The 111,235-nt window shown below is 58.6% G+C and carries 106 protein-coding genes and 4 tRNA genes (1 of these 110 cut by a window edge); 66 read left to right on the forward strand and 44 right to left on the reverse strand.

The window, feature by feature from the left end; genetic code table 11:
• Positions 1–24: 24 nt before the first annotated feature.
• From B9Z41_RS00005 to B9Z41_RS00040, 8 genes are all read left to right on the forward strand, one after another.
• On the forward strand, positions 25–16,161 hold the full coding sequence (locus B9Z41_RS00005) for an Ig-like domain-containing protein (protein WP_233202433.1): 16,137 nt from the start codon (positions 25–27) through the stop codon (positions 16,159–16,161).
• 87 nt (positions 16,162–16,248) lie between these two features.
• On the forward strand, positions 16,249–16,641 hold the full coding sequence (locus tag B9Z41_RS00010; RefSeq protein ID WP_158236096.1) for a hypothetical protein: 393 nt from the start codon (positions 16,249–16,251) through the stop codon (positions 16,639–16,641).
• A 16-nt stretch (positions 16,642–16,657) separates the two neighbouring features.
• Complete coding sequence (locus B9Z41_RS00015; protein WP_100143753.1) at positions 16,658–16,873, forward strand: hypothetical protein; 216 nt, start codon at positions 16,658–16,660, stop codon at positions 16,871–16,873.
• 113 nt (positions 16,874–16,986) lie between these two features.
• A complete protein-coding gene (locus B9Z41_RS00020) occupies positions 16,987–18,195 on the forward strand; it encodes a 3-hydroxybenzoate 6-monooxygenase (RefSeq protein ID WP_100143756.1) in 1,209 nt (402 codons plus the stop codon).
• A gap of 26 nt (positions 18,196–18,221) precedes the next feature.
• On the forward strand, positions 18,222–19,259 hold the full coding sequence (locus tag B9Z41_RS00025; RefSeq protein WP_100143758.1) for a cupin domain-containing protein: 1,038 nt from the start codon (positions 18,222–18,224) through the stop codon (positions 19,257–19,259).
• A gap of 70 nt (positions 19,260–19,329) precedes the next feature.
• A complete protein-coding gene (locus tag B9Z41_RS00030; RefSeq protein ID WP_100143760.1) occupies positions 19,330–20,034 on the forward strand; it encodes a fumarylacetoacetate hydrolase family protein in 705 nt (234 codons plus the stop codon).
• Between the two features lie 7 nt (positions 20,035–20,041).
• Positions 20,042–20,680, forward strand: a complete 639-nt coding sequence (maiA, locus tag B9Z41_RS00035; RefSeq protein ID WP_100143762.1) for a maleylacetoacetate isomerase — start codon at positions 20,042–20,044, stop codon at positions 20,678–20,680.
• A gap of 76 nt (positions 20,681–20,756) precedes the next feature.
• Entirely contained in the window at positions 20,757–21,752 is a 996-nt protein-coding gene (locus B9Z41_RS00040; protein WP_233202435.1) for a tripartite tricarboxylate transporter substrate binding protein, read from the forward strand.
• A gap of 74 nt (positions 21,753–21,826) precedes the next feature.
• Here B9Z41_RS00040 and B9Z41_RS00045 read toward each other — a convergent pair whose 3' ends face one another.
• From B9Z41_RS00045 to B9Z41_RS00070, 6 genes are read right to left on the reverse strand one after another with little or no spacing between them, the layout of a single operon-like run.
• Complete coding sequence (locus tag B9Z41_RS00045; protein WP_100143764.1) at positions 21,827–22,534, reverse strand: queuosine precursor transporter; 708 nt, start codon at positions 22,532–22,534, stop codon at positions 21,827–21,829.
• Between the two features lie 47 nt (positions 22,535–22,581).
• Entirely contained in the window at positions 22,582–23,571 is a 990-nt protein-coding gene (locus tag B9Z41_RS00050) for a PhnD/SsuA/transferrin family substrate-binding protein (protein WP_100145017.1), read from the reverse strand.
• Between the two features lie 55 nt (positions 23,572–23,626).
• A complete protein-coding gene (locus B9Z41_RS00055; RefSeq protein WP_143474119.1) occupies positions 23,627–24,610 on the reverse strand; it encodes a tripartite tricarboxylate transporter substrate binding protein in 984 nt (327 codons plus the stop codon).
• A gap of 5 nt (positions 24,611–24,615) precedes the next feature.
• On the reverse strand, positions 24,616–26,208 hold the full coding sequence (locus tag B9Z41_RS00060; RefSeq protein ID WP_100143769.1) for a bifunctional 3-(3-hydroxy-phenyl)propionate/3-hydroxycinnamic acid hydroxylase: 1,593 nt from the start codon (positions 26,206–26,208) through the stop codon (positions 24,616–24,618).
• The gene (locus B9Z41_RS00065; protein ID WP_100143771.1) at positions 26,205–26,987 is read right to left on the reverse strand and encodes an IclR family transcriptional regulator; all 783 of its coding nucleotides are present in this window, start codon (positions 26,985–26,987) and stop codon (positions 26,205–26,207) included. The genes B9Z41_RS00060 and B9Z41_RS00065 overlap by 4 nt, the downstream gene beginning before the upstream one ends.
• A gap of 9 nt (positions 26,988–26,996) precedes the next feature.
• Complete coding sequence (locus B9Z41_RS00070) at positions 26,997–27,830, reverse strand: VOC family protein (RefSeq protein ID WP_100143773.1); 834 nt, start codon at positions 27,828–27,830, stop codon at positions 26,997–26,999.
• Positions 27,831–28,063: 233 nt separating this feature from the next.
• Here B9Z41_RS00070 and B9Z41_RS00075 point away from each other — a divergent pair, with 233 nt between their 5' ends.
• From B9Z41_RS00075 to B9Z41_RS00090, 4 genes are read left to right on the forward strand one after another with little or no spacing between them, the layout of a single operon-like run.
• Entirely contained in the window at positions 28,064–28,525 is a 462-nt protein-coding gene (locus tag B9Z41_RS00075; protein ID WP_100143775.1) for a (2Fe-2S)-binding protein, read from the forward strand.
• The gene (locus B9Z41_RS00080) at positions 28,522–30,684 is read left to right on the forward strand and encodes a molybdopterin cofactor-binding domain-containing protein (protein WP_100143777.1); all 2,163 of its coding nucleotides are present in this window, start codon (positions 28,522–28,524) and stop codon (positions 30,682–30,684) included. Before B9Z41_RS00075 ends, B9Z41_RS00080 begins: the two co-directional genes overlap by 4 nt.
• A complete protein-coding gene (locus B9Z41_RS00085) occupies positions 30,684–31,160 on the forward strand; it encodes a thiosulfate oxidation carrier protein SoxY (protein WP_158236097.1) in 477 nt (158 codons plus the stop codon). The genes B9Z41_RS00080 and B9Z41_RS00085 overlap by 1 nt, the downstream gene beginning before the upstream one ends.
• 4 nt (positions 31,161–31,164) lie before the next feature.
• Positions 31,165–31,512, forward strand: coding sequence for a thiosulfate oxidation carrier complex protein SoxZ (locus tag B9Z41_RS00090; RefSeq protein ID WP_100143781.1), 348 nt, complete (start codon positions 31,165–31,167; stop codon positions 31,510–31,512).
• A gap of 6 nt (positions 31,513–31,518) precedes the next feature.
• On the opposite strand, the gene B9Z41_RS00095 is transcribed toward B9Z41_RS00090, so the two are convergent.
• On the reverse strand, positions 31,519–31,752 hold the full coding sequence (locus tag B9Z41_RS00095) for a hypothetical protein (protein WP_100143783.1): 234 nt from the start codon (positions 31,750–31,752) through the stop codon (positions 31,519–31,521).
• 129 nt (positions 31,753–31,881) lie between these two features.
• On the opposite strand from B9Z41_RS00095, the gene B9Z41_RS00100 reads away from it, so the two are divergent.
• Genes B9Z41_RS00100 through B9Z41_RS00120 form a run of 5 tightly spaced genes read left to right on the forward strand, consistent with a single transcriptional unit; the run spans position 31,882 to position 36,188 of the window.
• Positions 31,882–32,865 carry a tripartite tricarboxylate transporter substrate-binding protein gene (locus B9Z41_RS00100; protein ID WP_100143785.1) on the forward strand — a complete coding sequence of 328 codons (984 nt, stop codon included), beginning with the start codon at positions 31,882–31,884 and terminating at the stop codon, positions 32,863–32,865.
• Positions 32,866–32,879: 14 nt separating this feature from the next.
• Positions 32,880–33,614 carry an AzlC family ABC transporter permease gene (locus B9Z41_RS00105; protein ID WP_100143787.1) on the forward strand — a complete coding sequence of 245 codons (735 nt, stop codon included), beginning with the start codon at positions 32,880–32,882 and terminating at the stop codon, positions 33,612–33,614.
• Positions 33,611–33,952: an AzlD domain-containing protein gene (locus B9Z41_RS00110; protein ID WP_100143789.1), complete on the forward strand. Its 342-nt coding sequence runs from the start codon at positions 33,611–33,613 to the stop codon at positions 33,950–33,952. The genes B9Z41_RS00105 and B9Z41_RS00110 overlap by 4 nt, the downstream gene beginning before the upstream one ends.
• A 16-nt stretch (positions 33,953–33,968) precedes the next feature.
• Complete coding sequence (locus B9Z41_RS00115; protein ID WP_100143791.1) at positions 33,969–35,183, forward strand: MFS transporter; 1,215 nt, start codon at positions 33,969–33,971, stop codon at positions 35,181–35,183.
• Positions 35,184–35,207: 24 nt separating this feature from the next.
• Positions 35,208–36,188, forward strand: a complete 981-nt coding sequence (locus tag B9Z41_RS00120) for a tripartite tricarboxylate transporter substrate binding protein (protein ID WP_100143793.1) — start codon at positions 35,208–35,210, stop codon at positions 36,186–36,188.
• On the opposite strand, the gene B9Z41_RS00125 is transcribed toward B9Z41_RS00120, so the two are convergent.
• Positions 36,169–36,540, reverse strand: a complete 372-nt coding sequence (locus B9Z41_RS00125; protein ID WP_100143795.1) for a 6-carboxytetrahydropterin synthase — start codon at positions 36,538–36,540, stop codon at positions 36,169–36,171. The genes B9Z41_RS00120 and B9Z41_RS00125 overlap by 20 nt on opposite strands.
• A complete protein-coding gene (queE, locus tag B9Z41_RS00130) occupies positions 36,537–37,169 on the reverse strand; it encodes a 7-carboxy-7-deazaguanine synthase (protein ID WP_100143797.1) in 633 nt (210 codons plus the stop codon). The genes B9Z41_RS00125 and queE overlap by 4 nt, the downstream gene beginning before the upstream one ends.
• 35 nt (positions 37,170–37,204) lie before the next feature.
• Between queE and B9Z41_RS00135 the strand changes: the two genes are divergently transcribed.
• Positions 37,205–38,020, forward strand: coding sequence for an ABC transporter substrate-binding protein (locus B9Z41_RS00135; RefSeq protein WP_100143799.1), 816 nt, complete (start codon positions 37,205–37,207; stop codon positions 38,018–38,020).
• A 17-nt stretch (positions 38,021–38,037) separates the two neighbouring features.
• Entirely contained in the window at positions 38,038–38,778 is a 741-nt protein-coding gene (locus B9Z41_RS00140; RefSeq protein WP_233202437.1) for a MipA/OmpV family protein, read from the forward strand.
• A gap of 30 nt (positions 38,779–38,808) precedes the next feature.
• Here B9Z41_RS00140 and B9Z41_RS00145 read toward each other — a convergent pair whose 3' ends face one another.
• A complete protein-coding gene (locus B9Z41_RS00145; RefSeq protein WP_100143803.1) occupies positions 38,809–39,687 on the reverse strand; it encodes a carboxylesterase in 879 nt (292 codons plus the stop codon).
• 25 nt (positions 39,688–39,712) lie between these two features.
• On the opposite strand from B9Z41_RS00145, the gene B9Z41_RS00150 reads away from it, so the two are divergent.
• Entirely contained in the window at positions 39,713–40,471 is a 759-nt protein-coding gene (locus B9Z41_RS00150) for a DUF4118 domain-containing protein (protein WP_158236098.1), read from the forward strand.
• A 23-nt stretch (positions 40,472–40,494) separates the two neighbouring features.
• Here B9Z41_RS00150 and B9Z41_RS00155 read toward each other — a convergent pair whose 3' ends face one another.
• Both B9Z41_RS00155 and ftsY read right to left on the reverse strand, forming a co-directional pair.
• A complete protein-coding gene (locus B9Z41_RS00155) occupies positions 40,495–41,157 on the reverse strand; it encodes a DUF1345 domain-containing protein (RefSeq protein ID WP_100143808.1) in 663 nt (220 codons plus the stop codon).
• 23 nt (positions 41,158–41,180) lie between these two features.
• Positions 41,181–42,215, reverse strand: a complete 1,035-nt coding sequence (gene ftsY / locus B9Z41_RS00160; protein WP_100143810.1) for a signal recognition particle-docking protein FtsY — start codon at positions 42,213–42,215, stop codon at positions 41,181–41,183.
• A gap of 30 nt (positions 42,216–42,245) precedes the next feature.
• Here ftsY and rsmD point away from each other — a divergent pair, with 30 nt between their 5' ends.
• From rsmD to B9Z41_RS00180, 4 genes are all read left to right on the forward strand, one after another.
• The gene (rsmD, locus tag B9Z41_RS00165) at positions 42,246–42,836 is read left to right on the forward strand and encodes a 16S rRNA (guanine(966)-N(2))-methyltransferase RsmD (protein WP_100143812.1); all 591 of its coding nucleotides are present in this window, start codon (positions 42,246–42,248) and stop codon (positions 42,834–42,836) included.
• Between the two features lie 31 nt (positions 42,837–42,867).
• Positions 42,868–43,371 carry a pantetheine-phosphate adenylyltransferase gene (gene coaD / locus B9Z41_RS00170; protein WP_100143815.1) on the forward strand — a complete coding sequence of 168 codons (504 nt, stop codon included), beginning with the start codon at positions 42,868–42,870 and terminating at the stop codon, positions 43,369–43,371.
• 16 nt (positions 43,372–43,387) lie between these two features.
• Complete coding sequence (locus B9Z41_RS00175; protein WP_100145019.1) at positions 43,388–44,062, forward strand: histidine phosphatase family protein; 675 nt, start codon at positions 43,388–43,390, stop codon at positions 44,060–44,062.
• A 98-nt stretch (positions 44,063–44,160) separates the two neighbouring features.
• On the forward strand, positions 44,161–44,463 hold the full coding sequence (locus tag B9Z41_RS00180) for a YfhL family 4Fe-4S dicluster ferredoxin (protein ID WP_100143817.1): 303 nt from the start codon (positions 44,161–44,163) through the stop codon (positions 44,461–44,463).
• A 6-nt stretch (positions 44,464–44,469) separates the two neighbouring features.
• Here the strand turns inward: B9Z41_RS00180 and B9Z41_RS00185 are convergent, their stop codons facing one another.
• From B9Z41_RS00185 to B9Z41_RS00220, 8 genes are all read right to left on the reverse strand, one after another.
• Positions 44,470–44,985, reverse strand: coding sequence for a hypothetical protein (locus tag B9Z41_RS00185; protein ID WP_143474120.1), 516 nt, complete (start codon positions 44,983–44,985; stop codon positions 44,470–44,472).
• Positions 44,942–45,613, reverse strand: coding sequence for an aminoacyl-tRNA hydrolase (gene pth, locus B9Z41_RS00190; protein WP_100143821.1), 672 nt, complete (start codon positions 45,611–45,613; stop codon positions 44,942–44,944). The genes B9Z41_RS00185 and pth overlap by 44 nt, the downstream gene beginning before the upstream one ends.
• A 77-nt stretch (positions 45,614–45,690) precedes the next feature.
• On the reverse strand, positions 45,691–46,302 hold the full coding sequence (locus B9Z41_RS00195; RefSeq protein ID WP_100143823.1) for a 50S ribosomal protein L25/general stress protein Ctc: 612 nt from the start codon (positions 46,300–46,302) through the stop codon (positions 45,691–45,693).
• Positions 46,303–46,405: 103 nt separating this feature from the next.
• Entirely contained in the window at positions 46,406–47,380 is a 975-nt protein-coding gene (locus B9Z41_RS00200) for a ribose-phosphate pyrophosphokinase (protein ID WP_100145021.1), read from the reverse strand.
• Positions 47,381–47,439: 59 nt separating this feature from the next.
• Positions 47,440–47,516, reverse strand: a tRNA-Gln gene (locus tag B9Z41_RS00205).
• 32 nt (positions 47,517–47,548) lie between these two features.
• The gene (gene ispE, locus B9Z41_RS00210) at positions 47,549–48,394 is read right to left on the reverse strand and encodes a 4-(cytidine 5'-diphospho)-2-C-methyl-D-erythritol kinase (protein ID WP_100143825.1); all 846 of its coding nucleotides are present in this window, start codon (positions 48,392–48,394) and stop codon (positions 47,549–47,551) included.
• Positions 48,395–48,407: 13 nt separating this feature from the next.
• Positions 48,408–48,836, reverse strand: coding sequence for a lipoprotein insertase outer membrane protein LolB (locus B9Z41_RS00215; protein ID WP_100143827.1), 429 nt, complete (start codon positions 48,834–48,836; stop codon positions 48,408–48,410).
• Positions 48,837–48,924: 88 nt separating this feature from the next.
• Positions 48,925–50,568 (reverse strand): tetratricopeptide repeat protein, encoded by a 1,644-nt coding sequence (locus tag B9Z41_RS00220; RefSeq protein WP_100143829.1) that lies wholly within the window; start codon positions 50,566–50,568, stop codon positions 48,925–48,927.
• A 41-nt stretch (positions 50,569–50,609) separates the two neighbouring features.
• Between B9Z41_RS00220 and mutM the strand changes: the two genes are divergently transcribed.
• Together mutM and mutY are read left to right on the forward strand one after the other, a co-directional pair.
• Complete coding sequence (gene mutM, locus B9Z41_RS00225) at positions 50,610–51,425, forward strand: bifunctional DNA-formamidopyrimidine glycosylase/DNA-(apurinic or apyrimidinic site) lyase (RefSeq protein ID WP_100143831.1); 816 nt, start codon at positions 50,610–50,612, stop codon at positions 51,423–51,425.
• A gap of 4 nt (positions 51,426–51,429) precedes the next feature.
• Complete coding sequence (mutY, locus tag B9Z41_RS00230; protein WP_100143833.1) at positions 51,430–52,470, forward strand: A/G-specific adenine glycosylase; 1,041 nt, start codon at positions 51,430–51,432, stop codon at positions 52,468–52,470.
• Here mutY and rapZ read toward each other — a convergent pair.
• Genes rapZ through B9Z41_RS00245 form a run of 3 tightly spaced genes read right to left on the reverse strand, consistent with a single transcriptional unit; the run spans position 52,457 to position 55,910 of the window.
• Positions 52,457–53,338: an RNase adapter RapZ gene (gene rapZ, locus B9Z41_RS00235; RefSeq protein WP_100143835.1), complete on the reverse strand. Its 882-nt coding sequence runs from the start codon at positions 53,336–53,338 to the stop codon at positions 52,457–52,459. The genes mutY and rapZ overlap by 14 nt on opposite strands.
• The gene (gene recN, locus B9Z41_RS00240; protein ID WP_100143837.1) at positions 53,335–55,017 is read right to left on the reverse strand and encodes a DNA repair protein RecN; all 1,683 of its coding nucleotides are present in this window, start codon (positions 55,015–55,017) and stop codon (positions 53,335–53,337) included. The genes rapZ and recN overlap by 4 nt, the downstream gene beginning before the upstream one ends.
• The gene (locus B9Z41_RS00245) at positions 55,014–55,910 is read right to left on the reverse strand and encodes an NAD kinase (RefSeq protein WP_100143840.1); all 897 of its coding nucleotides are present in this window, start codon (positions 55,908–55,910) and stop codon (positions 55,014–55,016) included. Before B9Z41_RS00245 ends, recN begins: the two co-directional genes overlap by 4 nt.
• Before the next feature lie 39 nt (positions 55,911–55,949).
• On the opposite strand from B9Z41_RS00245, the gene hrcA reads away from it, so the two are divergent.
• On the forward strand, positions 55,950–56,951 hold the full coding sequence (gene hrcA, locus B9Z41_RS00250) for a heat-inducible transcriptional repressor HrcA (protein WP_100145023.1): 1,002 nt from the start codon (positions 55,950–55,952) through the stop codon (positions 56,949–56,951).
• Between the two features lie 180 nt (positions 56,952–57,131).
• The gene (locus B9Z41_RS00255; RefSeq protein WP_233202484.1) at positions 57,132–57,914 is read left to right on the forward strand and encodes a metal-dependent hydrolase; all 783 of its coding nucleotides are present in this window, start codon (positions 57,132–57,134) and stop codon (positions 57,912–57,914) included.
• Here B9Z41_RS00255 and B9Z41_RS00260 read toward each other — a convergent pair.
• Positions 57,911–58,846: a DMT family transporter gene (locus B9Z41_RS00260; RefSeq protein ID WP_100143844.1), complete on the reverse strand. Its 936-nt coding sequence runs from the start codon at positions 58,844–58,846 to the stop codon at positions 57,911–57,913. The two genes, B9Z41_RS00255 and B9Z41_RS00260, sit on opposite strands and share 4 nt — an antisense overlap.
• Before the next feature lie 46 nt (positions 58,847–58,892).
• Between B9Z41_RS00260 and B9Z41_RS00265 the strand changes: the two genes are divergently transcribed.
• The 8 genes from B9Z41_RS00265 (at position 58,893) to greB (ending at position 64,640) form a co-directional block, all read left to right on the forward strand.
• Positions 58,893–58,969: transfer RNA gene (locus B9Z41_RS00265), tRNA-Ile, on the forward strand.
• Between the two features lie 31 nt (positions 58,970–59,000).
• A tRNA-Arg gene (locus B9Z41_RS00270) sits at positions 59,001–59,077 on the forward strand.
• Between the two features lie 160 nt (positions 59,078–59,237).
• Positions 59,238–60,215 carry a tripartite tricarboxylate transporter substrate binding protein gene (locus B9Z41_RS00275; RefSeq protein ID WP_100143846.1) on the forward strand — a complete coding sequence of 326 codons (978 nt, stop codon included), beginning with the start codon at positions 59,238–59,240 and terminating at the stop codon, positions 60,213–60,215.
• A gap of 11 nt (positions 60,216–60,226) precedes the next feature.
• Complete coding sequence (locus B9Z41_RS00280) at positions 60,227–60,697, forward strand: (2Fe-2S)-binding protein (protein WP_100143848.1); 471 nt, start codon at positions 60,227–60,229, stop codon at positions 60,695–60,697.
• Positions 60,694–62,895 (forward strand): xanthine dehydrogenase family protein molybdopterin-binding subunit, encoded by a 2,202-nt coding sequence (locus B9Z41_RS00285; RefSeq protein ID WP_100143851.1) that lies wholly within the window; start codon positions 60,694–60,696, stop codon positions 62,893–62,895. The genes B9Z41_RS00280 and B9Z41_RS00285 overlap by 4 nt, the downstream gene beginning before the upstream one ends.
• A gap of 25 nt (positions 62,896–62,920) precedes the next feature.
• A complete protein-coding gene (locus B9Z41_RS00290) occupies positions 62,921–63,619 on the forward strand; it encodes a substrate-binding domain-containing protein (protein WP_233202438.1) in 699 nt (232 codons plus the stop codon).
• 10 nt (positions 63,620–63,629) lie between these two features.
• Positions 63,630–64,064: a glycine zipper family protein gene (locus tag B9Z41_RS00295; protein ID WP_143474121.1), complete on the forward strand. Its 435-nt coding sequence runs from the start codon at positions 63,630–63,632 to the stop codon at positions 64,062–64,064.
• A 12-nt stretch (positions 64,065–64,076) separates the two neighbouring features.
• A complete protein-coding gene (gene greB, locus B9Z41_RS00300) occupies positions 64,077–64,640 on the forward strand; it encodes a transcription elongation factor GreB (RefSeq protein ID WP_100143857.1) in 564 nt (187 codons plus the stop codon).
• 5 nt (positions 64,641–64,645) lie between these two features.
• On the opposite strand, the gene B9Z41_RS00305 is transcribed toward greB, so the two are convergent.
• The 4 genes from B9Z41_RS00305 to B9Z41_RS00320 form a co-directional block, all read right to left on the reverse strand.
• A complete protein-coding gene (locus tag B9Z41_RS00305) occupies positions 64,646–66,913 on the reverse strand; it encodes a bifunctional (p)ppGpp synthetase/guanosine-3',5'-bis(diphosphate) 3'-pyrophosphohydrolase (RefSeq protein ID WP_100143859.1) in 2,268 nt (755 codons plus the stop codon).
• 70 nt (positions 66,914–66,983) lie between these two features.
• Positions 66,984–67,187: a DNA-directed RNA polymerase subunit omega gene (gene rpoZ / locus B9Z41_RS00310; protein WP_100145025.1), complete on the reverse strand. Its 204-nt coding sequence runs from the start codon at positions 67,185–67,187 to the stop codon at positions 66,984–66,986.
• Positions 67,188–67,207: 20 nt separating this feature from the next.
• Positions 67,208–67,831 (reverse strand): guanylate kinase, encoded by a 624-nt coding sequence (gmk, locus tag B9Z41_RS00315; protein ID WP_100143861.1) that lies wholly within the window; start codon positions 67,829–67,831, stop codon positions 67,208–67,210.
• Entirely contained in the window at positions 67,831–68,751 is a 921-nt protein-coding gene (locus tag B9Z41_RS00320) for a YicC/YloC family endoribonuclease (RefSeq protein ID WP_100143863.1), read from the reverse strand. Before B9Z41_RS00320 ends, gmk begins: the two co-directional genes overlap by 1 nt.
• Positions 68,752–68,858: 107 nt before the next feature.
• Here B9Z41_RS00320 and rph point away from each other — a divergent pair, with 107 nt between their 5' ends.
• From rph to B9Z41_RS00350, 6 genes are all read left to right on the forward strand, one after another.
• Positions 68,859–69,593: a ribonuclease PH gene (gene rph / locus B9Z41_RS00325; protein WP_100145027.1), complete on the forward strand. Its 735-nt coding sequence runs from the start codon at positions 68,859–68,861 to the stop codon at positions 69,591–69,593.
• 16 nt (positions 69,594–69,609) lie between these two features.
• Positions 69,610–70,221, forward strand: a complete 612-nt coding sequence (gene rdgB / locus B9Z41_RS00330) for an RdgB/HAM1 family non-canonical purine NTP pyrophosphatase (RefSeq protein ID WP_100145029.1) — start codon at positions 69,610–69,612, stop codon at positions 70,219–70,221.
• Positions 70,218–71,441: a radical SAM family heme chaperone HemW gene (gene hemW, locus B9Z41_RS00335; protein ID WP_100143865.1), complete on the forward strand. Its 1,224-nt coding sequence runs from the start codon at positions 70,218–70,220 to the stop codon at positions 71,439–71,441. The genes rdgB and hemW overlap by 4 nt, the downstream gene beginning before the upstream one ends.
• A 57-nt stretch (positions 71,442–71,498) precedes the next feature.
• Positions 71,499–71,588: transfer RNA gene (locus B9Z41_RS00340), tRNA-Ser, on the forward strand.
• Between the two features lie 63 nt (positions 71,589–71,651).
• Entirely contained in the window at positions 71,652–72,548 is an 897-nt protein-coding gene (locus B9Z41_RS00345; protein ID WP_100143867.1) for a recombination-associated protein RdgC, read from the forward strand.
• Between the two features lie 27 nt (positions 72,549–72,575).
• Entirely contained in the window at positions 72,576–73,229 is a 654-nt protein-coding gene (locus B9Z41_RS00350; protein WP_100143869.1) for a trimeric intracellular cation channel family protein, read from the forward strand.
• 41 nt (positions 73,230–73,270) lie between these two features.
• Here the strand turns inward: B9Z41_RS00350 and B9Z41_RS00355 are convergent, their stop codons facing one another.
• The 4 genes from B9Z41_RS00355 to B9Z41_RS00370 are packed head-to-tail and all read right to left on the reverse strand — an operon-like array spanning position 73,271 to position 77,348.
• Positions 73,271–74,224, reverse strand: a complete 954-nt coding sequence (locus tag B9Z41_RS00355; protein WP_100143871.1) for a tripartite tricarboxylate transporter substrate binding protein — start codon at positions 74,222–74,224, stop codon at positions 73,271–73,273.
• A 15-nt stretch (positions 74,225–74,239) separates the two neighbouring features.
• Entirely contained in the window at positions 74,240–75,316 is a 1,077-nt protein-coding gene (locus B9Z41_RS00360; RefSeq protein ID WP_100143873.1) for an amidohydrolase family protein, read from the reverse strand.
• Between the two features lie 3 nt (positions 75,317–75,319).
• Positions 75,320–76,105, reverse strand: coding sequence for a fumarylacetoacetate hydrolase family protein (locus B9Z41_RS00365; RefSeq protein ID WP_100143875.1), 786 nt, complete (start codon positions 76,103–76,105; stop codon positions 75,320–75,322).
• 25 nt (positions 76,106–76,130) lie between these two features.
• Positions 76,131–77,348, reverse strand: a complete 1,218-nt coding sequence (locus B9Z41_RS00370; RefSeq protein WP_100143877.1) for a flavin-dependent oxidoreductase — start codon at positions 77,346–77,348, stop codon at positions 76,131–76,133.
• A 99-nt stretch (positions 77,349–77,447) separates the two neighbouring features.
• On the opposite strand from B9Z41_RS00370, the gene B9Z41_RS00375 reads away from it, so the two are divergent.
• On the forward strand, positions 77,448–77,927 hold the full coding sequence (locus B9Z41_RS00375) for a MarR family winged helix-turn-helix transcriptional regulator (RefSeq protein WP_100143879.1): 480 nt from the start codon (positions 77,448–77,450) through the stop codon (positions 77,925–77,927).
• On the opposite strand, the gene B9Z41_RS00380 is transcribed toward B9Z41_RS00375, so the two are convergent.
• A complete protein-coding gene (locus tag B9Z41_RS00380; RefSeq protein ID WP_100143881.1) occupies positions 77,916–78,782 on the reverse strand; it encodes an alpha/beta fold hydrolase in 867 nt (288 codons plus the stop codon). The genes B9Z41_RS00375 and B9Z41_RS00380 overlap by 12 nt on opposite strands.
• An 82-nt stretch (positions 78,783–78,864) precedes the next feature.
• On the opposite strand from B9Z41_RS00380, the gene B9Z41_RS00385 reads away from it, so the two are divergent.
• Positions 78,865–79,605: a pseudouridine synthase gene (locus B9Z41_RS00385; RefSeq protein ID WP_100145031.1), complete on the forward strand. Its 741-nt coding sequence runs from the start codon at positions 78,865–78,867 to the stop codon at positions 79,603–79,605.
• A 31-nt stretch (positions 79,606–79,636) separates the two neighbouring features.
• On the opposite strand, the gene B9Z41_RS00390 is transcribed toward B9Z41_RS00385, so the two are convergent.
• On the reverse strand, positions 79,637–80,431 hold the full coding sequence (locus B9Z41_RS00390) for an alpha/beta fold hydrolase (RefSeq protein ID WP_233202439.1): 795 nt from the start codon (positions 80,429–80,431) through the stop codon (positions 79,637–79,639).
• An 83-nt stretch (positions 80,432–80,514) separates the two neighbouring features.
• Here B9Z41_RS00390 and B9Z41_RS00395 point away from each other — a divergent pair, with 83 nt between their 5' ends.
• From B9Z41_RS00395 to ntrC, 9 genes are all read left to right on the forward strand, one after another.
• Entirely contained in the window at positions 80,515–81,495 is a 981-nt protein-coding gene (locus tag B9Z41_RS00395) for a YncE family protein (protein WP_369823258.1), read from the forward strand.
• A gap of 2 nt (positions 81,496–81,497) precedes the next feature.
• Positions 81,498–82,268: a polysaccharide deacetylase family protein gene (locus tag B9Z41_RS00400; protein ID WP_100143883.1), complete on the forward strand. Its 771-nt coding sequence runs from the start codon at positions 81,498–81,500 to the stop codon at positions 82,266–82,268.
• Complete coding sequence (locus B9Z41_RS00405) at positions 82,256–83,260, forward strand: sterol desaturase family protein (RefSeq protein WP_100143885.1); 1,005 nt, start codon at positions 82,256–82,258, stop codon at positions 83,258–83,260. Before B9Z41_RS00400 ends, B9Z41_RS00405 begins: the two co-directional genes overlap by 13 nt.
• A 20-nt stretch (positions 83,261–83,280) precedes the next feature.
• Positions 83,281–84,159 carry an EI24 domain-containing protein gene (locus B9Z41_RS00410; protein WP_100143887.1) on the forward strand — a complete coding sequence of 293 codons (879 nt, stop codon included), beginning with the start codon at positions 83,281–83,283 and terminating at the stop codon, positions 84,157–84,159.
• On the forward strand, positions 84,128–84,967 hold the full coding sequence (locus B9Z41_RS00415) for a molybdopterin-binding protein (RefSeq protein WP_100143889.1): 840 nt from the start codon (positions 84,128–84,130) through the stop codon (positions 84,965–84,967). Before B9Z41_RS00410 ends, B9Z41_RS00415 begins: the two co-directional genes overlap by 32 nt.
• Positions 84,968–85,202: 235 nt before the next feature.
• On the forward strand, positions 85,203–86,618 hold the full coding sequence (gene glnA / locus B9Z41_RS00420; protein ID WP_100143891.1) for a type I glutamate--ammonia ligase: 1,416 nt from the start codon (positions 85,203–85,205) through the stop codon (positions 86,616–86,618).
• A gap of 82 nt (positions 86,619–86,700) precedes the next feature.
• On the forward strand, positions 86,701–87,213 hold the full coding sequence (locus B9Z41_RS00425) for a hypothetical protein (RefSeq protein WP_100143893.1): 513 nt from the start codon (positions 86,701–86,703) through the stop codon (positions 87,211–87,213).
• A gap of 14 nt (positions 87,214–87,227) precedes the next feature.
• The gene (gene glnL, locus B9Z41_RS00430; RefSeq protein ID WP_100145037.1) at positions 87,228–88,301 is read left to right on the forward strand and encodes a nitrogen regulation protein NR(II); all 1,074 of its coding nucleotides are present in this window, start codon (positions 87,228–87,230) and stop codon (positions 88,299–88,301) included.
• A 55-nt stretch (positions 88,302–88,356) separates the two neighbouring features.
• Positions 88,357–89,895 carry a nitrogen regulation protein NR(I) gene (ntrC, locus tag B9Z41_RS00435; RefSeq protein ID WP_100143895.1) on the forward strand — a complete coding sequence of 513 codons (1,539 nt, stop codon included), beginning with the start codon at positions 88,357–88,359 and terminating at the stop codon, positions 89,893–89,895.
• Between the two features lie 35 nt (positions 89,896–89,930).
• Here ntrC and xth read toward each other — a convergent pair whose 3' ends face one another.
• From xth to B9Z41_RS00455, 4 genes are read right to left on the reverse strand one after another with little or no spacing between them, the layout of a single operon-like run.
• The gene (gene xth, locus B9Z41_RS00440; RefSeq protein WP_100145039.1) at positions 89,931–90,695 is read right to left on the reverse strand and encodes an exodeoxyribonuclease III; all 765 of its coding nucleotides are present in this window, start codon (positions 90,693–90,695) and stop codon (positions 89,931–89,933) included.
• Positions 90,696–90,708: 13 nt separating this feature from the next.
• Positions 90,709–91,284 (reverse strand): DUF4337 domain-containing protein, encoded by a 576-nt coding sequence (locus B9Z41_RS00445; protein WP_100143897.1) that lies wholly within the window; start codon positions 91,282–91,284, stop codon positions 90,709–90,711.
• Positions 91,285–91,292: 8 nt separating this feature from the next.
• Positions 91,293–91,781, reverse strand: a complete 489-nt coding sequence (locus B9Z41_RS00450) for a dihydrofolate reductase (RefSeq protein ID WP_100143899.1) — start codon at positions 91,779–91,781, stop codon at positions 91,293–91,295.
• 17 nt (positions 91,782–91,798) lie between these two features.
• Positions 91,799–92,626: a thymidylate synthase gene (locus B9Z41_RS00455; RefSeq protein WP_233202441.1), complete on the reverse strand. Its 828-nt coding sequence runs from the start codon at positions 92,624–92,626 to the stop codon at positions 91,799–91,801.
• Positions 92,627–92,812: 186 nt separating this feature from the next.
• Here B9Z41_RS00455 and B9Z41_RS00460 point away from each other — a divergent pair, with 186 nt between their 5' ends.
• A complete protein-coding gene (locus tag B9Z41_RS00460) occupies positions 92,813–93,751 on the forward strand; it encodes a helix-turn-helix domain-containing protein (protein WP_100143903.1) in 939 nt (312 codons plus the stop codon).
• 19 nt (positions 93,752–93,770) lie between these two features.
• On the opposite strand, the gene B9Z41_RS00465 is transcribed toward B9Z41_RS00460, so the two are convergent.
• Positions 93,771–95,201: an FAD-binding oxidoreductase gene (locus B9Z41_RS00465; RefSeq protein WP_100143905.1), complete on the reverse strand. Its 1,431-nt coding sequence runs from the start codon at positions 95,199–95,201 to the stop codon at positions 93,771–93,773.
• 15 nt (positions 95,202–95,216) lie between these two features.
• Positions 95,217–95,618, reverse strand: a complete 402-nt coding sequence (locus B9Z41_RS00470) for a DUF2069 domain-containing protein (RefSeq protein ID WP_233202442.1) — start codon at positions 95,616–95,618, stop codon at positions 95,217–95,219.
• Between B9Z41_RS00470 and B9Z41_RS00475 the strand changes: the two genes are divergently transcribed.
• A complete protein-coding gene (locus B9Z41_RS00475) occupies positions 95,617–96,909 on the forward strand; it encodes a YihY family inner membrane protein (protein WP_233202443.1) in 1,293 nt (430 codons plus the stop codon). The two genes, B9Z41_RS00470 and B9Z41_RS00475, sit on opposite strands and share 2 nt — an antisense overlap.
• Here the strand turns inward: B9Z41_RS00475 and B9Z41_RS00480 are convergent.
• On the reverse strand, positions 96,893–97,732 hold the full coding sequence (locus tag B9Z41_RS00480; protein WP_100143909.1) for an alpha/beta fold hydrolase: 840 nt from the start codon (positions 97,730–97,732) through the stop codon (positions 96,893–96,895). The genes B9Z41_RS00475 and B9Z41_RS00480 overlap by 17 nt on opposite strands.
• Entirely contained in the window at positions 97,729–99,042 is a 1,314-nt protein-coding gene (locus B9Z41_RS00485) for an O-acetylhomoserine aminocarboxypropyltransferase (RefSeq protein WP_100143911.1), read from the reverse strand. The genes B9Z41_RS00480 and B9Z41_RS00485 overlap by 4 nt, the downstream gene beginning before the upstream one ends.
• Positions 99,043–99,132: 90 nt before the next feature.
• Between B9Z41_RS00485 and B9Z41_RS00490 the strand changes: the two genes are divergently transcribed.
• The 3 genes from B9Z41_RS00490 to B9Z41_RS00500 are packed head-to-tail and all read left to right on the forward strand — an operon-like array spanning position 99,133 to position 101,933.
• Positions 99,133–99,603, forward strand: coding sequence for a CBS domain-containing protein (locus B9Z41_RS00490; protein ID WP_100143913.1), 471 nt, complete (start codon positions 99,133–99,135; stop codon positions 99,601–99,603).
• 36 nt (positions 99,604–99,639) lie between these two features.
• Positions 99,640–100,737 carry a chorismate synthase gene (aroC, locus tag B9Z41_RS00495; protein ID WP_100143915.1) on the forward strand — a complete coding sequence of 366 codons (1,098 nt, stop codon included), beginning with the start codon at positions 99,640–99,642 and terminating at the stop codon, positions 100,735–100,737.
• Entirely contained in the window at positions 100,734–101,933 is a 1,200-nt protein-coding gene (locus B9Z41_RS00500) for an MFS transporter (protein WP_369823260.1), read from the forward strand. Before aroC ends, B9Z41_RS00500 begins: the two co-directional genes overlap by 4 nt.
• Here B9Z41_RS00500 and B9Z41_RS00505 read toward each other — a convergent pair.
• Positions 101,925–102,716 (reverse strand): IclR family transcriptional regulator C-terminal domain-containing protein, encoded by a 792-nt coding sequence (locus B9Z41_RS00505; protein ID WP_100143919.1) that lies wholly within the window; start codon positions 102,714–102,716, stop codon positions 101,925–101,927. The genes B9Z41_RS00500 and B9Z41_RS00505 overlap by 9 nt on opposite strands.
• 217 nt (positions 102,717–102,933) lie before the next feature.
• Between B9Z41_RS00505 and B9Z41_RS00510 the strand changes: the two genes are divergently transcribed.
• The 8 genes from B9Z41_RS00510 to B9Z41_RS00545 all read left to right on the forward strand — a co-directional run bounded on the left by B9Z41_RS00510 (position 102,934) and on the right by B9Z41_RS00545 (position 110,124).
• Positions 102,934–104,076, forward strand: coding sequence for an ABC transporter substrate-binding protein (locus B9Z41_RS00510; RefSeq protein WP_100143921.1), 1,143 nt, complete (start codon positions 102,934–102,936; stop codon positions 104,074–104,076).
• 89 nt (positions 104,077–104,165) lie between these two features.
• Entirely contained in the window at positions 104,166–105,041 is an 876-nt protein-coding gene (locus tag B9Z41_RS00515) for a branched-chain amino acid ABC transporter permease (protein WP_100143923.1), read from the forward strand.
• Positions 105,038–106,012 carry a branched-chain amino acid ABC transporter permease gene (locus B9Z41_RS00520; protein ID WP_100143925.1) on the forward strand — a complete coding sequence of 325 codons (975 nt, stop codon included), beginning with the start codon at positions 105,038–105,040 and terminating at the stop codon, positions 106,010–106,012. Before B9Z41_RS00515 ends, B9Z41_RS00520 begins: the two co-directional genes overlap by 4 nt.
• Positions 106,009–106,755 carry an ABC transporter ATP-binding protein gene (locus B9Z41_RS00525; protein ID WP_100143927.1) on the forward strand — a complete coding sequence of 249 codons (747 nt, stop codon included), beginning with the start codon at positions 106,009–106,011 and terminating at the stop codon, positions 106,753–106,755. The genes B9Z41_RS00520 and B9Z41_RS00525 overlap by 4 nt, the downstream gene beginning before the upstream one ends.
• 3 nt (positions 106,756–106,758) lie before the next feature.
• Positions 106,759–107,505: an ABC transporter ATP-binding protein gene (locus tag B9Z41_RS00530; RefSeq protein WP_100143928.1), complete on the forward strand. Its 747-nt coding sequence runs from the start codon at positions 106,759–106,761 to the stop codon at positions 107,503–107,505.
• A 15-nt stretch (positions 107,506–107,520) separates the two neighbouring features.
• A complete protein-coding gene (locus B9Z41_RS00535) occupies positions 107,521–108,408 on the forward strand; it encodes a VOC family protein (protein ID WP_100143930.1) in 888 nt (295 codons plus the stop codon).
• 1 nt (position 108,409) lies between these two features.
• On the forward strand, positions 108,410–109,318 hold the full coding sequence (locus B9Z41_RS00540; RefSeq protein ID WP_100143932.1) for a sugar phosphate isomerase/epimerase: 909 nt from the start codon (positions 108,410–108,412) through the stop codon (positions 109,316–109,318).
• Positions 109,315–110,124: a hypothetical protein gene (locus tag B9Z41_RS00545; RefSeq protein WP_100143934.1), complete on the forward strand. Its 810-nt coding sequence runs from the start codon at positions 109,315–109,317 to the stop codon at positions 110,122–110,124. Before B9Z41_RS00540 ends, B9Z41_RS00545 begins: the two co-directional genes overlap by 4 nt.
• Here B9Z41_RS00545 and B9Z41_RS00550 read toward each other — a convergent pair.
• Positions 110,114–111,235, reverse strand: partial view of an acyltransferase gene (locus tag B9Z41_RS00550; protein ID WP_100143936.1) — the 3' portion only. Its footprint extends 3 nt past the window's final position; the window shows 1,122 of its 1,125 coding nt (coding positions 4–1,125); its start codon lies beyond the right edge, outside the window; it ends in the stop codon at positions 110,114–110,116. The genes B9Z41_RS00545 and B9Z41_RS00550 overlap by 11 nt on opposite strands.

A 111,235-nucleotide genomic window follows, 5' to 3' on the forward strand; every position in this document is an offset into this window, starting at 1 on the left:
ACGGTGCAGGCCGATGGCAGTTGGATGGTCACGGTGTTGGCGGCTGACTTGGCCTTGCTGACAGACCAAAGCACGCTGACGGCGAGCCTGGCCGATGTCTACGGCAACACCGCTTCGGCCACGCGCTTGTTGGGCGTTGACAAAGTGGCACCCAATGCGCCCACCGTTGCCTATGTGAACGACACCGTGGGCACCATCACCGGCCATGTGGCCAGTGGCGGTGTCAGCGACGACACCCGCCCCACCGTGCGCGTGAGCTTGAGTGGCACCAACGCGGTGGCCAACGACAGCTTGCAGTTGTACGACAACCTCACGCCCATGGGCACTGCGGTGCAACTCACGGGCGCTCAGGTGACGGCAGGTTATGTGGACATCACCACGCCCCTGTTGAGCAACGGCAACACCTACGCGTTCAACGCCAAGATCACCGATGTGGCGGGCAACGTGGGCACGGCATCTGCGCTGTACACGGTCACCCTTGACACGGTGTCACCCACGCTGGCCATTACCAGCAGCGCCAGCACGCTCAAGGCGGGCGAGACAGCCACCATCAGCTTCACCTTCAGCGAAGCGCCCACGGGCTTTGCGGCAGGCGACGTGACCACCACCAACGGCACGCTCAGCGGCCTCACGGTCACAGCAGACCCCAAGGTCTACACGGCCACCTTCACGCCCACGGCCAGCTTGGCCAGCGGCAGCGCCAGCATCACCGTGGCCAGCAGTGCCTACACCGATGCGGCAGGCAACAACGGCGGTGCAGGCACCACGCCCAGCATCAGCATCGACACCCTGGCCCCCACGCTGGCCATCACCAGCAGCGCCAGCACGCTCAAGGCGGGCGAGACAGCCACCATCAGCTTCACCTTCAGCGAAGCGCCCACGGGCTTTGCGGCAGGCGACGTGACCACCACCAACGGCACGCTCAGCGGCCTCACGGTCACAGCAGACCCCAAGGTCTACACGGCCACCTTCACGCCCACGGCCAGCTTGGCCAGCGGCAGCGCCAGCATCACCGTGGCCAGCAGTGCCTACACCGATGCGGCAGGCAACAACGGCGGTGCAGGCACCACGCCCAGCATCAGCATCGACACCCTGGCCCCCACGCTGGCCATCACCAGCAGCGCCAGCACGCTCAAGGCGGGCGAGACAGCCACCATCAGCTTCACCTTCAGCGAAGCGCCCACGGGCTTTGCAGCGGGCGATGTGGTCACCAGCAACGGCACGCTCAGCGGCCTCACGGTCACGGCAGACCCCAAGGTCTACACAGCCACCTTCACGCCCACGGCCAGCTTGGCCAGTGGCAGCGCCAGCATCACCGTGGCCAGCAGTGCCTACACCGATGCGGCAGGCAACAACGGCGGTGCGGGCACCACGCCGAGCATCAGCATTGACACCTTGGCCCCCACGCTGGCCATCAGCAGCAGCGCCAGCACGCTCAAGGCGGGTGAGACAGCCACCATCAGCTTCACCTTCAGCGAAGCACCCACGGGCTTTGCGGCGGGCGACGTGACCACCACCAACGGCACGCTCAGCGGCCTCACGGTCACAGCAGACCCCAAGGTCTACACCGCCACCTTCACGCCCACGGCCAGCTTGGCCAGCGGCAGCGCCAGCATCACCGTGGCCAGCAGTGCCTACACCGATGCCGCGGGCAACAACGGCGGCGCGGGCAGCACGCCCAGCATCAGCATCGACACCGTGTCACCCACGGTCAGCAGTGTGGCCATCACCAGCGCCACGGGCATACAAAACAGCACCCTCAATGCGGGTGACGTGGTGAGCGTGACCGTGACGATGAGCGAAGCCACGGTGGTCGACACCACGGGTGGCACACCGCGCATTGCCTTGAACATCGGTGGCACCACCGTGTATGCCAGTTATGCCTCGGGCAGCGGCGGCACGGCCCTGGTCTTCAACTACACCGTGTTGGCAGGCCAGACCGATGCCAATGGCATCAGCATTGCGGCCAACAGCCTAGCGCTCAACAGCGGCACGCTCAAAGATGCGGCTGGCAACAGTGCCGCGATCACGCACAGCTTGGTGGCCGACAACGCCAGTTATCTGGTGGACACCACCGCACCCACGGTCAGCAGTGTGGCCATCACCGGGGCCACGGGCATTCAAAACAGCACCCTCAATGCGGGGGATGTGGTGAGCGTGACCGTGACCATGAGCGAGGTCACCACCGTCACCGGTACGCCACAACTCGCCTTGAACATTGGTGGTAACACGGTACAGGCCAGCTACGCCTCGGGCAGTGGCAGCACGGCCTTGGTGTTCAGCTACACCATCTTGGCCGGACAGACCGATGCCAACGGCATCAGCATCGACGCCAACAGCCTGGCGCTCAACAGCGGCACCCTCAAAGACGCGGCAGGCAATGTGGCCACGTTGACGCACAGCGCCGTCACCGACAACCCGAGCATCTTGGTGGACACCACCGCACCCACGGTCAGCGGTGTGGCGATCACCAGCGCCACCGGCATTCAAAACAGCACCCTCAATGCGGGCGACGTGGTGAGTGTGACCGTGACCATGAGCGAGGCCACGGTGGTGGACCTCACGGGTGGCACACCGCGCATTGGCTTGAACATCGGTGGCACCACGGTGTATGCCAGCTACGCCTCGGGCAGTGGTAGCACGGCCTTGGTCTTCAACTACACGGTGCTGGCAGGTCAGACCGATGCCAACGGCATCAGCATCGCGGCCAACAGCTTGGCGCTCAACAGCGGCACCCTCAAAGACGCAGCGGGCAACAACGCCACCATCACGCACAGCTTGGTGGCTGATAACGCCAGCTACTTGGTGGACACCACGGCACCCACGGTCAGCAGCGTGGCCATCACCGATGCCACGGGCATTCAAAACAACACCCTCAACGCGGGGGACGTGGTGAATGTGACGGTGACCTTGAATGAGGCCATCACCGTCACCGGTACACCTCAGTTGGCGTTGAATATCGGTGGCACCACCGTGCAAGCCAGCTATGCCTCGGGCAGCGGAACCAGCGCTTTGGTGTTCAGCTACACCGTGTTGGCCGGTCAGACCGATGCCAACGGCATCAGCTTGGCGGCCAATGCCTTGAGCTTGAATGGTGGCACCCTCAAAGATGCGGCTGGCAACGCCGCCACCCTGAGCAGCAGTTTGGTGTCAGACAACATCAATTACATGGTGGACACCACGGCACCGACCGCTACCTTGGTGAGCACAGGCAGCATTGCCAGTACCAGCAGCGCCACGGTGAAGAGTTCAGAGGCAGGTACGGCCTATTTGGTCAACAACAGCAACACGGTGTTGAGCGAGGCAGACATCCTGGCATTGGATGGTTCGCAATGGGTTTCGGGCGCTGTCAGCAGTGCCAACACCAACACCACTGTGGCTTTGTCTGGCTTGGCCGCCGGAACCATCAAGCTCTACACCGCAGACGCTGCGGGCAACTTGAGCGCCGCTGCCAGCACCAGCATCACCGTCACTGGCACGATTGACTTTGTAGAACTGGGCTCGACCAAGAGCGGCGACACGGGGGTGAGCAACACCGACTTCATCACCTCGATACAAACCCCCAACAGCATTCGGGTGCACTTCTTGGCGTCCATCATCACGGCTGCCAATGCGTCGAGTTACGAAATCAGTGTGGACGGCGGCTTGACCTACACCGTGGCCAGCTATGTGCACTCCAAAGAAGTGTTGATCACATCGCCCACCTTGTTGATGGGCACCAGCAGCGTGGTGGTGCGCCACAACGAAGGCGGTGGCAACTACTCGCAGATTTACAGCAATCCCTACACCGTCGATCAGACCGGCCCCACCATCACCACCGTCACCGACAACGTGGCGGCGGCGGTGACCAACGGTGTGATCGATTTCACGGTGACCTTTGACGATGCCATTTACGGCACTGTGAGCACCACCAGTTTCACCGCCACCAACGGCACGGTCAGCAGCGTGACCAGCCTGGGCAACAACCAATACACCGTGCGCGTCACGCCCACCGCCAACGTGGCCAGTGGCAACGTGGCTTTGAGCTTGGTGGGCACAGGCTTGAGCGACACCGCCGGCAACACGGCCACCAACGCCAGCCTGAGTGGTTTGGACAGCCAAGCGATTGACACCAAAGTGCCCACGGTGAGTGGTGTGGCCATCAGCGGTGCCACGGGCATTCAAAACAGCACCTTGAACGCAGGCGATGTGGTGAGCGTGACCGCCACCATGAGCGAAGCCACCGTGGTGGACACCACAAGCGGCACGCCACGCTTAGCCCTCAACATCGGCGGCACCACGGTGTATGCCAACTACGCCTCGGGCAGTGGCAGCACGGCGCTGGTGTTCACCTACACCGTGTTGGCCGGTCAGACCGATGCCAACGGCATCAGCATTGCGGCCAACAGCTTGGCACTCAACAGCGGTACCCTCAAAGATGCCGCTGGCAACAACGCCACGCTCACGCACACGGCGGTGGCAGACAACGCCAGTTATCTGGTGGACACCACCGCACCCACGACATTGACAGCGCTCACCCTGACCCCCAGTGGGGGCACGGTGGTGACCAACACGCTCAACGCCAGCAACACCGCCATGGCTTTCTCGGCCACGGTGACGGCTGGGCAGGCGACCGGTGGCAAGGCCGAGTTTTATGTGGGAGCCAACTTGATTGGCACCGACAGCGCCATTGCAGCAGCAGACACCACGCTGGTTTACACCACCAGCGATGGCACCCCCACCGCTGCCGAGGTGCAAGCGGCCATCACGGCGGGCGGGCAAATGAGCGTGATCTTGTACGACGCCGCAGGCAACACCCTCACGGCCACCGGCCCCACGTTGACGCGCGATGTGGCGGCGCCCACCGTCAGCAGCGTGGCCATCAGTGGCGCCACAGGCATTCAAAACAACACCCTCAACACGGGCGATGTGGTGAGTGTGACCGTGACCATGAGTGAAGTCACCACCGTCACCGGTACGCCGCAGCTGGCCTTGAACATTGGGGGCACCACGGTGCAGGCCAGCTACGCCTCGGGCAGTGGCAGCACAGCCTTGGTCTTCAACTACACCGTGTTGGCAGGGCAGACCGATGCCAATGGCATCAGCATCGACACCAACAGTCTGGCGCTCAACAGCGGCACGCTCAAAGACGCCGCGGGCAACAGCGCCACGCTCACACACGCCTCAGTCACGGACAACGCCGGCTATTTGGTGGACACCACCGCACCTGTCGCGCCCAACATCACCAGCGTCACCGATGATGTGGGGTCGATCATGGGCGTGGTCAGCAACGGCGGGCGCAGTGACGACACGCTGTTGGTGGTGCGCGTCAGCCTGAGTGGTACCAATGCAGTGGTGAACGACACCTTGCAGCTGTACGACAACACCAGCGCCGTGGCCAGTGCCGTGACTTTGAGTGCCAGCCACATCAGCAACGGCTATGTGGACGTCACCACCAACACGCTGACCAACGGCAGCAGCTACGCCTTCAACGCCAAGATCACGGACTTGGCAGGCAACATCAGTTCGGCATCGAGCACTTACACGGTGACGGTGGACACCACCGCGCCGACCATGACCATCAGCACCCCCTTGTCGGGAAGCGACAACCTGCTGAGCCAAAGCGAACTGGATGCGCTGGCCGGTGTGTCTCCGTTTGTGATTCAAGGCACAGGTGTTGGCTTGGAGGTGGGGTCGAGCTACACCCTGGTGCTCAACCGCACCACCTACACAGGCACCGTCACGACGGCGAACACCTGGAGTATTGATGTGCCCTATGACGCCATCCAGGCGTTGATGGACGGCAATGCTTACGACGTGCAGGTGCGCGGTGTAGACGTGGCGGGCAATATGTCTGCGGCAACCACTCAGACCTTGACGGTAGACCTTGCCAACAACGGCGCACCCACCGTGCAACAGGTGTTGACCAACAGCTTGACACCTACCTTGACGGGCGCAGCTTTTCGGTTGGTGTCTGGGGCTCACACTGCGCTGAGCAATGGCGATGCGTTCACGGTCACCATTCAAAATGCTTCTTACACCTACACCGTGGGCGGTGGCTCCAATCCTGCGGCGCTGAGCTACAACTCGGTGAACCAGTCGTGGAGTTTGGCCTTGCCATCGGGCGTGATCACGGCCGATGGTCAATACGATGTGGCGGTGCGCCTGGTGCTGTCCAACGGCACCACTTTGTATGACGGCAGTTCCGGTGAATTGACGGTGGATCGTGTAGCCCCCAACTTGACGATTTCCACGCTGGCCGGTGACAACACACTCAATGCGCTGGAGGTGCAAAGCGATTTGACCGTGAGCGGCACAGCCGATATGACCGAGGTGAACAACACGGTCAGCCTCACCGGGTTCAACGGAAAAACCTACACCGCCACCGTCAATGCCTCAGGGCATTGGAGCGCCAACATTGCTGCGGCTGATCTGGCAGCAACCACAGCGGGCACTGTGCGTGCCCAGCTCACCGACGTCTATGGCAACGTGGCCAGCACCACGCAAGCCTTGGCGGTAGACAAAGTGAGCCCCACGGTGACCAGCGTCACCGACAACGTGCCCGGCACAGTGACCTACAACTCGGGTCGTGTCACCTACACCTACACCTTCTCGGAGGCCGTGACCGGTGGCTTGACCGCCGCTGACTTCACGGTGACCAACGGCACGGTCTACAGCATCACCAGCTTGAATGTGCCTGCCACCCAATGGCAAGTGGTGGTTGACCCGCAAATGGGGGTGAACAACAGCACCATCACCTTGGTCTTGTCCAGCAATGCGGTGCAAGATTTGGCCGGTAACCCCAGTGTGGCGTATACCGACAGCAGCCAAGCCATCAACACCCAAAACCCTGGCTCGCCTTACATCGAAAGCGTGACCGACAACGTGGGCACGATCACGGGTCGCTTGGCCAATGGCGCCGTCACAGACGATACGGTGCTGCAAGTTCGCGTCGGGTTGGTCAGCTCTGGGGCTGTGGCTGGCAACGTGGTGCGTTTGTTCAACAGTGCTTCTGATTTGAGCGTTGCGGTCACATTGCAGGCTTCGGACATTTCGAACGGCTATGTCGATGTGGCAACTCCCACGCTGACCACTGGCAACACCTACGTGCTGAACGCGCGCATCACAGACGCGGGTGGCGGCACGGTCTACAGCACCTCGGGCAACCATTCGGTCACCATTGATGCGACAGCGCCCACCTTCACCAGTGCGGCCACGCCTTCTGTGACAGACACGGGGGCGGGTGTGACAACTGCCACCACGGTGTACACCGCGGCCAGCACCGATGCTTATGCCGTGACCTACAGCTTGGCTACACCCAACACGGGTGACGCACGCTGGTTCACGATCAACAGCAGCACCGGGGTGTTGACGTTCAATGCCACCGAAAAATATGGCGAAACCAACGATTCGGGTGGCGACCATGTGTACGACTTCAGCGTCATCGCCAGCGACACAGCGGGCAACACCAGCACCCAGGCGGTCACGCTGACGATGCGCGCCAACGCCGTGTATTTGCACGACCTGACCTTGGGCTTGGGTGGCTTTGTCATCAATGGACAAACGCACCGCGACCAAAGTGGCTGGTCGGTCAGCAGTGTGGGCGACGTCAACGGCGATGGCTTGGGCGATGTGATGGTGGGTGCGTGGCACCCGTGGGGCATTGTGGACGGCTACAGCGGCAGAAGCTATGTGGTGTTTGGCAAGACCGACAGCACAGCGATTGATTTGTCGGCGGTGGCTGCGGGCACGGGTGGCTTTGTCATCAATGGCCAATGTTCTGCCGACTTCAGCGGCGTGTCGGTCAGCGGCATTGGCGACATCAACGGCGACGGCTTTGCCGACGTGGTGGTGGGCGCCCATTGGGCCGATCTGACTGGCGCAGCCAACGCGGGACGCAGTTATGTGGTGTATGGCAAGTCCACCACCACCGCTGTGGACTTGTCGGCCATTGTCGCGGGCAGTGGTGGTTTTGTGATCAACGGCGAGTGCTTCAACGACCACAGCGGTTTTTCTGTGCACGCCGCAGGCGATGTCAACGGCGACGGCTTGGCCGACCTGATCATTGGCGCGCCGCAGTCAGACTTGCTGGCGGGCAATCGCGCCGGGCGCAGCTATGTGGTGTTTGGCACCACGGCTTCCACAGCAATTAATTTGTCCAGCATCAGCGCGGGTACGGGCGGCTTTGTCATCAACGCGCAAAGTGCCGAAGACCAAAGCGGCATCACGGTGACTGGCATTGGCGACTTCAACGGTGACGGCGCAGCAGACCTGCTGGTGGCCACGCCACAGCCCGACCCCACCAGCGGGACCGATGTGGGACGTTTTTATGTGGTGTATGGCAAGACCAGCACCAGCGCCGTGAGCTTGTCGGACGTGGCCTCGGGCAGTGGCGGCTTGTTGATTCAAGGCTCAGGTGCAGGCTATTTGAGTGGTTACTCCAGGGGCCCGGCCAGCGCCGCAGGCGACGTCAACGGCGACGGGTATGCCGATGTGATTTTGGGTGCTTACCAATCGGACACTGCCGCTGGCATCAACGCCGGGCGGACTTACGTGGTATTTGGCAACTCAGGCAACAGCACCATTCAAATGTCCAACGTCGCCGCGGGCAGCGGCGGTTTTGTGATCAACGGTCAATGTGCGGGCGACCAAAGCGGCATGTGGGTGAGCGTGGCCGGGGACATCAACGGGGACGGTTTGGCGGACATGATCATTGGTGCGCCATTGGCGTCTTCCCTCGGGGGCGCTGGTGCTGGGCGCAGCTATGTGGTGTTTGGCAAAACGGGCACCACCACCGTGGAGTTGTCGGCGATTGCGGCAGGCTCGGGCGGTTTTGTGATTTACGGTGAAAGCACTTCCGACAACAGTGGCTCGGTCAGCGGTGCTGGCGATGTCAACGGCGATGGCTTGGCCGACTTGATCGTGGGTGCTTGGGGCAGCGATGTGGCTTCGGGCAACAACGCAGGGCGCAGCTATGTGATTTTTGGCAGCACCACTGGTGCTTTCGCGCAGACGGCGGTGGACCAGATGGGCGACGCCAGTGCCAACACCCTCACCTCAACAGGTACCCAAACCTTGGTGGGCGGTGCGGGCAACGACACCCTCATTGGCGGCGGGGGTGCCGATGTGCTGTACGGTGGCTCGGGCAACGACGTGTTCGTCATCGGCAGCGGCAACATCAGCAAGTTGACCAGTACCTACAGCGCCGCCGATGGACAACTGGCGCGCATTGATGGCGGCACAGGGCTGGACACGATTCGCCTGACGGGCGGTGCTAACCTGGACTTGACAAGCATCAGCAATCTGTCGGTCAGTGACCCTGAGGTGGGCAGCCGCATCAGCAGCATCGAAAAAATAGACCTCTCCACGGACAGCAGCGCCAACACACTGACCTTGGGTGTGCGCGATGTGCAAGACATGGCAGGCATGAACCTGGTCAACAGCTCTGTCGGCAGCGGTTGGGCCAGTGGCACCTACACCTTGGCCAGCACGGTGCGCATGCATCAGTTGGTGGTGAATGGCACCGCCAGCGATACCTTGAATTTTGCCAACGCATTCAACAACCTGGGCACGGTGACCAACGCTGGCAACACCTACAACGTGTGGCAAGACAACACCAACAGTGTGCAGGTGATTGCTTTCCGTGCGATTGCTCAGCCGAGTGTGGACTTGTCTGCAATCGCAGCGGGTACGGGTGGCTTTGTGATCAATGGCCAATGTGCGAGCGACCAAAGCGGGTATTCGGTCAGCAGCGCCGGTGACGTGAACGGCGATGGTTTGGCCGACTTGATTGTGGGGGCGCGCCAGTCAGATCCCGCGGCGGGCGCCGATGCAGGGCGCAGTTATGTGGTGTTTGGCAAGACCGACAACACGGCGATCAATTTATCCGCTGTGGCCGCAGGCACCGGTGGTTTTGTCATCAATGGCCAATGCGCCAGTGACCAAAGTGGCTATTCGGTCAGCAATGCCGGCGATGTGAACGGTGATGGTCTGGCTGACTTGATTGTTGGGGCATGCTTGTCGGACCCTGCGACGGGCACAGATGCGGGACGCAGCTATGTCGTGTTTGGTAAGACAGACAGCGCGGCGATCAACCTGTCCGCCATAGCTGCGGGCATAGGTGGTTTTGTGATGAATGGCCAAGCCGCCAGTGATCAAAGTGGCCTGTCACTCAGTGCCGCGGGTGATGTGAACGGGGATGGTTTGGCCGATTTGATTGTGGGGGCGCGATTATCAGACCCTGCGGCGGGTCTAGACGCGGGACGCAGCTATGTGGTGTTTGGCAAGACCACCACCACAGCCATCGATTTATCGGCAGTGGCAGCAGGCACGGGTGGCTTTGTGATCAACGGCCAATGTGCTGGTGAGAACATTGGCAATGCAGTTAGCGCCGCAGGTGACGTGAACGGTGACGGCTTGGCTGATGTGATTGTGGGCGCAAGCCAGTCTGACCCCGCTGCTGGAGTAGATGCTGGGCGCAGCTATGTGGTGTATGGCAAGACCAACACCACGGGGATTGATTTGTCTGCCGTGGCTGCGGGCACGGGTGGCTTTGTGATCAATGGCCAATGTGCTGCTGATATCAGTGGCTGTGCAGTCAGTGCCGCAGGTGACGTGAACGGTGACGGCTTGGCCGATTTGATTGTGGGTGCACGCAATGCAGACCCTGCGGCTGGCGCGGACGCAGGGCGCAGCTATGTGGTGTTTGGCAAGACCGACAGCACGGTGATCAACTTATCCACTGTTGCAGCAGGCACCGGCGGTTTTGTGATCAACGGACAGTGCGCTGGTGAGTACAGCGGTTATTCGGTTAGCAATGCAGGCGATGTGAACGGAGATGGTTTAGCCGATTTGATCATTGGGGCTACTGCTTGGTCGCCTTTTAGTGGGCGTGGCTACGTGGTGTTTGGCAAGACTGGGACCACAGCGGTTGATTTATTGGCGGTGGCAACGGGTGTCGGTGGATTTGTGATCAACGGACAGTGCGCGATGGACCAAGTAGGCGTGTCGGTGAGCGCCGCTGGTGACGTGAATGGTGATGGTTTGGCCGATTTGATCGTAGGCGCAAGTGGGGGTGACCCAGCAGGGGGTACAGACGCAGGTCGCAGCTATGTGATTTTTGGCAGCACCAGCGGTGCGTTTGCACAGAGCGCGGTGGACCAGATGGGCACTTCAGCCGCTGACACGTTCACTTCAACAGGCAGTCAAACCTTGATGGGTGGGGCAGGCAACGACACGTTGACGGCCAGTGCGAGCACAGGTGCTGACATTTTGTACGGTGGCTCAGGTGACGATACTTTTGTGGTGACTTCGGCCATGGTGACCGCTTTGCAAAGCGGCTTTGGCTCGGGCGGCAACACCTCGCAGTTGGCCCGCATCGACGGTGGTGGTGGCAACGACACGCTGCGTGTGACGGGTGGGGCCAACCTGGACTTGACGCTCATCAGCAACGCGGCGGCATCCAGCCCAGATGGCGGCAGCCGCATCAGCAGCATTGAAAAAATAGACCTGTCCACGGACACCAGTGCCAACACACTCACCCTGGGTGTGCGCGATGTGCAAGACATGGCGGGCATGAACCTGATCAACAGCGCCACCAGCGGCTGGGCCAGTGGCACCTACACCTTGCCTAGCACGGTGCGTATGCACCAGTTGGTGGTGGACGGTAGCGCGCTTGATACCTTGAACTTTGCCAACGCCTTCAACAGTGTGGGCACGGTGACCTACGGCGGCAACACCTACACGGTGTGGCAAGACAACACCAACAGCGTGCAGGTGATGGCCAACCGTGCGATCGCGCAGCCCAGCCTGAATTTATCGGCCATTGCGGCGAGCACGGGTGGCTTTGTCATCAACGGCCAATGCGCGAGCGATCAAAGCGGCTTTTCGGTCAGCAGTGCCGGTGATGTGAACGGCGACGGCTTGACAGACTTGATCGTGGGCGCGCCTTATTCAGACCCGGCAGGCGGTGCCAATGCAGGGCGCAGCTATGTGGTGTTTGGCAAGACCGACAACACGGCGATCAATTTGTCTGCGGTGGCCGCAGGCACGGGTGGTTTTGTCATCAATGGCGAGTCGGGCTCGTATGTGGTGGCTGGAAGTACGATTGTTTGCAACGATCTGAGTGGCTATTCCGTGTCAGGCGTTGGAGACTTCAACGGCGATGGCTTGTCTGATTTGATCGTTGGTGCTTATGCCTCCTCTGCTTCGGGGGCCTTGCAAAGAGGCCGTAGCTATGTGGTGTACGGCAAAACAAGTGGACTGGCGGTGCAGTTGACCGATGTGTCCAACGGGACCGGTGGTTTTACTGTGGTGGGTCAGAACGGTTATGACTTCTCCGGCATATCGGTGAGTGCCGCTGGTGACGTCAACGGCGATGGTTTGACCGATGTGATTCTGGGCGCCTGGGGCAACGACGCCGCAGGGTCTGATCGTGGCTCCAGTTACGTGATGTTTGGCACCACTGCTGCGTTGACAACCGTCAACGTGGCAGCAATAGCCTCAGGCACGGGGGGCTTTGTCATCAAAGGTCAATGCAACAACGAATGCAGCGGCTACTCTGTGAGCAATGCAGGGGATGTGAACGGGGACGGCTTGTCTGACTTGATCGTTGGCGCACCCTACTACTACCCGGGCGGCAGCTTCATTGAGCACACCTATGTGGTGTTTGGCCAAACGGGAACGACGGCTGTGGAGTTGTCCGCAGTGGCTGCTACGTCGGGTGCCACGGGCGGCTTTGTGATCAACGGGCAAGGTTTCAGTGATCGAACAGGTTACTCGGTCAGTGCGGCCGGTGACGTCAACGGCGACGGTTTGGCCGATGTGATTGTGGGCGGTTACCTCTCCGATCCAGCATCGGGCGCCAACGCAGGACGCAGCTATGTGGTGTTTGGCAAAACAGGCAGCGCGGCAGTTGATTTGTCTCTGATCGCTGCCACAGCCGGTGCCACGGGTGGCTTTGTGATCAACGGGCAATGCGCTGCTGATCAAAATGGCATCTCGGTGAGCACGGCCGGTGATATGAACGGCGACGGTTTGGCTGATTTGATCGTGGGCGCGAACTACTCTGATCCAGTGTCTGGTAACAACGCAGGGCGCAGCTATGTGGTGTGGGGCAAAACGTCGTTCACCGCAGTGGACCTGTCCGCAGTGGCCTTGGGTGTTGGTGGCTTTGCGATCAACGGGCAGTCGGCCAATGACCAAAGTGGTATCTCGGTCAGCGCAGCAGGGGATGTGAACGGCGATGGCCTGGCTGATTTGATTGTGGGCGCTAACGGTGCAACTTCTTCTGCGGGTCGCAGCTATGTGATTTTTGGCAGCACCAGCGGTGCGTTTGCACAGAGCGCGGTGGACCAGATGGGCACTTCAGCCGCTGACACGTTCACTTCAACAGGCAGTCAAACCTTGATGGGTGGGGCAGGCAACGACACGTTGACGGCCAGTGCGAGCACAGGTGCTGACATTTTGTACGGTGGCTCAGGTGACGATACTTTTGTGGTGACTTCGGCCATGGTGACCGCTTTGCAAAGCGGCTTTGGCTCGGGTGGCAACACCTCGCAGTTGGCCCGCATCGACGGTGGTGGTGGCAACGACACGCTGCGTGTGACGGGTGGGGCCAACCTGGACTTGACGCTCATCAGCAACGCGGCGGCATCCAGCCCAGATGGCGGCAGCCGCATCAGCAGCATTGAAAAAATAGACCTGTCCACGGACACCAGTGCCAACACACTCACCCTGGGTGTGCGCGATGTGCAAGACATGGCGGGCATGAACCTGATCAACAGCGCCACCAGCGGCTGGGCCAGTGGCACCTACACCTTGGGTAGTACGGTGCGCATGCACCAGTTGGTGGTGGACGGTAGCGCGCTTGATACCTTGAACTTTGCCAACGCCTTCAACAGTGTGGGCACGGTGACCTACGGCGGCAACACCTACACGGTGTGGCAAGACAACACCAACAGCGTGCAGGTGATGGCCAACAGCACGATTTCACAGCCGACTGTGAACTTGTCTGCGATTGCAGCAGGCACGGGGGGCTTTGTGATCAACGGCCAGGGTGTGAGTGATCGCAGTGGGTATTCGGTCAGCAACGCCGGCGACGTCAACGGCGACGGCTTGGCCGACTTGATGGTGGGCGCACTTTATTCCTCTGGCATTGCGGGGGCCAATTCGGGCCGCAGCTATGTGGTGTTTGGCAGCTCATTGGGCACGGCCATCAACCTGTCGAATGTGGTTGCGGGCACCGGTGGCTTTGTGATCAACGGTGCCAGCGCTGGTGATAACGCAGGCTTTTCGGTGAGCGGGGCTGGCGACGTCAACGGTGACGGTTTGGCCGATGTGATCGTTGGTGCCAACAGTGCGGTTCTTTCCGGTGCCGGGTCTAACACCGGTGCGAGTTATGTGGTGTTTGGTCAGACGGCAGGTACAGCCATCAATTTGTCCGATGTAGCCGCAGGCACAGGCGGCTTTTTGATCAAAGGGACGAACTTCACATCCAGCGGCAACTCGGTCAGTGGTGCCGGTGATGTGAACAACGACGGACTGGCCGACTTGATTGTGGGCGCACGTTTTGGTGACCCGACTGCTTTGACCGGCAACAACAATGCTGGCACCAGTTATGTGGTGTTTGGCAAAACCGACACGGCGGTTGTGAATTTGTCGGCCATCGACACGACAGGCGTGGCCGTGGGCGGCTTTGTCATCAACGGCCAGGGATCGTCTGACCAAAGCGGCTACTCGGTCAGCAGCGCAGGCGATGTGAACGGCGACGGATTTGCCGACGTGATTGTTGGTGCTGCATATGCAGACCCGGCTGGCGGCATCGATGCGGGCCGCAGCTACGTGGTGTTTGGCAAGGCCAGCACCACGGCCATCAATTTGTCAGACGTTGTGTCGGACACAGGTGGCTTTGTGATCAACGGGCAAAGTGCCAGCGATCAGGCAGGCTTTTCTGTCAGTGGTGCCGGCGACGTCAACGGCGATGGCTTGTCTGACGTGATTGTGGCTGCGAATCTGTCTGACCCCTTGGCGGGCACCGATGCAGGCCGCAGCTACGTGGTGTTTGGCAAGACCATCTCGGGGGCCATTGACTTGTCGGCTGTGGCTGCGGGCACCGGTGGTTTTGTGATCAATGGGCAATGTGCTGCGGATCAGCAAGGCAACACGGTCAGCAGTGCGGGTGACATCAACGGGGACGGCTTGGCCGATCTGATTGTGGGGGCACCTTTATCGGACCCCAGCGCAGGCAGCAACGCCGGGCGCAGCTATGTGGTGTTTGGCAAGAGCAGCACGACGGGCATTGACTTGTCGGCTGTGGCCATGGGCATTGGCGGATTTGCCATCACAGGCGAGACGACGAGCGACCAAAGTGGTTACGCCGTCAGCGCTGCAGGGGACGTCAACGGCGACGGTTTGGCCGACTTGTTGGTGGGAGCCCGGCTTTCTGATTGGGGCGGCGGCGTTGATGCAGGACGCAGCTATGTGATCTTTGGCAGCACCAGTGGTGCGTTTGCGCAAAGCGCTGTGGACCAAATGGGTACCTCAGGCGCTGACACGCTCACCTCGACGGGCGGGCAAACCTTGATCGGTGGCGCAGGCAATGACACCTTGATCTCCAGCGGTGCCGACGTGCTGTACGGCGGTCTAGGCAACGATGTGTTTGTGTGGTCATCCGGTATGGCTACGGCGATGAACAACGGTTTGGGCGCTGGAGGCAACACCACCCAACTGTCGCGTATCGACGGTGGTGCCGGGATCGATACCTTGCGTTTGTCGTCGGGTCTGGGTTTCAACTTCACCACCCTCAACAACCTCAACTTCTCTCAGGCCGACGATCCTTCCCGCTTCGCCTCCATGGAAGTCATTGACTTGAAAACCGACACGGCGGTCAATGCGCTTTACATCCGGGCTCACCATGTGATGGAGACCAGCGAGATGAATGTGTTCAACAGCAGCAACACCACCTACGTCAGTGGCACGGCCTTGGCAGCTTCGATTGCCAAGGTTCAAACCATGATTTGGGGGGATGCGGGTGACACGCTGAACATTGGCATCACAGGGTGGACCAAACTGGACACGGTGGTCAGTTACCAAGGGCATACCTTGAATGTCTACAACAGCACGTCGTATGCTGCACAGTTGTTGATTGAACAAACCATCGTCAATGCGTCACACGTGGTTTGATCGGGCATGGAATGATTTCAGAAATTTGTTATTAATACCTAATAATTCATTTATACTGAAATTAACAAAAAATCGATCGAACTGATGATGGACTATTTCAAAATTTACCCGCAGGCCATCTACCTCTATCCGGATGCGCCCCGTCAATTGACGGGGCTGTTGCACTACCAGCTAGAGCAATATGGTTGCTTTTACAAAAGCCGCACTTGCAGTGTGAGCTTGGTCAAAGACGAATCCTTGGGTGGCAAGTGGTCCATCGTGGCCGAAGAGTTCGAGGCGGGCAACAGCACCTTCACAGGTTTCATGGAGGCCTTGAATTACTACATGATTGGTGTGCTGGGTGTCGACCCATTTGAAGAGATCGAACGTGGCCAAAAGGCCAGTGTCAATGTGCACTTCAACGATGTGTTGTTTGACGTGGAGTCGCGTCAGATTGTCAAAATTCCCAAAGCCAAATCAAAATCTAGACTGAGTGCGTGAAGCGACGCTCAGGGCCATGACTGAAATTAGCAAACAAGACCTCGCGGTGATGAATGCAGAAATGGCTGCACGCATCTTCATGCACATCGCGGAACAAAAAAATACTCAAACGGTGGCTCCCGCCAAGACCTACGAACTCACCGACGAAGAACAACAAGCTTTGCGTGACATGTTTGGTCCAGCCGAGGGTGATGCTGACCCACAGTCACCCGACAACCATTCCAAGCCCTGAACGATCCATTTTCAAGCGACAAGGGTAAGTCCTAGGCCCTCGTGTGCTGTTGCTTGAGGGCTCATCGGTATACTAATAGTACGCATACTGAATATATTTGAAAAGGGCTCAACATGAACAACACAACGCAAACTTTGCCCGTGCTGGTCGCAGGCGGCGGCATTGGTGGATTGGCCGCAGCTTTGGCACTGACGCGCCAGGGCTTTCACGTCAAGGTGCTGGAGCAAGCGCCCGAGATTGGCGAGATTGGTGCCGGCATTCAGTTGGGGCCCAACGCTTTCCATGCCTTTGACGCCTTGGGTGTGGGTGAGAAAGCCCGCAGCCGCGCGGTCTATACCGATTACATGGTGATGCATGACGCGATCGACGAATACCAGGTGGGCAAGATCCCTACCGGCGAAGCTTTCATTCAGCGTTTTGGCAACCCCTATGCGGTGATTCACCGCGTGGACGTGCACACCTCGCTCTATGAAGGCGCACAAGAAACCGGCAAGGTCGAGGTGGTGACGTCCACCCGTGTGGAGCGCATCGAGCAAGACGCGCACAGCGTGACGGTGTTCGACCAACATGGCAACGCGCACAAAGGCATTGCACTGATTGGGGCCGATGGCGTGAAGTCGGTCGTGCGAGCCCAGTTTGTGAACGACCCCGCGCGCATCACGGGCCATGTGGTGTACCGCGCCGTGGTGGACAAAAAAGACTTTCCGGTGGACTTGCAGTGGAACGCGGCCAGCATTTGGGTGGGGCCGAACTGCCACTTGGTGCATTACCCCTTGCGTGGTGGCGAGCAGTACAACGTGGTGGTGACTTTCCACAGCCGCAAGCAAGAAGAGTGGGGCGTGACCGATGGCAGCAAAGAAGAAGTGCAAAGCTACTTCCAAGGCATTTGCCCCAAAGCGCGTCAACTGATTGATTTGCCCAAGAGCTGGCGTCGTTGGGCCACGGCCGACCGCGAGCCCATTGGCCAGTGGTCGTTTGGTCGCGTGACCTTGTTGGGCGATGCCGCCCACCCCACCACACAGTACATGGCGCAAGGTGCGTGCATGGCGATTGAAGATGCGGTGACCTTGGGCGAAGCCCTGCGTGTGAACAACAACGACTTTGTCAAAGCCTTCGATTTGTACCAACGCGCCCGTGTGGCGCGCACCGCACGCATTGTGTTGTCGGGCCGCGAGATGGGGCGTCTCTACCACGCCAAAGGTGTGGAGCGTTTGGTGCGTAACGATTTGTGGCGTGGCCGCACGCCTGAGCGCTTCTATGATGCGATGGAATGGCTCTACGGCTGGAATGTGGGCAACTGCTTGTCTGCGGCCACGAACTGATCAATGTCACTCAGATTGGAATTTGCATGAACGATCTTGGAAAACTCGAAGACCTGCCAGCCGACTACCGTGCCGAGCTGACCAGCCACAACCTGGTGCCACTGTGGCCCAGTCTGCGTGGCGTGCTGCCGCCGGGCAAGCCGCGTCCCAACACCCGTGCCACGTTTTGGGCTTACAACACCATCAAGCCCTTGTTGCTCAAAGCGGGTGAGTTGACGCCCATCGAAAAAGCCGAGCGTCGCGTGCTGGTGCTGGCCAACCCTGGCCACGGTTTGGAAAAAATGCAAGCCAGTGCCGCCATGTACTTGGGCATGCAACTGTTGCTGCCTGGTGAGTGGGCGCCTTCGCACCGTCACACGCCCAATGCTGTGCGCATGATTGTGGAAGGCGAGGGCGCTTACACCACGGTAGACGGCGAGAAGTGCCCGATGAGCCGGGGCGATTTGATTTTGACCCCCACCGGTCTGTGGCACGAACACGGCCACGACGGCGACCAGCCGGTGGTGTGGTTGGACGTGCTCGATTTGCCACTGGTGTATTACATGGAAGCGTCGTACCACATCAACGGCGAACGTCAAACCGTGCAGCCTGGTCGTGGCGATCGCCAGTACGCCCGTGGCGGCATGTTGCCCACGCCGGTGTTTGAGCGCTCAGCCAAGACGTACCCCATGTTGCGTTACCCCTGGGCCGAAGCGCGTGCTGCCTTGCTGACCATGGGCGAAGACATGCCGCAACAAGAGGCTGTGCAGCTGACCTATGTGAACCCCGAAACAGGCGAAGACGCTGAAAACATTCTGGGCTTTTACGCGCTGATGTTGCGCCCTGGTCAAAGCTTGCGTTTGCCCGCTCGCTCACCCGCGTGTGTGTTCCACGTCATCGAAGGCGGGGCCGACATCACGGTGGAAGATCAGGCCTTCAGCCTGACAGAAGCCGACACCTGCTGTGCGCCCGGCTACACCGCGGTGACTTTGAAAAACCGCCACGCTGACAAGCCCACGTTTGTGTTCATGGCCGACGAGTCGCCCTTGCATCGCAAACTGGGTGTGTACGAAAACCGCGGCTAAACCGCTGTACTTTTTCCCTTTTCTGCGGGGCCACGGCGTGTGCCCCGCATTCATTTTTTAGAAAACTCTCATGACCACCACCTACCTCTGGACCCCGCCTGCCGTTCAATCCTTGCCCGTGCGCGGCAAGACCGAGCGTTTGCCGATCAACCGTTTGTTTTTTGTGGGTCGCAACTACCACGCGCATGCGGTAGAAATGGGCAAGCCCGTGGACAAGTCGGTGGAGCGCCCGTTCTACTTCACCAAGGCACCACAAACCTTGGTGCACTCGGGTGCCACCATTGCCTACCCACCTGAAACCCAGAACTACCACTTTGAAATGGAGTTGGTGTTGGTGGTGGGCAAGGCGGGCTTTCGTGTGAAAGCCGAAGACGCCCACACCGTGATTTACGGCTACGCCACGGGTTTGGACATGACCCGCCGCGATTTGCAACTGGTGGCACGCGACAAAGGCCGTCCTTGGGACTTGGGCAAAGACGTGGAGCACTCCTCGGTGTGCAGCGAAGTGGTGCCCATGCCTGAGGTGGTGATTGAAAGCGGCGAAATTGCCTTGACCGTCAACGGCCAGACCAAGCAGCATTCGGATGTGAACAAGCTGATTTGGGGTATTCGCGAAATCATTGCCGACTTGTCCTTGTTCTACCACCTGCAACCCGGCGACCTGATTTACACCGGCACCCCCGAAGGCGTGGGCCCCGTGGTGGCTGGCGACCGCATTGAAGGCCATGTGGCCGGTGTGGGCGAGGTGGCCTTGAACATTGCAGCCGCAGAGTGAGGCACTGATGAAGCTCTATAACTTTTTCCGCAGTGGTACCTCGCACCGTCTGCGCATTGCCTTGAACCTCAAGGGCGTGAGCGCAGAGTACATCGCGGTGGATTTGCGCACCGAAGAGCATTTGAAAGAGGCCTTCAAGTCGCTCAACCCACAGGGCTTGGTGCCTGCGCTGGTGCACGACGACAAGGTGCTGATTCAATCGCCCGCCATCATCGAATGGCTGGAAGAGCGTTACCCCACGCCCGCGTTGCTGCCCCAAGACGCCGACCAACGCGCCCATGTGCGTGCGCTGGCCGCCATCGTGGGCTGCGACATCCACCCCCTGAACAACCGCCGCGTGTTGGAGTATGTGCGGCATCAGTTCAAAGCCGACGAAGCGGCCATCAACGCTTGGTGCGCCACTTGGATTTCTGCGGGCTTTGACGCGCTGGAAGCCTTGCTCAAAGCCGACACCCAACGCGGTCGTTTCTGCTTTGGTGACAGCCCCACGCTGGCCGATGTGTACTTGGTGCCGCAGGTGGAGAGTGCGCGTCGCTTCAAGGTGGATTTGACGCAATGGCCTTTGATTGCCGCAGTGGAGGCTGCTTGCATGCAGTTGGAGGCGTTCAAGCAAGCGTCGCCCATGCAACAGCCAGATGCTGGTTGAGGCCGCTTGAAGCTGCTTGAAGCCGCTAAGCTCCAACTGCTTCATTGATTATTCTTTTCACACAAGGAACCCCTCCATGTCTTTGCTTTCCAACCGTGTTGCCAAGATGCTGTGTCTGTCAGCATCGCTGATGCTTAGCAGCTTGGGCGTATCGGCTCAAACCGCTGCCACTTTCCCTAACAAGCCGGTGACCATTGCCACACCTTTTCCAGCGGGCAGTGGGCCCGATGCGGTGCTGCGTCAGGTCAGTGAAAAGCTGTCCAAGTTGTGGGGTCAGCCTGTGCTCATCGTCAACCGCCCCGGTGCCAGCGGCTTCATTGCCATCGACTCGGTGGTGCGCTTGCCAGCAGACGGCTACAACCTGCTGCAACTCGACAGCGAACACATTGGCGCTGTGCCATACCTCTACAAGTCCAAAGGTTTCGTGCCATTCAACACTTTTGACCCGGTGGCCGCTTTTTTCAAAACTCCGTTCCTTGTGGCCGTGGCCACCGACTCGAAGTGGCAAAACATGAAGGATCTGATTGCTGCCGCCAAAGCCGAGCCCACCAAGGTGAACTACGGTTCATGGGGCATTGGCAGCCCAGGTCACCTGGGTGGCGAAGAGCTGGAGTTGCTCACCGGGACCGAGATGACGCATGTGGCGTTTCGTGAAATGTCGCAGCTCTTCACATCGGTGGGATCCAGCGATGTGCAGTGGTCGTTTGGCAGCATTCCCTCTAGCCAGGGCTTGTACAAGGCCGGCAAGATTCGCTACATCGCGGTGGCGGCCCCCAAGCGCCTGCCGCAAATGCCTGAGGTGCCCACCATGGCCGAGTCGGGCGGCCCGGCTGGCTTTGAAGTCAACTCGTTCGTGACCTTGGTCTCGCCCAAAGGTTTGCCAAACGACATCAAGGCCAAGATCAACGCTGACGTGATCAAGGTCTTGGCCGACCCCGAAGTCAAAGCGCGTTTCAACACCTTTGCCTTTGAACCCTTGAGCTGGTCACCCGATGAGATTCGCAAAAACGCAGACATCAAGAGCAAGACTTACGAGCAGTTGATCAAGCGCAAAAACATCACCCTTGATTGATCACCGCAGCGCCCTAGGCGTTGATGGCGCGGTCACTCAGACAAGCGATCCCAAGGCCATTGGGGTCGCTTTTTTTACACCGACACCTTGAACGGCGTGAAGTTGGTGTGTGTGTCGTAGAAGTCTTCGTTTTCTTTGCGCTTTAAAAACGCCACGATACGGTAGGTCATGGGTGTGGCCAGCACTTCCCAACTGGTCTTCAAGATGTACTGCGTGATGGCCACCTGAACCACCTGCTCGGTGGGCCAAATGGCGTAGAAGGCCAGTACGTAAAACAGCGATGAGTCGACCAACTCGCCCGCCATGGTCGAGCCAATGGTGCGCATCCACAAACGTCGGCCCTGAGTCAAGATTTTGAGTTTGGCCAACACAAAGCTGTTGACCAAGCTGCCGGCCCAAAATGCCACGATTGAGCCCATCACAATGCGCCAGGTGTTGCCAAACACCACTTGCAAGCCCGATTGCAACTGGCTGTTGTAGTCACCGGGCGCGGCAGGCAGCGCAGTGACCACAAAGGCCATCAGCGCTGCAAAGGCCAAAGCGCCAAAGCCGCACCACACCGCACGGCGGTCATGGGCGTAGCCATAGACCTCGGTCAAGATGTCGCCAAAGAAATACGAGATGGGAAAGAACAACACGCCAGCACCAAACACCAAGGTGCCCACCAGCGGCAACTCCACCTGGGCCACCTTGCCTGCGCCAATCAGGTTGGCGCACAGCAGCACGGTGACAAAGGCGGCGACGATCAGGTCGTAGTAGCGGTAAGTGCGGCGGTTGTGCATGTCTGAGATTGTGAAGACTTCGCGCCGATTGCGCCACTGGCTGGCGCTTAAACCTTCACGCTGTCTTGGACTTCTTTGACAAAAATCTCTTCGAGCTTGAGGTGACGTGTGGTGATGCCTTGTTCCCAGGCGTACTGGCTGAAGGCTTCCAGCGTCGAGCGATTGCCCTGGATGCCATAGGGCCAGAAGTCGTCGCCCATGATGGCTTGCGACTGCGCCGCATAGTCGGCCACCCAGGGCAGGGGGTAGGACGAGGCGGTGATGTCAGCGGCACGGTGCAGGCTGCGGGTTTTGGCTTCTTCGAAACCTTTGAGCAAGTTGGTGGCGATCCAGCGGTTCTTTTCGTACACCTCGCGCTTGATGGCCATGACATGCATGATGGGGAAGATCTGGGTCTTTTGCCAATACGCCATCTCGACCTCGCGGTAGTTGGGGATCAGGCGTTCCACCAACTCGGGGTGGTTGACAAACGCGCCGGGTGGGCGCGCGCTGAGGGCAGCGTCGAGCGTGCCGTTGAGCAGCATCTCTGACAGCGAGGTGTGGGGCATGGGCGTGTAGCGCAAGCCTGGGGGCAGTTGCAGGGCGACTTTCTCGCGTCGACCGGCGTCGTTCACACCGGCTTGGTGCCAGTCGATGCTGTTGAGGTCCACACCGTATTCGTGGGCCAACATGCCGCGCGAGTAAATGGCTGCGGTTTGTGCCCATTCAGGCACGCCTACTTTTTTGCCTGCCAGGTCGGCGGGCGTTTGGATGTTGCGGTCTTTGCGCACATAGATGGAGGAGTGGCGAAAGGCCCGCGATGGAAACACAGGCACCAGCACCAGCCAGGGGTCGGCTTGCGACACCAGCGAGATGGCCTTGGCAAACGACATTTCAGACACGTCCCATTCCTGAAACTTGGTGAAGCGAAAGAACATTTCTTCCACCGGCACGTGGATGGGGGTGATGTCAATGCCTTCGGCGCGCACGCGTCCAGACATGAGGTCGCGCACATGGTCGTAGTCACCGACGGCGACAGAGAGGTTGAGGTTGGACAAGAGAGGCTCCGTGAGAAAAGTGAATTGAAAAAAAGTGCTCAAGAACCGACAGGGTTCAGTCGGGCTTGATGGCTAAATCGCGAATGATCTTGCTGTACTTGGCTTGGTCGCGTTTGATTTGCGCTTGCAATTCGTCGGGTGTGGTGACCATGGGCTCAATGCCCCCCGCCTTGTTGAAGGCCTCGATCAGATCGGGCGCTTGCAAGGCCTTGGCCACTTCTGCGCGCAAGCGCTGCACCACGGCGTCGGGTGTGCCTGCGGGGGCAAACAAGCCAATCCAAATGCTGTTGTCAAAGCCGGGGTAGGTCTCGGCGATGGTGGGTACATCGGGCATTTCTTTGAGGCGTTGTGCGCTGCTCACCGCAATGGCTTTGAGCTTGCCCGCCTTGATGAGGGCGGCGTTGGAGGTGCCCGAGAACATGGCGATGGTCTCGCCGCCAATGGTGGCCGTAGTGGCCGGCGCGCCGCCTTTGTAGGGCACGTGCAGCATGTCCATGCCGGCGCGGGCTTTGAGCATCTCCATCGTCAGGTGGTGCTGGCTGCCGTTGCCGCCCGAGGCATAAGCGGGTGGTGGCGAGGTTTTTTTCACATAGGCCACAAACTCGGCCAGTGTCTTCACAGGCAAGGCCGCGTTGACCGACAGCACAAACTGGTTGCTGCCCAGCGAAGCGATGGGGATGAGTTCTTTGTTCACATCCACCGCGCCCTTGGCGTACAGGTAGGGGTTGATGACAAACAAGCTGTCCATGCCCACCAGCAGGGTGTAGCCATCGGCGGGGGCACGGGCCACGAACTCGGCGGCGATGTTGCCGTTGGAGCCCACCTTGGTGTCGATCACCACGGCTTGGTTGAGGCCTGTGGAGAGCTTGTAGCCAATGGCGCGTGCAATCAAATCGGGCGCACCACCGGGTGGGATGGGCGACACCAGCTTGATGGCGCGGTTGGGATAGGGCGCTTGTGCCCAAGCCACGGGTGCGCTGATGCCAATCAGCCACAGTGCAGCGCAAAAGAAGGTGCGAGCCAAGTTGTGCAAAGACATGGTGTTCAAGCCTGCGAGGGGTAGACCGAGTGAAAAATCTGCGCGATGGTGCCACAGGCTTGGTGCCTGTCCTGTCCCACATAGGCCAGCACATAGCGGTCGGGTCGCAACACCACGGCTTGCGCTTGGGCACTGTCGAGCACGGCTGCCAGTTCGTGTTGCACATCACGCACACACAATGCGTGTGCAGCGGTGCTGGCGGGCAAGAAGTCGTCGGCGTGGCGAATCACGCGCACCACGCGTGCTTGCATGCCCGCAGGCAAGGGCAACTCGGGCGCATCGGCCCATTGCAGCACGGCATAGCCTGTGCCTAACAAGTCGTCCAGCAGCAGGGTCTGGCCATTGGGCAACTCCATCAAAGGCTGGGTCATGAGTTGGCCGCTCGGAATTTTGGCTTCGGGTATGTCCCAGCGGGCAAAAAATCCCTCAAAGAAACGGGGCTTGGGTTTGAACTTGAGGTGCAAGATGTAGTCGCGCGCCTCGGGGATCAGGCACACCACTTTCAACAAGGTTTGCGCCAACGCAGCACCCAGGCGCGACTTGGGCTGCATGAAAGCGCCAATGCGCAAGGCCATTTGAATCAAGGCCCAGGCGTGCGGTTTGCGCTCTTTCTGGTAGCTGTCCAGCAGTTGGGGCGAGGCACCGTGTTGCAAGTTGGCCGCCAGTTTCCAGGCCAGGTTGGCGGCGTCACGCACGCCGCTGTTCATGCCTTGGCCGGCGAAGGGCGGTGTCAGGTGCGCGGCGTCACCCGCCAGCAGCACGCGACCTGCGCGCCATTGCGTGGCCACGCGTGCGTGGAAGGTGTAGACCACTTTGCGCAGCAAGGTGAGTTGCGCGTCTTGTGGGTCACGGCTATGGATCCACTGGCGCAGTTGAGTGTCTTCCAGCACGGCCTCGGGGTCTTCGCCGGGGTGCAACATGAACTCGTAGCGCACCGTGCTTTGCGGACCGGGCAGGCGAATGGCCGGACGCTGGGGGTCGCAGTAAGTGCGGGTGTGACGAAACGGCGAGGCGCGGCCAATCAAATCGGCGATCAACCATTTCTCTTTGTAGGTGCTGCCCTCCAGCGTGATGCCCAGCAGCTCACGCACCGTGCTGCGCCCGCCGTCGCAGGCCACCAGCCAGCGCGCCGTGTAGGTTTGTGTTTGACCCTCGTGCATGACGGTGGCGTTCACATGGTCGGGGTGTTGTTCCAGGCTGATCAGCTCGTGGCCATAGCGCAGGCTGACATGGCCTTGGCGTGCCATGCCTTCGCTTAAGGCTTGTACCAACAGCTGCTGGCGAAAGGCGTTGCGCTTGGGGTAGCCGTATTCGCGCGAGCTGGGCTCGATCTTGGCAAACAACTGGTTCGTCCACGAGTAGTAATGCACGCCATAGCCTTGCACTACGTTGGGCAACACCCCGGGCAACATGCCTGTGGCTTGCAGGGTGCGCAGGCTCTCGTCGTCGATGGTGACGGCACGCGCTTCATCCACGGGGCCGTTGTTTTTGTCGATCACCAAGGCGTGTAGCCCATAGTTGCCCAGCAGGTGTGCAAGCACCAAGCCGGTGGGGCCGGTGCCCACCACGATCACGTCGAAATTCAAAGGGGTGTTCATGGAAGCGTTGTAGGTGAAGAAGATATTTTTCGTTGGCCGCTGGAGGCCATGCGGGCTTCGATGCGCCGTGCCGCACTGTGCAACTCACGCAGGTTGCGGGCTTGTTGTTCGGGCGTGAGCGCCGAGGCGGGCAACACCACACTCAGGCTGCCCAGCACGCGTTTGCCATGCAGCAGGGCCACGGCACAGCCCACGTTGTGAGGGTCGATCTCGGCCACGGTGGTCACGCTGCCTTCGTTGCGCCAGGCTTTGAGCAAGGCGTTCAGATCGTCCAGGCTGTTAGCCAAACCTGCGGCTTGCAGGGCGGCATGGTCTTTGGCATACAGCTCGGCCACTTTCTTGGGCGGTAAATGGGCCAAGATAATTTTGGAGGTGGCCCCTCGGTGCAGCGGCATGGCTTTACCTCGTTCGTAGCTCACGGCTGATGGCGCATGCTGGCCCGAGGTGTCTTGGATGCACAGCACTTTGTCGTCATGCAAACGACAAATCAGCACCGTGCCGCCTGTGGTGTGGGCCAGTTGTTCTGCAATGTCTGCGGCCGCGCGCAGCAGGGGGTCGGACTGGCGAATTTGCCGGTCCAGCTCCACAATTTTGGGCCCCAGCGAGTAGCCCCGCTCACTCACCCGTTCGATCAAGCCCACGCGGCTGAGCTGCTGGAGGTCGCGGTAAATACTGGCGCGCGAAGCGCCCAACTCGGCCATCAACCATTCGGGAGAAATTTCGGTGCGCTCTGGCGTGAACGCATTGAGCACACGCAAGATGCGGTGGGTGGTGGGCATGCCAGGGCCTCAGCTGCGCATGATGGCTTTGCCCCACACATTGAGCGTGCGCTCTTCGTGGGGCCACACGCCCATGGGCCGGTCGGGGGCGCAGACTTCAATTTCGGAGGAGATCTCTGCCAAATTGCCATCGGGGTCGCGCACCATGAAAAACACGTCGTCCCCGGGGCCGTGGCGCCCGACGCCCCAAACAATTTCGGTGCGCAGGCGACCCATGTGGTCGGCCCAGTCTTTGAGGTCGTTCCAGCTCGGGGTTTCAAACGACTGGTGGTCAAAGCAATTCACGGGCGCGCCAAACAGGGCCAAGCAGTGGTGCAGGTGCTCGGTGCGCAAGAAGCAGGCTTTGAGCTGGCCGCTGTCGTCTTGCACCCGGTCTGACACGATGAAGCCCAGCTGCTCGGTGTAGAACGTCACCAAGGTCTCGATGTGTTGGGTGCGCACCGCGAAGTGCTGGTTGGTGGCCCCAGGCAATGCGCTGTTGACGGACTGAGCTATCGAAGACGTTTGGGGCGGCACAAACACCAGGCACAGGCCTTGTGGGTCGCGCACACCCACGGCGTTTGCGGGCAGGTCTGCAAAACCGCTCAGGTCTTGCTGGGGCAGCGTCGCTGTTTTGGCGCGCAGTCGCGCCCACGCCTCTTGGGTGTTGCAGGCCCACAGCGCGTAGTGCAACTGGTTGGCTTGACCGGGGGAGATGTGCACGGCACGTTGTGGTGCTTCGCACACGTGCGTGTTGCCGACTGTGCGCTGCTGCATGTCGTAGCAGCGCGTGTAGAACGCCGCCAAGGCAGCGGGATCGGGGGATTGCAGGTGCAAGCGCACCAGGTGGGCATCAAGACTCAAAGCGGGCTTTCAGGGCAGAACATTCAAAACGCGCCGACTATCGTGTGAGCGGCCCAACGCGTCAATGATGCATCTCATTATTTGAGATTTTGACAGCAAGGTGACCCACCCGAGGCTTGCTTCTTGCTGACGCGCAGGCGTCAGTTCTAGGTCGTTTTGGGGGCTTTCACGCTGGCGGGAACGGAGGGACTTGGCTACCCTACGCGCTTCTTTCAACCTAGGTGGCAGACAACATGAAACTCAACATCAACGGACGTGTGCACGAGGCCGACGTCGAGCCCGACATGCCTCTTTTGTGGGCCCTGCGCGATGAACTCGACATCAAAGGCCCCAAATTCGGTTGTGGTGTGGCCCAGTGTGGTGCTTGCACGGTGCTCTTGAACGGCGAACCCGTGCGTTCGTGCTCTTACCCCGTGTCGGCTGCTGCGTCACAGAAGGTGGTCACCATCGAAGGTCTGGCCAACAAGAATGGCACCCTGCATGCGGTGCAGCAAGCCTGGATTGACCATGAAGTGCCCCAGTGCGGGTATTGCCAAGGCGGCCAAATCTTGACGGCCGTGGCCTTGCTCAAGAAAAAGCCCAAGCCTACGGACGAAGACATCGATGCCGCCATGAGCAACATCTGCCGCTGTGGCACCTATGCGCGCATGCGCCAAGCCATCCACGCGGTGGCCAACAAAGGAGCACGCGCATGACCACCTCACACCTTACCGCTGGCGTGGATCGCCGGGGCTTTTTGAAGGTTTCCAGCACCGCCGCTGCGGCTTTGTCGCTGGGATTTTTCTTGCCAGAAAAAGGCATGGCTGCCACGGCAGAACGCGTCAATGCCTGGATTGAAATTCAAGCCGACGAGACCATCATCATTCGTTATGCCCGTACCGAAATGGGCCAGGGCAGCCGCACCTCGGCACCACAGTTGGTGGCCGACGAGCTCGAAGCCGACTGGAAGCGTGTGCGCGTGGAATACGCCACCGCGCACGAGAACCTGCGCCAAAAACGTGTCTATGGCGACATGGCCGCCGTGGGCAGCCGCACCATCCGCAACTCGCAAGAGTATTTGCGCAAAGCCGGTGCCACTGCGCGTGAAATGCTGATTGCCGCCGCCGCCCAGCAGTGGGGCGTGCCCGCCAGCGAATGCGTGGCCGCTTTGGGCGTGGTGACCCACACCCCGAGCAAACGCAAACTCAGCTACGGCAAGTTGGCCGCCGAGGCCGCCAAGTTGGAGCCACCGAAAGAGGTCCAACTCAAAGACCCGAAAGACTGGAAGATCATTGGCAAGCCGATCAAGCGGGTGGACATTCCCGACATCGTGACGGGCCGTGTGCGCTACGGCATCGACGCGCAACTGCCTGGCATGTTGTACGCCGCTGTGGCGGCCTGCCCGGTGTTCAATGGCACGGTCAAGTCGCTGGATTCGTCCAAGGTCGACAACCGCCGTGGCATCGTGAAGGTGCTCAACCAAGGCACCTTTGTGGCGGTGGTGGGGGACAACTGGTGGCGTGCCAAAGAGGCCCTCAAAGATGTGGCGATTGAGTGGGACACGGGCGACAACGCCAAGCTCTCCAGCGCTTCCATCATGGCCAGCTTCAAGGAGGGTTTGGACCAGCCCCAACTGGCGGTGGCCCGCAATGACGGTAACGCGCCCGAGGTGTTGGCCAAGGCCAGCAAGGTGCACGAGGCTGAGTACTTCACGCCTTATCTGGCCCACGCCACGATGGAGCCGTTGGTGTGTACCGCTTGGGTGCACGACGGCAAAGTCGAGGTGTGGACCTCCACCCAAAACCCAGAAGGCGTGTTGGCCACCGCGGCTGCGGCTGCAGGCGTGCCCCAAGACCAAGTGTTGGTGCACCCCATGCAACTCGGTGGTGGTTTGGGCCGCAAGGGCGCACAAGACTTCACGCGCCAAGGCGTGTTGATTGCCAAGGCCATGGCGGGCAAGCCCGTGAAGATGGTGTGGACCCGCGAGGAAGACACCCAGCACGACCTGTACCGCCCCGCCAGCTTGGTGCGCATGAAGGCGTCGATGGACGACGCAGGCAAGGTGCAAGCCCTGCACATCCGCGTCAGTGCGCCCTCCATCTTGGCGACCTTGCTCAAGCTGCCTTTGCCCAACGGCATCGACGGCCAAGCGGTGGCGAGTTTCAACGACCACCCCTACAACATTCCCAACAGCTTGGTCGATTACGCGCAGCGCAACACCAATGTGCCCGTGGGCTTTTGGCGCACCGTGGGGCACTCACAAAACCCGTTTGTGCGCGAGTCGTTCATCGACGAGTTGGCTCATGCCGCAGGCAAAGACCCGCTGGCGTTTCGCCAGTCCTTGTTGGGCGAAAAGTTCGTCAAAGACCGTGCAATTTTGGAAGCCGTGGCCAAGGCCGCCGACTGGGGCAAGCCTTTGCCCAAGGGCGTGTTCCGTGGCATTGCCGAAACCGAAGGCTATGGCAGCTACACCGCCTGTGTGTGTGAGGTGTCGGTGAACGCCAAGTCAGAGGTCAAGATCCACCGCGTGGTGATGGGCATTGACTGCGGCTACGCCGTCAACCCCAACAACATCGAGGCGCAAATTCAAGGCAGCGTGGTGCACGGTTTGACAGCGATTTTCTGGGGCGAGATGACGGTCAAAGATGGCCGCATCGAGCAATCGAACTTCCATGACTACCGCATGATGCGTTTCAACGAAATGCCCAAGGTGGAGGCTGTGATTGCCCCCACCGGCGGCTTCTGGGGTGGCGTGGGCGAACCGGCCCAAGCACCGCTGGCACCGGCTTTGGCCAACGCCATCTTTGCGGCCACCGGCAAGCGCTTGCGCTCGTTGCCACTCAAGAACCACGGCTTGAGCTTGGCCCGCGGATGATGCAGCGCAGGCAGTGGCTGCACGCCAGTGCGGCGCTGGGGTGTGGCGCGCTGGGTCTGTCGGTGGGGCAGACCAGCGCTTGGGCCCAGGGCATGGTGTCTGGGCGTTTGCGTTCCTTGTCGGAAATGTTGGCACCTTGGCGTCAGGGGGCAGCCCCGGTGCGTCAAGCGGTGCATTTGCAACTGCCCTTGTTGGCCGACAACGGCCATTTGGTGCCGCTGAGTGTGCGCGTGGACAGCCCGATGACCGAGGCAGATCACGTGCAGGAAATCGTGCTGGTGTCACAACGCAACCCGGTCGAGCGCATGGCCACGTTCCATGTGGGGCCGTGGTCTGGGCGGGCTGAGGTCAGCACCCGGGTGCGCCTGGCAGGCTCGCAAATGGTGTTGGCGCTGGCGCGTATGTCAGACGGTCGTTGTTGCTATGACTTGGCGGATGTGATCGTCACCGAGTCGGCCTGCGTGGACGGGTCGTGACGCCATGGCTTTGAATTTGGCGCGCATGTCCTGGCCCGACCGTGTGGTGGTGGGGGATGTGTTCAAGGTTCGCATCTTGGTACAACACCCCATGGAGACAGGCTACTTGCAAGACAACGAGGGTCGCACCGTGCCGCGCAATGTGATCCAAACCTTGAGCTGCCAATGGGTGGGCGAGGGCGCACCACCGCAAGAGGTGTTTCGGGTCGAGCCTTCATCGGGCATTTCGGCCAACCCCTTGTTTGAGTTTTATTTGCGTGCCACGCGCTCGGGTGAGCTGTGGCTGCGCTGGATCGACGACGCAGGGCAAATGGGGCAGTTGCGCCAAGTGTTGACGGTGCTCAGCGCGTAACACGTATCAAGCGTAAACGTCGACTTCACTGCCCTTGCCTTCAAACAGGGCGGCAGCACTGGGATGGCCTTGTGCTGCATTGGATGCCGCCATCAACAGGCTGTCGGCGCTGGCGCTGAAGGGTCCATCAACCTCTTCAATGGGCGTAGCGCCTTTGGTGACGCGCGACACTTTGGCCACGGGTGGGTAGACCTTGGCCGAGGGGCGGTTGCTGTGGATGCTGCTGACACTCAAGCCCATGGCCAACTCCTTTCTATGTCTGTTTGATAGATCGGCACGACAGCGTGCGGCTTGAGGGGTCGCTCAAATGACTCGGGTACTCCAGCCCCTGTGCGCTGGTTCGCGGGGGGCGTGATACGCTGCACCTCTATGACGACATCGCGCATTTTCTTAGGGCTGATTCTGGTTGGGCTGGGGTCGTTGGGCATAGGCAGTGCTTGGGCGCAAGATTACCCAACACGCCCCATCACCATGGTCATGCCCTACGCGCCAGGCGGGCCTGGCGATGTCATCACCCGCATCTATGCCGCAGCGATGCAAAAGGCTTTGGGGCAACAAATCGTGGTGGACAACACCGCGGGCGCTTCGGGCACGATTGGCACGGCCAAGGTGGCGCGCAGCAAGCCCGATGGCTACACGCTGCTCATGATCCATGTCAGCCACGCCACCAACTTGGCGATGTTCAAAAACCTCTCCTACAGCCCGGTGGACGACTTTGAACCGATTGGCTTGGCCACCGAAGGCCCGATGGTGGTGGTGGCGCGGCGTGACTTTCCGGCCAAAGATGCCAAAGAGTTCGTGGCCTATGTGCGCGACAACGCAGCCAAGTTGAGCATGGGCCACGCTGGCGTGGGCTCGGCCTCGCATTTGTGCAGCTTGATGTTCATGAACGCGCTCAACGTGCAACTGACTTCCGTGCCCTACAAGGGCGCAGCCCCTGCCTTGAACGATGTGATGGGTGGCCAACTGGATGTGATGTGCGACCAAACCACCAGCACCACGCCAGCCACCACCAGTGGTCGCGTCAAGGCCTATTTGGTGGCGGGCAAAACCCGTTTGGCCTCGCTGCCCGATTTGCCGGCCTTGCCCGAGTTGGGGACCTCGGGCTTTGACATCAGCATCATGTTTGGCCTTTACGCGCCCAAGGGCACACCCAAGGCCGTGATCGACAAACTCACCGTGGCGTTGCAAGCCGCCATCAAAGACCCGGATGTGAAATCGCGCCTGGGCTCGTTGGGTGCCTTGCCGGTGACGGCAGAGAAGGCTCGGCCTGACTATTTGCGCGCCCATTTGAAACACGAAATTGAAACGCTCAATCCCTTGTTGATCAAGGCCGGCGTTCAGCCAGACTGAAGTGAGGCTGTGAGATGACTGGGATACGGTTTGCCAACCGACGAGACGCGTTTGTGGCCGGTGTGCGTGCCGCCTTAGGAGCGCCCATGGTGGTGTTGTTTGCAGGCATGGTGGGCTTTGGTGCCATGGGCCGCAGCAACGGCTTCGATGTGTGGCTGATGACGGCCAGCAGTTTGCTGATGTTTGCCTTGCCCGGGCAGGTGGTGTTGTTTGAAATGCTGATCACCGGCTCGTCCTTGTTTGCCATGGTGCTGGCGGTGACTCTGTCGTCCTCGCGCTTCATCACCATGACCGTCACTTTGTTTCCGCAGTTCCACCGCCGTGACCGCAACAACCGTTTGTATGCCGCGGTGCATGTGTTGGCCATGACGGCCTGGGCGGTGTCGATGCGGGAGTTTCAATCGATGCCTGCGAAACACCGCTTGGCCTACTTCTTAGGACTGGCCGTGCCGTGCTGGTTGGTGTCGGTGCCTGGCACGTACTTGGGCTACCAAGTGGCGGGTTGGGTATCACCGCCCGTGACCTTGGCCTTGGTGTTTTTGAACCCCTTGTTCTTTTTGTTGACCTTCACCGAGGTCAAGCCTTGGGCCAACCGCTTGGCGATTGCTTTGGGTTGCGTGCTGGGCCCGTTGTTTTACCTCTGGGACCGTGACACGAGTTTGTTGACCACGGGTTTGGTGGGCGGAACGTTGGCGTATTGGGTGGACCGCCGCTGGCTGCGCCCGGCACCCCAAGAGGTGCGCGCATGACGGCCCCCATGCAAGACTGGACGCCTTGGTTGGCCTTGGTCGGGGCCAGCGTGGGCACGTATTTTTGCCGCGCCATTGGTGTGCTGTTGTCAGACCAAATCAACCAAGAGAGCGAGATTTTTCGCTGGCTTTCTGCCGTGACCTATGCCATGGTGGCGGCCCTGACGGTGCGCATGATCTTGATGCCAATTGGCGTCTTGGCCCAGGTGCCAATGGTGGTGCGTGTGGCGGTGTGTGCGGTGAGTGTGGCGGTGATGATGTCGCACCCGCAACGTCGCTTGGTGCCCGCCTTGTTGACGGGCACTTTGCTGATCATGAGCTACGGCATCATGGCTTGATCTTTTTTTAAATTCAATGAGCACCAATTCTTTCTCCGCGCTGCTCAAACAGCGCCAGTTTCTTCGGTTTTGGTTTGCGCGTTTGGTGGGCATCATGGCCAACCAGATGCTCATGTTGGCTGTGGCCTGGCATGTGTACGACATGACTTCCAGCGCTTGGGACTTGGGGCTGGTGGGCCTGTTTCAGTTCATCCCTGCGTTGCTGATGACCTTGCCAGCGGGGCATGTGGCCGACCGGGTGCATCGCGGGCGCTTGTTCGCCGTGTGCATGTTGGCCCAGGCTGCGGTGGCTTTGGTGTTGGTGTGGGGCATTGAGGGTGGTTTTGCCAGCCGTGAGTTGATTTTTGCCTTGTCGGTGGTGCTGGGTGTGGCACGCGCTTTTCAAATGCCCGCGCAGCAAGCCATCACGCCCACCTTGGTACCCGGCCATTTGTTGCAACCGGCCGTGGCCCTGAGTTCGAGCGGTGTGCAAGTGGCCATCATTGGCGGACCGGCTTTGGGTGGTTTGCTCTATGTGTTGGGGCCCACCACGGTCTACCTCACCTGCGCGGTGTTGCTGTCGCTCGCTTTTGTGTTGACCTGGTGGGTGGTGATGCCGCACACCAAGGTGGCGCACACGGCCGCCACATGGCGCACGGTCATGGCGGGCGTGATGTTTGTGTGTGAGCGTCAAATCTTGCTGGGTGCCATGGCGCTCGATTTGTTCGCCGTGTTGCTGGGTGGCGCGACCGCCTTGTTGCCGATTTACGCGCGCGACATTTTGCATGTCGGACCCGAAGGCTTGGGGCTGCTGCGTGGCGCACCTGCGGTGGGGGCCTTGGTGGTGTCGCTGATCTTGGCGCGTTGGCCGATGCAGCGCCATGTGGGCCATCGCTTGCTGCTGGCGGTGGGCGTGTTTGGTTTGGCCACGGTGGTGTTTGGCTTGTCCGAATCTTTCTGGCTGTCCATGCTGGCACTGGCCGTGACGGGTGCGGCAGACAACATCAGTGTGGTGACCCGCTTGACCTTGATGCAAATGGAAACCCCCGACGACATGCGCGGGCGCGTGGCGGCGGTGAATGGCATTTTCATTGGTGCGTCGAACCAGCTTGGTGAGTTTGAGTCGGGAGCCACAGCCGCGTGGCTGGGGCCGGTGGGCTCGGTGGTGTTTGGTGGCATTGGCACCATGGTGGTGGCGGTGCTGTGGTTGCGCTTGTTCCCCCAGCTGGCGCACCGTGACCGCATGACTTGAATTTTTTTCCCAAAGGATGTCCCGATGAAGATCACTCCATGGCTGTTGTGCAGCCTGATGCTGGGCGCTGCTGGCGCTCAAGCGCAAACCCAAGTCGCACACAAAGACTACCCCAACCATCCAATTCGCATGGTGGTGCCTTATGTGGCGGGAGGGCCGATGGACTTCATTGGCCGCACCTTGAACCAAAAAATGGCGCCATCCCTGGGGCAGAACTTTGTGATCGACAACCGCGCGGGCGCGGGGGGTGCCATTGGCACTGGGGTGGTCGCCAAGTCGGCACCCGATGGCTACACGTTGCTCAACACCTCGTCGAGCCATGCCAGCTTGCCTGTGGTGTCACCCAGCTTGAGCTATGACCCTGTGAAAGATTTCACGCCCATCACCTTGGTGGCCAACAGCGTGGGCTTTGTGGTTGCCGTGGGGCCGAGCGTGAAGGCCAACACCTTGCAAGAGTTCATCGCCGATGCGAAAGCGCGGCCCGAGAAGCTCAACTACGGCTCGGGCGGTGTGGGCAATGTGATGCAGTTTGCGGCCGAGTTTTTCAACACCAGTGCGGGCACCAAGATCAACCACGTGCCCTACAAAGGCGTGGGCGAGGCGATCACCGACTTGATGGCCGGACGCATCGATGTGTGCATTGGCTCGGCCACGGCGCTGTTGCCCTTGGTCAAGTCGGGCAAGCTGCGTGCCTTGGCCATCACGGGCAAAACCCGCTGGGCGTTGATGCCGGATGTACCCACGGTCGATGAAGCGGGTGTGAAGGGCTTTGTCTACACGCCTTGGTACGGCTTGTGGTACCCAGCTGGCACGCCCATGGAATACGTGACGCGCATGCGCCAAGAAGTGGTCAAGGCCTTGGAAGACCCGGAGGTCAAACGCGCATTTGCCGAGCAGGGCTATGTGACGGTGGGCTCCACGCCCGCTGAGTTTGCCAAGGTGATTGCCGACGAGATCGACGCCAACAAACGCTTGGCCACCAAGATCAACTTTGCGGCACCTTGAGGCAGCACTTGTCGCCACTGGCTGGACGCTCCACCACCACGCGAGCCAAATTGGGCAAGGCGTCTTTGAGTTGGGTATGTAAAAACAGGCACAGGTTTTCCAGCGTGGCCGGGCCTAAACCTGCCACTTCGTCTAAGAAGTGGTGGTCGAGTTGGGTGCGTACTTTCTCGACTTCTTGGCGCAAGTAAGCCAAGTCCATCATCATGCCGGTGGCTGGGTCGGGTGTGCCCGCGATGGTGACTTCTGCGTGGTAGGTGTGGCCGTGGATGCGCAGGCTGCCTTGGGCGTCAATCGTTCGGCGCAAGGTGTGGGCCGCTTCAAAGTAGAAGCGTTGGCTGAGTTCAAACGTCATCGAATACCGATCAATTTATGGGTTTGCACGCTCAGTCGCCACTGAGGGTGTGACTGGCAATAGGCGATGGCGGCTGCGGTGTTGGCCGCGGCCAAGGGGCCGTCCATCGGTTGCAGGTAGTGGTGTTCAAAGTGGAGTTGTTCAAACTCTTCGGGATGGTTGCCCGCTTGTGGGTAGACCAGCTTGAGCTCTTGCCCGCTGCGCACCACCAAGGCGCTGCCTGCTTTGGGGCTGACGCACAACCAGTCAATGCCGTCTGGAGGAACCACAGTCCCATTGGTTTCCACGGCGATGGTGAAGTTTTGGTCGTGCAGGGCTTGAACCAGTGCCGCGTCGACTTGCAACAAGGGCTCGCCTCCCGTGAGCACCACCAAGCGATGCGCTTGACCCTGGGGCCAGAACGCGGCAATGGCGAGGGCCAAGTCTTGGGCCGTGGCAAATTTGCCGCCACCGTCGCCATCGGTGCCCACAAAGTCGGTGTCGCAAAACTGGCAGATGGCGCTGCTTCGGTCTTCTTCTCGTCCGCTCCATAAGTTGCAACCTGCGAAGCGACAGAACACGGACGGACGGCCCGCGTTTGCCCCTTCGCCTTGCAAGGTGTAGAACATTTCTTTCACGCTGTATGTCATGGGGATGAACTGTACCGGAGTGCTAACCTCTGCCTATGACACCCATTTCCAGCTTTCTTTTGGTCCGTCGTTTTTTACGCAGTTGTGTCGTCGTGTGCGTCGCGACGTTGGGCTGGGTTCATGCCCAAGCGCCCAGCTCGCCTGCGGCATTGCTGGCGCCGAGCGGTACCTTGCGTGCTGCTATCAACTTGGGCAATCCGATCTTGGCGCGACGCGACCCTGTCAGCGGTTTGCCGGTGGGGGTGTCGGTCGATTTGGCGCAGCAATTGGCGCACCGTTTGGGTGTGCCCCTACAGATGGTGGTGCTTGATGCCGCAGGCAAAGCGGTGGAGGCGGTGACGCAAGACCAAGCCGACATTGGTTTTTTTGCATTGGATCCCCAGCGTGCCCAGGGCGTGGCGTTCACTGGTGCCTATGTGCAAATTGAAGGCAGTTATTTGGTACGACAAGATTCGCCCCTGCAGCACAACGACGAGGTAGATGTGACCGCACACCGTGTGGTGGTGGGCAAGGGCAGTGCCTACGACTTGTTTTTGAGTCGTCATTTGAAGCATGCGCAGATCGTGCGCGCTCCCACATCACCGCAGGTGGTGGACTTCTTTCTGGCCCAGCAGATGGAGGTGGCCGCCGGGGTGAAGCAGCAGTTGGAGGCCGATGCCCAACGTGTGCCCCATGTGCGTTTGTTACCTGGCCGCTTCATGGTGATTGACCAAGCGATGGGCTTGCCCAAAGCGCGTGGACAAGCGGCGACCGAATGGCTGACCCAGTTTGTGCAGGAGATGAAAGTCAGCGGTTTTGTGGCACAGGCGTTGGTGCGGCACCGTATCGACGGTGCGTCAGTGGCACCCTGATGTGGCGTGGTGAAAAGATGTTTAAGTTTTTATGTACAGCGATGGCATGCATGGGGCTGCACGTTTCAGCGCAAACACCGTTGCAAGACCGTTTGACGGGGGACGTGGGGGCCGCTGTTTACAACACGCAGAACATTGTGCCGAGTGACGGTGCGGAAAATTTTGTGCTGCCTTACGCCTACTTTGACTATGGTCGTTTTTATACCCGAGTGGACACCTTGGGGGTGAAAACTGCCCGCTTGGGCATGGGCTACTTGGAGCTTGCAGCACGCATCAGCTTTGAGGGGTTCAAGACAAATACCCCGCGTTTGAGCGGTGTACAGGCGCGTGCCAACCCGGTCCCCGTGGGGTTGGGAACTTACCAAGAGACCCCTTGGGGGGCCTTCTTTGTGTATGGCTTGTACGACACCACCTCGGGTGGCTTTTTGCAAGAGGCCACGTATGCCGCCGAATTCAAGCTGGGGGAGGTGACGGTGTACCCGCAATTGGGCGTGGAGCACCGCAGTCGCAAGTATGTGCAGCATCTCTACGGCGTGTCCGCCGCGGAGTCGCTCAGCAGTGTGTACGGGGCTTACGATGCCAGAGCCTCCACCACACCTGTGTTGGCCATGGCGTTTGAGCTGCCTCTTAGCGAGGCATGGCACCTGAATTTGCAGTTGCGACGTCGCTGGTTGGATTCGGCCATTACCCAGAGCCCATTGGTCTCGACCAAGCTGCAAGACAGTGGGTTTTTCGCCCTGACGAGATCTTTCAAATAAGGACGCAGCGCGTGGATGCCGCGATGACGTTCACGCGCGCTTTCTGAGTGCCCGGCGCAGTTCGGGCGATTGCACGGTGGGCACTTCAAAGGCGGGTTCATTCAAAAACTCGTTGACCGTTTTCTTTAAAAAGCGCGCGGTCTCAAGACTCACGGTTTCGCGTTCGTTGTCGACCGTGATCATGTGGTAGCTGTCGCCCAAGTAAATGAAGTCTTTCTGGCTGGATGACACACGGCGGTAAGCCCATTCAGCATTGCGGATATGAACGGTCTCATCGTCGACCGCATGAAAGAACAACACAGGTGCGTCCACATCAGGTACATGTTTGAGCGCTTCTTTGATGAGCTTGCGTCCTTCTGTGATGTAGTGCATGGTCAAAATATCAGAACCACTTTCAGAGATATGGGCAGACTTCATGGCACGTTTGACCATGGCGCGCATCTCCTCGTTTTTCACGCCATAGGGTTCTTCTTCCTCATAGGTGTAGCGGTTGGCAAAAGGCAGCCACGCGGCCCAATCCAGCAAGAACCGATACCAGGGCATGGCCCAGCCGTCATAGGACAGTGCGGTCGACAACAGCACCAGGGCATGGATGTTTTCTCGTTGTGCCAACACCATGGCCAACGTGGCGCCCATGGAGACGCCAACCACGGACACCGTGGTGTATTGCTTGCGCAATTCCCACAGATGGTTTTGGGCTTGTTCCACCCAAGCCTCCCAGGCTTGTCCAGGGGTACCAAAACAATACCCGGTGATGTCGGGTACCACCGCCGTGAAGCCTTGCTGGTGCAAGTCTTTGGCCATGCGCGCCAATTCGACCGAGCTAGCACCCAGCCCATGTAACATCAAGACGCAGTGCGGCCCGCCTTGAAGGTAAATGCCGTTTGATGCGATCGCGGATTGACTCATGGAAATCAAAAATTCAAAAAATTGGGTGAAGTTTTCTCAGGAACAGGCGTTCTTGGGGGCTTGCTTCATCACACTGGTGGCGTTTGTGATTCGCTACGTGTTGCATCCCTACATAGAACCCTATGCAGTATTTCACTTTTTCATCGTGGGATGTTTGTTAATTCAATATTTGTACGGTTATAAATTTTCTGTCTTTTCAATCTTGGTCAGCATTGGGCTGGGCAATTACTTTTTTGTGCCGCCTTATGGGACGTTTGATCAAATCTCACACAAAGATTTGATTACTTCTCTCAACTTCGCCGTGGTGACTGGCGTGGCTGTGGCCTTCATGGAGTCTTTGCGTCGATCGGTGTACGCCCGTGAGTTGCTGTTGAAGGTGATGGAGTCACGGCACAAAATTTCGCTGCACCGCGAGAATGATCGGATTTTTTACGCCAAAAAAACCAGCGAGGCGTGGGCCATTCTCGAAGAGTTGTTGACGGACTTTGACAAGATCATCTTGATCAAATTCGGAGACGCCGACTACAAGTTGGAGCCTTTGTTTTACAAGTTGGCTCAGAACTTTGATCTGCATGAGCCAGTTGAAAATTGGCAATCTGGTGTGGCGCTTGAAGATGTCCCGGTGTTGAACGGTCATCTCGAAGGATTGGATGCCAACGCCAAAAACACGGTGTTTTTCTCGGTCGGATTTTGCAAGACTTCCGATGTGTTTGAACGCTACCCAGTCGTGGTGGAGCGCTTTACTTTCATGGGCAAGTCGCTGTCTGTGCTGAAGTTGGCTTGAGTTTTTTGCCGAGATGGCAAGCCCTAGAGCAAGGCTGAGGCCATGTTGATCATCAAGGCCACCACGGTGGTGTTGAAGAAGAAGGCCAACACGCAGTGGAGCAAGCCCACACGGCGTTGCGCACGGCTGGTGAAGCTCACGTCTGCAGTTTGACCTGAGGTGCCAATGACGCAGGCGACGTACAAAAAATCGCCGTAATCGGGGGCGTGGCCGCCTGGAAAATCCAACCCACCTGTTTGGTTTTTGATTTCCCCCACGTAGTAGTCGTGGGCGTAATGCAGCGCGAACATGATTTGTGTGAAGCCCCATGAGGACACCATGGTCAATGCCGCCAAGCCGATGTGGGCATAGCGCAGGGTGCCTTGTGCGGTTTTGGCCAATGCCAATTCGGCCACGATGGCAGCCAGGCAAGTCAGCGCTGACATGACCACCATGCCCAGCAAGATGAGACGACCTTCGTCTTGTTGCAGGGCTCGGGTGCGCATGCGTTCGTGGCTGGAGCCGAACATCATGTGCAAAGCTAGCACCAAGTAAAGCAAGGCCCCGACATTCCAGGCCAGGGTGAGCCGGGTGATCCAATGCAAGGCCCACTCGCTCGGGAACAGCACCAAGCTCATCACCCCTAACGCGATGCAAAAACTCAACCTTGGACGGTTGCGCACGATGAGGATGATTTTTTGCAGCATGCGATCAAATTTATCGCTGAGACTTAACCGAGCAAGGCATCGGCAAATTCCTGCGCATTGAACGTCTCAAGGTCTTGCACCGATTCGCCCACACCAATGAAATACACCGGCACCGGTGTGCCACCCGCAGCACTGCGGCTTTGGCTCCACAAGGCAATGGCGGCCAGTACGCCGCCTTTGGCGGTGCCGTCGAGTTTGGTGACGATCAGTCCGGTCAATCCCAGCGCTTCGTCAAAGGCTTTGACTTGCGCGAGGGCGTTTTGCCCGGTGTTGCCGTCAATCACCAGCAACACTTCGTGGGGGGCTGTGGCATCTGCTTTTTGCACCACGCGTTTGATTTTGCTGAGCTCTTGCATCAGGTGCAGTTGCGTTGGCAAGCGTCCTGCCGTGTCGACCAGCACCACATCTCTGCCACGTGCTTTGCCTGCGGTGACAGCGTCAAAGCTCACCGCGGCGGGGTCGCCGCCAGCCTGGCTGACGATTTCCACTTGGTTGCGGTCTGCCCACACACCGAGTTGTTCTTTGGCGGCTGCGCGGAAGGTGTCGGCTGCTGCCAGCAGCACGGAGGCACCGCTGTCGCTCAGGTGGCGAGTGAGTTTGCCGATGGAGGTGGTTTTGCCCGCGCCGTTGACGCCAGCCACCATGATCACGGTGGGTTTGTGTGCACCAATGACCAAGGACTTTTCCAGTGGTTTGAGCAGTTGGGCAATCGATGCTGCCAGCAAGGCTTTGACTTGTGAGGGGTCTGTGGTGCGGCTGTCTTTGACACGCTGCTTCAAATCGGCCAGCAAGTACTGGGTGGCCTGCACGCCAGCGTCGGCCATCAGCAAGGCCGCTTCCAGTTCTTCGTAGAGCGCATCGTCGATTTGCGTGCCGGTGAATACCGTGCTGATGCTTTGACCCGTGCGGCGCAAGCCTTGGCCCAGACGTGCCATCCAGCTTTGACGTGGGCGCTGTGGGGCGGTTGCTGTCGGTGCGGACGTATTTTCTGCGTGCGTTGCTGAAGGCGTGTCCGCCACAGACGGAGCACTGATTTTTTTCTTGAAAAAGCTAAACATGGGTGGGGGTTTCTAGAATCAAGCCATTCTATGAAACCCACTACCCCTTCTCCCAAATTACCCAAAGGCGCTGGCGAGGTTCGCATCATCGGCGGTGAATGGCGTCGTACCAAGCTGCCTGTGGCTTTGAAGCCAGGTTTACGACCCACGCCAGACCGCGTGCGTGAAACCTTGTTCAACTGGCTCGGCCAATCCCTGTTGGGCTGGCGTTGTGTGGATGCGTTTGCTGGCACGGGGGCTTTGGGGTTAGAGGCTGCCTCCCGAGGTGCTGCCCATGTGCAACTGTGCGAAAGTGATGCTGGGTTGGTGATGCAGCTCAACACCCAGGTGGCGCGCCTGAAGGCCAGTGCGGTTCAGGTGCAGCGAGGCGATGGCGTGGCGTGTTTGAAGCAACTGGGCGCGTCGAGCGTGGACCTGGTGTTCATCGACCCTCCGTTTGACAGCGGTTTGTTTGATGCCGCGTTGCAAGCTGCAGCCCAGGCCGTGAAGGCCGACGGCTTTGTGTACCTAGAGGCGCCCGCGCGTTGGAGTGATGAGGCCTTGGCTGTGTTGGGCCTGACGGCCTACCGTCACCTCAAGGCAGGCACGGTACATGCCCACTTGTTGCAGCGAATTGCATAATCCCTTTCAAGTTGAATTTGCAGGAGTGTCCATGGCCAAAAAGCCCGTGATTGCCGTTTATCCCGGCACGTTTGATCCCATCACTTTGGGGCATGAAGACATCTTGGTGCGAGCAACGCATTTGTTTGATCGAGTGATCTTGGCGGTGGCGGCGGGGCATCACAAAAAAACCTTGTTCAATTTGGACGAACGCATGGCGATGGCGCGTGAGGTGATGGTTGCCTATCCTCAAGTCACGGTGGAGCCGTTCAGTGGTTTGGTGCGTGATTTTGTACGTACCCATCAGGCGCATGTCATGGTGCGCGGTGTGCGTGCCGTGACCGACTTTGACTACGAGTTCCAACTCGCGGGCATGAACCGCCAACTCATGCCGGATGTGGAGACGGTATTTCTCACGCCAAGCGCACAGTACCAATTCATTTCGAGCACCTTTGTGCGTGAAATTTCTCAGCTGGGCGGAGAGGGCGATGCCAGCGATTTGGTGTCACCCGCGGTCTATACGCGTTTGATGGCGAAGAAAGCGGCGGCTGCATGATGTGGCGTGCTGGGGTATGACCGACTTTTTACTCATTCGACATGGTGAGACAGACTGGAACAAAGAGCTTCGGTTCCAGGGCCAAGTGGATGTGCCACTCAATGCCATGGGCCAGGCCCAAGCCCAGCGTTTGCAAGAGCGTGTGCAGCAGTCACTCGTTGCTTGGGCTGAACAGGGCCACGTGCCGACACGTGTGATCAGCAGCGATTTGCTGCGGGCGCAACAAACCGCCGAACCTGTGGCGCAAGTCTTGGGCTGTGAGCTCTTCTTGGAGATTGGTTTGCGCGAGCAGTGCTTTGGCAGCTTTGAGGGTTTGCGTGTGCCAGAAATCAAAGTGCAGCATCCTGAGGCATGGCAGCGCTGGTTGGACTTCGATGCCAACTACGCGGTGACGGGGGCCGAAAGCACTCAGGTGTTCCATGACCGGGTGGTGTCTGCTTTGCAGCGTTTGGCCCAACAGTACTCTGGCGAGCACTTGGTGGTGGTGACGCACGGTGGTGTGCTCGACATGGTGTGGCGCAACGCGCAGGCGCTGTCCTTGCATGGTCCGCGCGCGTGTGACATACCTAATGCTGGCTGGAACCAGGTGGCTTGGGCGAGCGGTTTGCATATTCACACCTGGGCTGACACTGCGCATTTGCATGGCATGCCGCCCCAACCGGTGTATCGCCCTGCGCAACTGAAGGTTTGAGTCGACTAACAACCGCTTTGTGGGTACGGTTGTATGGGGCGCGTGGCCTGGGACTGGGATAATCGGGTTTTAGCTTTTGACTCCAACTGGATGTTGCCATGGCCTTGATGATCACCGACGAATGCATCAACTGCGATGTGTGTGAACCCGAGTGCCCGAATGAGGCGATCTTTTTGGGGCCAGAGATTTACGAAATCAACCCCGACAAATGCACCGAGTGTGTGGGCCACTTCGACGAACCTCAGTGTGTTCAGGTGTGTCCGGTGGCTTGTATCCCCGTCAACCCGCAACGGGTGGAGGGTCGAGATGCGTTGATGGCCAAGTTTCGTTTGTTGATGACGTCTGCTTCACCGCCTGCTGTGCCAATCCTGTCTCCGCCAGACGGTTCGCCCAAGGCCTGAACTACATCACGGTTTTTGTGCCGTGTCTGAGCTGGTTTTTTTCTTGACGGGTTGCTTCGCCTTGCCACTGTTTGAGTGGGTGCTGCCATCTTTTGCGGTGAAGTAAGGGTTGACCTTCTGGCTGTGTGCGTGATGAGGTGGTGCCAACGTATCTGGTGCTGTGCCTGATGATTGGGGGAGTGCGCTGTCTTGTGGCCAAGCGGGAGTGACTGCTGGCGAATGGACAGATGCTCGGCGCTCGGATTGGAGGCGGTTTTTCTCCAAGGCTTGCGCCTCGCGCTGTGTTTGCAGTGTCAAACGTTCTTGCGCTTTGGTTTGCTCCGCATTGCGCGTGTCTTGCACTGCGGGGGCTGTGCTGTTTTGGCACAAGGCCGTGGCGCTGTACTGGTCACCACAACGGTAGACGGTCTGTGCGCGTGTTACAGGTGGTATGAGCCACAGCAACGTGGCTGCAATCAGGCAACTGCTTGTGATGCCTCTACTTTGAGTCGGTATCAGACGTCGTGGATGGTGGTGTGACATGCCGTGTCTCCTCTGGCTTGGCCAGCGTGGCCGGCCTGGGAGGTTTGGGCCGGGGCGGCTTGGCGGTATGGACCATTTGTGTGGCTTTGACCATGTCACCCGATAGCAAATGTGGCAGTGCCAAGGAAGTTCGCATCACGCAGTCTTCGATGGCACTGCGTTGATCGGGCGCTGGTTTTTTCAGTACCCAATTGGCAACTTCTGATTTCACCCCCGGATGACCGATGCCGATGCGCAGTCGCCAGTACTGGTCTGTGCCGAGTTGCGCATGGATATCTCGCAAGCCATTGTGCCCAGCATGGCTGCCCCCGAGTTTGAGTTTGGCTTCGCCGGGTTGAATGTCCAACTCGTCGTGCGCAACCAAAATCTCGTTGGGCTGAATTTTGAAAAACCTAGCCAGTGCTGCCACCGATTTACCCGACACGTTCATGAACGTTTGGGGCTCAAGCAGCCAAATGTTGTGGCCGTGAATCGCGGTTCGTGCGACCAGGCCGTGGTAGGCGCGGTCAGGTTGCATGTGCACCTTCAGGTCGCGCGCGATGGTGTCAATCCACCAAAAGCCCGCGTTGTGGCGTGTTGCTTCGTATTCGGGGCCTGGATTTCCTAGGCCAACTAAGAGCTTGATCATGGAGGCTGATTATCCGGGGTGCTTTCCAATGAAAAACGGCCCACCGAGGTGGGCCGTTAGCAGACAGACCAAGAAGATTACTTCTTGCCAGCAGCGGCAGCCGCGGCTTCTGCGGGGGTCGGCTCGTCAGCCTTGGTCGCCACCACGGCCACCAACACGGGGTTGGCTTTGCCTTTGGTCACAGCGGACACGCCAGCAGGCAGTTTGATGTCGTTGAGGTGCAGCGAGTGACCTTTGGTCAAGCCGCTCAGGTCCACAGCGATGAACTCGGGCAGGTCTTTGGGCAAGCAAGACACTTCCAGTTCGGTGGCCACGTGGTTGATCAAGCACTGGTCCACTTTGGCTGCAGGGGAGTTTTCTTCACCACTGTAGTGCAAAGGCACTTTCTTGTTCATTTTGGTGTTGGCATCGATGCGTTGGAAGTCGATGTGCAACACGAGTTGCTTGAACGGGTGGTATTGCACGTCGCGCAACAGCACTTCGGTGTTCTTCCCGTTGAGTTCCATTTCCAAGACAGAAGCGTGGAAGGCTTCTTTCTTGAGGGCGTGCCACAAAGCGTTGTGGTCGAGCTCAATCAACAAAGGCTCAGTGGTGCCACCATAGACGATGCCAGGTGTACGACCGGTGATACGCAGACGGCGGCTCGCACCCGTTCCCTGCTTGCTGCGCTCAAAAGCGACGAATTTCATAGTTTCACTCCAGTGAGAGCCCACCGCGACCAGTGTGGCTCCAGTTTCAAAAAGGGCTGACAAGCAGCCCAGGACAATGTTCGACGACGCGCAATCAGTCTGTTTAGAACAGCTGGTCTTGGTCGGAGAACAAACTCATCACCGACTCGCCTTTGGCAATGCGCTGGATCGTTTCTGCGATCAGCGGTGCCACCGAGAGTTGGCGGATTTTCTTGCAAGCACGCCCAGCTTCGCTGAGCGGGATGGTGTTGGTGACCACCACTTCATCGAGGGCATCGCCTTTGGCAATGCGTTCGATGGCGGGACCCGAAAAAATAGGGTGCGTGCAGTAGGCGTAAACTTTTTTGGCGCCACGCTCTTTCAAGACCTCGGCAGCTTTGACCAAGGTGCCGGCGGTGTCGATCATGTCGTCCATGATCACGCAGTTGCGGCCCTCGATATCACCAATGACGTTCATCACCTCAGAAACGTTGGCCTTGGGGCGACGTTTGTCGATGATGGCCAAGTCGCATCCCAACTGCTTGGCCAATGCACGGGCACGCACCACACCACCCACATCGGGGGAGACCACGATCAAGTCGTCGTAGTTCTTCAGGCGCAAATCACCCAGGAGCACGGGGGATGCATAAATGTTGTCAACTGGGATGTCGAAGAAGCCTTGAATCTGGTCGGCATGCAAATCCATGGTCAGCACACGCGCTACACCTACGGTTTGCAGCAAGTCAGCCACCATCTTGGCAGAAATTGGCACACGGCTAGAGCGTGGACGTCGGTCTTGACGTGCATAACCAAAATAAGGGATGACAGCGCTGATGCGTTCTGCGGAGGCGCGCTTCAAGGCGTCCACCATGATCAGCAATTCCATCAAGCTTTCGTTGGTGGGTGCGCACGTGCTTTGCACCACGAAGACATCGCGGGCACGTACGTTTTGATTGATTTCAACGGTGACTTCGCCGTCAGAGAAGCGGCCCACATTGGCAGCTCCCAGGTCGATACCAAGGTGTTTGGCAATTTCGGCTGCCATCGTTGGATTGGCGTTGCCGGTAAAGACCATGAAGTCGGGAGTAGGGGTCGACATGATGACGGTGACTTTCACTTCAAGATGTATGACGCCAAAGTGCCGTCACTTGCAATCTTTGGCAGGGGAAGAAGGACTCGAACCTTCGCATGCCGGAATCAAAATCCGGTGCCTTAACCAACTTGGCGACTCCCCTACACAGGTCAGCAGCTTTGCAGCTACCAACCGTTAATTGTCGCTGACAACCCAACCAGCCGATGGATGAATTGCCATGTTGCTGCACACCCGCATTTGCCATGAAGAGGGTGGCTCAGGAAGCAACACACCTTCGGGCAACTGCGCAAAAACTGCACTGCCAGATCCGGTCATGCGTGGGCTTAATCCAAAAGAACCTAGCCATTGAAGGGCTTGGTCAATTTCTGGGCACAGCGCCTGAGCCACTGGCTGCAAGTCGTTTCGACCAAAGTCGAAAGGATGAACAGCGAAGACCGACATTGTAGCAGCTTCTGTACGCCTCTCCAAGTTCGGATCACGAAAAATTCGCGCTGTCTCCAAGCCCGCATCGGGTTTGATCACGACAAACTGGCTCGGCGGTAATTCAATCGGTGTAATTTGCTCGCCAATGCCTTCCACCCAAGCGTTGTGGCCGTGCAAGAAAAATGGCACATCGGCACCGAGTGCAAGCCCTAGAGGTAAAAGTTTAGACAGCGGCCAATTCAAGCCCCACAAGCGATTTAGAGCTAGCAGTGTGCTGGCGGCATCTGACGACCCACCCCCCATGCCAGCCTGTGCAGGGATAGATTTTTCCACGGCAATGTGTGCCCCAAATGATGTCTGACTGGCTGCTTGCAAGCTGCGTGCTGCCCGCGTGATCAAGTCGTCGGGGGGAAGTGGGGTGGTCAGGTCTTCGCGTTGAATCACTGAGCGGTCCAAGCGCTCGAAGTGGAGTGTGTCGCACCAGTCGATCAGCATGAAGGCCGATTGCAGCAGGTGGTAGCCATCTGGACGTTGTCCCGTGATGTGCAAAAACAGGTTCAGTTTGGCGGGTGCTAAAACGTCGGTCAGGGTGCGCATGGTGCAACAGCAATCAGTCGATTTTCAGGCGCAGCACCACTTCGGGCGAGGGGGTTGTACGCCGTGCAACGAGGAGGCCTTGCTCAAGGGCGGATAGGTCAGCTTGCCAGCCAGGTGTTGTTGACGGTGTGCCTTGCAACCAATCAAACAAGCTTGGCACAGGCAGTGCGGCGCCAGTGGCTTGTTCTGTCAAAGCCTCCAAAGACTCGAAGGCTTGCTGGTCATTGCCATGCAGCCAGACCACCGAGCCGGGGGCCCAGCGCACGGCAGCCAAGGTGGTGCCCAGCGGGGAGTACAAATCGAGCGCGCCATGCAAGGCATTGCCACGTAACAGAAAACTTGCGCTCATCGATTGAGGTGGGCTGTTGTGAACGACTACGCTCAAGCGACCTTGCCATTCGGGCTGCGTCGGGCTGAGGATGAGCGGGTCACGCGGCATCATGCGCTGGGGGCTTGCGCAGGCAGCAAGCCATAGACAAGTGGCCAAAGCGGCCAAAAGTAGCCATGTCTTTCGAGACACCGGTTACCCCTCAAAGCTCAGGTTTGAGGCGTTGCAGTGTTTCTTGCAAAGTCTCGTTGTCGGGCGCTGACTTGATGCCTTCACGCCAAATTTTGCGTGCTTCATCGCGTTGGCCCATTTGCCACAGCACCTCGCCCAAATGCGCGGCAATCTCTGCGTCGGCACGGTCGTTGTAGGCTTTTTGCAGATAGTTGAGCGCACTGGGCAAGTCGCCTAGACGGAACTCGACCCAGCCCAAACTGTCGGTGATGAATGGATCGTCAGGTGCGAAAGTCAGCGCTTTGATGATGAGTTGCTTGGCCTCTTGCAGTCGAATTTTGCGATCGGCCAACGAAAACCCCAGTGCGTTGTAGGCGTTGTAGTACGACGGCGCTTTGGCGATGACGGCGCGCAGCAGTTGCTCCATCTCGTCGAGGCGGTTGAGCTTTTCAGCCAGCATGGCTTGTTCGTACAGCAACTCGGGTGCATTTGATTGAGCATTCGCCAGTACGTCAAAGGCCGCTTGCCATTGACGCTGGTCACGCAATAACTGCACTTCTGCCAACAAACGGTTGTTTCTTTCTTGGGTGTTGTTGGCGGGTAGTTGGGCCAGCAATTGGCGTGCCTCATTGAGCTTGCCTTGACGCGCCAAAAGTGTTGCACGTCGTGTCTGTGCTTGGGTGATGCCGCGTACAGCGTCTTCTCCCGAGTCTTGTTTGACCATGTTGACGTAGCGTGCCAAGGAAGCTTCTGCTTGTTTGTCTTGGCCTTGTTCAAATTGCAGCGAACCCAATACCAACCATGCTTCAGCTTGCTGTGGGTATCGGCTCGTGACGTCTTGCAACACAACTTGTGCGTCTGCATAACGCTGCAATTCAATCAACACGCGCGCATAGTTCATCGCCAGTTCGGGCGTGTCTTGCTGGCGCATGGCTTGTATGACCAAGGCCTGGGCTTCTTTGACTTGACGACCCATCAGTTCTAGGCCCAGCAGGGCAGGGCCGATGGACTGTGGGTCGATGGCCAGTCCCTTCTGGGCAGCTTCCAGTGCACCTGTCAGATCCTTGCTCGCCAAGCGCATTCTTCCTAGGCTGGTCCAGGCGGCGCCTCCTGTTGTATTGGCTTGCAGGTAAGGTTCGAGCGCCTTGTGTACTACTTCTGTGGCCAGTTTTTTCTCTGTCACCCGGTTGTAGTGTCGAGGAATCAGACTGATGACGACTGCTCGCTCAGGCAGCGGGGCCAACGCGATTTCTTTTTTCAGCGGCTCCAAGCTCTCAGCGGTTTGATTGAGTGCCAGCAAGATTTGCAACACATGGTTGTTGGCTGTTCTGTCTTTCGGATAAGCCTGCGCCCAAGCGCGCGCAGCCATCAAAGCGCCATCGCCTGAGCGCGCTTGTAGCGCGATGTCGACAGCACGGCTGTAGAGCTGGGTGTCGTTGGATCGACGTGCCGCATCAAGCAACAAAGAAAATCCCGCCCCAGGTTCACCTTGGCGCAAGTTGAGTTCACCCAGCAAAATTTCATACAGCAGCTCGCCAGTGAGCGCCGAGTTCTCCACCTTTTCTGGTGCGTCATCGGTTTGCGCGTGACCCCAGGCAGGCCACCCCCCTGCAATGCTGAGCAGCAAGACCAAACGCCAAGCCTGGATAGGGGCTGAGAACAAGGGCAATTTCATGAGGGCATCATAATCGCTGACTGATTTTTGACGTCTGCATCATGCCCGAATTACCCGAGGTTGAAGTTACCCGATTGAGTTTTGCCGATCGCATTGCGCAAGCCCGCATCACGGGTGTGCGTGTGGGCAAAGCCTTGCGTTGGCCTTTGGGGTGTGCGCCGCAGTCATTGCTGAACAGGCAGGTGCTGGGCGTGCGTCGTCGTGGCAAGTACTTGTTGGTCGATTTGGACCAGGGCTTGCTGCTGTGGCACTTGGGCATGTCTGGCAGTTTGAGGTTCAGTCAAGATCGCAGTCCACCAGGGACCCATGACCACTTTGATTTGGACACTGACCAGGGTTTGTTGCGTCTGAACGATCCGCGTCGCTTTGGGGCTGTGGTGTATGCAGAAAGTGAAACCTGTCCACAGGCGGTCAAGCTGTTGGGGCATTTGGGCATGGAGCCCTTGGGTGGGCAATTCGACCTGGATGCTTTTCACCATGGCTTGCGGCAACGCCGATCTGCCATCAAGCAGGTCTTGTTGGGCGGTGATGTGGTGGTGGGCGTGGGCAACATCTATGCCTCTGAGGCCTTGTTTTTGGCGGGTATTCGTCCCACGTTGCGGGCGGATCGGGTCAGCCGGCCACGTGCTGAGAAATTACGTGCAGCCATTGTGGATGTGTTGGCCCGAGCGGTTCTCAAAGGTGGCAGCACATTGCGAGACTTCTCCAGCGCCGACGGTCAGCAGGGCTATTTCCAATTAGAGGCCATGGTGTATGGCCGTGCAGGCGAGCCCTGCCGTGTGTGCGCGACCCCGATTCGCCAGTTGCGCCAAGGTCAACGCTCGACCTATTACTGCCCCACCTGCCAGAAAGCCTGACCTGATGACTCAACGACACATGGGCTTTGCCGAGGCCGTGGTGGCTTGGCAAAAAAAGCATGGACGACACGACTTGCCGTGGCAAAACACGCAAGACCCTTATGCGGTTTGGTTGTCTGAAATCATGTTGCAACAAACTCAGGTCAGCACGGTGCGTGACTATTTCGCACGGTTTTTGCAACGCTTTCCCACGGTTGCCGATTTGGCCGCAGCGCCCTTAGACGATGTGCTGGGCCTGTGGAGCGGTTTGGGCTACTACAGCCGCGCCCGCAACATGCACAAGGCAGCGCAAGCCGTGGTGGCTTTGCACGGCGGCGTGTTTCCTCGCAGTTCAGAAGCTTTGCAAACCTTGCCGGGCATTGGCCGCTCGACGGCGGCAGCGGTGGCTTCGTTGTGCTTTGGCGAACCCATTGCCATCTTGGATGGCAATGTCAAGCGGGTGCTGACGCGTGTGTTGGGTTTCAAGGATGACTTGGCCTCTTCTCGCCATGAGCGTGCGTTGTGGGAGATTGCGCAAACCATGTTGCCAACACGAGATGTAGCACGCGCCATGCCGCGCTATACCCAAGGTGTGATGGACATGGGCGCGACCTTGTGCACGCCCAAGCAGCCGAGGTGCTCCCAATGTCCCGTTCAAGCGCAATGCGTGGCAGCGGCAGAGGGCGCGCCCGAGCGTTATCCGGTCAAAACGCGCAAACTCAAACGAAGTGCAGAGTCGTGGTGGTTGTTGCTGGCGCAAACGTCTGCGGGTGAGGTGTTGCTGGAACAACGGCCACACACAGGAGTGTGGGCCGGTTTGTATGCCTTGCCCATGTTCGCCACTTTGGCGGACTTGCAAGCGGCAGTGCCCAAGCGTCAACGCGCGCACTTGCAAGAGGAGGGCACGTTCAAGCATGTGCTGACCCACAAAGACCTGCACCTTCACCCGGTGCGTTTGGTGTTGCCAAGCGCTCAGGCCTTGGGGCATGGGCAGTGGCTGGCGGGCGATGCATGGCCCAGTTTGGGCTTGCCAGCCCCTGTGCGAAAACTCCTCACAAACCCATGATGTCCAATTCGCGATGACGCTTGAGCGTGACCCAGTCTTGGGTGAATTGCTGGCTCAGGCGCTCCACCAGATACACCGAACGGTGTTGCCCGCCTGTGCATCCGATCGCCACTGTCACATAGCTGCGGTGGTCTTGGTTCAGCTGGGGTAGCCACGAGGTCAAGAACGCAGAAATATCCACCGCCATTTTGTCAACCGGTGGGTGTTGCTTGAGCCACTGAGCCACGGGCTCATCGCGTCCTGTCAGAGGACGCAACTCGGGTTCGTAGTGTGGGTTGGGCAGCATGCGCACATCGAACACATAGTCAGCATGCAAGGGAATGCCGCGTTTGAATGCAAATGACTCGAACATCAAGGTCAGCTGCGTGGCAGGTGCTGACACCAGTGATTTGATGTAGGCCTGCAACTTGGTGTTGCGCAACAAGCTGGTGTCAATGATGTGCGAGGCTTCACGCAAGTCAGCCAGCAATTGACGCTCTAACTCAATGGCTTCAATCAAGTCACGTTGCTGGTCAGGCACGGTGTTGGAGTCTTCTTGCTGCGACAGCGGATGACGACGGCGAGTTTCTGAAAACCGGTGCACCAACACCTCTGTGCTGGCGTCCAAAAAGAGGGGGCGCACATTCACATCCAAGGCACGCAGATGGCTGAGTTGCGGCATCACCAACGGCAGCGAGCCGGCACTGCGCACGTCCATGGCAATGGCCACTTTGTTGGCGCGTTGCTGCTGTTCAAGCTTGACGAACGGCAGCAACAACTCGGGCGGCAGGTTGTCGACGCAGTAATAGCCCGCGTCTTCCAGCGCGTGCAAAGCCACCGACTTGCCCGAGCCGGACATGCCTGTGATCAGAACAATTTCTTGGTTCATGCGCTGCGAACTTTTTTCAGGGCGGGTCTGTGCAACATTTCTCGGGCGTGGGCGAGGGTGGTCTCTGACACTTTCTCTCCCCCCAGCATGCGCGCAATTTCGGCGACGCGTTTGTCGTCTTCCAGTCGGGTCACTTGGCTGGCCGTGCCTTGTGCATCGCTGTGTTTCGAGACCACCAGATGGTGATCTGCACAAGCCGCGACCTGGGGCAAATGGGTGACAGCCATGACTTGGCGGTCACGACCAAGTTGCTGCATCAGGCGCCCCACGGTCTCTGCCACGGCCCCACCCACGCCAGAATCGACTTCATCAAAGATCAAGGTTTGTGCACTGCCCAGCTGGCTGGTGGTGACCGCAATTGCCAACGCAATGCGAGACAGCTCGCCACCTGAGGCTACTTTGCCCACCGGGCGTGGCGTGGTCCCGGGGTGACCCGCCACCAAGAACTGCACGTTTTCCAAGCCACTGGCTGTGGGTTGGTCGGTTTTGTCGAGCTGTACTTCAAAACGTCCACCTTGCATGCCCAACCCCTGCATGGCCTGTGTGATGGCGGTGGCCAGTTTGGGTGCTGCTTTGGCGCGGGCTTGTGACACCACACGCGCCTGCGCTTGGTAAGCCACAGCGGCCTGTGCCTGTGTGGCTTCTAAAGCGCCCAAGTCGGTGGCGGCATCGAGTTGCGACAGCCGTGTGCGCCATTCTTGGTAAAGGGCGGGGAGCTCCTGCGGTGTGCGTTTGAAGCGGCGCGCCAGTGACATCCACAGTGACATGCGTTCGTCGAGCTGGTGCAAACGCTGGGGGTCCAGCTCGGTATGTCCCAAGTAGCTGTGCAACGAGTGCGCCACATCGGCGGCTTGCGCCAGGCTAGACGCCAGCACATCGACCCAGTTGGCAAATTCAGCTTCCACGCTGGCTTGGTCTTGCAGCACATCTTGTGCGCGCGCCAGTTGGTGCAAGGCACCGTTGTCCTCATCTTCGAGCGCGGCTATTGCAGCGCTGGCCGCGTCCATCAGGGCTTGCGCGTTGGTCAAGCGCGTGTGCTGCGTGTTGAGCTCGTCCCACTCGTCGCTGCCAGGCGAGAGTTTGTCGACTTCAGTCATTTGCCAAAGCAGACGCTCACGCTCTTCTTGCAGTGTGTTTTGTGCGTTGCGTGCATCTTGCAGTGCTTGCACGCTGCGTCGCCATGTGCTCCACAACTGACCCAATGGCCCTAAGCTCACACCCGCGTAGGCGTCGAGCAAGCCACGCACTGCGTCGGGGCGGGTCAGGCTTTGCCAGGCGTGCTGGCCGTGGATGTCGAGCACTTTGTCGCCCAAGGCCCGCAACTGGGTGGCAGTGGCTGGGCTGCCGTTTATCCAGGCGCGGCTTTTGCCTTGTGCGTCGATGGTGCGCTTGAGCAACAAGCTGTCGGCGGGTGCACTGTCAGCGTCAAAGCCTTCTTCGTGAAGCCAACTGTGCAGATCCGTGTTGACATCAAATTCAGCACAAATCTCGGCCCGTGCAGCACCTTCACGCACCACGCCAGCATCGGCACGCGCACCCAGTACCAGTTGCAAGGCGTCAATCAAGATCGATTTGCCAGCACCGGTTTCACCCGTCAGCGCTGTGAAGCCACTCGACAGGTTCAGGTCGAGTTCGCGCACGATCACAAAGTCGCGCAAAACGATGTGCTGCAAGCTCATGCCACGCCCTCGTTCCAGTGCAGTTTTTTACGCAAGGTGTCAAAGTAGCTCCAACCCTTGGGGTGCAAAAAGCGCGCCTTGTGTTGCGAGCGACGCACGGTGATGCGGTCCCCAATCAACAAAGAGGCCAACGATTGCATGTCAAAGTTGGCGCTGGCGTCGCGCCCAGCCACGAGGTCAATCACGATCTCTCCGGGGTCTGTCAACACGATGGGGCGGTTGGACAGGGTGTGTGGCGCAATCGGGACCATCACCCAGGCCGGCAAAGAGGGATGCAGCAAGGGGCCGCCCGCAGACAGTGAGTAGGCGGTTGAACCCGTTGGTGTGGCAATGATCAAACCATCGGCGCGTTGATTGGCCACAAAGTGGCCATCCACTTCCACCCGCATTTCCACCATGCCCGAGGTGGCGCCACGGTTGACCACCACATCGTTGAGGGCCAAGGCGTCAAACACACAATGGCCATCGCGCCAGACCTTGGCGTGCATCATGGCGCGGTTGTCTTCTTCGTATTCACCGCGCAGCATGGCTTGCAAGGTGTCGGCAAAGGCGTTCAGCGGAATGTCGGTGATGAATCCCAGTCGTCCTTGGTTGATGCCAATCAAGGGCACTTGGTACTGGGCCAGTTGTCGGCTGTAGCCCAGCATGGTGCCGTCACCTCCCACCACCAAGGCCAAATCGCAGTGTGTGCCAATGCCTCGTACATCCATCACTGGGTAGCCCGACAATCCGGTGTTGGCAGCGGTGTCGTGCTCCAGAACAACTTCACAGTTCTGCGCGTGCAGAAACTGTGCAATGCTCTCCAGGGTCAGCCGTGTAGATGGCTTGGCACCGCCCGCCGTGGGCAGTTGGTATTTTCCGAGCAGTGCGATGTGGCGAAACTTCGATTTCATAGCCAAATTACATCATTAAAATTCGAACAAGAAATGACCATGCTAGACGATCGCGCCAAGTTACTGCTCAAAGCGCTGGTAGAGCGCTACATCGCCGACGGGCAGCCCGTCGGTTCACGCACGCTCTCGCGCGCAACTGGCATTGAACTGTCGCCCGCGACGATTCGCAATGTGATGTCTGACCTGGAGTCTTTGGGCTTGATCGTCAGCCCGCATACCTCCGCCGGACGTATTCCTACTGCGCGTGGTTACCGGTTGTTTGTGGACACCATGCTCACCACCGACCGAAAACAGCTGCACACGCCGCAACTGGTGGCGGATCAACCACAAAAGGTGATTGCCAACGCGGCGCATTTGCTGTCTGACTTGTCTCATTTCGTCGGCGTGGTCATTGCGCCGCGACGCAGCTCTGTGTTTCGTCACATCGAGTTTTTGCGTTTGTCGGAGAAGCGCTTTTTGGTCATCATCGTCTCGCCCGAAGGCGATGTGCAAAACCGGGTCTTGTTCACAGAGGCTGATTACACGCAGTCGCAGTTGATTGAGGCCTCGAATTACCTCAACCAACACTTCTCGGGCATGGCCATTGAGCAGGTGCGTGAAAAGCTGCTGCTGGAAGTCGAGTCCCTGCGTGGAGAGATCGCCACCCTCATGCAAGCGGCGGTGCAAGTGAGCACCGAAGCTTTGACCCAAGTGCAAGACGATGTGGTGATCAGTGGCGAACGCAACCTCTTGTCGGTCAGCGATTTTTCCAGCGACATGGGCAATTTGCGCCGCGCCTTTGATTTGTTTGAACAAAAGGCGCAGTTGGTGCGCTTGCTCGATATCTCGGCCCAAGCCGAAGGTGTGCGCATCTACATCGGCGGCGAGAGCCAGATTGTTCCGATGGAAGAGCTTTCTGTGGTCAGTGCCCCTTATGAGGTGGATGGCCAAGTGGTGGGAACCTTGGGCGTGATTGGCCCAACCCGCATGGCCTACGACCGCATGATTCAAATTGTGGACATCACGTCCAAGCTGGTCAGCAACGCCCTCAGCCACAAGTAGCGCTGTCACCGGTGCAACTGCTCGCCATATGGATTGCGGGAAACCCTCTGTCTGAATTGCGGTTTTTACCCAAAGATGCCAAGGTTTCTGCAACCCTTTAAGAAAGATGTACTTATGACACTCACGCGTTGGCTCAAATTGAACTGTGCCGTGGCGTTGACCGCCGTGGCTTTGTTTGGCATGTCCGCACAGGCTCAAACTGCCCCTGCGTCAAACGGCAAAACCGAAATGCTATGGTTGGGCCAGGCCGGTTTTCGCATCAAAACGCCCGGTGGAAAAATCATTGTGATTGACCCCTGGCTCAAGGGTGGTCCTAAAACACCGGCCAACATCAAGAATGATTTTTCAGCACTGGGCAAGATTGACCTGCTATTGGTCACCCACGCCCACGTGGACCATTTAGGCGATGCCCCCGAGCTGGCCAAGCTCAACAACACGGTGTTGTATGGCCCTGCTGACATGGTCACACCGCTGATCACGCTGGGTGTATTGCCTGCCAACTTGGGTCATCGGTTTAACAAAACCGGCAGCGTCAAACCTTTGCCTGGCATCAAGGTCACGGCGGTGGCTGCTGAACATTCATCCTTGATCGTTTGGAACAATCCTGCGACCGGCAAAAACGAATCGCATCCTGCGGGCGAAGCGGTGGGCTACATCATTGAGCTGGAAAACGGCTTCAAGATTTGGCACATGGGTGATACCGGTTTGTTTGGCGACATGAAATTCATCAGCGAACGCTACAAACCTGACCTCGTGCTCATGCCGATTGGTGGCAACTTCACCATGGACCCCGAAGATGCAGCCTTTGCAGCACGCACCTGGATTCAACCCAAGATGGTCATGCCTATGCACTACAACTCCAACCCTTTGACCAAAGGCACGTTGGCAGAGTTTCAAGATGCTATGAAGGGCAGCCCCATCAAAGTGGTGCCCATGACCGAAGGGCAGACGCTGGAGTTTTAAGCCTTACGCACCCCGAACAAAATGCCGCAGGTCACCAGTGCCAGGCCTGCGAGCACGTTCAGGTGCATGGGCTCTCCCAACACCGCCAACGCGCCCAAGGCAGACAAGCCTGGCACGAGGGCGGTGATCATGGTGGAACGCACGGGCCCATAGTGACGAATCATCATGTTGAACGTGATGCCCGAAATCGCCACCGACCCCACACCTTGAAACATGGCCTGAAACCACAACTCGCTCAGCGGGGCAGTTGCCAAGTGGCTGGGTATCCAACCCATCCATGCGGATACGCCATAGATTGGCACAAACGTGACGCATGCAAACGCAGTGATGGCCATGGTGGCGCGAATGGCATTCAAGCCTTGGCGACGCACCAGCACGCTGTAGATGCCCCAGCACATGGCGGCACTCATGAATAGCACATCGCCTTTCCAAACTTCTCCGCCGTCAAACGCTTTGAGCAAACTGGCGCCTCCTACCAGCACATCGCCCGCCACGATGCATGCCAAACCCATGGCACGATTTTTTGAGATCGGGTCTTTCAAAATCACCATGGCTAGCAGTGATGTCCACAAAGGCAGACTGCCTGGTAACAGCACAGAAGCATGCAGTGCGGGCGCATAGAAAAAACCTGAGTACGCCAACACCGCGTAGAGCAGTCCGCCAAACAAGCCCGTGGCAGCTGTGATGCGCCATGGCAACGGCGATAGACCTAGAAACGAACAAGTGGCCGTACCTGTTTGTCGAGGCCCGCGCATCAGCCACCAGCCCCAAGGCAGCAACACGGTGCTGGCACCCAAGATGCGTAGAAATCCAATGTCCAACGGCAACAAGTTGTGCGATGCCGAGGCACGTGCAATCACGATGAATGATGTCCAAATGAGAACAGTGGTGATGGCAGCAATGAGTCCAATAGACCGGGGTGAAAGTTTCATTGAAAGATGATACGTGGCAGCACATTTACAATGCTCAACTTGGTTTGGGGCGTTAGCTCAGTTGGTTAGAGCAGAGGACTCATAATCCTTTGGTCCACAGTTCAAGTCTGTGACGCCCTACCAATTTCTTGTGATACAATGCTGTCTTTCCAGAGCGGCTGTAGCTCAGCTGGATAGAGTACTTGGCTACGAACCAAGGGGTCGTGGGTTCGATTCCTGCCAGCCGCACCAAATTGAACAAGGGTTTGCATCGAAAGACGCAAACCCTTTTTCTTTTGTCCCTCATGATGTGTTGCCAATTGCTTTAGGTGACCGTGATATTTGGTTTTATCTCCTCTAATGTGGCCTGAAGTTTTGGCGCTTCATCCCTAACAATCACGGAGATCACACCATGCATTTCAAACGTCTGTTCACCCTTGCTTGTTTTGCTGCCACCGCTATGGGTGTGCCGTTTGCTGCACAAGCACAGCAGGGTTATCCCAACCGTCCTGTGAAGATCATCGTGCCGTTTGCCGCCAGTGGGCCGGCCGATAACTATGCACGTTTCATGGCGCAACGTTTGCAAGATGCCATGGGGCAACCTTTTGTGGTGGACAACCGTCCCGGTGCAGGCTCCATCATTGGGACCGATGCCGCAGCCAAAGCGCCTGCGGATGGGTACACCTTGCTGATGATGTCCAACACCCAGACCGTCAATGAATCGTTGATCCCAAACAAGCCCTTCAATTTGTTGAAAGACTTTGCACCGATTGCGCCCGTCAACTATTCCGACTTGGTGTTGGTGGTCAATCCAGCCGTGAATGCCAATTCCTTGCAAGACCTGATCAAGCTGGCCAAAGCCAACCCGGGCAAGTTGAACTATGCGTCCTCAGGCAACGGCACGCCGTACCACATGGCCGGCGAGTTGTTCAAGCACATGGCCGATATTCAAATGACCCACATTCCCTACAAAGGCAGTGCCGCAGCGCGCACCGATGTGTTGTCGGGTCAAGTCGACATGATGTTTGATGCGGTGACCACGATGGCTGAAAACATCAAAGCTGGCAAGGTCCGTGGCCTGGCCACTACTGGTCGTGTGCGCTCTTCGGTGATGCCTGAAGTGCCCACGGTGAGTGAGCAGGGCGTAGCCAAATATGAGGCGGTCATTTGGTTGGGCCTGATGGCACCTGCGGGCACGCCTGATGCCATCGTCACGCGCCTGAACACCGAGGTCAACAAGATCATCAACTCAGCCGATGTGAAAACCGCATGGGCTAAACAAGGCGCCGTGCCAATGTCGATGACGGTGCCCGCTTTCACCAAATACTTGGCAGAGGACGTGGCCAAGTGGGCCACCATCGTCAAAGTATCTGGTGCCAAAGCCGACTGAACGGGCTTGCCATGCCCATGATTCAGTTTGAACTCAATGGCCACACTCAAAGCGTAGACGCGCAAGACAACGACAGTCTGCTGGATGTGTTGCGCAACAGCTGTGGTCAAAAATCGGCGCGGTTTGGCTGTGGTTTGTCGCAGTGCGGTGCCTGCCATGTGATGGTTGACAACCATGCGCTGCCTGCGTGCAGCACGCCCATGTGGTCGGTGGTGGGCAAGCAGGTAGTGACGCTGGAAGGTTTGGGGCAAGCGGACAATCCCCATCCGTTGCAGACTGCGTTTTGCCAGCAACAAGCAGCGCAATGTGGCTATTGCAGCAGTGGCATGTTGATGACGGCGGCCGCTTTGCTCAAGCACAACCCGCATCCCACACCCGATCAAGTGCGTGAGGCTTTGCAGGGTAATTTGTGTCGCTGTGGCGCACACAACCGCATCGTGCGTGCTGTGTGTCAAGCTGCCCAGGCCATGGAGGGCACATGAGCACAAGCATTGATAAACCTACGGTCTTGCCGGGTGGTCTCAATACCAACCGTCAGATTGCGCAATGGTTGCAGTTCTTACCCGATGGCCGTGTGCGCTTGCTGTCGGGCAAGGTTGAAATTGGTCAAGGCATCCTGCATGCGCTGGCGCAAATTGCAGCCCAAGAACTGGCGCTGGATGTGTCATGCATTGATGCGGTCGCAGCCAGCACCGCGTTGAGTCCAAACGAGGCCGTCACTTCGGGCAGTTTGTCCGTTCAGGATTCAGGCATTGCCGTTCGTCTGGCGTCGCGTCACGCCCGGATGTTGTTCACCCAGGCAGCGGCTGCGCAATATGCCGTGCAGGTGCAAGACATTCAGGTGCTCAACGGTCAGTTCATGCACCAGGGGCGGGTGCTGTGTGGCTATGGTGACTTGTGCCATGCAATGGATTTGCACCTTGAGGTGTTGCCCGCCGAGCGTTTGCCCAGCGTCACATTGGCGCCTGGTTCCTCGCCTGTGCGCCCTGATCTCGTCCGCAAGTTTTTTGGCGCTGCCGATTACCTGCAAGACCTTGAGTTACCTGGCATGTTGCACGGACGCATGTTGCGTCCACCCAATTTACAGGCACGTTTGAACGATGACATCTGGTTGCAGGTGTGTGGCCAAGTTCAGCAGTTGCCAGGCGTGCAAGGTGTTTACCGCGATGGCTGCCAAATTGGACTGCTGGCTCAAACTGAAGTGCAAGCCGTTCAAGCGGTTGAATCCCTTCGTCAAGCATTGGTGGAGGAGGCCGCTTGGTTTATTCCGTCTGAGTTGCCTGACGCCACACAGTTGAACGCTTGGTTGCGCAACAGCCCTTTGCAGACCACCACGGTGGCCAGTTCCACAAAAGCCGTCGATGTGGCGCGCGCCCAAGCCGTTCGCACCTTGCAGGCTGACTATGCCCGTGGTTATTTGCACCATGGCTCCATGTCACCCTCGTGTGCGCTGGCGCAGTGGCGCGTAGATGGGTTGGACGTGTGGAGCCATTCACAAGGTATTTTTAATTTGCGCCGCGATCTGGCGCTGGCTTTGGCAATCGCGCCTGAACAGGTCACCATTCAGCACATGCAAGGCGCGGGCTGCTACGGTCACAACGGGGCCGATGATGTGGCGTTTGACGCTGCTTGGCTGGCCCGCTTTGCAAGTGGTGCGCCTGTGCGTGTGCTGTGGTCACGTCATGATGAAATGGCCTGGTCCCCTTTGGGGCCCGCCATGAGCGTGGGCTTGCAGGCCGGCCTGGATGCACAAGATCGTGTGGTCTTTTGGCAGCACGATATCTGGAGTCAAGGCCATGGCACGCGTCCTGGGCGCAACGCCACGCCTGCCTTGTTGGGCTGTTGGTTGCAGCATGCCGAATTCCCGATCCTGCTGGCTGAAAACGCGGCCATGTCAGCCGGTGGTGGCTCCGAGCGCAACGCGGTGCCGCCGTACCAGTTTGATGCGTTGCAGGTGCTCAACCACCGCGTGATGCAGATGCCCATGCGCGTGTCAGCCTTGCGTGGTTTGGGTGCGCACACCAATGTGTTTGCAGCCGAGTCGTTCATGGACGAGCTGGCGCATGCCACAGGCCAAGATCCGTTGGCGTTTCGTTTGCAGTATTTGCAGGACCCACGCGGGCGTGCCGTGCTTGAGCAAGCTGCGACACAAGCCCAATGGCCACACCGCGACGCGCGTCAACAAGCCCATGCGGCCACAGGCGCTGACACTGCCTGGGGACAAGGGTTGGCCTACGCCCGATACAAAAACACCGGGGCATATTGCGCACTGGTGGCCGAGGTGGAGGTGGCTGAACAAGTGCGTGTGAAGCGTCTCTACATCGTGGCTGACGTTGGGTATGTGGTGGATGCCGATGGCGCCTCCAACCAGTTGGAGGGCGGAGCCATCCAAGCCACCAGTTGGACCTTGCTGGAGGCGGCCAAGTTTGACCGAAGCCAAGTACTCAGTGTGGATTGGGAAAACTACCCGATTTTGCGTTTCAACGATGTCCCAGAAGTCTCGGTCGAGTTGTTGTCAGACGCTCAGCACCCGTCCGTGGGCGCGGGCGAAGCCACCATCGGTCCTTGTGCCGCAGCGATTGGCAATGCGGTGTTCCACGCCTTGGGCGTGCGTGTGCGCGAGATGCCGATCACCCCTGAACAAATTGTCAAAGCCATGGATCAAGCGGACACCGTTTGATCCCAAACACATTCAAGGAGTATTGATGGAGTTGCATATCTTGAGCGGTGGTGCAGCCGCTGGTTTGGTCGAGCCTTTGCAGGCGGACTTCGAAGCCGCACACAGCTGTACCTTGCATGGAACATTCAGCGCCGTTGGCGCCATGAAAGAAAAGTTATTGGCGGGCGCACCGTGTGATCTGGTCATCTTGACCCAAGCCTTGGTTGATGGCCTGGTCGCTTCGGGTCATGTGCAACCGGGCAGCACACGTCGCCTAGGCGTTGTCAAAACCGGATTGGCGGTGAAAACGGGCACCCCACATCCTGCGATCAAAACACGGGCTGAGTTGCAAGCGGCCTTTCGTGCCGCTGAAGGTATTTATTTCCCTGATCCCAAGTTGGCCACTGCGGGCATTCATTTCTTGAAGGTGCTCACGACCTTGGGCTTGGATGTTGAGTTGGCTGACCGTTTTCGTACCTACCCCAATGGCGCCACGGCTATGCGCGAGATGGCCAAGGCCAGCGGGCATGTGTTGGGCGGTACACAGGTGACCGAAATCAACTACACCCAAGGTGTCGATTTGATTGGCTTGTTTCCTCAAGAATTCGAGTTGGCCACGGTCTATACCTTGGGCATCGCCTCCCATGCCCAGCAGCCGCAACTCGCCCAGCAACTGGCGGATCAGCTGACGGGTGAGAGTACCCGCGCGTTGCGCATGGCTTTGGGGTTTGAGCTGCAAGACTAAAATTGCGGGCATGAAAACCCACCTTGCTTTTAGTTGTTTTACCTTCGGGTTGTTATTGCTTGGTGGCTGTGCGACACCTATTGCCAAGCCTGCTTTCTATCCGAACGCTTACTACCAGCGTGTAGGCCCTGCGCAAGCAGAGGCAGACAGCCAAGCATGTGCTGATTTGGCACAACGCTCTGAGGTTGGGTCTGTCAACAAAGTAGACGCGGCCCGCGCAGGTGCTGCGGGTGCCGCAGGGGTGGCAACCGCTGGTGTCGTGGGTTCGGTGCTTCAAGGCCACTCACCAGACCTCAGGAACATCGCTGCGGGTGCTGCTGCCATTGGCGCGGGTGGGGCTGCTGCCACGGCGGCTGGTCAATCGGTGGGGGGCAGCAGTTTGTATCGGCGTTTTGTCCAGCAATGCCTGGCTGAACGAGGCTACCAAGTCATTGGTTGGCATTGAGCCCAGGTTTGCATGAGCAAAGCATTCACCCGAGAAACCGACTCGGACGATGACGAAGAGGTCGGTTTACCTCCCCTGCCTGCTGGTGGCAAAAATTACATCACCCCTCAAGGTTACGCGGTACTGCGTGCCGAGCTGTTTGACTTGATGGACAACGAACGCCCGCGCATGGTGGAGATCGTGCATTGGGCGGCGAGCAACGGCGACCGATCTGAAAATGGGGACTACCACTATGGCAAGAAACGCCTGCGTGAAATAGACCGGCGTATCCGCTTTCTGACCAAGCGCCTTGAAATTGCCGAAGTCACGGATCCGAGCGTGCACCAAGGCAGCGACCAAGTATTTTTTGGTGCCACGGTCACGTACATCGATGAGGCTGATGTAGAGCGCACGGTCACCATTTTGGGCATTGATGAGGCGGACAGTCTCAAAGGTCAGGTGAGTTGGATTTCACCCATTGCCCGCGCCTTGCTGAAAGCGCGGGAAGGGGATGTGGTCAAACTCGTCACGCCCGTGGGCGTGCAAGAAGTTGAGGTGGTGGAGGTGCGTTATCCGGCACCTTCAACGCTGGGTTGACGGCTTCAGGCTTCGCGGTCCACGCCCGACACCACCCGTTGCGCCTGCATGACAGACGGCAAGCGTCGCAAGCTGCGCAGCACGGTGTCTAAGTGTTCGGTGTCGCGCACCGAAATCACAAAGCGCAAATCGGTGGCTTCTTGGCCACTCACCTCATCGGCCATGTTCACCAGCGTGATGTCGGCCTCCGCATTGGCAATGGCAGCTGCCACCCGTGCCAACACACCCTTGCCATTGCCGACGGTCACCACAATGGCGACTTCAAAATTGCGCGTGGGCTCTTCAGCCCATTCCACGGCAATGAATCGCTCACTGTCTTTGTGTTTGAGCCGCTGCCCCACGCCACATTCGTGGGTGTGCACCACCAGGCCTTCACCACGACCCAAATAACCCAAAATCGCATCGCCTGGAATGGGGCGACAGCAGGGTGCATATTGCACCGAAGCATTCTCACTGCCATCCACCACCACGCCACCTTGCGACACATTTTCATGTGCGGTGAAACGCTCACGGCTCATGAGCAGGGCGTCAGGTTTTTGTCCGGCTTCGGACAGCAGCGTGGCCAAACGCTTGGCCACAATGCTGGCCACGCGTTTGCCCAGGCCGATATCGACCAACAACTCATCTTGAGTTTTGCTGCCCGTAAAGCGCAGTAACTTGTCCCACATCACTTGGTGTGAGGCATCCACCGCAGGCATTTGCTCAATGCCTTCAGCACGCAGCGCTTGCGCGAGCAATTTTTGCCCCAGTTGCTGTGACTCCACCTGTGCCATGGTTTTGAGGTGATGGCGAATTTTCGAGCGTGCTCTGCCTGTGCGAACAAAGCCTAACCAGGCTGGGTTAGGCGCAGCCACGGTAGAGGTGATGACTTCCACCACGTCGCCGTTGCGCAGTTCTGTACGAAGCGGGACTTGCGCACCGTTGACCTTGGCGGCCATGGTGCGATCGCCCACGTCGCTGTGCACCGCATAGGCAAAGTCCACCACCGTCGCACCACGCGGCATGGCCATGATGCGGCTCTTGGGCGTGAACACATACACCGCATCGGGGAACAGATCAACCTTGACGTGGTCCCAAAATTCGGTGGCATCGCGCGTCTCATCTTGGATGTCGAGCAAGGACTGCAACCACTTGTTGCCCAAGTTGCTGCTACTGTCTTGTGCGGAACCATTGGCCTTGTAGAGCCAATGTGCGGCCACGCCAGACTCTGCCACCAAATGCATGCCCTCGGTGCGCATTTGAAATTCCACATTCAAACCAGAAGGCCCCACCAAGGTGGTGTGCAGTGATTGGTAGCCATTGAGCTTGGCAATCGCGATGTGGTCTTTGAATTTACCTGGAACCGGTTTGTACAACTGGTGCAACACGCCCAACGCGGTGTAGCAGTCGGTCACATCGGGCAGGATGAGTCGAAAGCCATAAATGTCGGTGACTTGAGCAAAACTCAGATTCTTCTCGCTCATCTTTTTGTAGATGGAGTAGAGCGTTTTCTCGCGTCCAGAAATGCGCACTTTCAAACCCGCTTTGGCAAACGCGGCTTCGACTTCTTGCTGCACACGCTGCATCAGGTCGCGGCGGCGATGGCGGGCTTTTTGCACCGCTTTGCTGAGCACTTTGTGGCGCCATGGCAGCAGATGTTTGAATGCCAGCTCTTGCAGTTCGCGGTAGGTTTGGTTCAAGCCTAAGCGGTGGGCAATGGGGGCGTAGATCTCCAGTGTTTCACTTGAAATACGACCCCACTTGCTGCGCGGCATATCGCCCATGGTGCGCATGTTGTGGCTGCGGTCGGCCAGTTTGACCAATATCACGCGGACATCGCGGGCCATCGCCAACAACATCTTGCGAAACGACTCCGCTTGGTTCTCTTCGCGTGTATTGAATTCGAGCTTTTCAAGCTTGGTCAATCCGTCCACCAAGTCGGCCACCTGGATGCCGAAGCGCTCGATCAAATCGGTCTTGGTGATGCCGCAGTCTTCCATCGCGTCATGCAACAACGCAGCGGACAAGGCTTGCGCATCCAGCTTCCACTCGGCGCATTGCGCCGCTACCGCGATGGGGTGGGTGATGTAGGGCTCGCCGCTGTTGCGCAATTGGCCGAGGTGGGCTTCGTCGGCATAGCGGTAAGCACGGCGGACTTGATCCAGACCTTCGGCGTTGAGATAGCCCAGTTTTTCAGTCAGCGCAGCAAAGCTTGCAGCCGCTGCATTGGCGGCTGCTTTGTGGTTGCCCGCAGGGCTTGTCACCACAGGGGAGAAAGGGTTGGCCGAGCTCATAGGCAACACTGTACCCGCAATGAAAAAAGCACCGACTGAGCGGTGCTTTTGGGGGCAGATGAAACGCTGATCAACCTGGAACTTTTTTCAGCATTTCCAAGCCAATCTGGCCTGCTGCAATTTCGCGCAAAGCGGTCACGCCTGGTTTGTTTTTGCTCTCAACTTTGGCCGTGTGGCCTTGGCTGAGCATGCGAGCGCGGTAAGTGGCGCACAGCACCAATTGAAAGCGGTTAGGAATCTGCTCAAGACAGTCTTCAACGGTGATGCGTGCCATGTGGATGCTCCAGAAATCGGTCAAATGAGATTCAAGGCTTCAAAGATGTCAGCCCGTGCCCGGCGTTGGGCCGGGTATTTGAGTCGCTGTGCATGCACGATCGCTTTCAGGTCGAACAAGGCGCGCTCAAACAATTCATTGATTATAACGTAGTCAAATTCTTGCACCTTGGCCATTTCCTCGGCCGCATTACGCAGGCGCAAGGCAATCACTTCAGGGGCGTCCTCGCCACGGTTGTGCAAGCGCGATTTGAGTTCTTCCCAGCTGGGCGGCAAGATGAAGATCAACACCGCATTGGTAAAGATTTTCTTGATCTGAATGGCTCCTTGAAAGTCAATTTCAAGCACCACATCCGCGCCTTGGGCAATGCGGTCTTCAATGGCTTTGCGTGACGTGCCGTAGCGCTGTCCGTGCACGTGGGCCCACTCTAGAAAAGAGTTGGAGGCGACCATTTGGTCAAATTCAGGGGCAGAGACAAAGAAGTACTCTCGGCCGTGTTTTTCTTGTCCGCGCGGTGCCCGCGTGGTGTGTGAGACCGAGGGGCGCACTTGCGCGTCAAGCTCCATCAAGGCTTTGACCAAGCTCGATTTGCCAGCGCCACTGGGTGCTGCGACCACAAAAAGGTTGCCAGGAAAGTTGTCCATCATTCGAGGTTCTGTACTTGTTCGCGGAGTTGTTCAATCAGCACCTTCATGTCCACCGAGATGCGGGTCATCTCCATGGTGGCCGATTTGGAGCCCAGTGTATTGGCCTCGCGGTGCAACTCTTGAATTAAGAAATCGAGCCGTTTGCCGATGCCTTCTGATTTGCCACCTTGGTCCAGCAGGGCATCCATTTCTTCAAAATGAGATACCAGACGTGTCAACTCTTCGGCCACGTCAATGCGAATGGCAAAGGCGGTGGCTTCGGTCAACGCGCGGTCTTGTGCGGCCTCGGGCAGGGTTGCCCCATCGGCCAGGGCCATAGCTTCGCGCCAGCGTTCCAAAAATCGCAGCCGTTGTTGTTCCACCAATTGAGGGACCAAGGGCGCGGCCTGTTGCGCCAGCACACGCAGCTGACTCAGGCGTTCACGCAGGGTTTCGCTCAGGCGTGCGCCCTCGCGTTCGCGTGCGTCGCTGAGCTGTTTGAGCGTTGTTTTGGCCAACTTCAGCAGGGTGGGGCCAATGTCGGCAGGGGCGGTGTTTTGTGAGGTGCTCAAGCGCAGCACATCGGCCACCGACAAGGGGTTGGCTTTGGGCAACCAAGAATGCACCGTGTCTTGTAAAGCGGACAAGCGCTGCAAAAGCTGTGGGGTGGGGGCTCCCAAAGTGTTGTCGCTGCTGGACTCGATGTTGGCGCGCACCTCCACCTTGCCGCGCTTGAGGTGCTTCATCACCAATTCACGCAAAGCGGCCTCGTGGGGTCGCAGCTCCTCGGGCACTTTGAAGCTCAGATCTAGAAATCGGCTGTTGACCGAACGGATCTCAAGCCCCAAACGCAGGGCAGGGCTGGCAGAGGTGTCGGCGGTGTCGGGGTGCAGCTCGGCTTGCGCGCTGGCATAACCCGTCATGCTGTAAATGGCCATGGTGTGAGGAGTAAGAGCAAAGAACGATTATCTCAGTACCTCAGCCGGATATCGGGATTGCCCGACAATTGACAGTTATTGATGACCCCCAACGATTGTTTTTGACCATGACTTCTACGCTCCCTGCATCCCGTCACACCCGCGCTGCCGACCAACTGCGCCCCGTGCGCATCACCCGCCACTACACCATGCACGCCGAGGGCTCGGTGCTGATTGAGTTTGGTCACACCAAAGTGCTGTGCACGGCATCGGTCGAAGAAAAAGTGCCTGGCCACAAAAAAGGCAGCGGCGAGGGCTGGGTGACAGCTGAATATGGCATGTTGCCGCGCGCCACCCACACGCGCAGTGACCGCGAAGCTGCACGGGGCAAACAATCAGGCCGCACCCAAGAAATTCAACGCCTGATTGGTCGCTCCATGCGTGCGGTGTTTGATCTCAAAAAACTCGGTGAGCGCACCATTCACCTTGATTGCGACGTGTTGCAAGCCGACGGCGGCACACGCACGGCCAGCATCACCGGGGCTTTTGTGGCGGCGCAAGACGCGGTCAACACCCTCATCGCCTCGGGCAAGCTCACCGAAAGCCCGATCACCCAGGGCGTCGCGGCCATCTCTGTCGGCATGTTGGGCGATTTGCCCTTGCTTGATTTGGAATACACCGAAGACTCCAGCTGTGACACCGACATGAACGTGGTGATGACCAGCGCCGGGCATTACGTGGAAGTGCAGGGCACGGCCGAAGGCCTGCCATTCACCCGCGAGCAAATGAATGCCTTGCTGGCCTTGGCTGAAAAAGGCATTGGCGAGCTGATCGCTATGCAACAAGAAGCTCTGCACGCCTGATCGCACCATGGCAATCATGAAGCAAATCGTTTTGGCATCCAACAACCAAGGCAAGCTCGCCGAATTGCAAGCCATGTTCGCTCCTTTGGGTGTTGAGCTGGTGCGCCAAGCCGATCTGGGCGTGGGGGAGGCGGAGGAGCCGTTTCACACCTTTGTGGAGAACGCACTGGCCAAAGCACGCCATGCGTCGCGTGTCAGTGGCTTGCCCGCGCTGGCCGACGATGCGGGCTTGTGTGTTGACGCCTTTGGCGGCTTGCCAGGTGTGCAAACTGCCTACTACGCCACCCGGTTTGGTTACGACAAGGGCGATGACAACAATGTGCGCGCCTTGCTCGAGCAAATGGCGCAGGTCGACAACCGCCGTGCTGCCTTGGTCAGCACCTTGGTGGCGGTGCGTCACCCCGATGACCCGGAACCTTTGATCGCTGTGGGCCGCGCTGTGGGCGAAATCACACGTGCGCCCATGGGCCGCAACGGCTTTGGGTTTGACCCCATCATGTATATCCCCCGCTTCGGCAAAACCTTTGCCGAACTGCCCGTGGATGTGAAAAATGCCAACAGCCATCGCGGCCAAGCGGCGCAGCAGATGCTGGCCTTGATGCGTGAACGTTGGTTTTCACCTGCATGAGCACAGACATTCAGCACCTCATGCGTCCTGGCACGCTGTCATTGAGCAGCCTGCCGCCGTTGTCTGTGTACGTGCACTTGCCTTGGTGTTTGAAGAAGTGCCCCTACTGCGACTTCAACTCGCACGAATGGTCAAAGGGGGGGGTAGACAGCTTGCCCGAGCAGCGTTACTTGGACGCCTTGTGTGCCGACTTGGAGAGTGCCTTGCCCCTGATTTGGGGTCGCAGCGTGCACAGCATCTTCATTGGTGGCGGCACGCCCAGTTTGTTTTCGCCTGCGGCCATTGAGCGCTTGATCAGCGACTTACGGGCGCGTTTGCGTTTGGAAGCCGATTGCGAGATCACGCTGGAGGCCAACCCGGGCACCTTTGAGAAAGACCGTTTCAGGGCCTTTCGTGCCGCCGGTGTGACCCGCTTGTCGGTGGGGGTGCAAAGCTTCAACGACACGCATTTGCAAGCCTTGGGTCGGGTCCATAACCGTGCCCAGGCGATTGCAGCGCTGGAAGAGGCCGCCAGCGCTTTTGACACCTTCAACCTTGACCTGATGTATGCCTTGCCGGGTCAAACCTTGACGCAGTTGGACGAAGATTTGGACACGGCGCTGTCGCTGTCGCCGCCGCATCTGTCGGTCTATCACCTGACCATTGAGCCCAACACGGTCTTTGCTAAGTTCCCGCCCCAAGTGCCTGAGGACGATGAGGCCTACGCCATGCTCGACCGCATCACCGAGCGCACCGCCGCTGCAGGCTTGCATCGCTACGAAGTGTCGGCCTATGCCCAACCCAACCACCGCTGCTGGCACAACCTGAATTACTGGCAGTTTGGTGACTATCTCGGCGTGGGGGCAGGCGCTCACAGCAAACTCAGCTTTGCGCACCGTGTGCTGCGCCAAGTGCGCAACCGCGACCCGCGCTTGTACATGGACCACGCTTTGGATGCCACACGCGCTGAACGTGCCGTGGCACAGAGCACCGAGGTGGCACGCAGCGAATTGCCGTTTGAGTTCATGCTCAATGCATTGCGCTTACGTCACGGGTTTTCCTTGGCCGATTTCACCGAGCGCACAGGCTTGCCCGTGACCGCGATTCAAGCCGCTCTGGCCGAGGCCGAGGCCAAAGGCTTGGTGACCCGCGACTTTCAGCGCGTGGTGCCCACCGAGCGGGGCTTTGACTTTTTGAGTGATTTGCAGTCTTTGTTTTTACCGGCAGACAACGACTCTTGAACGCGCCATCAAAAATGCCCTCAAAGGGCATTTACAATATGCGCTGAAATTCAACTCGGAAGCGTGGCAGAGCGGTTGAATGCACCGGTCTTGAAAACCGGCGAGGGTGTGAGCCCTCCGTGAGTTCGAATCTCACCGCTTCCGCCACATACAGTCCCCAGTGCCGCCACGGCACTGGGGATTTTCTTTTTGCGTAGACAAAGGCAAGACGTGTTCAAAAATGTGATCGTGTATCGGGTGGGTGAGGGCTGGGCTCCCACCTTGGCGCAAATCGAAGACAGCCTGGACGCCGAGCGTTTTGTGCCCTGCGGTGCCAGCCAAGAGAAATCAGTGGGTTGGGTGGAGCCACGTGGTGAAGCGCATGGCCCTTTGGTGGAGTCGGTGGCGGGTCAGCTGATTTTGAAACTCAAAATTGAAACCAAATCCGTGCCGGGTTCGGTGGTCACGCGCAAAGCCAAAGAGCGCAGTGCGCACATTGAAACCACCACGGGGCGTAAACCGGGCAAGAAAGAACTGCGTGAGATCAAGGACGACGTGCGCATGTCGCTCATGCCTCTGGCATTCACCAAAGAGTCGTCCGTGGTGGTGTGGATCGACCCTGCTGCTCGCTTGCTGATGATCGATGCCGGCAGTCAGGCCAAAGCCGACGAGGTGGTCACGTTGCTGGTCACGTCCTTGGCGGGATTGAGTGTGACCTTGCTCAACACCCACATGTCCCCGCAAGCGGCCATGACGGCCTGGTTGATCTCGCAAGAGCCACCGCCCGGCTTCAGTGTGGACCGTGAATGCGAACTCAAGGCTGCTGACGAGTCCAAGTCGGTGGTGCGTTATGTGCGCCATCCGCTTGATACGCAAGAGGTCAAGCAATACGTGGAAGGCGGCAAGTTGCCCACACGCTTGGCCCTGACGTGGGACAGCCGCGTGTCTTTTGTGTTGACCGAGGCCTTGCAGTTGAAGAAAGTGGCTTTTTTGGATGTGGTGTTTGAAGGCACCTCGGCTGAAAAAGACGAAGGCTTTGACGCCGATGTGGCGATCGCCACAGGGGAGTTGTGCAAACTCTTGCCGGACTTGTTCGAAGCTTTGGGCGGCGAGATGGTGGTGGCTTAACGCCACCCGCGAGAAGGAGATGGGGTGATGGACCGATTGATCACACAAACTTTTTCCAATGTGCAAACCGGCATCGAGGTGGCCGCCACCTTGGCTTTTGCGCTGTCGGGTGTGATGGAGGCCGCGCGCAAAAAGCTCGATGCCGTCGGGGTGACCGTGGTGGCCAGCGTGGCCGCGTTTGGTGGTGGCACTTTGCGCGATGTGTTGTTGGACCGTCGACCCCTGTTTTGGATGGAGCACTCGTGGTACGTCTGGTTGGTGCTGGGTTTGTGCATTGCCGCCATGTGGTTGATGCGGGCCAAGCACTTTCGCCCGACCTTGCAATCGATCCAGTGGCCCGACGCGCTGGGTTTGGGCCTGTTTGCGGCCAGTGGCACCCAGATTGCTTTGGGCCTGAACATGCCAGCATTGATTGCCGTTTTGATGGGTGTGATCACTGCCACCTTTGGTGGCGTGCTGCGTGACATCGTGTGCAATGAAATTCCTACCGCCTTCAGCGACCACCATCCGTATGCGGTGTGTGCTTTTGCTGGTGGTTGGTTGGTCGTGGGATTGCAGGCGCTCGCGGTGGATGCGACTTTGAGCTTGGCTTGCGGGGCAGGCTTGGCCACCCTCACGCGTTTAGCCGCTTTGCATTGGGGCTGGCAGTTGCCCGAGTGGAAAGTAGACGACGAGAACTGACCCTCAGGTCTCGTCGCCACAGTGCCCAGCTTGGGCAGAGCTTATTCGGCCACGATGCCCTTGAGTTGAATCACGCGGCCCCAGCGTGGGTAGTCTTTGGCCACGATGGCGCCGAGCTCTTCAGGCGTGGAGTGGCTTGCATCCAAGCCAGCGCGGCTGAAGATGTCTTTCACCGCTTGCTGTTGCAAGATGCTGGCGAAGTCACTGCTGAGTTTGTTGACGGTTGCAGCTGGTGTTTTGACCGGCACAAAGAAGGCGTACCAGAGGTCCACATCAATTTCTTTGTAGCCCAGCTCCAAGAAGGTGGGCACGTCTGCTGCCACCGGGTGACGTTTGGGGCTGCCCACCGCCAGCGCGTTGAGCTTGCCGGACTTCACAAAACCTTGGGCCACGTGGATGGGCAAAAAGCCCACCATCAACTCGCCAGCCAGCAAGTCTTGGGTGTAGCCCGCTGTGCCACGGTAAGGCACGTGCAACATGAACGCCTTGGTCTCCAGCTTGAACAGCTCCATGGCCATGTGGTGGGGTGTGCCCACGCCGGGTGAACCAAAGGTGATGAACCCCGGCTTGGCACGCGAGATGGCCACCAGGTCTTTGACCGTTTTGATACCTGTGCTTGGGTGTGCCACCAGCATCAAAGTGCCGTAGGCACCCATGGAGACGGGTGCAAAGTCTTTCACAGGGTTGTAGCTGGTGGTCTTGTAGAGTTGTGAGGCCATCAGCATGGTGTTGGCACCCATGAGAATGGTGTTGCCATCTGCCGCTGACTTGGCCACAAACTCGGCGCCAATGTTGCCACTGGCCCCCGGCATGTTTTGCACCACCACGGGTAGTCCCAGTTTTTCAGCCAGACGTGGTTGCACGGTGCGGGCAATGGTGTCCATGCCCGTGCCGGGCGTGAATGGCACGATGATTTTGACGGTGGTGTTGCTACCCTGAGCCCAGACCTGAACCGCAAAAAGGCAAGCCACGCACGTAAGCAGAAAACGTTTCATGAAGTCTCCTCCGGATCAAGCGCCTGCTTTGGGCGTTGGAATTTTGAACAAGGCTTGCGCGTTGGTTTGGAAGAACTTCTTCTTGGTGGTGGGGTTCATGTCCATGCCATCCAGCGCGTTCACCTCGTCAATGGCGTATTGGTAAGGGTAGTCCATGGCGTACAGCACACGGTCTTCACTCAGCACGCTCTGTGTGAACTCAATCGCCTTAGGCCAAGCCATGCCGCTGTTGGTGATGTGGAAGTTCTCACGCAGGTAGTCGCTGGGTTTGCGTTTGAGCGGCTGAACCATGGGGTAACGGTTTGAGCGCACCGTGGCAGCGTGCATGTAGTCGAGTCGGTAAGCCCAAAACGGTAGGGCTTCACCCATGTGGCCCAAGATGATTTGCAGTTTGGGGAAACGATCAAACACGCCGGAGGTGATCAAACGCAACGCATGCAGGCCGGTCTCGACGCCAAAGCCATACACCGCGCCGTCGAGACCCGCTTCTAGAAAGGGGCCAATCATGTTGGCTGGGGGCGTGTTGGGATGCAGGTAAATCGGCGTGTCGTGTGCCTGGGCTGCTTCAAAGATTTCCCAGAACTTTTGGTCTGACAGATATTCACCGTGGGTGTGTGAGTTGATCACCACCGAGTTCATGCCCAGTTCGTTCACGCCACGCTGGATTTCTTTGGCAGCTTCGGCCGGGTCTTGGGGTGCTACCGCAATCATGCCGACAAAGCGGTCAGGATGGCGACGCACGCCCTCGGCCAATTCGTCGTTGGCGACTTTGGCAAACGACACGGCCAAGTCACGGTCCATGGCTTGTACGCCAGGGGAGGTGAGCGCAATCACTTGCATGTCAATGCCGGCATCGTCCATGTGGCCGATACGCACTTGGTCCAAGTCCACCAAGCAACGCATGATGTGTTGGGCCCGTTCGCTGGGGCTGCTCATGTAAAAGCCCATCAGGCTTTGGAAGCCTGGGTCGACATGCGGTTGCTTCAGGATGTTGCGGTAGATGTCGAGCATCTCAGAAGGGCAAAACGCTTCTTCAGTCGCGATGCGCAGGTAAGGGGCTTTGCCAGGTTTTTGCAGATTTTTGTGTGTCATGGTTTAAACAATGTTGACGCTGAGGTTGGGTAAGCCGTCGATGTGCATTTCAATCACATCGCCACGCACCACCGGTCCGACGTTTTCGGGGGTGCCTGAGTAAATGATGTCGCCCGGGAACAGCTCAAACGCTTCCGACAGTTGGGCGATTTGCTCTGCCACCGACCAAATCATTTGGTTCAGGTTGGCTTTTTGTTTGGTTTGACCGTTGACTTTGAGCCAAATCTCGCCTTGGGTGAAGTGCCCGGTCTGTGCCACTTTGTGCACCGCACCAATGGGGGCTGATTTGTCAAAGCTCTTGCCGATTTCCCAGGGCTTTTTCTGGTCGCCCATGAAGCGTTGCAAGTCGCGTCGCGTCATGTCCAGACCCAGGGTGTAGCCATACACTAGGTCTAAGGCCTTAGCCACTGGAATGTTGCGGCCACCTTTGCCCAACACGGCCACGAGCTCTGCTTCGTAGTGGTAGTTTTTGGTCAGGGGCGGGTAGGGGTGCTGACCCACTGTGCCGCTGGCTACGTATTGAATGGCATCGGTGGGTTTTTGAAAGAAGAAGGGGGGTTCACGCGTCGGGTCTGAGCCCATTTCACGGGCATGTGCGGCGTAGTTGCGGCCAATGCAGTAGATGCGACGCACTGGGAACATTTCGTCTGAACCGACGATGGGGATGTACACCGCAGGCACGGCAAACGGTGTTTTGGGTTGCTGTTGCGCGATGCCGGGTGTGGCACAGCCGACCAAGGCACCGGTGGTGACCAAGGCTGAGTTCTGGAAGAAGTGACGACGGTCCATGCGAGTCTCCTGGGTGTGAAAAGCTTCAAGACTTCAGGGCAAAGCCTGCAATCTCTTTGTAGTGGTCCGAGATTTTGCGCAGCTCGTCTTGGCTGATCAAGTCATCAATGTTGTTGAAGGGTTTGTCCCCACTGAGTTCATCGGCTTTCATGATGATGAAGTCTGGCGGCTGCGAACGGTTGGTCTCCACCACTTTGGCCGTGGCTGGCAGGCGCAGGTCTTGGTAAGCCTTCAAGGTGGCGACGGGGTCGGTGCATTGAGCCAGCAGGTCGGCCAAGGTGCGGGCATCGATCAGCCCTTGTGCTGAGCCATTGGAGCCGCGTGGGTACATGGGGTGTGCAGCATCGCCCATCAGGGTGACACGGCCAAAGCTCCATTGCGGCAGCGCGTCTTTGTCGACCATGGGGTACTCGAACACGCGCTTGGACGACATGATCAGGTTGGGCACATCCAACCAAGGGAACTTCCAGTCTTTGAAATATTCCAGCGTATCGGCTGGGTTGCCTGGCTTGTTCCAGTCGTTCATGCGTGCGCCTTCGAGGCGAATTTCTGAGGTCCAGTTGATGAGCTGGTTGCCTTGACCGTCGACGTTGTCGACGATGGGGTAGATCACCATCTTGCCGGTGTCGATCGAGCCGATGCGGATGTAGCTCTTACCGGTCAAGATGGGCTTATGCACCGTCACACCACGCCAGGTATTGATGCCAGCGAAGCACACCTTGTCCTCGGGGAAAAGTTGTTTGCGCACCGCCGAGTTGACGCCATCGCACGCCACGGCAATGTCGGCTTGCACTTGGCGTGTGTCGCCGTTGGCCAATTGGAAGGTGGCGATGGCGTGTTGCTCGGTCTGGTCCACACGGATGCAGCGGTAGCCGGTGTGGATGCGGTCTGCGCCCAGGCGCGCCATGGCCGCATCGAACATGATGCGGTGCAACTTGCCGCGGTGAATGCCCAGCTCAGGGGTGGCATACCCTGCGTGGCGGCCACGCAGTTCTTTGTAGATGTATTGCCCAAAGCGGTTGTAGAACACGCTCTCGAGGTTTTCAATGCCTACCTCTTCCAGCTGGGGCAGCAGGCCCAAGGCAGCGAGCTCTTTGTTGGTGTGCGGCAGCAGGGTGATGCCCACGCCGATCTCTTTGATATCCGCCACAGCTTCAAACACTTCGCAGTCAATGCCGCGAGCGTGCAAGCCCAGTGCAAAGCCCAAGCCGACAATGCCTCCACCTAAGATCGCTACTTTCATCGTTTACCCCGATACCTGTGAGAATGAGTTTTCGTTAGCATGCAAACGATTATTGTGTCTTGTTCTCAATTGCCAGCTCCTAGATAGAAACCCGAATCTATGCCCTTGATCGACATGTACGAACGCCCTGGTTTTATGTTGCGTCGTGCGCACCAAATTTCGGCAGCTATTTTTGAAGGCAGTTGTGCCGAGTTGGGCCTGACGCAAGCGCAGTACGGGGCTTTGACCGTGTTGAGCCTAGAGCCAGGCATTGACCAAACCCGTCTGGCGCGTGCGTTGGCGTTTGACAAAGTCACGGTGCTGCGGGTGTTGCGCGGTTTGCAAGAACGTGGCTTGATTGCGCGGGAGGTGTCTGAAAGCAGCCGTCGCCAAATGGCCGTACGTTTAACCCCAGCAGGGGCTCGTCTTTTGAAAAAAGCAGAGCTGCCGGTGCACGAGGCCTACAACAAGCTCATGGCCCCATTGAATAGCAAGCAGCGCGAACAATTCATTGCGTTGTTGCAGCAGCTCACCGACGGTTTGGGTGAAGAGGCGCGTGCTGCGTTTGTGCCTTTGGCACGTCCAGCGTCAGGCCGCTGACTGCAAAAAGTCGCTCACCAATGCCCACTGTTCAGGCACATTCAGCGCAGGGGCGTGACCGCAGCCTGCAATCTCATGCACTCGCAAGCGTCCTGAGGCACCCGGTCCGCGACTGCGCATGGCCTCTAGGGTAGGGGGCAGCACCAAGTCGGAGTTGGCACCGCGCAGCACCATCACGGGCATGCTCAGTGCGTCGTACTGGGCCCACATGTCGTACTCAGGGACGGGGCGGAAAAACTGTTGCACGATGGCTGGGTCGTAATGGGGCGTCACGCGGCCATCGGGCAAACGGCGGGTGGATGTTTCTGTCAAATGCCGCCATTGCGCATCGGTGTGAAAGCCAAAGGGCGCATACGCTTGGCGGAAAAAAGCTTCCAGTTCAGGCACCGTGTCAAACGCCTGTGGCGTGCCTGCGTAGGACTTGATGCGTTCGATGGCTGCCATGGCCAGCTCAGGGGCCATGTCGTTGAGTAGCAAACTTTGGATGCGCCCTTTGAACTCCGGCAGATCCAAGCCAGCAGCACACACCATGCCGATGGCACCGCCCATGGAGGTGCCAATCCAGTGGGCGCGTTCAATGTGCAAACCATCCATCAAGGCCAGTGCCAAACGTGCGTAGCGAGCCAGGCAGTAATCGTTGCTGGGGTCATGGCTCCACTGACTCAAACCACGGCCAATGGTGTCCGGGCAAATGACGCGGTAGTTCGGTGCCAGCTGTTGGGCCAGGCTGTCAAAGTCGCGCCCGGTGCGCGCCAGGCCATGCCAGGCGATCACCACGGGCGCGTCATCTGGTCCCCAGGCGGTGTAGTGCAGGTTGAACGGGCCGCATGACAGGTAATGAGAGCTGGGAGACATGGGGGACTTTCAAGGTCGTGGGTACGAGGGCCTGTGCAAGTTGTCTATTTTGCCCATCGGTGCAGCGTTTACGATGGCGCCCATGCAACTGCAAGATATTTTGTATTCCCAAGGCTTTGGCACCCGCCGTATTTGTGCTGGTTTGATTCAGCAAGGCTATGTGCAAGTCGATCTGGGCAACGGCCTGGTGGACTGTGATGACCCACTGCAAGAGGTGGACGTGCATGAAGGCCTCGCGTATTCGGTGCAAGGCGTGCTGTGGCCCTACCACGCCAAAGCCTATGTGCTGCTGCACAAGCCTGCGGGCTATGAGTGCTCACACAAGCCCTCGGCATGGCCTAGCCTGTACACCCTGTTGCCACCGGCGCTGCGGCAGAGGCCGCAAAAAAGCGCGGTGCAAGGCGTGCAAGCTGTGGGACGTCTCGACCAAGACACCACCGGCATGCTGGTGCTGACCGACGATGGCCCCTTGATTCACCGCATGAGCTCACCACGCCACCACGTGCCCAAGGTGTACGAGGTGACCACCGACGACCCGCTCGATGCGAAGCAGGTACAGCGACTGCTCGATGGCGTGGTGCTGGATGACTCACCCAAGCCTGTGCGTGCCGCCGCTTGCGAAGCGGTGGCTGAGCACCACCTGCGTTTGACGCTGACCGAGGGCAAATACCACCAAGTCAAACGCATGCTGGCGGCTGTGGGCAACAAGGTGGTGGGCTTGCACCGTTCACAAATCGGTGCCATGCCCTTACCCGAAGATTTGAAGCCAGGGCAATGGCGCTGGATCAGCGATGAAGAGATGGCGCTGCTGACGGGCAAGTGAAACGCGTCATGGTGCGCTCAGCGCATGGGGCTCAAGGCCTGTCGGCTAAAAATTCTGTAATGTGACGCAGTGACGCTTGTGGCTGGTCTTTGTATGGCGAATGCCCGCAATCGGCCAAGGCGTGGCGTGTGATCTGTCCGTGCTCGGGGGCAATGTCTTCGATTTGGCGCAGCGTGCCGTAGACATCGTTTACGCCTTGCATGGCCAGCACAGGACAAAGAATGTCGTGGCACACGCTGCGAATGTCAAAGCTGCGAAAGCCGTCGGATAGCCACACATCGTTCCATTGCCAAAACGCAGTGTCGACATCTTGGTGAAACTTGGACAAGCGTTCCCGCAAAGGGCCATGCACATAGGCCTCGCGTGCGGCTTCGATGGCACGCAAGGACACCTCTTCCACCATCACATGCGGTGCCATGACCACACAGGCACTCAAGGGGTGGCGTGCGGCGTGGAGCAGGGCAATCGTGCCGCCGTCCGAATGACCCAGCAGCACGGGCTGTTCGATGTGGAGCGCACACAACAACTCAGGCAACACCGCCCAGGCTTCGCGGTGCATGTAGTCGGGCGGCAATCGGTTGAGGCCACGCACATCGGGCACGCTCTGCGATTGGCCGTAGCCTTGGCGCGAATACACCACGCCAGCGCGTCCGGTGGCTTGGCACACCTGTTCGGGCCAAAAGCCCTCGCGGCTGCGCCACAGGGCGACCGAGCCCAGACCTTCGTGCAAAAACACGATGGGAGCTTTGGCTGGCGCATTGGCCGTCGAGGCATGGCCGATCATTTCCACTTCAAGGCGCGTTTGTTTGAGCTGGATCATGGTCATGGCCGCATATTAAAGCCCGACGACACGCTGGGCGTAGAGCCGCTCGTTACACTGGGGGCTGATTTTTTGAAGGTGCATCCACCGTGTTTTTGTTTCAACGATTGACGCTGGCGTTCGCTGGCGTGCTGCTGTGTTCTGCCGCTGCTGTTCAGGCTGCCAACCCCATCTTTGTGCTCAACTCACAAGACGCCAATGTCAGCGTGATTGACCCGGTGACGTGGAAAGAAACCCGACGTATCCCGACGGGCAAAGAGCCGCACCACCTGTACCTCACCCCTGACGAAAAGTCGGTCATCGTGGCCAATGCGGGCGGCGATTCCCTGACATTTTTTGACCCCCGCACGGCGGAGGTACAGCGCGTGGTGCGTGGCACGCTCGACCCTTACCAGTTGCGCTTTTCTCCCGATATGAAATGGTTTGTGACGGTGGCCAACCGCCTCAACCACATCGACATTTACCGTTGGGATGGCAAAGACCTCACCTTGGCCAAGCGCATTCCGTCGGGCAAAACACCCAGCCACATTTGGATCGATACCAAAAGCACCACGGCCTATGCCTCGATGCAAGACAGTGACGAATTGGTGGCGGTCGACTTGGCCACACAAACTTTGAAATGGCGCGTCAAAACCGGCTCGCTGCCAGCCGATGTGTTTGGCACACCCGATGACAAATATTTGTTGGTTGGTTTGACAGGCGGAGACCGGGTCGAGGTGTACGACGTCACGGGCCCACAAGCCAAGTTGTTCAAAACCATTCCTACGGGCGAGGGCGCTCACGCTTTCCGAGCCTTGGGCGATGGTCGTCATGTGTTTGTCGGCAACCGTGTGGCCAACACCATCAACAAGATCGACTACACCACCCTCGAGTCGGTGGCGCAGTTCAAAGCACCCGGGGGCCCTGATTGCATGGAGGTGTCGGCCGACGGCAAGTTGCTGCTAGTGTCCTCGCGCTGGATCAAAAAAATGAGCGTGATCGATCTCAGCACAGGCCAGTTGGTGCGCCAGGTCAAGGTGGGCAAGTCTCCCCATGGCATTTGGACGCTGGACCACGCGAAGCGGTTTTGAGCATGCGTTTTTCGGTGCTCCTGGCCGGGTGCTTGGCCGCGATCAGTTGGGTGGCACAAGCGGCGGTTCCCTGCAACAAGCCGTTGTATCTGACCTTTGACACCGGCCACATGGGCGTGGCGCCCTTGGTGGCCGAGGTGCTCAACCGCCAGCAGGTCAAGGTCACATTTTTTGCGGCTCATGAACCCACACAAGAGGGTGACGGCACCTTGGGCGAGCACTGGGCTGCTTGGTGGCGTGCCCGTGGCGCCGAAGGTCATGCCTTTGCTTCGCACACTTACGACCATGTCTACTGGCGTGCCGACCAGCCGCAGGGTCGCTGGTTGATGCGTGCCAGCGCGGGTCCGAAAAAGGGCTTGGTTGAGTCCTGGGACGCTGCCCAGTACTGCCAAGAACTGCAACGCGCCAACACCCGCTTGCAGCAACTCACGGGGCAAAAGCCTTTGCCCTTGTTTCGTGCGCCCGGTGGCAAGACCTCGCCCTCGTTGCTGGCAGCAGCCAAACAATGTGGGTTTGCCCATGTGGGGTGGGCCGATGCGGGCTTCTTGGGGGACGAGTTGCCCAGTGACAAATACCCCAATGCCATGTTGCTCAAGCGGGCCTTGAAGAACATCCGCTCGGGTGACATCTTGATGGCCCATTTGGGCATCTGGTCGCGCCAAGATGCTTGGGCACCGGCTGTGTTGGAGCCCTTGGTTGAAGGCCTCAAGGCCAAAGGGTTTTGTTTTGCCACACTGCGAGACCACCCACAATACAACGCATGGACACACTGATCGATGGGTTTGCCAACGTGCAAGCCGCTTTGTATGAAAACTGGTTGCAGCCTTTGGCCTTTGCTTTGGGGCTGGGCAGCCGACTGGAAGATGTTTTCAATGGCACTGGTTGGTTGTTGGTGGGGCTGATACAGCTGGCGGTCATGCTGTTGGTGATTGAGCCTTTGCAGCGCTGGCGCCCCGTTGAGCCGGTGGTCAACCCGCAGGCGGTGCGTACCGATGTGATTTACACCCTGATTCACCGTTTGGGCTTGTTTCGCATTGCGCTGTTTTTCACCATTGACCCCTTCATGGACGACTTGATGGGGCATCTGCGCACGGCAGGCATGGGGACTTTTCATCTTGAAGATATTTGGCCGGGTGTGACCGATGGGGCGTGGGCCAGCTTCTTGATGTATTTGGTGGTCTTTGACTTTGTGGGCTACTGGCTGCATCGTGCACAACACCAATGGCATTGGTGGTGGGCGCTGCATGCAGTACACCATTCTCAGCGCCATATGACGCAATGGACGGACAACCGCAACCACCTGCTAGACGATGTGATGGGTGCCGTGATTTGGGTGGTGGTGGCGCAGTTGATTGGCATTGCACCCAGCCAGTTTGTGGCGGTGGTGGCCATCACGCAATTGAGCGAAAACTTTCAGCATGCCAATTTGGCGATCAGCTTTGGTCATTGGGGGGAGCGGCTGTGGGTCAGTCCGCGTTTTCATCGTTTGCACCACGGGGTGGGCATTGGTCATGAAAGCCCTGCGCCGCGCACCGACGTATCGCGTGAGGTTCTGGGGGGACACAACTTTGGCGTGCTCCTGCCTTGGTGGGACATCTGCTTTGGTACAGCAGATTTTTCCCAGCGCTTTGAAGCGACCGGTATCCGCGACCAAGTGGAGCAGGGTCGCGATTACGGTGAAGGTTTTTTGGCCCAGCAAAAATTGGGTTTGAAACGTTTCATGGCGGCTTTACGTCCGGAATCCAAGGCGAACTCGGCCCGTTGAGGCTGGGTTATGCTTTTGTGATGCGTTTGTTTTTTGATTCTTTTTGGCGTGCTTGGGCTTATTGCCTGATGCCACGCGTCATGCTGCTCTCCTTGTTGCCATTGGTCATGCTGCTGTTGGTAGCCCTGAGTTGGGGTTACTTTTATTGGTTGCCCACCCAAGATTGGGTGCGTGACATGTTGGACAGTTGGCAGCTGTTGCAAAGCATGCTGGACTGGATGCAAGCGCACGGCGCCGCCAACTTGCAGGGCGTGATGGTGCCTTTGGTGGTGATTTTTTCGGTCACCCCTTTGCTGGTGGTCATGACCTTGTTGGCGGTGTCCTTGATGATGGGGCCGGCCTTGGTGGACTTGGTGGTGCAACGCCGTTTTCAACACTTGGCGCTCAAACACGGTGGTTCTGCCATGACCAGCTTGGTCTGGACCGTGGGCTCCACCCTGGCGGCCATGTTGACCATGGTCATCACCTTGCCCCTGTGGTTGTTGCCGCCTCTGATGTTTGTTATTCCCCCTCTGATTTGGGGTTGGCTGAGTTACCGCGTGATGGTGTTCGATGCTTTGGCGGTGCATGCAAGCCGTGAAGAACGACTAGAGATTGGTCGCCGCCATCGCGGTTGGTTGCTGTTGATTGGTGTGCTCACAGGGTATCTGGGGGCTTTGCCGAGCGTGGTCTGGGCGTCAGGCGCTTTGTTTGCCGCCGCCTTTGTGGTGCTGGTCCCGGTGGCTATTTGGATTTATGCCGTGGTGTTCGCATTCACCGCGTTGTGGTTCACCCACTACAGCTTGGCTGCTTTGGAAAGTCTGCGTGCGGAGTCGGACTCTGTGGTGGTCGGCGTCTCGGTTGCCTTGCCCGCGCTAGCATCTGAGGATGAGCAACACAACCCACCCCCCGCGCCCTGAGTTTGGGCTGATCATCGTCGGTGACGAGATCTTGTCTGGCAAACGTGCTGACAAGCACATGCCCAAAACCATTGAACTGCTGGCCGAACGTGGCCTGTCCCTTGATTGGGCCGACTACGTGGGCGACTCGCCTGAACGCATCACCCATACCCTCAAGCGTGCATTTGAGAGCCACAGCATTGTGTTTTCATGCGGAGGCATTGGCGCCACGCCCGATGACCACACCCGTCAATGCGCAGGCCGCGCGTTGGGCGTTGACTTGGTGCTGCATCCCGAGGCTGAGGTGTTGATTCGCGCACGCATGCAAGATGTCGCCAAAGAACAAGGCGTGCCGTATGAGCCTGACCGTGATGACAACAAGCACCGCTTGAACATGGGCGTGTTTCCACAAGGCGCAAAGATCATTCCGAACCCCTACAACAAAATCCCGGGATTCAGCTGTTTCGGGTCTGAGGGCGGCGCTGTGCACTTTGTGCCAGGCTTTCCGGTGATGGCCTGGCCCATGATCGCTTGGGTTCTTGACACCTACTACCCCCACTTCTTTCAGACCAATGCCTGGGTTGAGAAGTCGGTGATCGTTTTTGGCGCGATGGAGGCGTCGCTCACACCTTTGATGGAAACCATCGAGCAAGACCACCCCGGCGTCAAAGTGTTCAGCTTGCCCAGCGTGGACCATCCCCAATACGGCCGCCATATTGAGCTGGGTGTCAAAGGCGATCCAACGCGAGTGGACCAGGCCTACCCACAATTGCTGGAAGGTTTGAAGCCCTTTGGCGCCAAACTTGGCCCTGAATTGGTGCGACCTTAACCTTGCTCTAATTTGGTGCAATTCGTGTATTTGCACCAAATTGGTTCTTTTGTTTGTTTGGGCTTTTTCATGCATAAATGCTGCTTTGAGGCGGATGAGGCATGAAGTCAAGGCAAAATACGCACCCTAGACGGTCGAACCGGTGACGGGTTTTGGTGCCAATGGCTTGGCACAGAACCTGCATCCTAAAACCTCGAAACTTTTCTAAACCAACCTACCCTTGCAGGAGAACCTGATGGCCAAGACCGTCGCAGACGTGATGAAGATGGTGAAAGACAACGAAGTGAAGTTCGTTGACTTCCGTTTCACCGATACCCGTGGCAAAGAGCAGCACGTGAGCGTGCCAATTTCTCACTTCGATGAAGACAAATTCACCGAAGGCCACGCATTTGACGGCTCTTCGATCGCCGGTTGGAAAGGCATTGAAGCCTCAGACATGTTGCTCATGCCCGATGCCATGTCTGCTTTCATCGATCCTTTCTTCCAAGAATCCACCCTGGTGTTGTCTTGTGACGTGTTGGAGCCAGGTGACGGCAAGTCTTACGACCGTGACCCACGTTCGATCGCCAAGCGCGCAGAAGCCTATTTGAAGGCTTCTGGCTTGGGTGACACCGCCTACTTTGGACCCGAACCCGAATTCTTCTTGTTCGACGACGTGCGTTGGGGCAATGAAATGTCGGGTTCTTTCTTCAAGGTCGACGACTACGAAGCTCCTTGGAACACCGGCAAAGTCATCGAAGGCGGCAACAAAGGCCACCGTCCCACCGTCAAAGGCGGCTACTTCCCTGTGCCTCCCGTTGACAGCACCCAAGACATGCGCGCCGAAATGTCCATGATCTTGGAAGAAATGGGCATCCCCGTTGAAGTGTTCCACCACGAAGTGGCTGGCGCTGGTCAAAACGAACTCGGCACCAAGTTCTCCACCTTGGTCGAGCGCGCTGACTGGACTCAGAAGCTGAAGTATGTGGTGTGGAACGTGGCCAATGCCTATGGCAAGACCGCCACTTTCATGCCCAAGCCCATCGTTGGCGACAACGGTTCTGGCATGCACGTGCACCAGTCGATCTGGAAAGATGGCAAAAACCTGTTCGCAGGTAATGGCTACGCAGGTTTGAGCGATACCGCCTTGTTCTACATCGGTGGCATCATCAAGCACGCCCGTGCGTTGAACGCTATCACCAACCCTTCGACCAACAGCTACAAGCGCTTGGTGCCTGGTTTTGAAGCTCCTGTGAAGTTGGCTTACTCCAGCCGCAACCGTTCTGCGTCGATTCGTATCCCACACGTGGCGTCTGACAAAGGCCGTCGCATTGAGGCACGTTTCCCAGATCCAATGGCCAACCCCTACCTGTGCTTCTCGGCCTTGTTGATGGCTGGTTTGGACGGTATTGAAAACAAGATCCACCCAGGCGAAGCTGCCACCAAAGACCTGTACCACTTGCCTCCCGAAGAGGACGCATTGGTGCCCACCGTGTGCCACAGCTTGGACCAAGCGTTGGAATACTTGGACAAAGACCGTGCCTTCTTGACCAAAGGTGGCGTGTTCACCGACAGCATGATCGACGCATACATTGAGCTCAAAATGACTGAAGTCACACGCTTCCGTCAGGCTGTGCACCCTGTTGAGTACGACATGTACTACTCGCTGTAATTCTTTGCGGTGTTTCAAGAAAGAGGACGGCGAGAGCCGTCCTTTTTTGTTGGTGCAGTTCCCTCTTTTTTAGAGTGTCGCGATGAACCGTTTTTTCATGCTGTATGTGTTGTGTGCTGTAGGCGCAGGGACAGGCGTCAGCGTGTGGGCCGCAGATCCTTTGCAGGTGTATCGCTGTGGCAACGCGTACACCAACCAACCCGACCCCAAGGGCAACTGCGTGCCCTTGCGCAGTGCAGCCATCACGGTGATTGAAGGCACCAAAGTTCAACCGTCACCAACGGTAGCTACCTTACCCGGTGTTGTGGCCAGCGAGTCCAAGGTGGACATCGGCGAACAGCGCCAACGCGACGCGCAAGCGCGTGCGGTCTTGCAAACCGAATGGCAGCGTGCCCAAACACGTCACCAGGCCTTGCTACAAGAGTGGAACCAAGGCGAGCCTGAACGACGCGCCGATGAGCAGCGTCAACCCGCCAAATACCAAGAACGGGTGGCGCAATTGCGCGCTGCCTTGCAGCGCAGTGAGGCTGATCTGGCGGGCTTGCAACGCGAGCTGTCGCGTTTGTCTGCCCCTGCGACCGGGGCTACCCCATGAATGAAAGTGATGTGATGACTTCTCATCTCCCAACCCCACAAGATCGATTCCATGCCTTCGATTTGCTGGCCACCTTGGTCGCCGTGGTCCGCATCGATGGCTCGGTGGTGTTTGCCAATGCCTCCCTGGAAGATGTGATGGGCGTGTCACGTCGCAACATCCAAGGCACCACGTTGTCACAGTACTTCACCGAAGGGCAGGCCTTGGACAACGCCCTGCAAGGAGCGCAAAGCAATGCCTTTGCCGCCTTGCGCTATGACGCGCACTTGCACCGACCACAGCAAGATTCGTTGCCAGTGCACGTGATCGTGGCACCCACCGATCGCACGGATGAAGTGTTGGTGGAGTTGTTACCGCTGGAGCAGCAAGCCCGCCAAGACCGTGAAGAGCGTTTGATTGACCAAGCCCAAGCCAACAAGGAGCTGATCCGTAACCTGGCCCATGAAATCAAAAACCCTCTGGGTGGTATTCGTGGTGCGGCGCAGTTGCTGCAAATGGAGGTCGAGAGCCGTGACTTGGTGGAGTACACCCAAGTCATCATCCATGAGGCTGATCGCCTGCAAGTGTTGGTGGACCGCTTGCTGGCGCCACATCGACGTCCACACATGGTGGGTGATGTGAACATTCACGAAGTCTGCGAGCGCGTGCGCAGTTTGGTGTTGGCCGAATTCCCCAGGGGCTTGCGCGTGGTGCGTGACTATGACACCTCCATCCCGGAGTTTCGCGGCGACCGTGAACAGCTGATCCAGGCGGTGCTCAACATCGTTCACAACGCCGCGCAAGCCTTGGTCGAACGCACGCAAGCAGGTGAGGCAGAAATTGTTTTGCGAACACGCATCAACCGACAAATCACCTTTGGCAAACAGCGTTATCGGTTGGCACTGGAATTGCATGTCATTGACAACGGACCCGGTATTCCAGAAGAGATCAAGGACAGGTTGTTTTTCCCCTTGGTGTCGGGACGGGATGGCGGTTCGGGCCTGGGGTTGAATTTGGCGCAAACATTTGTCCAACAACACCATGGCTTGATTGAATGTGACAGTGTGCCGGGACGCACAGATTTCAAAATTCTGATCCCCTTGCCCTGAAACTTTCTGCTTACTCGTATTGATGAAATGAAAGTGCTGCCATGAAAGTATCGAGATGAAACCGATTTGGATTGTTGACGACGACCAGTCAATTCGCTTCGTGCTTGAAAAAGCGCTACAACGCGAAAACCTGCCCACCCGCAGTTTCACCAACCCACGCGAGGTGTTGCAAGCACTCGATGCCGCAGGTGAAGATGACGGCCCCCAAATTCTGGTCAGCGACATCCGCATGCCAGGAGGTTCGGGCTTGGATTTGCTGGGCAAAGTCAAAGAACGTTTGCCCGCACTGCCCGTGATCATCATGACGGCGTTTTCCGATTTGGACAGCGCGGTGTCAGCCTTTCAAGGCGGTGCATTTGAGTACCTGCCCAAGCCGTTTGATTTGCCCAAAGCCGTCGAGTTGATTCGTCGCGCTGTGGACGAGAGCCAGCGTGAGCAAGCCCAAAGCGAGTTGCAAGACGCCACGCCTGAAATGTTGGGCCAAGCACCTGCCATGCAAGATGTGTTTCGTGCCATTGGCCGGTTGAGCCAAAGCAATGTGACGGTGATGATCACTGGCGAGAGCGGCAGCGGCAAAGAACTGGTGGCGCGTGCGCTGCACAAACACTCACCGCGTGGTGATGCGGGCAGCAAAGGCCCGTTTGTCGCCATCAACACCGCCGCCATTCCGAAAGATTTGTTGGAGAGTGAGTTGTTCGGGCACGAGCGTGGTGCATTCACGGGGGCTCAAACCACCCGCCGTGGCCGCTTCGAACAAGCCGAAGGTGGCACCTTGTTCTTGGACGAAATTGGCGACATGCCCTTCGATTTGCAAACCCGTTTGTTGCGGGTCCTGAGCGATGGCAACTACTACCGCGTCGGGGGCCACAGCGCCATCAAAGCCAATGTGCGTGTCATTGCGGCCACCCACCAAGACCTGGAAAAACGTGTCAAAGACGGGGTGTTTCGCGAAGACTTGTTTCACCGTCTCAACGTGATCCGTTTGCGCTTGCCCGCTTTGCGTGAACGGCGTGAAGACATTCCGGTGCTCACGCGCCACTTTTTGCAGCAGAGCGCACAACAGTTGGGCGTCGAGCCCAAACGCATCGCCGAATCGGCGCAAGCGGTGTTGAATCAGTTTGCGTTTCCTGGCAACGTGCGTCAGTTAGAGAACATTTGTCATTGGTTGACGGTGATGGCACCAGCGCAGGTGATTGAGCCCAAGGATTTGCCCCCTGAGGTCCAACTCGATGCCCCCGGGTCTGAACCGGCTCGCAGCCCCGAGTCATCGGATGTGTTGAGTGAGCGTGCGCATGAGGCCGGATCAGCCCCCATCTCGGCACCCACTGCGCCCCACGAGTCCGCTGCAAACCCTCCTGTGGTTTTGAACTTGCCAGGTGCTGATTGGGAGCAAGGCTTAGAAGCCGAAGCCATGAGCCTCTTGGTTGCGGGGCGCACCGATGTGTGGGATGTGCTGACACGACGCTTTGAGTCGCGCTTGATTCAAACCGCCTTGGTCAATACACGGGGTCGCCGCATCGAGGCAGCTCAAAAACTGGGTATTGGACGCAACACCATCACCCGAAAAATCCAAGAGCTGGGGTTGGACGACTGACGCGACAAACCGCGCGCGTATGTTGCGCGCGGTGTTTAGCTCAGCGTCACCACCACGGGGGCGTGGTCGCTGGGGCGTTCATTTTTTCGTGGAGCCTTGTCAATCACGCAGGCTTGCACGGATGCTTTGAGCGCATCGCTGACCAAAATATGGTCAATGCGCAAACCCCGATTGCGGCGGAAAGCCATCTCCCGATAGTCCCACCAGCTGTACAGCTTTCCAGCCTGTTCCAACAAGCGAAATGCATCGTGTGTGCCTAAGTCAATCAACGCTTGAAAGTGCGTGCGTTCTTCCACCGTGCAGTGGATGGTGTCCTTCAGTGCCACCGGGTCCCACACATCGCGGTCATCGACAGTGATGTTGAAGTCGCCCATCAGCACCAGCTTAGGGTGTTGTGCCAGTTCGCTGCGCAACCAATCTCGCAACGCGTCTAGCCATCGCATCTTGTAGGCGAACTTCTCGGAGCCAGGGGCTTCCCCGTTGGGAAAGTAGGCCCCAATCACGCGTACGTCATTGACGGTGCCCGTGATCACGCGCGCCATGGGGTCTTCAAAACCCGGAATGTTTTTGACCACATTTGCTGCGGGTGTGCGCGACAGCAAAGCCACGCCGTTGTAGGTTTTTTGGCCCAAAAAGCTCACGTGGTAACCGGTGGCCTCGATCGCTTCGCGGGGAAACTTTTCATCAATGGTTTTGGTCTCTTGCAAGACCAGCACATCGACGGAGTTGGCTTGTAGCCAGTCGAGCACTTGGGGAAGACGAACGGTCAGCGAATTGACGTTCCAGGTGGCGAGTTGCATGGTCATGTCAATGTCAAACGTGAAGGGCCGCCAACACGCCCACGCCTAAGCCCAGGGCACCCGCGCCATACATGGCAAATTGCAACCATAGTTTGCGTGTGAGCAGGGCAATAGCAGCCAAAGCAATCGCCACTTGGAGCAAGGTCGTGGCTTGGGCCCAGCGGTGGTGTTGGTGCATCTGGGTGTCCGATTGTTCATCCCACTGCAGCGACTCAGCTTCAAGCTTTTCGGCCGCCTTTTTGATATCAGCCTTTTCGGCTTTGTAGCGTTCGATTTGCTCGTTGTAGTAGTCACGCTTGGCCGCCGGGGCCAGCTCCAGCGCCAGCTCGCTCAAGTTTTGTTTGCTGCTTTTGGCCTGGTAGTAATTCCACTGGTTCGAGGCTTCGGTTTTTTTGATCGCAGCGTTGTTTTTGTTCAAGCCCGCATTGGCCTGTGTCGCACCGCCCATGTAGCCAAAGATGGCACCTACGGTGGCGATGATGGCGGTGAACATGGCGATCTTGTTGGTGAATCCATCGCCGTGGCCTTGAGCGGCGTGTTCGAGTTCGTGGTCGTGCGGGCCGTGCACATGAAATCCGTGGTCAGACATGGTTGCTCTCAGGGTTGGCGTTGGAGGGTCACAAAGTGATAAGGCAGGCCATTGGCGGCCACGCCCGACACACGGGCTGTCTCTTGCCAATTGCTGTCAAACGTGGGGGCGAAGGCATCGCCTTCAAAGTCGGCATCAATCTCGGTGACCACCGCGGTGTTGGCCAAAGGCATGGCTTGCGCATACACCTCGGCACCACCTATCACCCAGGCTTGCGTGTCAGGTGGGCAAAGTTCAAGTGCTTGCAGCATGCTGTGGGCCACCAGCGCGCCATCTGCGTGCCAATCTTGCTGGCGTGTCACCACGATGTTGGTGCGCCCCGGCAGCGGACGAAACTTCTGCGGCAAAGACTCCCAAGTTTTACGCCCCATGATGACGGGTTGTCCTAGCGTGGTCTGTTTGAAATGGGCCAAGTCTTCGGGCAAGTGCCAAGGCAAGGTGTTGTGGTGGCCGATCACGCCGTTTCTGGCGCGCGCAAAAATCAGGTTCAATCCCATGTGCGCATACCCAAACTTTAAACCGCCACCGGCGCTTTGATGGCACCGTGGCATTGGTAGTCCTGCACCTCAAAGTCTTCAAACTGGTAATCAAAGATCGTTGCGGGGCGACGCAAGATCTTGAGCGTGGGGTAGGCAAAAGGCGTTCGGCTGAGTTGCAGTTCCACCTGTTCGTGGTGGTTGCTGTAAATGTGGCAATCGCCGCCGGTCCAGATGAAGTCACCGACCTCCAAATCACATTGCTGCGCCACCATGTGGGTGAGTAGCGCGTAGCTGGCGATGTTGAACGGCACACCCAAAAAGATATCTGCGCTGCGTTGGTACAACTGGCAGCTCAAACGGCCTCGCTCCCCGGGCGCTTGGGGTGGTGCCACGTAGAACTGAAAAAATGCATGGCAGGGCATCAACGCCATTTTGTTGAGCTCGGCCACATTCCAGGCGCTCACAATGATGCGGCGCGAATCAGGGTTGCTTTTGAGGGTCTGGATCACCTCGGAGATCTGGTCGATGTGACCACCGTCTGGTGTAGGCCAACTGCGCCACTGCACGCCGTACACCGGGCCGAGGTCGCCATCTTCGCGCGCCCACTCATCCCAAATCGAGACACCGCGTTCCTTGAGCCAGTTGTTGTTGCTTGAACCGGTTAAAAACCACAACAGCTCTTGGATGATGGAGCGCAAATGCACTTTTTTTGTGGTGACGAGTGGAAAACCTTCATTCAAATCAAAGCGCATTTGGTACCCGAAGACGCTTTTGGTGCCAGTACCCGTGCGGTCGGTTTTAGGCACGCCATGGGTGTAGACGTGCTGCATGAAATCTTCGTATTGACGGCGGATAGGGCGCATGACAGGAAACATTCCGGTTGAGGGCAGACACCCAAGTTTAAAGGCTGAGGCCCACGCCTGAAGGTTGAGGCACGCGCAGGATTGAATACCTAAGTGTTTCAGCAAGTCCACGGATTGACGCCATGCGTGCGCCCTGACACCATGGACAGGCTTTGCTGCTGAACAATACCGAGAACAGATGCCAACATGACCCATCCCCAAGAGCCCGAAGACATGCAGCGTGTCTTTCAGGACTGCGACCCTGTGTATTTGCGACAGCTTCGCCAAGCTGCAGGCGTAGAGGTCACCACCTTGGCGCGCACGGCCTGTTTGTCCGTGGCCCAGGTGCGACATTTGGAAGGCGAGGGGGAAGGTTTTTTTTATTCACCCAGCATCAAGCGCCAATCCTATAAACGTTTGTTGATGATTTTGGGGGCAGCCCCACCTACCGCGAACCCGCAAGAGGCTTTGCAAGCCGCCACGCATGGCCTAGAACATCGGATGGCTGTAGGTGAGCAGCGCCCACCTGTTCATCAGCCTATCTCCAGCAGCGCCAGCAGCTTGGCACTCTCTCAAAGCGGCATGCGTTTCGCTATGTGGGCGGCTTTGTTGGCACTGGGAGGGTGGGGTGTGGTGTCTGTCGCCCCAGCGCCACTGCACGCATGGTTCGAGCGCATGCACCTGGTGGCCAACCCGCCGCAACCAGCGGCTTCTCCTTCCGTGGATGAGCTTGCAGCGTTGCCCACTGCGCCTGCTTCAGAGCCAGTGCCGATGGTCAGCACATCCGCGCCGATGTCGACAGGCGCCCCCCGTGCGCTCACTGCGTTGCCTGACAGTGTCGCAAACTGTGTGCACACGTCAGAGGCATTGCCAGAGCTCGTCTCTGAACAAGCCTACAAAGTGGGCAACTATGTGTACCTGGTCAGCGACAAGTCCATGACAGTGTGTGTGGTCGATGGTGCCCAGCAGGCCACTTGGCTGGAACTCAAGCCTGGCGAAGGCCGCAGCGTCTATGGCAAGTCACCGTGGCAGGTCACCGGCGCGCAGCTCTATCAAGCTCAGATTTATTTTCAAGGTCGTCGTTTGAACTTGCCCGAAGGCAATCCACAACGGCTGAGCCTGGTTGAAAAACCCCTCACACGTTGACCCGTCATCCAGGCCCGTTTCAGTCCAGTCGCACCACACGCCCAGGGTTCAAGATGCCTTGTGGGTCGAGCGCCTGTTTGATCTGGCGCATCAGCCCCAATGCGGTGGCGTCTTTGTAGTCGGGCAGGGTGTCCACTTTCAAACCACCCACACCGTGTTCGGCCGAGATGGAGCCACCAAAACGTTTGACCGTGTCGTACACCAGCGTGTTCACACGGTCTTCCTGGGTTCTCAAAAACTCGGCGTTGTCACTGCCTTCGGGCGCTTGCACGTTGTAGTGCAAGTTGCCGTCGCCCAGGTGGCCAAAGTTCACCAAACGCACGCCTGCAATTTCTTTCTCTAGCAAGGCATCGGTCTGGGCCACAAACTCAGGAATGGCGGACACGGGCAGCGAAATGTCGTGTTTGATGTTCAGGCCCTCTTCGGCCTGCGCTAGCGTGATGCTATCGCGGATGTGCCACAGATTGCGGGCTTGTGACAGGCTCTCGGCCACCACCGCATCGCTCACGCAGCCGCGTTCAAAGGCCAGTTCCAGCACATGCTCAAAGCGTTCGCGTGCGTGGGCTTCAGACTCGGTGTCCGAGTTTTCCAGCAACACGCAATAGGGCGTGTCTTGCCACAGCGGCACCCGCAGTTGGGGGTAATGCTTGTCTACTAGGCTCAGGGCAAATTGGCCCATCATCTCGAACCCGGTCAAACCTGCACCCAAGTGAAGGTGAGCCAAGCCCAGCAGTTCCACCGCATGCGCCACCGAAGGCACGGCCGCCCAAGCGGTGAGTTTGGCCGCAGGTAAGGGGTAGAGCTTCATGGTGGCGGCGGTGATGATGCCCAGCGTGCCCTCGCTGCCAATCATCAGGTTGCGCAAGTCGTAGCCGGTGTTGTCTTTGCGCAGCCCGCTTAAGCCGTGCCAAATCTCGCCTTGCGCGCTGACCACTTCAAGCCCCAAGCACAACTCGCGTGTGTTGCCGTAGCGCACCACCTGGGTCCCGCCCGCGTTGGTGCCCAAGTTACCACCAATGGTGCAGCTGCCTTCAGATCCCAGGCTCAAGGGGAACAAAAAGCCGGCTTGCTCCGCCGCTTGTTGCAGGTTTTGCAACACACAACCGGCTTCCACCGTGATGGCCAAATTGGCCGCATCGATGTGGCGCACCGCGTTCATGCGCTGCAAGCTCAACAGCACCTGAGTACCGGAGTCGTCTGGGATCGATCCCACCACCAAGCCGGTGTTACCGCCTTGCGGCACGATGCTCACGCCTGCTTGGGCACAAGCCTTCACCACAGCGGCCACTTCTGCCGTGTTGCCCGGGCGCACCACGGCCAAGGCTTTGCCGCGTGTGCGTTTGCGCCAGTCTTGTTCAAAGGCAGACAAGTCGCCTTCGGTCAGCACATGGGTGTCGCCCACGGTGTGGCGCAGGGTGGTCAGCAATTCGGGCAAAGACAAAGCGGTCATGGTCAGGTCACAGACTTATGGGTTGACAGGCGCAGCGGCTGGGTCGGTTAAGGCAGTTGCTTTGGCGTGTTGCAAGCGCAGGCGCACATGCAAGGCGCAGGCCACAAACAACACCACACACAGCAGCACTTCCAGCATGGCCAGGTAGTTGCTGGGGGCGCGGTCGCCACTGGCGCGCACCACGCCTTCGGTGAAGTACAGCCACACCATCAGGCTGAGCCAGCGGTAGGTGTACATGCGGTTTTTCAACAGACCCGTGAGTGGGACGCACAAGGGCAGCACCTTCAGCGCCAGCAAGGTGCCACCTGGGCGCACCGGCGCCAGCCAGAGCTCCCAGGCCAGGCCCAGCACGATCAAGCCCAACAAACTGCCCACCGCCATCAGACGGGTGAGTTGCACATGGCGTGGGGTGCGCATGAGGGCCTCAGAGGAGGGCGCTTGGGAAGGTGTAGAAGAGGTGTGCATGGGCAGTGGCATGATTCGGGCCATGATTGTCCCGCAACTGCATCACCTTTTTGACCGACTTCGCCGATTCCCCTGGCGCAACACTGCCCGCACACTGCGCCAGCGCTTTCGCGAAGACCGCTTGGGTCAGACCGCGGGCAGCTTGACCTTCACCACCACCATCGCCTTGGTGCCTTTGGTGACAGTGGCCTTGGCGGTGTTCACCGCTTTTCCGATCTTCAGCGACTTTCAGGTCGTGCTGCAGCGTCGTCTGGTGGAGAGTTTGGTGCCCGACAACATTTCACGTCAGGTGTTGGGTTACCTGACCCAGTTCGCCAGCAAAGCCAGCCGCTTGGGCGTGGTGGGTGTGACCGCTTTGGTCTTGTCGGCCATTGCCTTGGTGTTCACCATCGACCGCACGCTCAACGCCATTTGGCGCGTGCGCAAGCGCCGCCCACTGGCCCAGCGCATCTTGTTGTACTGGACGGCTTTGACCCTGGGGCCTTTGCTCATGGGCGCGAGCTTGGTGATGCTGACCCAACTGATTGCCGTCTCGCGTGGCCTAGCCCCTGATGTGACCAGCAGCATGCGCTGGTTCTTCAGCGGCCTGGAGTTCATGTTGCTGGCCTGGGGCGTGGGCGCGCTGTACCGCTATGTGCCCTACACCCAGGTGCGTTGGAGCCATGCCTTGGTGGGCGGTGTTTGGGTGGCTGCGGCCACCGAGGTGGCGCGCAATGTCTTGGCCTATTACTTTGGCAAGATGCCCAGTTACTCCGTGGTCTATGGCGCTCTGGCCACCTTGCCCATCTTGTTGATCTGGATTTACTTGGCTTGGGTCATCGTGCTGGTAGGCGCGGTGTTGGTGGCCAATTTGCCCAGTTTGCTGGGCGGCATTTCACGCGATGGTCGCAGCGTGGGTTGGCGTTTTCAGCTCGCGCTGGAGGTGTTGCAGCGCTTGAATGTGGCGCGTCTCGATCCCAGCCATGGTGTGAGCCTGACCCGCTTATGCGAAGACCTGCACCTGGACCCCCTGCAACTGGAAGAGGTGTTGACCACCCTGGTGGATCTTGATTGGATTGGCCGGCTCAGCGAGTCGGCCGACTCGGCCCACCACGCCGTCAGTGAGTCACGCTATGTGCTGCTGGCCGATCCACATCAAACGCCGCTGACTCCGCTGATGGAGCGTTTGCTGCTGGTGCGCAGTGAAGCCGGTGAGGGCTTGTGGATGCGCTGGCAAGACCTGCGTCTCAGAGACGTGCTGTGAGAAAGCGCTGCAAAGCATGCAGCGTTTCTTCGGGTGACTCGGTCATTTGGTGATGGCCCATGGGCACCATCACCACCTCATGCGTCTTTCCAGCTTCGCGTGCTTGGTTCACCAAGCTTTGAGCGCCTTTGGGTGTGGTCATTTGGTCTTGGCTGCCCAACACAAACAGCACGGGGCAGGTAAGGTCGGCCATGGCCTGCAAGCCGTTGGCATAGCTGTCGCACGCCACAAATCCGCGGTGGAACACATTGACCTTGGTGTTGCTCGCCAGCACGCGCCGGTTCAGCGCCGTGTTGGCGCCCAACACCCAAGTGCCTGGCCCTAGTGCCGAAGGCGGGGCGGCCAGCGTGGCACGCGAGAACACGTTGATCATCTCAATCGCTTTCATGGGCTCGTGAAGTGAGCTTTCCAGCAAAGCCGGCGACACCTTCATGGGAAACGCCGTGCCCACCAGGGCGATGTGGCTGATGCGGTCTTTCAAACGTCCTGCGGTCTCCAGCGCAATCAAAGACCCCCAGCTGTGGCCGACCAGGGCGGCGCGCTGCACGCCTGCGGCATCGAGCAAGGCCTCCACAAACTGCGAGGCCTCTTCCACGCTGCTGGGGGCTTCGCCGCCGCTGCGTCCATGGCCTGGCAAATCCACCGCCAGCACATTGAAGCCGTGGTGTGCCAGATAGCGGGTTTGCAAAATCCACACGCTGTGGTCACCCAGCACCCCGTGGATGAACACCACCGTGGGTTGGCTGGCGTCAAAGGCTTTGCCGCCGGTGTAGGCGTAGGCCTCGTAGGGCTGACCGGTGGGGCCTTGGAGTGTGAATTTCATGCTGCACCTGCTTTCTCGGCGGCCTTCAAGGCGCGCTTCAAGTCCTCGATCAAATCGCTGGGGTCTTCCAGTCCGATCGACAAGCGAATCGTCCCGGGGCCAATGCCCGCATCGCGCAGCGCCTCGTCGCTCATGCGAAAGTGGGTGGTGCTGGCCGGGTGAATCACCAAGCTGCGGCAATCGCCCACATTGGCCAGGTGGCTGAACAACTTCAAGGCTTCGATGAACACCCGTCCCTGAGCGCGGCTGCCTTTGAGGTCAAAGCTGAACACCGAGCCTGCACCGCGTGGTCCAAAGCGCAACAGCTTGTGCGCCAGCGCGTGGCTGGGGTGGTCTTCCATCAACGGGTGGCCGACTCGGCTGACCAGCGGATGGCAGGCCAGGTAGGCCACCACTTTTTCGGTGTTGCTCATGTGGCGCTCCATGCGCAAGGGCAGGGTTTCGATGCCTTGCAAAATCAGCCATGCGCTGTGTGGGCTCAGGCAAGCGCCAAAGTCGCGCAAACCTTCGCGTCGTGCCCGCAGCAAGAAGGCGCCCACGGTGCTCTCTTCGCTGAACACCATGTTGTGAAAGCCTTCATACGGCTCGGTGAGTTCTGGGAACTTGCCGCTGCGCTCCCAGTCAAAACTGCCGCCGTCCACCACGATGCCGCCAATCACCGTGCCATGGCCGCTCAGGAACTTGGTGGCCGAGTGGTAGACCAAATCGGCGCCGTGCTCAAACGGTTTGACCAGGTAGGGCGAGGTCAGGGTGGAGTCCACCAGCAGCGGCACACGGGCTTCGTGGGCGATCTGCGCAATGGTCGGAATGTCGAGCACATCCAGTCCGGGGTTGCCGACCGTTTCGCCAAAAAACAATTTGGTGTTGGGCCGCACGGCAGCGCGCCAGCCGTCGATGTCGTCGGGTTTGACAAAGGTGGTCTCAATGCCAAAGCGACTCAATGTGTAGTGCAGCAGGTTGTGCGAGCCGCCATACAGCGCGGTGCTGGCCACGATGTGCGAGCCCGCGCCCATGAGTGTGGCAATCGACAAGTGCAGCGCTGCTTGTCCGCTGGCGGTGGCAATGGCGCCAATGCCGCCTTCAAGTGCGGCCACGCGTTGTTCGAGCACCGCATTGGTGGGGTTGCTGATGCGGCTGTACACATGGCCTGCACGTTCCAGGTTGAACAGCGACGCGGCATGGTCGCTCGACTCGAACACGAACGAGGTGGTCAGGTGAATGGGCACGGCACGTGCGCCGGTGCTGGGGTCGGGGGCCGCCCCGGCATGCAAAGCCAGGGTGTCAAAACTCGGGTCGTTGTAGCCAGGCATGGTTTCCTCGGGGCTGTTGTGGGGTGTTTGTCAGAATTTTGAATGCCATTGTGGGCTATATTTCAAGCCCTATCGGCAGAGGAGATCACCATGAAAGTCAGCGACATCTTGCGCGTCAAAGGCGGCGGCACCTTGTACACCATCAATCCGTTTGATCCTCTGGCCGAGGCGGTGCAAACCATGTCTGAGCACGACATTGGCTCTTTGGTGGTGATGGAGCATGGTGACTTGGCGGGTATGTTGACTTTCCGTGAAGTCATTCAAGCCATCTCCAGAAATGGTGGTGCCATTGGCGACTTCACCGTGCGCAGCGCCATGGACGACCACCCGCTCACCTGTTCGCCCGATACCGAACTCGACGAAGTGCGCCGCATGATGCTTGAGAGCCACGCCCGCTACATGCCCGTCATTGGCAACCGTCAGCTCCAGGGCGTGATCAGTTTCTACGACGTGGCCAAAGCCGTGGTGGACAGCCAGAACTTTGAGAACAAGATGCTCAAAGCCTACATTCGCGACTGGCCCGATGGTACGGAGCCGGAGTCGGATACCGTCAAACTCTGAGCACGTGTCTTAGGCGGGATGGGATAATCCTCGCCCATGAGCGGCAACACCTTCGGAACACTTTTCACAGTCACCAACTTTGGTGAATCCCACGGCCCAGCCATTGGCTGCGTGATTGATGGCTGCCCACCCGGCATGGCCCTCAGCGAGGCCGACATTCAGCACGACTTAGACCGTCGCCGTCCCGGCACCAGTCGCCATGTGACGCAGCGCAATGAGCCTGACCAAGTGCAAATCTTGTCGGGTGTGTTTGATGGCAAAACCACCGGTACCCCGATTGCGTTGTTGATTCAAAACACCGACCAGCGCAGCAAGGACTACAGCAACATCTTGCAAACCTTCCGCCCCGGTCACGCGGACTACACCTACTTTCAAAAATTTGGTATCCGTGACCCACGCGGTGGTGGCCGCTCGTCAGCCCGTTTGACCGCGCCCACCGTGGCCGCTGGTGCGGTCGCCAAAAAATGGCTGAAAGAAAAATTTGGCACAAGCTTCTTTGGCTGCATGACGCAAATTGGCGAACTGCCCATTCCGTTCGAGAGCTGGAGCCACGTCGGCCACAACCCGTTTTATGCACCGTGTGCCGATGTGCAAGCCTTTGAAGACTACATGGACAGCCTGCGCAAAGCCGGTGACTCCTGCGGCGCACGCATCCGCGTGGTGGCCACGGGTATGCCGGTGGGCTTGGGGCAACCCCTGTACGACAAGCTCGATGCTGACATTGCCTACGCCATGATGGGCTTGAACGCCGTCAAAGGCGTCGAGATTGGTGCGGGCTTTGCCAGCGTGGCGCAGCGCGGCACCACCCATGGGGACTCGCTCAGCCCCGAAGGTTTCTTGAGCAACAACGCGGGCGGCGTGCTGGGCGGCATCAGCACCGGACAAGACTTAGAGGTGAGCATTGCCATCAAGCCCACCAGTTCGATCTTGAGCCCGCGTGCCTCCATCGATCAAAACAGCCAACCCACCGAAGTGGTGACCAAAGGCCGTCACGACCCGTGTGTGGGCATCCGTGCGACTCCAATTGCCGAGGCTTTGTTGGCCTTGGTGGTGATGGACCACGCCTTGCGCCACCGCGCCCAATGCGGCGATGTGCAGGTCGCCATGCCCGCCATCCCCGGCCACGTGGCTTGAGCGTGTCGGGCCCGGGCATCAGGGCACAGCGCCAACAGGCTTTGGCTCGGCGCAAGCTGTTTCCGTTCGCGGCCTTGTCGGCCAGCTACTTTGCCCATATTGGTTTTTTCAACCCTTACTTGCCGCTTTGGCTCAAAGATCTGGGACTGTCCATCACGCTCATCGGTTTGTTGACGGCTGTGCAAGCGGCCACCCGCGTGTTGGCACCTTATGGTTGGGGTTGGTTGAGCGACCACACCGGTGAGCGCGTCAAGTTGCTGCGCTTTTGTGCCGGTGCCTCCTTGTTTTTCTCCTTGGGGCTGCTCTACCCAGGCGGGGTGGGGTGGTTGGCCTTGGTGCTGTTGCTAATGTTCGTCCACACCAGCGCCATGATGCCCATGAGCGAAGCGGCCCTGGCGCATGTGGTCAGCAACACGGGTGCGTTCGACGCCAAGCGCTATGGCCGCGTGCGTTTGTGGGGCTCGTTGGGATTTTTGGTCACAGTGTTTGTGGCAGGGGCCTGGTTTGAGCACCAAGGCATGCAGAGCTTCCCCGTTTGGGCGGTGTGCTCTTTGCTCGCCTTGAATGTGAGCGTGTGGTGGTTGCCCGACCAGCGCGAAGCCGTACATCACGACAGCCCCCACGCGCCCGTGTGGTCGGTGCTGCGCCAGCGCACCGTGCAGTGGTTTTTTGCCACGGTGTTTTTTCATGTGTTGTCGCACATCGGCATCTATGTGTTTTTCTCGCTCTACCTCGACACCTTGGGCTACAGCAAAACCATGATCGGTGTGTTGTGGGCGGTGTCGGTGCTGGCCGAAATTGTGTGGTTCTTCACCCAGGGGCGCTGGTTGCCTAAGTTCAGTCTGGCCAATTGGTTGTTCATTTGCGCTGCGGCCATGGTGTTGCGCATGGCCTTGACCAGTTGGTTGGCCGACTCGTTGCTGGCCTTGCTGCTGGCGCAAGTCATGCACGCGCTCACCTTTGCCACCCAACACACGGTGTCCACGGCTGTGTTGTCGCACCACTTCCCGGGGCGCTTGCGCGGACGCGGCCAAGCCTTGTATGCCTCGATTGGCTATGGCGTGCCAGGTGTTTTGGGTGCCTTGGGTGGTGGAGCGCTCAGCGATGCTTGGGGCTTGTCGTCTGTCTACGTGTTGTCGGTGGGGACGGCCTGTGTGGCCTGCTGGTGCGCTTGGCAGTTCAAGCGCTCAAATTAAATTCATCATCGCGGCGGCGGTTTCGCGCAGCAAGGGCAGCACGCGGTTGGCGGCTTCTTCGGCGCTTTCCTGGGTCATGGGCATGCTCACACTCAGGGCTGCAATCAAGGCCCCTTTGTGGTCACGCAGCGGCACGGCCACGCCACGGTAACTCATGTCGAGCTGTTGCTCGGAAATGGCCCAGCCTTGGGCGCGGATGCGCACCATCTCCAGGCGCATGCGGTCTTTGTTGGTGATGGTGTACGAGGTGAAGGTTTTCAGTTCTTGGCTGCTCAGCCATTGGTCCACGGCGGCTTCGCCTTGCATGGCCAGCAGCAGCATCCCGGCTGCGGTGACCTGGCCGGGCACCCGCGCGCCCAACACAAAGCCGGTGTTCATGGCGCGGTTGGTGCCGTTGCGGGCCACGTACACGATGTCGGTGCCATCGAGCACGCTCACGTACGAGATCTCTTGTGTGCCTGCGGTCAGGCGCTGCAAAAACGGTTGCACGATGCGTGGCAGGCGTGCCGACTCTAGATAGGACTGACCCAAGCGCATCACCCGAGGCGTGAGCCAAAACAGCTTGCCATCGGTGGCCACATAGCCCAAGTGGGTGAGGGTGAGCAGATAGCGCCGTGCCGCGGTGCGCGTCAAGCCGCATCGTTGGCCGGCTTGGCTGGCACTCAGGCGTGGGTTGGCATCATCGAAGGTTTCAATGATGGACAGGCCTTTCTCCAAGCCTGCAATCCAGTCTTTTTTGTCCAGGGGGCCCAGCGGTGGCGAACTTGGTAGCTCAAAACTCATGGTGTGAATGGTGGCTGAGCCAGCGTGTGCTTCAGTCTAGGAGTTACCCTTGATTCGTTCGATCATCGATCATAAGTGAGCGTTTATCGCCCGAAATTAGAATAATTGCTTTTGTGACGCTAGAAAAGTCCTTAAAGTTCGCATCGGAATTCGCTGATTGAGCGATTAGCGAACAAATTACCCGTTCTGATCCGTCCAAACTCTAGGAGACATCGAGATGCAAAAACGTTTCACCCTCAAGCTGGCTGCGGCCTGTGCGTTCGCCGCTTTGGCTGGCTTGGCCCAAGCCCAGCAGACCATCAAGATTGCCAACATCGTGGAGTTGTCGGGTCCGGGTACGACCGCAGGCACCTTGTTCAAAAACGGTGTTGAGTTGGCTGTCAAAGAAATCAACGATGCGGGCGGCATCATGGGCAAGAAGATCGAGAGCTCCACGGTCGATACCCAAACCAACCCAGGTGTGGCCAAGGGCTTGACGCAAAAAGCGGTGGACGATGGCGTGTTGGCCATCTTTGGCCCGGTGTACTCGGGCTCCATCATGGTGTCTATGGCCGAGAGCAAGCGCGGTGGCATTCCTAACTTCACTGGCGGTGAAGCCGCAGCGATCACCCAGCAGGGCAACCCTTATGTGTTCCGCACCGCCTTCGGTCAAAGCTCGTCCTTTCCTAAGCTGGCCAAGTACATCAACACCAAGGCCAAAACCCTGGCCGTGATTTATGTGAACAACGACTTTGGCAAAGGCGGTCGTGACACGCTGGCCAAGTTGCTCGACAACGGCCCCACCAAAATCGTGGCCGACATCTCGACCGACGCCGGTCAGGTGGACTTCTCTGCCGCTGTGCTCAAAGCCAAGCAAAGCAATGCGGACGCCATCTTTGCCTACACCAACGAAGAAGAGTCGGCCCGTTTGTTGCGTGAGTTGAAGAAGCAAGGTTGGACCAAACCCGTCATTGGTGAGACCACCTTGACTGGCCAAAAAGTGATCGAGCTGGCGGGTGACGCGGCCAACGGCGCGGTGGCCCACGTGGGCTTGACCGTGGACGCGCCCATTCCTGAAATGCTCAAGTTCAAAGCCAAGTACTACCAAGCCTATGGCAGCATTTCTGACCACAACGGCATCAAGGGCTACACCAGCGTGTACGTGCTCAAAGCCGCCATCGAGAAGGCCGGCAAGCTCGACCCCAAGGCCGTGGCCCAAGCCCTGCATGGTTTGAGCATCAGCGCCAAGAAGAACCCCGGTGTGATCATGGACGTGAGCTTTGACGCCAATGGCGACCTGGACCGCGAAAGCTTCTTGGTCGAAGTGAAAAACGGCCGTCAAGTGGTGGTGGCCACCTTGCCCGCTTTGGGCAAGAAGTAAGCCCTTCACGCCGCGCACATGGGTGCGCGCGCATTCCAAGAACAGGCCTGCTGGTGCAGGCCGTTCTTTCATTTTGAAGCGATCTCACCATGACCGACTTTTTCCAACTCTTCTTCAGTGGCTTGGCCACCGGCAGCATTTATGCGCTGGCGGCGTTGGGCTTCACCTTGCTGTGGCAGGCCTCGGGCACCATCAACTTTGCCCAGGGCGAATTTGTCATGCTGCCCGCCTTCATGATGTTGGGCTTTTTGGCCGCAGGCTTTCCGCTGGTGCTGAGCTTTGTGGGCAGTTGTGTGTTGTCGGTCATCGTGCTGGGCTGGTTGTTCAAGCGTGGCGTGGTGGATCCGCTCTTCAAATACGGCATGATGCCCATCGTGGTCGCCACCATTGGCCTGTCCATCGCCATGCGCAATGCGGTGCGTGCGGGCTACAGCGCTGAGCCACAACCTTTCCCTAATTTGTTTCCCGATGAGGTGTACAACATCGCGGGCGTGACCATCTCCGCCACCGACATTGGCACCTTTGTGTTTGCCATCGCCTTGGTGTTGGTGACACAAGCCTTCTTGGCCAAAACCGTCACCGGTCGCGCCATGCAAGCGGTGGCACAAAACACCGAAAGTGCCTCGGTGTTGGGCATCAATGTGCCACGCATGATTTTTTACACCTTCGCCATCAACGCCTTGCTGGCAGCTGCTGCGGCTATTCTTGTGACCCCCACCTACCTGGCCAAGTTCGACATGGGCGCATCGCTGGGTAACAAGGCCTTCTTTGCCGCCATCATTGGCGGCTTCAACAACTCACGGGGTGCCTTGCTAGGCGGCGTGATTGTGGGCGTGTGTGAAAACTTGGCTGCGGCCTACATCTCACCCGCTTACAAAGATGCGGTGGCTTTGATCATTTTCATGGTCGTGATTTTGTTCAAGCCACAGGGCTTGCTCGGTCAAAAAGTGGAGCGCAAAGTATGAAAAAGCTCGGACTCCTGGCTGGGCTGTTGGGCCTGGCGGCATGCATCTTTGTGCCCACGCTGCTCAAGAGCCACGGCATTTATCTGTTCACCTATTGGTTGATCTATGTGATCGCCACCATGGGCCTGAACCTCACCATCGGCTACGCCGGGCAAAAGTCGCTCGGCCACGCGGCGTTCTTTGGCATCGGGGCTTACACCGTGGCCATCCTGATGCAGGCAGGCTACAGCTTTTGGTTGGGCATGCCACTGGCAGCCTTGGGCTGCTTTGTGGTGGGCTTGGCACTGGGCTTTCCAGCGCTGCGTGTGCAAACCATTTACCTGGCGTTTGCCACGCTGGGCTTCAACACCGCCGTGTGGCTGGTGATGCGCAACGAAGAGTGGCTCACCGGGGGCACGTTTGGCATCAACAACATCCCGCGTCCCGAGGCCTTTGGCGTGAGCTTTGACGGCAACCTGGCCTACTACTACCTGGTGTTGGCGTTCACCGTGGTGCTGGGCCTGCTGCTGTGGGGCTTGTTGCGCTCGCCCTGGGGCAAGGCCTTCACAGCCTTGCGCGACAACCCGATCCGTGCCGAGAGCTTGGGGGTGGACATTCGCGGTTACACCTTGCTGAGCTTTGCCATTGGTGCCGCGTACGCGGGCATCGCCGGTGGTTTGTTTGGTTCGATGGTGCAGTTCATCGACCCGGCACCGTTCACCGTGGAAGCCTCCATCATGATGTACCTCATGGTGGTGGTGGGTGGCCCTGGCTATTTCTTGGGCCCTTTGTTGGGTGCTGCGGTGGGTGTGATCCTGCCCGAATGGTTGCGCTTTGCCCAGGCCTGGTATTTGTTTGTCTTTGGCGCAGCGGTGGTGATGCTGATGATTTGGCTGCCTGATGGCTTGCTCAGCATTCCAGACCGGCTGCGTGCCAAACGCCAATCGCGTGAGGCCTCGGCGGCCCGCGCTGCACAAGGAGCAAAAGCATGAGCCAACCGGTACTCCAAGTCACCGATCTGAAAAAAGCCTACGGTGCCATCCAGGCGGTGGGGGGCGTGTCGTTCGAGGTCATGCCTGGAGAAATCTTTGGCGTGATTGGCCCCAACGGCTCGGGCAAAACTACCTTGTTCAACAGCATGCTGGGCCAGATCACACCCGACCAAGGCAAGATCGAACTCAAAGGCCAAGACGTGACCCGTCTCGGCCCGCTGGAGCTCAACCGCATGGGCGTGGGACGCACCTTTCAGACGCTGCAAGTGTTTGGCAAGATGACCGTGCGCGACAACCTGATCGTTGCCGCCCAGGAGCACCAAGGCACGATGTTCAGCCGCATGTTCGCGCCGGGTGACTCCAACCTGGGCGACAAAGCCGACGCCTTGATTGACCAGTTCCACATTCGCCACGTGGCCGACAAAAAAGCCGGTGAACTCAGCTATGGCCAGCAAAAGTTGGTGGACATCGCCATGGCCTTCATGAGCGAACCCGACTTGGTGTTGCTCGACGAGCCGTGTGCGGGCGTCAACCCGTCGCTGGTGGGTGGCATCAGCAGCTTGCTCAAAGAACTCAACAAAACCCGCAAGGGAAGTTTTGTGGTGATTGAGCACAACATGGACTTTGTGATGGACCTGTGCCACCGCATCATGGTGATGGTCGAAGGCCAGGTGATGGCGATTGGCACACCGGCCGAGATCCGTGCCAACAAACAGGTGCTCGACGCCTATCTGGGGAGCTGAACCATGACACACGCATGCATTGAATTTGACGACGTGGTGGCGGGCTACAAGGACTTCATGATCCTCAACAACCTGTCGTTCACCGTGCCCAAGGGGTCCATCACCTTGCTGATTGGCCCCAACGGCGCGGGCAAATCCACGGTGCTGAAAACCTTGTTTGGTTTGCTCACACCGCGCCAAGGCAAGATCCGTTTGAACGGGGACGACATCACCGGTGCCACGCAAAAAGACCTGTTGGCACGCGGCATCGCCTTTGTGCCGCAAGGCCGCAACTTGTTTGGCCAACTCTCGGTGTACGAGAACTTGGAGTTGGGCGGCATCACCTTGGGCATGAAAACCACCCACGAACGCATTCCTGAGGTGCTGGAGTTTTTTCCGCGCGTCAAAGAGCGCATCAACTCCTTGGCCTCGTCGCTGTCGGGTGGCGAACAAAAGCAGTTGGAAATTGGCCGCGCGTTGTTGCTGCGCCCCAAGGTGCTGTTGATTGATGAGCCCTCGATTGGCTTGTCGCCCATGGTGGTGCAAGACGTGTTCAAGCTGTTGCGCAAACTGGCCGACCAAGGCACCACCGTGTTGATGGTGGAGCAAAACGTCAAGAGCGCGTTGAAGTACTCGGACAACGCCATTGCGCTCGAATCAGGCCGCTTGGTGTTGTACAAATCGGCGGCGGAAATTTTGGCCGACCCGCAGATGGAGCGCTTATTCTTGGGTGGCGCGCACACCACCACAGCGGTTGCGATTCCTGTTTGATTTTGAGAGAACCCCATGACACTGACTGCTGCCAAAGACCGTGAATCCATTGCCGATGCCCCCAACCCCCTGGGGATGGAAGGCATTGAGTTCATCGAATACGCCACCTCCAAACCCCAAGCGCTGGGTCAAGTGCTGGAGATGATGGGCTTTCGCCCCGTGGCGCGGCACCGCTCGCGTGAGGTCATGCTGTACCGCCAAGGCGGTGTCAATGTGATCGTCAACGCCCATGAGGCCGGCATGGCCCACAGCGTGGCACCGAGTGAGAAGCCGGTGATTGCCGCCATCGCCTTGCGTGTGCGCGACGCCGCAGCGGCTTACAAGCGTGCCATCGACCGCGGTGCCTGGGCGGTGCCCACCAAGGTGGAAGTGATGGAGCTCAACATTCCTGCGGTGCACGGGGTCGGCTCGAGTCGCATTTACTTTGTGGACCGCTGCAAAGAGTTCTCGATTTACGACGTCGACTTCACCCCCATTCCTGGTGTGGACCAACACCCACCGGCCACGGCCGGTTTGCATGTGTTTGGTTTGGTGCAGTACATCGGCACCGACCGCGCCGAAGACTGGACCGAGTTCTACCGTGAGTTGTTTGGCTTTGAGGCCTTGCCCACTGGCGAGCACTTTGGCATCTTGCCCAAAGGCCGCATCTTGCGCAGCCCCTGCCACAGCTTTTATTTGCAACTGATCGAGCCCGAGCCCAGTGTGCTGGCCGTGGACGAAGAAGAGCATTTCCACCGCGTGGGCTTGGGTACCGACGACGTGTTGGCAGCGGTGAGTGCTTTGCGCGCGCGTGGCGTGGAGTTTGTGGAGTCCAAAGGCGTGCATGTGGAGGACAAGGGCGCACTCACACGCACTTGGTTGGGCTCGCTGAGCTTTGAGCTGGTTCACACCGCGAAGGCCTGACATGAGCCAATTCCAAGGAACCATGGACGACTTCGGGATGGACACCATCTCGTTGGCGGGGCCACTCGAAGCCAAACTCAAGGCCATTCGCGATGCGGGTTTTGGCCAAGTCATGCTCTCGGCACGCGATGTGGTGGGGCACCCCGATGGCCTGGAGGCGGCGGTGCAGGCGGTCAAACAAAGCGGCCTGCGTGTCACCGGCTTTCAGGTGTTGCGCGACTTCGAAGGCTTGAGCGGCCATTTGCACGACTACAAAATCGACATCGCCAAAAGCATGTTGGAGATGTGCGCGGCCTTGGGCTCCAAGGTGTTGCTGGTGTGCTCGTCCACCTCGACCCATGCCACGCAAGACCTCGACCACATCGCCGCTGACTTGCGCAAACTCGCCATGCTGGCCGTGCCCTTAGGCATCAAGGTGGCGTTTGAAGGTTTGTCTTGGGGCCGCACCATCAACGAATTCACCACGGCCTGGGACGTGGTGTTCCGCGCCGATGTGCCCAACCTGGGCATTGGTTTGGACTCGTTCCACATGCTGGCCGCCAAAACACCGCTCGATGAGTTGGAGATCTTGGACCCTGAGAAAATTTTTCTGGTCCAGCTGGCCGACTTCATGTGGCAAGAAATCCATTCCTTCGAAGAGCGCATGACCACCGCGCGTCACTTCCGTGTGTTTCCTGGCGAGGGCGTGCACAGCGAAGCCACCGCCGACTTGGTGACCCGTCTGTACAAGCTGGGCTACCGGGGTGACTACAGCTTTGAAGTGTTCAACGACGACTACCAGCAACTGCCGCTGCCCACGGTGGCGCAGCGTGCCTGGAAGTCGGCCCAGTGGTTGGGTGAAGACGTGTTGCGCCGCTCGGTGCCCATGCCCAACCAAATTCGCTTGAGGCGCGCACGTTGGGACACATGAGCGACGGTTTGCGCCAGGACTTGCCGTCTTTGATGGACGAGCGGGCCTTGGTGGCCGCCATGTTGCGCCAAGAGGCCGCGCTGGCCCAGGCGCAAGCCGAGCTGCGACTGATGGCGTCCAGCGATGCGCAATCCATCATCAACACCTGCAAGGTCGACCTGTTCGATGTGCCGCATATCCTGCGTGAGAGCTTGCTGGCCGCCAGCGCTGCTTCTGAGCCTCCTGTGATCAAGAGCTTGCGTGAAAGCGTGCGCCTGTTCAACCCAGTGGCGGCCAAGGCCGTCTACCGCGTGGGTCAAAGTGCTGACTTGCTCAGCAATGCCTTGGCGTTGGTGACGCACGATGTATTGACGCAGATGGCGTCAGACATTCAAGCCTTGCGTGAGCTGCCCGCTGCGGCCGATGTGTGTCTGGCTTGGGAGCGGGTGCACTACGTGGCTGAGCGTGCTTTGCGTTTGCAATTCAAACCCACCCCAGACCATGCGGCCTGGCCCATGGCAGACGTGCAGCAGCACGCGGCACGCGCGCTCGGTTTGGCCCCCGCATTCAGCGAAGGTTCGGAGGACTGGATGTCGTTGGGCTGCGAATTAGGCGTATTCACCCTATGCGTGCAGCGCATGTCTGCTCAGGCACAGGTGCTGCGTGCGCCGTTGTGGGTGGCGCAGTGGTTGACCGAGTTGTCGACACACACCATTCGCCCGCTGGATGCGCGTGATTTTTGGCGCGCCCAGTGGCCTTTGTGGTCCACCTTGGCCTTGACCGCAGCACGCAGCCTGCGTGAGCTGGCGACAGGGTTTAAAGCTTAGCGACCGATGAACGGCTTGGCCACAACGCGGCCATGCGGCTCAACACGTGGCGCAACGTCGCGCTGAAGGTGCTTCGTATTTGCTGCACATCCAGCGCAGCACGTGGTTGGTTGACCCAGGCGGTGAGGGGTTTTTCGCCCCACACATGAAATGCCACACCGACTGCGATGCTGGCCATCCAGGCCAAGCCACTCATCCACAAAGCCGCGCTGGGCGATGACAGCTGCCAGTGCTCCCAGGAGGCACTGAAGACCACGATCATGCCAAAGTGCGTCAAGAACATGGCGTAGGCGCTGTCCACCAACAAGGTGCTGATACGACCCAGCTGGATCCGGTTGAACTTGAGGTTGTTCACGCTCACATAGGCCAATACCAAGCAGGTCAACAGCGCCAAAGCCAAGCGAATGCGTGGCTCAAACCACAGCGACTCTTCACCCAACAGCAGCACGGCACCCAACACCAGTTGGTCAAAGCTTGAGCGGCGTGCCCAAGCGGCCAGCACACCCAGCCCATAGGCAGCGAAGAAGTAAATGGCCCAGTTGTCCAGGCTTTCAAAGCGGTTGAAGCCCCACATCGAGGCCACGCACAATGCCGCCACACCGAGTGACAAGGCCCGGTCTGACTTGAGCCAATAAGCCAACAGCACCAGCAGGGCATAGAGCTGAAAGTCTGCCGCCACGTACCACACGCCTACCGACAGGGCTGGAACGTCTAGCACCGATTGCAGCAAGGTCAGATGCGCCAGCACGCTGTGCAAGCTGGGCGCGTCCACCAGCCAGTCGCCAGAAATGAAAGGACGCAGCAACCACACCAAACTGGTGACCCAGCATAGGGCCAGCACGAAGCTAGGCATCAAGCGCAGGTAACGGCGTTGAATGAGCGTGACGGGGTGGTGCTGACCGCGACGGCCCATGATGGACTGGGCGGCCAAATACCCACCGATCACCAAGAACACCTGCACTGCCAGGCGTGCATCCATGTAGAGGTGTTCGATCAACGATGGCCACGCGCTGCGAATGGCTTCGGCCATCGGGCCATAGCCCGACAAATGGTGCAGCACGATCAGCTGGGCAGCCAGCAGCTTGAGAACATCAATGGCAAAAGAACGGTT

It is taken from the genome of Limnohabitans sp. JirII-31 (genome assembly GCF_002778315.1).
Classification (GTDB): Bacteria; Pseudomonadota; Gammaproteobacteria; order Burkholderiales; family Burkholderiaceae_C; genus Limnohabitans.

Bases quoted from the DNA above. Each gene is read 5' to 3' on its own strand.
- B9Z41_RS00375 (WP_100143879.1), top strand. From the start codon at position 77,448: ATGCCCTTGATCGACATGTACGAACGCCCTGGTTTTATGTTGCGTCGT.
- B9Z41_RS00045 (WP_100143764.1), bottom strand. From the start codon at position 22,534: ATGCACAACCGCCGCACTTACCGCTACTACGACCTGATCGTCGCCGCC.
- B9Z41_RS00080 (WP_100143777.1), top strand. From the start codon at position 28,522: ATGACCACCTCACACCTTACCGCTGGCGTGGATCGCCGGGGCTTTTTG.
- B9Z41_RS00090 (WP_100143781.1), top strand. From the start codon at position 31,165: ATGGCTTTGAATTTGGCGCGCATGTCCTGGCCCGACCGTGTGGTGGTG.
- B9Z41_RS00180 (WP_100143817.1), top strand. From the start codon at position 44,161: ATGGCCTTGATGATCACCGACGAATGCATCAACTGCGATGTGTGTGAA.
- B9Z41_RS00470 (WP_233202442.1), bottom strand. From the start codon at position 95,618: ATGCGCACCCCACGCCATGTGCAACTCACCCGTCTGATGGCGGTGGGC.
- mutM (WP_100143831.1), top strand. From the start codon at position 50,610: ATGCCCGAATTACCCGAGGTTGAAGTTACCCGATTGAGTTTTGCCGAT.
- B9Z41_RS00525 (WP_100143927.1), top strand. From the start codon at position 106,009: ATGAGCCAACCGGTACTCCAAGTCACCGATCTGAAAAAAGCCTACGGT.
- xth (WP_100145039.1), bottom strand. From the start codon at position 90,695: ATGCAACTCGCCACCTGGAACGTCAATTCGCTGACCGTTCGTCTTCCC.
- ispE (WP_100143825.1), bottom strand. From the start codon at position 48,394: ATGCGCACCCTGACCGACGTTTTAGCACCCGCCAAACTGAACCTGTTT.
- B9Z41_RS00540 (WP_100143932.1), top strand. From the start codon at position 108,410: ATGAGCCAATTCCAAGGAACCATGGACGACTTCGGGATGGACACCATC.
- glnA (WP_100143891.1), top strand. From the start codon at position 85,203: ATGGCCAAGACCGTCGCAGACGTGATGAAGATGGTGAAAGACAACGAA.
- B9Z41_RS00400 (WP_100143883.1), top strand. From the start codon at position 81,498: ATGCGTTTTTCGGTGCTCCTGGCCGGGTGCTTGGCCGCGATCAGTTGG.
- B9Z41_RS00020 (WP_100143756.1), top strand. From the start codon at position 16,987: ATGAACAACACAACGCAAACTTTGCCCGTGCTGGTCGCAGGCGGCGGC.
- glnL (WP_100145037.1), top strand. From the start codon at position 87,228: ATGACTTCTCATCTCCCAACCCCACAAGATCGATTCCATGCCTTCGAT.
- B9Z41_RS00355 (WP_100143871.1), bottom strand. From the start codon at position 74,224: ATGAAACGTTTTCTGCTTACGTGCGTGGCTTGCCTTTTTGCGGTTCAG.
- B9Z41_RS00290 (WP_233202438.1), top strand. From the start codon at position 62,921: ATGGAGTTGCATATCTTGAGCGGTGGTGCAGCCGCTGGTTTGGTCGAG.
- B9Z41_RS00365 (WP_100143875.1), bottom strand. From the start codon at position 76,105: ATGGACCGTCGTCACTTCTTCCAGAACTCAGCCTTGGTCACCACCGGT.
- B9Z41_RS00005 (WP_233202433.1), top strand. From the start codon at position 25: ATGGTCACGGTGTTGGCGGCTGACTTGGCCTTGCTGACAGACCAAAGC.
- B9Z41_RS00105 (WP_100143787.1), top strand. From the start codon at position 32,880: ATGACTGGGATACGGTTTGCCAACCGACGAGACGCGTTTGTGGCCGGT.
- rdgB (WP_100145029.1), top strand. From the start codon at position 69,610: ATGAAGCAAATCGTTTTGGCATCCAACAACCAAGGCAAGCTCGCCGAA.
- maiA (WP_100143762.1), top strand. From the start codon at position 20,042: ATGAAGCTCTATAACTTTTTCCGCAGTGGTACCTCGCACCGTCTGCGC.
- B9Z41_RS00255 (WP_233202484.1), top strand. From the start codon at position 57,132: ATGTCCGCACAGGCTCAAACTGCCCCTGCGTCAAACGGCAAAACCGAA.
- gmk (WP_100143861.1), bottom strand. From the start codon at position 67,831: ATGGACAACTTTCCTGGCAACCTTTTTGTGGTCGCAGCACCCAGTGGC.
- B9Z41_RS00285 (WP_100143851.1), top strand. From the start codon at position 60,694: ATGAGCACAAGCATTGATAAACCTACGGTCTTGCCGGGTGGTCTCAAT.
- B9Z41_RS00530 (WP_100143928.1), top strand. From the start codon at position 106,759: ATGACACACGCATGCATTGAATTTGACGACGTGGTGGCGGGCTACAAG.
- B9Z41_RS00155 (WP_100143808.1), bottom strand. From the start codon at position 41,157: ATGCTGCAAAAAATCATCCTCATCGTGCGCAACCGTCCAAGGTTGAGT.
- B9Z41_RS00490 (WP_100143913.1), top strand. From the start codon at position 99,133: ATGAAAGTCAGCGACATCTTGCGCGTCAAAGGCGGCGGCACCTTGTAC.
- B9Z41_RS00535 (WP_100143930.1), top strand. From the start codon at position 107,521: ATGACACTGACTGCTGCCAAAGACCGTGAATCCATTGCCGATGCCCCC.
- B9Z41_RS00215 (WP_100143827.1), bottom strand. From the start codon at position 48,836: ATGATGCCGCGTGACCCGCTCATCCTCAGCCCGACGCAGCCCGAATGG.
- B9Z41_RS00510 (WP_100143921.1), top strand. From the start codon at position 102,934: ATGCAAAAACGTTTCACCCTCAAGCTGGCTGCGGCCTGTGCGTTCGCC.
- ntrC (WP_100143895.1), top strand. From the start codon at position 88,357: ATGAAACCGATTTGGATTGTTGACGACGACCAGTCAATTCGCTTCGTG.
- B9Z41_RS00405 (WP_100143885.1), top strand. From the start codon at position 82,256: ATGGACACACTGATCGATGGGTTTGCCAACGTGCAAGCCGCTTTGTAT.
- recN (WP_100143837.1), bottom strand. From the start codon at position 55,017: ATGAGCTTGCAGCACATCGTTTTGCGCGACTTTGTGATCGTGCGCGAA.
- B9Z41_RS00505 (WP_100143919.1), bottom strand. From the start codon at position 102,716: ATGAGTTTTGAGCTACCAAGTTCGCCACCGCTGGGCCCCCTGGACAAA.
- B9Z41_RS00015 (WP_100143753.1), top strand. From the start codon at position 16,658: ATGACTGAAATTAGCAAACAAGACCTCGCGGTGATGAATGCAGAAATG.
- B9Z41_RS00135 (WP_100143799.1), top strand. From the start codon at position 37,205: ATGACACCCATTTCCAGCTTTCTTTTGGTCCGTCGTTTTTTACGCAGT.
- B9Z41_RS00520 (WP_100143925.1), top strand. From the start codon at position 105,038: ATGAAAAAGCTCGGACTCCTGGCTGGGCTGTTGGGCCTGGCGGCATGC.
- B9Z41_RS00320 (WP_100143863.1), bottom strand. From the start codon at position 68,751: ATGGCCATTTACAGCATGACGGGTTATGCCAGCGCGCAAGCCGAGCTG.
- B9Z41_RS00380 (WP_100143881.1), bottom strand. From the start codon at position 78,782: ATGTCTCCCAGCTCTCATTACCTGTCATGCGGCCCGTTCAACCTGCAC.
- B9Z41_RS00305 (WP_100143859.1), bottom strand. From the start codon at position 66,913: ATGAGCTCGGCCAACCCTTTCTCCCCTGTGGTGACAAGCCCTGCGGGC.
- B9Z41_RS00095 (WP_100143783.1), bottom strand. From the start codon at position 31,752: ATGGGCTTGAGTGTCAGCAGCATCCACAGCAACCGCCCCTCGGCCAAG.
- B9Z41_RS00445 (WP_100143897.1), bottom strand. From the start codon at position 91,284: ATGTCTGACCACGGATTTCATGTGCACGGCCCGCACGACCACGAACTC.
- B9Z41_RS00040 (WP_233202435.1), top strand. From the start codon at position 20,757: ATGTCTTTGCTTTCCAACCGTGTTGCCAAGATGCTGTGTCTGTCAGCA.
- B9Z41_RS00425 (WP_100143893.1), top strand. From the start codon at position 86,701: ATGAACCGTTTTTTCATGCTGTATGTGTTGTGTGCTGTAGGCGCAGGG.
- ftsY (WP_100143810.1), bottom strand. From the start codon at position 42,215: ATGTTTAGCTTTTTCAAGAAAAAAATCAGTGCTCCGTCTGTGGCGGAC.
- B9Z41_RS00030 (WP_100143760.1), top strand. From the start codon at position 19,330: ATGACCACCACCTACCTCTGGACCCCGCCTGCCGTTCAATCCTTGCCC.
- B9Z41_RS00385 (WP_100145031.1), top strand. From the start codon at position 78,865: ATGCAACTGCAAGATATTTTGTATTCCCAAGGCTTTGGCACCCGCCGT.
- B9Z41_RS00455 (WP_233202441.1), bottom strand. From the start codon at position 92,626: ATGCGCCCTATCCGCCGTCAATACGAAGATTTCATGCAGCACGTCTAC.
- B9Z41_RS00245 (WP_100143840.1), bottom strand. From the start codon at position 55,910: ATGAAATCGAAGTTTCGCCACATCGCACTGCTCGGAAAATACCAACTG.
- B9Z41_RS00185 (WP_143474120.1), bottom strand. From the start codon at position 44,985: ATGTCACACCACCATCCACGACGTCTGATACCGACTCAAAGTAGAGGC.
- B9Z41_RS00115 (WP_100143791.1), top strand. From the start codon at position 33,969: ATGAGCACCAATTCTTTCTCCGCGCTGCTCAAACAGCGCCAGTTTCTT.
- B9Z41_RS00125 (WP_100143795.1), bottom strand. From the start codon at position 36,540: ATGACGTTTGAACTCAGCCAACGCTTCTACTTTGAAGCGGCCCACACC.
- B9Z41_RS00390 (WP_233202439.1), bottom strand. From the start codon at position 80,431: ATGACCATGATCCAGCTCAAACAAACGCGCCTTGAAGTGGAAATGATC.
- rapZ (WP_100143835.1), bottom strand. From the start codon at position 53,338: ATGAACCAAGAAATTGTTCTGATCACAGGCATGTCCGGCTCGGGCAAG.
- B9Z41_RS00465 (WP_100143905.1), bottom strand. From the start codon at position 95,201: ATGACCGCTTTGTCTTTGCCCGAATTGCTGACCACCCTGCGCCACACC.
- B9Z41_RS00480 (WP_100143909.1), bottom strand. From the start codon at position 97,732: ATGAAATTCACACTCCAAGGCCCCACCGGTCAGCCCTACGAGGCCTAC.
- B9Z41_RS00275 (WP_100143846.1), top strand. From the start codon at position 59,238: ATGCATTTCAAACGTCTGTTCACCCTTGCTTGTTTTGCTGCCACCGCT.
- B9Z41_RS00175 (WP_100145019.1), top strand. From the start codon at position 43,388: ATGACCGACTTTTTACTCATTCGACATGGTGAGACAGACTGGAACAAA.
- B9Z41_RS00110 (WP_100143789.1), top strand. From the start codon at position 33,611: ATGACGGCCCCCATGCAAGACTGGACGCCTTGGTTGGCCTTGGTCGGG.
- mutY (WP_100143833.1), top strand. From the start codon at position 51,430: ATGACTCAACGACACATGGGCTTTGCCGAGGCCGTGGTGGCTTGGCAA.
- rpoZ (WP_100145025.1), bottom strand. From the start codon at position 67,187: ATGGCACGCATCACCGTTGAAGACTGTCTTGAGCAGATTCCTAACCGC.
- B9Z41_RS00370 (WP_100143877.1), bottom strand. From the start codon at position 77,348: ATGAAAGTAGCGATCTTAGGTGGAGGCATTGTCGGCTTGGGCTTTGCA.
- rph (WP_100145027.1), top strand. From the start codon at position 68,859: ATGACTTCTACGCTCCCTGCATCCCGTCACACCCGCGCTGCCGACCAA.
- B9Z41_RS00220 (WP_100143829.1), bottom strand. From the start codon at position 50,568: ATGAAATTGCCCTTGTTCTCAGCCCCTATCCAGGCTTGGCGTTTGGTC.
- hrcA (WP_100145023.1), top strand. From the start codon at position 55,950: ATGCTAGACGATCGCGCCAAGTTACTGCTCAAAGCGCTGGTAGAGCGC.
- B9Z41_RS00010 (WP_158236096.1), top strand. From the start codon at position 16,249: ATGGACTATTTCAAAATTTACCCGCAGGCCATCTACCTCTATCCGGAT.
- B9Z41_RS00410 (WP_100143887.1), top strand. From the start codon at position 83,281: ATGCGTTTGTTTTTTGATTCTTTTTGGCGTGCTTGGGCTTATTGCCTG.
- B9Z41_RS00120 (WP_100143793.1), top strand. From the start codon at position 35,208: ATGAAGATCACTCCATGGCTGTTGTGCAGCCTGATGCTGGGCGCTGCT.
- B9Z41_RS00280 (WP_100143848.1), top strand. From the start codon at position 60,227: ATGCCCATGATTCAGTTTGAACTCAATGGCCACACTCAAAGCGTAGAC.
- coaD (WP_100143815.1), top strand. From the start codon at position 42,868: ATGGCCAAAAAGCCCGTGATTGCCGTTTATCCCGGCACGTTTGATCCC.
- B9Z41_RS00415 (WP_100143889.1), top strand. From the start codon at position 84,128: ATGAGCAACACAACCCACCCCCCGCGCCCTGAGTTTGGGCTGATCATC.
- B9Z41_RS00360 (WP_100143873.1), bottom strand. From the start codon at position 75,316: ATGACACACAAAAATCTGCAAAAACCTGGCAAAGCCCCTTACCTGCGC.
- B9Z41_RS00515 (WP_100143923.1), top strand. From the start codon at position 104,166: ATGACCGACTTTTTCCAACTCTTCTTCAGTGGCTTGGCCACCGGCAGC.
- aroC (WP_100143915.1), top strand. From the start codon at position 99,640: ATGAGCGGCAACACCTTCGGAACACTTTTCACAGTCACCAACTTTGGT.
- B9Z41_RS00140 (WP_233202437.1), top strand. From the start codon at position 38,038: ATGTTTAAGTTTTTATGTACAGCGATGGCATGCATGGGGCTGCACGTT.
- B9Z41_RS00145 (WP_100143803.1), bottom strand. From the start codon at position 39,687: ATGAGTCAATCCGCGATCGCATCAAACGGCATTTACCTTCAAGGCGGG.
- B9Z41_RS00195 (WP_100143823.1), bottom strand. From the start codon at position 46,302: ATGAAATTCGTCGCTTTTGAGCGCAGCAAGCAGGGAACGGGTGCGAGC.
- B9Z41_RS00260 (WP_100143844.1), bottom strand. From the start codon at position 58,846: ATGAAACTTTCACCCCGGTCTATTGGACTCATTGCTGCCATCACCACT.
- B9Z41_RS00485 (WP_100143911.1), bottom strand. From the start codon at position 99,042: ATGCCTGGCTACAACGACCCGAGTTTTGACACCCTGGCTTTGCATGCC.
- greB (WP_100143857.1), top strand. From the start codon at position 64,077: ATGAGCAAAGCATTCACCCGAGAAACCGACTCGGACGATGACGAAGAG.
- B9Z41_RS00025 (WP_100143758.1), top strand. From the start codon at position 18,222: ATGAACGATCTTGGAAAACTCGAAGACCTGCCAGCCGACTACCGTGCC.
- B9Z41_RS00350 (WP_100143869.1), top strand. From the start codon at position 72,576: ATGGACCGATTGATCACACAAACTTTTTCCAATGTGCAAACCGGCATC.
- rsmD (WP_100143812.1), top strand. From the start codon at position 42,246: ATGAAACCCACTACCCCTTCTCCCAAATTACCCAAAGGCGCTGGCGAG.
- B9Z41_RS00200 (WP_100145021.1), bottom strand. From the start codon at position 47,380: ATGTCGACCCCTACTCCCGACTTCATGGTCTTTACCGGCAACGCCAAT.
- hemW (WP_100143865.1), top strand. From the start codon at position 70,218: ATGAGCACAGACATTCAGCACCTCATGCGTCCTGGCACGCTGTCATTG.
- B9Z41_RS00085 (WP_158236097.1), top strand. From the start codon at position 30,684: ATGCAGCGCAGGCAGTGGCTGCACGCCAGTGCGGCGCTGGGGTGTGGC.
- queE (WP_100143797.1), bottom strand. From the start codon at position 37,169: ATGACATACAGCGTGAAAGAAATGTTCTACACCTTGCAAGGCGAAGGG.
- B9Z41_RS00065 (WP_100143771.1), bottom strand. From the start codon at position 26,987: ATGCCCACCACCCACCGCATCTTGCGTGTGCTCAATGCGTTCACGCCA.
- B9Z41_RS00450 (WP_100143899.1), bottom strand. From the start codon at position 91,781: ATGGGATTGAACCTGATTTTTGCGCGCGCCAGAAACGGCGTGATCGGC.
- B9Z41_RS00460 (WP_100143903.1), top strand. From the start codon at position 92,813: ATGACCCATCCCCAAGAGCCCGAAGACATGCAGCGTGTCTTTCAGGAC.
- B9Z41_RS00295 (WP_143474121.1), top strand. From the start codon at position 63,630: ATGAAAACCCACCTTGCTTTTAGTTGTTTTACCTTCGGGTTGTTATTG.
- pth (WP_100143821.1), bottom strand. From the start codon at position 45,613: ATGATCAAGCTCTTAGTTGGCCTAGGAAATCCAGGCCCCGAATACGAA.
- B9Z41_RS00075 (WP_100143775.1), top strand. From the start codon at position 28,064: ATGAAACTCAACATCAACGGACGTGTGCACGAGGCCGACGTCGAGCCC.
- B9Z41_RS00545 (WP_100143934.1), top strand. From the start codon at position 109,315: ATGAGCGACGGTTTGCGCCAGGACTTGCCGTCTTTGATGGACGAGCGG.
- B9Z41_RS00475 (WP_233202443.1), top strand. From the start codon at position 95,617: ATGAGGGCCTCAGAGGAGGGCGCTTGGGAAGGTGTAGAAGAGGTGTGC.
- B9Z41_RS00060 (WP_100143769.1), bottom strand. From the start codon at position 26,208: ATGAACACCCCTTTGAATTTCGACGTGATCGTGGTGGGCACCGGCCCC.
- B9Z41_RS00100 (WP_100143785.1), top strand. From the start codon at position 31,882: ATGACGACATCGCGCATTTTCTTAGGGCTGATTCTGGTTGGGCTGGGG.
- B9Z41_RS00055 (WP_143474119.1), bottom strand. From the start codon at position 24,610: ATGTCTTTGCACAACTTGGCTCGCACCTTCTTTTGCGCTGCACTGTGG.